The organism is Micromonospora sp. NPDC050276 (assembly GCF_044459545.1).
Lineage (GTDB): Bacteria > Actinomycetota > Actinomycetes > Mycobacteriales > Micromonosporaceae > Micromonospora.
This window is the reverse complement of sequence record NZ_JBITJA010000001.1, coordinates 307,843-422,594: the sequence shown is the minus strand read 5'-3', so window position 1 is coordinate 422,594 and position 114,752 is coordinate 307,843. Positions and strand designations below refer to the sequence as shown.

Annotated in this window: 105 protein-coding genes, 1 tRNA gene and 1 pseudogene (2 of these 107 only partly in view); 43 read left to right on the top strand and 64 right to left on the bottom strand. The window is 71.7% G+C overall.

Features of this window, described 5'->3' with window-relative positions; translation table 11 throughout:
• A protein-coding gene (locus ACIBF8_RS01980; protein WP_363610006.1) for a UDP-glucose/GDP-mannose dehydrogenase family protein crosses the window boundary here: on the top strand, positions 1–1,339 show its 3' portion. The gene continues 89 nt to the left of window position 1, outside the view; the window shows 1,339 of its 1,428 coding nt (coding positions 90–1,428); its start codon lies off the left edge, out of view; it ends in the stop codon at positions 1,337–1,339.
• 150 nt (positions 1,340–1,489) lie between these two features.
• Complete coding sequence (locus tag ACIBF8_RS01975) at positions 1,490–6,385, top strand: SCO7613 C-terminal domain-containing membrane protein (protein WP_396780445.1); 4,896 nt, start codon at positions 1,490–1,492, stop codon at positions 6,383–6,385.
• A gap of 205 nt (positions 6,386–6,590) precedes the next feature.
• On the opposite strand, the gene purE is transcribed toward ACIBF8_RS01975, so the two are convergent.
• The 6 genes from purE to mca all read right to left on the bottom strand — a co-directional run bounded on the left by purE (position 6,591) and on the right by mca (position 14,533).
• Positions 6,591–7,082 carry a 5-(carboxyamino)imidazole ribonucleotide mutase gene (purE, locus tag ACIBF8_RS01970; RefSeq protein ID WP_357270881.1) on the bottom strand — a complete coding sequence of 164 codons (492 nt, stop codon included), beginning with the start codon at positions 7,080–7,082 and terminating at the stop codon, positions 6,591–6,593.
• Positions 7,083–7,114: 32 nt separating this feature from the next.
• A complete protein-coding gene (locus tag ACIBF8_RS01965; RefSeq protein WP_396780444.1) occupies positions 7,115–8,290 on the bottom strand; it encodes a 5-(carboxyamino)imidazole ribonucleotide synthase in 1,176 nt (391 codons plus the stop codon).
• Between the two features lie 123 nt (positions 8,291–8,413).
• Positions 8,414–10,507 (bottom strand): thioredoxin domain-containing protein, encoded by a 2,094-nt coding sequence (locus tag ACIBF8_RS01960; protein WP_396780443.1) that lies wholly within the window; start codon positions 10,505–10,507, stop codon positions 8,414–8,416.
• Between the two features lie 91 nt (positions 10,508–10,598).
• Positions 10,599–13,130, bottom strand: coding sequence for a putative bifunctional diguanylate cyclase/phosphodiesterase (locus ACIBF8_RS01955; protein WP_396780442.1), 2,532 nt, complete (start codon positions 13,128–13,130; stop codon positions 10,599–10,601).
• Between the two features lie 179 nt (positions 13,131–13,309).
• Positions 13,310–13,603 carry a hypothetical protein gene (locus ACIBF8_RS01950; protein WP_396780441.1) on the bottom strand — a complete coding sequence of 98 codons (294 nt, stop codon included), beginning with the start codon at positions 13,601–13,603 and terminating at the stop codon, positions 13,310–13,312.
• Positions 13,604–13,651: 48 nt separating this feature from the next.
• On the bottom strand, positions 13,652–14,533 hold the full coding sequence (gene mca, locus ACIBF8_RS01945; protein ID WP_396780440.1) for a mycothiol conjugate amidase Mca: 882 nt from the start codon (positions 14,531–14,533) through the stop codon (positions 13,652–13,654).
• A 203-nt stretch (positions 14,534–14,736) separates the two neighbouring features.
• Here mca and ACIBF8_RS01940 point away from each other — a divergent pair, with 203 nt between their 5' ends.
• Positions 14,737–15,177, top strand: coding sequence for a DUF4307 domain-containing protein (locus ACIBF8_RS01940; RefSeq protein ID WP_396780439.1), 441 nt, complete (start codon positions 14,737–14,739; stop codon positions 15,175–15,177).
• 156 nt (positions 15,178–15,333) lie between these two features.
• Positions 15,334–15,831, top strand: coding sequence for a transcription elongation factor GreA (gene greA, locus ACIBF8_RS01935; protein WP_396780438.1), 498 nt, complete (start codon positions 15,334–15,336; stop codon positions 15,829–15,831).
• Between the two features lie 93 nt (positions 15,832–15,924).
• On the opposite strand, the gene ilvA is transcribed toward greA, so the two are convergent.
• The 3 genes from ilvA to ACIBF8_RS01920 form a co-directional block, all read right to left on the bottom strand.
• Positions 15,925–17,145: a threonine ammonia-lyase gene (gene ilvA, locus ACIBF8_RS01930; RefSeq protein WP_396780437.1), complete on the bottom strand. Its 1,221-nt coding sequence runs from the start codon at positions 17,143–17,145 to the stop codon at positions 15,925–15,927.
• A 77-nt stretch (positions 17,146–17,222) separates the two neighbouring features.
• Entirely contained in the window at positions 17,223–18,632 is a 1,410-nt protein-coding gene (locus ACIBF8_RS01925) for an amidase (protein WP_396780436.1), read from the bottom strand.
• A 12-nt stretch (positions 18,633–18,644) separates the two neighbouring features.
• A complete protein-coding gene (locus ACIBF8_RS01920) occupies positions 18,645–19,787 on the bottom strand; it encodes a cystathionine gamma-synthase (RefSeq protein ID WP_396780435.1) in 1,143 nt (380 codons plus the stop codon).
• Positions 19,788–19,885: 98 nt separating this feature from the next.
• Here ACIBF8_RS01920 and ACIBF8_RS01915 point away from each other — a divergent pair, with 98 nt between their 5' ends.
• From ACIBF8_RS01915 to ACIBF8_RS01900, 4 genes are all read left to right on the top strand, one after another.
• Positions 19,886–20,326: an HIT family protein gene (locus ACIBF8_RS01915; protein ID WP_396780434.1), complete on the top strand. Its 441-nt coding sequence runs from the start codon at positions 19,886–19,888 to the stop codon at positions 20,324–20,326.
• Between the two features lie 57 nt (positions 20,327–20,383).
• Positions 20,384–21,046, top strand: a complete 663-nt coding sequence (gene msrA / locus ACIBF8_RS01910) for a peptide-methionine (S)-S-oxide reductase MsrA (RefSeq protein WP_396780433.1) — start codon at positions 20,384–20,386, stop codon at positions 21,044–21,046.
• 366 nt (positions 21,047–21,412) lie between these two features.
• Positions 21,413–22,342 (top strand): ribonuclease Z, encoded by a 930-nt coding sequence (locus ACIBF8_RS01905; protein WP_396780432.1) that lies wholly within the window; start codon positions 21,413–21,415, stop codon positions 22,340–22,342.
• Positions 22,339–22,848, top strand: a complete 510-nt coding sequence (locus ACIBF8_RS01900) for a GNAT family N-acetyltransferase (RefSeq protein ID WP_396780431.1) — start codon at positions 22,339–22,341, stop codon at positions 22,846–22,848. Before ACIBF8_RS01905 ends, ACIBF8_RS01900 begins: the two co-directional genes overlap by 4 nt.
• A gap of 225 nt (positions 22,849–23,073) precedes the next feature.
• On the opposite strand, the gene ACIBF8_RS01895 is transcribed toward ACIBF8_RS01900, so the two are convergent.
• Positions 23,074–24,444 carry a cystathionine beta-synthase gene (locus tag ACIBF8_RS01895; RefSeq protein WP_396780430.1) on the bottom strand — a complete coding sequence of 457 codons (1,371 nt, stop codon included), beginning with the start codon at positions 24,442–24,444 and terminating at the stop codon, positions 23,074–23,076.
• Between the two features lie 72 nt (positions 24,445–24,516).
• Positions 24,517–24,873 (bottom strand): YkvA family protein, encoded by a 357-nt coding sequence (locus ACIBF8_RS01890; protein WP_396780429.1) that lies wholly within the window; start codon positions 24,871–24,873, stop codon positions 24,517–24,519.
• A 150-nt stretch (positions 24,874–25,023) separates the two neighbouring features.
• On the opposite strand from ACIBF8_RS01890, the pseudogene ACIBF8_RS01885 reads away from it, so the two are divergent.
• From ACIBF8_RS01885 to ACIBF8_RS01875, 3 genes and pseudogenes are all read left to right on the top strand, one after another.
• A pseudogene (locus tag ACIBF8_RS01885) lies at positions 25,024–26,087 on the top strand (SGNH/GDSL hydrolase family protein); the annotation flags it as partial.
• A complete protein-coding gene (locus ACIBF8_RS01880) occupies positions 26,073–26,885 on the top strand; it encodes an SGNH/GDSL hydrolase family protein (protein ID WP_396780702.1) in 813 nt (270 codons plus the stop codon). The pseudogene ACIBF8_RS01885 and the gene ACIBF8_RS01880, both read left to right, overlap by 15 nt.
• A gap of 79 nt (positions 26,886–26,964) precedes the next feature.
• Positions 26,965–28,227 (top strand): acetyl-CoA C-acetyltransferase, encoded by a 1,263-nt coding sequence (locus ACIBF8_RS01875; protein ID WP_396780428.1) that lies wholly within the window; start codon positions 26,965–26,967, stop codon positions 28,225–28,227.
• Between the two features lie 11 nt (positions 28,228–28,238).
• On the opposite strand, the gene ACIBF8_RS01870 is transcribed toward ACIBF8_RS01875, so the two are convergent.
• From ACIBF8_RS01870 to ACIBF8_RS01855, 4 genes are all read right to left on the bottom strand, one after another.
• On the bottom strand, positions 28,239–28,559 hold the full coding sequence (locus ACIBF8_RS01870; protein ID WP_396780427.1) for a hypothetical protein: 321 nt from the start codon (positions 28,557–28,559) through the stop codon (positions 28,239–28,241).
• 176 nt (positions 28,560–28,735) lie between these two features.
• Complete coding sequence (locus ACIBF8_RS01865; RefSeq protein ID WP_396780426.1) at positions 28,736–29,494, bottom strand: Bax inhibitor-1/YccA family protein; 759 nt, start codon at positions 29,492–29,494, stop codon at positions 28,736–28,738.
• A 136-nt stretch (positions 29,495–29,630) separates the two neighbouring features.
• A complete protein-coding gene (locus ACIBF8_RS01860) occupies positions 29,631–30,446 on the bottom strand; it encodes a Bax inhibitor-1/YccA family protein (RefSeq protein ID WP_091394231.1) in 816 nt (271 codons plus the stop codon).
• A gap of 106 nt (positions 30,447–30,552) precedes the next feature.
• Positions 30,553–30,633 (bottom strand) — tRNA-Leu (locus tag ACIBF8_RS01855).
• A 101-nt stretch (positions 30,634–30,734) separates the two neighbouring features.
• On the opposite strand from ACIBF8_RS01855, the gene ACIBF8_RS01850 reads away from it, so the two are divergent.
• A complete protein-coding gene (locus tag ACIBF8_RS01850) occupies positions 30,735–32,588 on the top strand; it encodes a hypothetical protein (protein WP_396780425.1) in 1,854 nt (617 codons plus the stop codon).
• 115 nt (positions 32,589–32,703) lie between these two features.
• Here the strand turns inward: ACIBF8_RS01850 and ACIBF8_RS01845 are convergent, their stop codons facing one another.
• From ACIBF8_RS01845 to ACIBF8_RS01785, 13 genes are all read right to left on the bottom strand, one after another.
• The gene (locus ACIBF8_RS01845; RefSeq protein ID WP_396780424.1) at positions 32,704–34,035 is read right to left on the bottom strand and encodes an NAD(P)/FAD-dependent oxidoreductase; all 1,332 of its coding nucleotides are present in this window, start codon (positions 34,033–34,035) and stop codon (positions 32,704–32,706) included.
• A gap of 102 nt (positions 34,036–34,137) precedes the next feature.
• Positions 34,138–34,698, bottom strand: coding sequence for a hypothetical protein (locus ACIBF8_RS01840; protein WP_396780422.1), 561 nt, complete (start codon positions 34,696–34,698; stop codon positions 34,138–34,140).
• 108 nt (positions 34,699–34,806) lie between these two features.
• Positions 34,807–36,246: a DUF58 domain-containing protein gene (locus tag ACIBF8_RS01835; RefSeq protein WP_396780421.1), complete on the bottom strand. Its 1,440-nt coding sequence runs from the start codon at positions 36,244–36,246 to the stop codon at positions 34,807–34,809.
• Positions 36,246–37,253: a MoxR family ATPase gene (locus tag ACIBF8_RS01830; protein ID WP_363609948.1), complete on the bottom strand. Its 1,008-nt coding sequence runs from the start codon at positions 37,251–37,253 to the stop codon at positions 36,246–36,248. Before ACIBF8_RS01830 ends, ACIBF8_RS01835 begins: the two co-directional genes overlap by 1 nt.
• Positions 37,253–37,837: a hypothetical protein gene (locus tag ACIBF8_RS01825; RefSeq protein ID WP_396780420.1), complete on the bottom strand. Its 585-nt coding sequence runs from the start codon at positions 37,835–37,837 to the stop codon at positions 37,253–37,255. Before ACIBF8_RS01825 ends, ACIBF8_RS01830 begins: the two co-directional genes overlap by 1 nt.
• A complete protein-coding gene (locus ACIBF8_RS01820) occupies positions 37,834–38,619 on the bottom strand; it encodes a DUF4129 domain-containing protein (protein WP_396780419.1) in 786 nt (261 codons plus the stop codon). Before ACIBF8_RS01820 ends, ACIBF8_RS01825 begins: the two co-directional genes overlap by 4 nt.
• Before the next feature lie 22 nt (positions 38,620–38,641).
• Positions 38,642–39,382 (bottom strand): uracil-DNA glycosylase, encoded by a 741-nt coding sequence (locus tag ACIBF8_RS01815; RefSeq protein WP_396780418.1) that lies wholly within the window; start codon positions 39,380–39,382, stop codon positions 38,642–38,644.
• Positions 39,375–40,061, bottom strand: coding sequence for a dienelactone hydrolase family protein (locus ACIBF8_RS01810; RefSeq protein WP_396780417.1), 687 nt, complete (start codon positions 40,059–40,061; stop codon positions 39,375–39,377). Before ACIBF8_RS01810 ends, ACIBF8_RS01815 begins: the two co-directional genes overlap by 8 nt.
• A 200-nt stretch (positions 40,062–40,261) precedes the next feature.
• Entirely contained in the window at positions 40,262–40,774 is a 513-nt protein-coding gene (locus ACIBF8_RS01805; protein WP_396780416.1) for a hypothetical protein, read from the bottom strand.
• A 130-nt stretch (positions 40,775–40,904) separates the two neighbouring features.
• The gene (locus tag ACIBF8_RS01800; RefSeq protein WP_396780415.1) at positions 40,905–41,900 is read right to left on the bottom strand and encodes an HAAS signaling domain-containing protein; all 996 of its coding nucleotides are present in this window, start codon (positions 41,898–41,900) and stop codon (positions 40,905–40,907) included.
• Positions 41,897–42,229: a PadR family transcriptional regulator gene (locus ACIBF8_RS01795; RefSeq protein WP_074316865.1), complete on the bottom strand. Its 333-nt coding sequence runs from the start codon at positions 42,227–42,229 to the stop codon at positions 41,897–41,899. Before ACIBF8_RS01795 ends, ACIBF8_RS01800 begins: the two co-directional genes overlap by 4 nt.
• A gap of 231 nt (positions 42,230–42,460) precedes the next feature.
• Positions 42,461–43,408: an exopolyphosphatase gene (locus tag ACIBF8_RS01790; RefSeq protein ID WP_396780701.1), complete on the bottom strand. Its 948-nt coding sequence runs from the start codon at positions 43,406–43,408 to the stop codon at positions 42,461–42,463.
• A gap of 22 nt (positions 43,409–43,430) precedes the next feature.
• A complete protein-coding gene (locus ACIBF8_RS01785; protein ID WP_396780414.1) occupies positions 43,431–44,471 on the bottom strand; it encodes an ArsR/SmtB family transcription factor in 1,041 nt (346 codons plus the stop codon).
• 148 nt (positions 44,472–44,619) lie between these two features.
• Here ACIBF8_RS01785 and ACIBF8_RS01780 point away from each other — a divergent pair, with 148 nt between their 5' ends.
• Positions 44,620–45,459 carry an alpha/beta hydrolase family esterase gene (locus tag ACIBF8_RS01780; protein WP_396780413.1) on the top strand — a complete coding sequence of 280 codons (840 nt, stop codon included), beginning with the start codon at positions 44,620–44,622 and terminating at the stop codon, positions 45,457–45,459.
• Here ACIBF8_RS01780 and ACIBF8_RS01775 read toward each other — a convergent pair whose 3' ends face one another.
• Genes ACIBF8_RS01775 through eno form a run of 4 tightly spaced genes read right to left on the bottom strand, consistent with a single transcriptional unit; the run spans position 45,460 to position 48,539 of the window.
• Positions 45,460–45,996, bottom strand: a complete 537-nt coding sequence (locus ACIBF8_RS01775; RefSeq protein WP_396780412.1) for an amino-acid N-acetyltransferase — start codon at positions 45,994–45,996, stop codon at positions 45,460–45,462.
• A complete protein-coding gene (locus ACIBF8_RS01770) occupies positions 45,993–46,550 on the bottom strand; it encodes a DUF501 domain-containing protein (protein WP_396780411.1) in 558 nt (185 codons plus the stop codon). The genes ACIBF8_RS01775 and ACIBF8_RS01770 overlap by 4 nt, the downstream gene beginning before the upstream one ends.
• Positions 46,551–46,584: 34 nt before the next feature.
• On the bottom strand, positions 46,585–47,223 hold the full coding sequence (locus tag ACIBF8_RS01765; RefSeq protein ID WP_396780410.1) for a septum formation initiator family protein: 639 nt from the start codon (positions 47,221–47,223) through the stop codon (positions 46,585–46,587).
• Between the two features lie 32 nt (positions 47,224–47,255).
• Complete coding sequence (eno, locus tag ACIBF8_RS01760) at positions 47,256–48,539, bottom strand: phosphopyruvate hydratase (protein WP_396780409.1); 1,284 nt, start codon at positions 48,537–48,539, stop codon at positions 47,256–47,258.
• A gap of 213 nt (positions 48,540–48,752) precedes the next feature.
• Here eno and ACIBF8_RS01755 point away from each other — a divergent pair, with 213 nt between their 5' ends.
• Entirely contained in the window at positions 48,753–49,445 is a 693-nt protein-coding gene (locus tag ACIBF8_RS01755) for a hypothetical protein (RefSeq protein WP_396780408.1), read from the top strand.
• On the top strand, positions 49,442–50,362 hold the full coding sequence (gene nudC, locus ACIBF8_RS01750; RefSeq protein WP_396780407.1) for an NAD(+) diphosphatase: 921 nt from the start codon (positions 49,442–49,444) through the stop codon (positions 50,360–50,362). Before ACIBF8_RS01755 ends, nudC begins: the two co-directional genes overlap by 4 nt.
• A 22-nt stretch (positions 50,363–50,384) precedes the next feature.
• Here nudC and ACIBF8_RS01745 read toward each other — a convergent pair whose 3' ends face one another.
• From ACIBF8_RS01745 to mfd, 4 genes are all read right to left on the bottom strand, one after another.
• A complete protein-coding gene (locus ACIBF8_RS01745; protein WP_396780406.1) occupies positions 50,385–52,004 on the bottom strand; it encodes a DUF885 domain-containing protein in 1,620 nt (539 codons plus the stop codon).
• A gap of 109 nt (positions 52,005–52,113) precedes the next feature.
• Positions 52,114–53,106, bottom strand: coding sequence for a nucleoside triphosphate pyrophosphohydrolase (locus ACIBF8_RS01740; RefSeq protein ID WP_396780405.1), 993 nt, complete (start codon positions 53,104–53,106; stop codon positions 52,114–52,116).
• A 2-nt stretch (positions 53,107–53,108) separates the two neighbouring features.
• The gene (locus ACIBF8_RS01735; protein WP_396780404.1) at positions 53,109–53,867 is read right to left on the bottom strand and encodes a hypothetical protein; all 759 of its coding nucleotides are present in this window, start codon (positions 53,865–53,867) and stop codon (positions 53,109–53,111) included.
• A gap of 116 nt (positions 53,868–53,983) precedes the next feature.
• Positions 53,984–57,676, bottom strand: a complete 3,693-nt coding sequence (gene mfd / locus ACIBF8_RS01730) for a transcription-repair coupling factor (protein ID WP_396780403.1) — start codon at positions 57,674–57,676, stop codon at positions 53,984–53,986.
• Between the two features lie 431 nt (positions 57,677–58,107).
• Between mfd and ACIBF8_RS01725 the strand changes: the two genes are divergently transcribed.
• The 3 genes from ACIBF8_RS01725 (at position 58,108) to ppc (ending at position 62,186) form a co-directional block, all read left to right on the top strand.
• Positions 58,108–59,022, top strand: coding sequence for a cyclase family protein (locus tag ACIBF8_RS01725; RefSeq protein WP_396780700.1), 915 nt, complete (start codon positions 58,108–58,110; stop codon positions 59,020–59,022).
• A gap of 27 nt (positions 59,023–59,049) precedes the next feature.
• The gene (locus ACIBF8_RS01720) at positions 59,050–59,271 is read left to right on the top strand and encodes a hypothetical protein (RefSeq protein ID WP_396780402.1); all 222 of its coding nucleotides are present in this window, start codon (positions 59,050–59,052) and stop codon (positions 59,269–59,271) included.
• 128 nt (positions 59,272–59,399) lie between these two features.
• Complete coding sequence (gene ppc / locus ACIBF8_RS01715; protein ID WP_396780401.1) at positions 59,400–62,186, top strand: phosphoenolpyruvate carboxylase; 2,787 nt, start codon at positions 59,400–59,402, stop codon at positions 62,184–62,186.
• 70 nt (positions 62,187–62,256) lie between these two features.
• Here ppc and ACIBF8_RS01710 read toward each other — a convergent pair whose 3' ends face one another.
• Positions 62,257–63,057: a hypothetical protein gene (locus ACIBF8_RS01710; protein ID WP_396780400.1), complete on the bottom strand. Its 801-nt coding sequence runs from the start codon at positions 63,055–63,057 to the stop codon at positions 62,257–62,259.
• 54 nt (positions 63,058–63,111) lie between these two features.
• Here ACIBF8_RS01710 and ACIBF8_RS01705 point away from each other — a divergent pair, with 54 nt between their 5' ends.
• Together ACIBF8_RS01705 and ACIBF8_RS01700 are read left to right on the top strand one after the other, a co-directional pair.
• Positions 63,112–64,275 (top strand): DNA recombination protein RmuC, encoded by a 1,164-nt coding sequence (locus ACIBF8_RS01705; RefSeq protein WP_396780399.1) that lies wholly within the window; start codon positions 63,112–63,114, stop codon positions 64,273–64,275.
• A gap of 148 nt (positions 64,276–64,423) precedes the next feature.
• Positions 64,424–67,720 (top strand): S8 family serine peptidase, encoded by a 3,297-nt coding sequence (locus ACIBF8_RS01700; protein WP_396780398.1) that lies wholly within the window; start codon positions 64,424–64,426, stop codon positions 67,718–67,720.
• Between the two features lie 72 nt (positions 67,721–67,792).
• On the opposite strand, the gene ACIBF8_RS01695 is transcribed toward ACIBF8_RS01700, so the two are convergent.
• Together ACIBF8_RS01695 and ACIBF8_RS01690 are read right to left on the bottom strand one after the other, a co-directional pair.
• Positions 67,793–68,227, bottom strand: coding sequence for a hypothetical protein (locus ACIBF8_RS01695; protein ID WP_396780397.1), 435 nt, complete (start codon positions 68,225–68,227; stop codon positions 67,793–67,795).
• A 40-nt stretch (positions 68,228–68,267) separates the two neighbouring features.
• Entirely contained in the window at positions 68,268–69,254 is a 987-nt protein-coding gene (locus tag ACIBF8_RS01690; protein ID WP_396780396.1) for a 4-hydroxy-3-methylbut-2-enyl diphosphate reductase, read from the bottom strand.
• 203 nt (positions 69,255–69,457) lie between these two features.
• Between ACIBF8_RS01690 and xseA the strand changes: the two genes are divergently transcribed.
• Both xseA and ACIBF8_RS01680 read left to right on the top strand, forming a co-directional pair.
• Complete coding sequence (xseA, locus tag ACIBF8_RS01685; RefSeq protein ID WP_396780699.1) at positions 69,458–70,672, top strand: exodeoxyribonuclease VII large subunit; 1,215 nt, start codon at positions 69,458–69,460, stop codon at positions 70,670–70,672.
• Positions 70,673–70,717: 45 nt separating this feature from the next.
• The gene (locus tag ACIBF8_RS01680) at positions 70,718–70,939 is read left to right on the top strand and encodes an exodeoxyribonuclease VII small subunit (protein ID WP_030328827.1); all 222 of its coding nucleotides are present in this window, start codon (positions 70,718–70,720) and stop codon (positions 70,937–70,939) included.
• Between the two features lie 60 nt (positions 70,940–70,999).
• Here the strand turns inward: ACIBF8_RS01680 and ACIBF8_RS01675 are convergent, their stop codons facing one another.
• Entirely contained in the window at positions 71,000–71,845 is an 846-nt protein-coding gene (locus tag ACIBF8_RS01675; protein WP_396780395.1) for a hypothetical protein, read from the bottom strand.
• Between the two features lie 208 nt (positions 71,846–72,053).
• Positions 72,054–72,701 carry a DUF4245 domain-containing protein gene (locus ACIBF8_RS01670; RefSeq protein WP_396780394.1) on the bottom strand — a complete coding sequence of 216 codons (648 nt, stop codon included), beginning with the start codon at positions 72,699–72,701 and terminating at the stop codon, positions 72,054–72,056.
• Positions 72,702–72,860: 159 nt separating this feature from the next.
• On the opposite strand from ACIBF8_RS01670, the gene glpX reads away from it, so the two are divergent.
• Positions 72,861–73,892: a class II fructose-bisphosphatase gene (glpX, locus tag ACIBF8_RS01665; RefSeq protein WP_396780393.1), complete on the top strand. Its 1,032-nt coding sequence runs from the start codon at positions 72,861–72,863 to the stop codon at positions 73,890–73,892.
• Positions 73,889–74,860 (top strand): DMT family transporter, encoded by a 972-nt coding sequence (locus ACIBF8_RS01660; RefSeq protein ID WP_396780392.1) that lies wholly within the window; start codon positions 73,889–73,891, stop codon positions 74,858–74,860. Before glpX ends, ACIBF8_RS01660 begins: the two co-directional genes overlap by 4 nt.
• A gap of 36 nt (positions 74,861–74,896) precedes the next feature.
• On the opposite strand, the gene ACIBF8_RS01655 is transcribed toward ACIBF8_RS01660, so the two are convergent.
• The 6 genes from ACIBF8_RS01655 to ACIBF8_RS01630 form a co-directional block, all read right to left on the bottom strand.
• Positions 74,897–75,865: an NAD(P)/FAD-dependent oxidoreductase gene (locus ACIBF8_RS01655; RefSeq protein ID WP_396780391.1), complete on the bottom strand. Its 969-nt coding sequence runs from the start codon at positions 75,863–75,865 to the stop codon at positions 74,897–74,899.
• A 106-nt stretch (positions 75,866–75,971) separates the two neighbouring features.
• Positions 75,972–76,625 (bottom strand): rhomboid family intramembrane serine protease, encoded by a 654-nt coding sequence (locus ACIBF8_RS01650; RefSeq protein WP_285793109.1) that lies wholly within the window; start codon positions 76,623–76,625, stop codon positions 75,972–75,974.
• Positions 76,626–76,739: 114 nt separating this feature from the next.
• Positions 76,740–77,417 (bottom strand): lytic transglycosylase domain-containing protein, encoded by a 678-nt coding sequence (locus ACIBF8_RS01645; RefSeq protein ID WP_396780390.1) that lies wholly within the window; start codon positions 77,415–77,417, stop codon positions 76,740–76,742.
• 277 nt (positions 77,418–77,694) lie between these two features.
• On the bottom strand, positions 77,695–79,110 hold the full coding sequence (locus ACIBF8_RS01640; protein WP_396780389.1) for a PhoH family protein: 1,416 nt from the start codon (positions 79,108–79,110) through the stop codon (positions 77,695–77,697).
• A gap of 413 nt (positions 79,111–79,523) precedes the next feature.
• Entirely contained in the window at positions 79,524–79,859 is a 336-nt protein-coding gene (locus tag ACIBF8_RS01635) for a hypothetical protein (protein WP_396780388.1), read from the bottom strand.
• Between the two features lie 31 nt (positions 79,860–79,890).
• Complete coding sequence (locus ACIBF8_RS01630; protein ID WP_030328857.1) at positions 79,891–80,235, bottom strand: hypothetical protein; 345 nt, start codon at positions 80,233–80,235, stop codon at positions 79,891–79,893.
• Positions 80,236–80,499: 264 nt separating this feature from the next.
• On the opposite strand from ACIBF8_RS01630, the gene ACIBF8_RS01625 reads away from it, so the two are divergent.
• From ACIBF8_RS01625 to otsB, 3 genes are all read left to right on the top strand, one after another.
• A complete protein-coding gene (locus tag ACIBF8_RS01625; RefSeq protein ID WP_396780387.1) occupies positions 80,500–80,943 on the top strand; it encodes an XRE family transcriptional regulator in 444 nt (147 codons plus the stop codon).
• Between the two features lie 162 nt (positions 80,944–81,105).
• Positions 81,106–81,459 (top strand): hypothetical protein, encoded by a 354-nt coding sequence (locus tag ACIBF8_RS01620; protein ID WP_396780386.1) that lies wholly within the window; start codon positions 81,106–81,108, stop codon positions 81,457–81,459.
• A 67-nt stretch (positions 81,460–81,526) separates the two neighbouring features.
• Entirely contained in the window at positions 81,527–82,351 is an 825-nt protein-coding gene (gene otsB, locus ACIBF8_RS01615; RefSeq protein ID WP_396780385.1) for a trehalose-phosphatase, read from the top strand.
• Between the two features lie 41 nt (positions 82,352–82,392).
• Here otsB and ACIBF8_RS01610 read toward each other — a convergent pair whose 3' ends face one another.
• The 4 genes from ACIBF8_RS01610 to ACIBF8_RS01595 form a co-directional block, all read right to left on the bottom strand.
• Positions 82,393–83,163: an isoprenyl transferase gene (locus ACIBF8_RS01610; RefSeq protein WP_363609882.1), complete on the bottom strand. Its 771-nt coding sequence runs from the start codon at positions 83,161–83,163 to the stop codon at positions 82,393–82,395.
• 31 nt (positions 83,164–83,194) lie between these two features.
• The gene (locus ACIBF8_RS01605; RefSeq protein WP_396780384.1) at positions 83,195–84,391 is read right to left on the bottom strand and encodes an NAD(P)/FAD-dependent oxidoreductase; all 1,197 of its coding nucleotides are present in this window, start codon (positions 84,389–84,391) and stop codon (positions 83,195–83,197) included.
• 383 nt (positions 84,392–84,774) lie between these two features.
• On the bottom strand, positions 84,775–85,632 hold the full coding sequence (locus ACIBF8_RS01600) for a hypothetical protein (RefSeq protein WP_396780383.1): 858 nt from the start codon (positions 85,630–85,632) through the stop codon (positions 84,775–84,777).
• A gap of 37 nt (positions 85,633–85,669) precedes the next feature.
• A complete protein-coding gene (locus ACIBF8_RS01595; RefSeq protein WP_396780382.1) occupies positions 85,670–87,514 on the bottom strand; it encodes a phosphoenolpyruvate carboxykinase (GTP) in 1,845 nt (614 codons plus the stop codon).
• A gap of 440 nt (positions 87,515–87,954) precedes the next feature.
• Between ACIBF8_RS01595 and ACIBF8_RS01590 the strand changes: the two genes are divergently transcribed.
• The 3 genes from ACIBF8_RS01590 (at position 87,955) to ACIBF8_RS01580 (ending at position 89,900) form a co-directional block, all read left to right on the top strand.
• Entirely contained in the window at positions 87,955–88,491 is a 537-nt protein-coding gene (locus tag ACIBF8_RS01590) for a GtrA family protein (RefSeq protein ID WP_396780698.1), read from the top strand.
• Positions 88,492–88,554: 63 nt separating this feature from the next.
• Positions 88,555–89,262 carry a GtrA family protein gene (locus ACIBF8_RS01585; RefSeq protein WP_396780381.1) on the top strand — a complete coding sequence of 236 codons (708 nt, stop codon included), beginning with the start codon at positions 88,555–88,557 and terminating at the stop codon, positions 89,260–89,262.
• Complete coding sequence (locus ACIBF8_RS01580) at positions 89,259–89,900, top strand: MaoC/PaaZ C-terminal domain-containing protein (protein WP_396780380.1); 642 nt, start codon at positions 89,259–89,261, stop codon at positions 89,898–89,900. The genes ACIBF8_RS01585 and ACIBF8_RS01580 overlap by 4 nt, the downstream gene beginning before the upstream one ends.
• Positions 89,901–89,945: 45 nt before the next feature.
• On the opposite strand, the gene ACIBF8_RS01575 is transcribed toward ACIBF8_RS01580, so the two are convergent.
• Together ACIBF8_RS01575 and ACIBF8_RS01570 are read right to left on the bottom strand one after the other, a co-directional pair.
• Positions 89,946–90,518 carry a PH domain-containing protein gene (locus ACIBF8_RS01575; protein ID WP_396780379.1) on the bottom strand — a complete coding sequence of 191 codons (573 nt, stop codon included), beginning with the start codon at positions 90,516–90,518 and terminating at the stop codon, positions 89,946–89,948.
• Between the two features lie 100 nt (positions 90,519–90,618).
• Positions 90,619–91,494 carry a biotin--[acetyl-CoA-carboxylase] ligase gene (locus tag ACIBF8_RS01570; RefSeq protein ID WP_396780378.1) on the bottom strand — a complete coding sequence of 292 codons (876 nt, stop codon included), beginning with the start codon at positions 91,492–91,494 and terminating at the stop codon, positions 90,619–90,621.
• A gap of 84 nt (positions 91,495–91,578) precedes the next feature.
• Between ACIBF8_RS01570 and ACIBF8_RS01565 the strand changes: the two genes are divergently transcribed.
• Positions 91,579–93,162 (top strand): acyl-CoA carboxylase subunit beta, encoded by a 1,584-nt coding sequence (locus tag ACIBF8_RS01565; RefSeq protein WP_396780377.1) that lies wholly within the window; start codon positions 91,579–91,581, stop codon positions 93,160–93,162.
• Positions 93,163–93,269: 107 nt separating this feature from the next.
• On the opposite strand, the gene ACIBF8_RS01560 is transcribed toward ACIBF8_RS01565, so the two are convergent.
• The 4 genes from ACIBF8_RS01560 to ACIBF8_RS01545 form a co-directional block, all read right to left on the bottom strand.
• A complete protein-coding gene (locus ACIBF8_RS01560) occupies positions 93,270–94,130 on the bottom strand; it encodes a hypothetical protein (protein WP_396780376.1) in 861 nt (286 codons plus the stop codon).
• The gene (locus ACIBF8_RS01555) at positions 94,123–94,623 is read right to left on the bottom strand and encodes a SigE family RNA polymerase sigma factor (RefSeq protein WP_396780375.1); all 501 of its coding nucleotides are present in this window, start codon (positions 94,621–94,623) and stop codon (positions 94,123–94,125) included. The genes ACIBF8_RS01560 and ACIBF8_RS01555 overlap by 8 nt, the downstream gene beginning before the upstream one ends.
• 62 nt (positions 94,624–94,685) lie before the next feature.
• Positions 94,686–95,669, bottom strand: coding sequence for a ketopantoate reductase family protein (locus ACIBF8_RS01550; RefSeq protein ID WP_396780374.1), 984 nt, complete (start codon positions 95,667–95,669; stop codon positions 94,686–94,688).
• Positions 95,670–95,785: 116 nt separating this feature from the next.
• On the bottom strand, positions 95,786–96,520 hold the full coding sequence (locus tag ACIBF8_RS01545) for a M50 family metallopeptidase (RefSeq protein WP_396780373.1): 735 nt from the start codon (positions 96,518–96,520) through the stop codon (positions 95,786–95,788).
• Positions 96,521–96,622: 102 nt separating this feature from the next.
• Here ACIBF8_RS01545 and ACIBF8_RS01540 point away from each other — a divergent pair, with 102 nt between their 5' ends.
• Positions 96,623–97,168, top strand: coding sequence for a Uma2 family endonuclease (locus ACIBF8_RS01540; protein ID WP_396780371.1), 546 nt, complete (start codon positions 96,623–96,625; stop codon positions 97,166–97,168).
• A 125-nt stretch (positions 97,169–97,293) separates the two neighbouring features.
• Complete coding sequence (locus ACIBF8_RS01535; RefSeq protein ID WP_396780697.1) at positions 97,294–98,046, top strand: GH25 family lysozyme; 753 nt, start codon at positions 97,294–97,296, stop codon at positions 98,044–98,046.
• Between the two features lie 83 nt (positions 98,047–98,129).
• On the opposite strand, the gene ACIBF8_RS01530 is transcribed toward ACIBF8_RS01535, so the two are convergent.
• Positions 98,130–98,357: a hypothetical protein gene (locus ACIBF8_RS01530; RefSeq protein WP_030328904.1), complete on the bottom strand. Its 228-nt coding sequence runs from the start codon at positions 98,355–98,357 to the stop codon at positions 98,130–98,132.
• A 65-nt stretch (positions 98,358–98,422) separates the two neighbouring features.
• Positions 98,423–100,507: a protein kinase gene (locus ACIBF8_RS01525; RefSeq protein WP_396780370.1), complete on the bottom strand. Its 2,085-nt coding sequence runs from the start codon at positions 100,505–100,507 to the stop codon at positions 98,423–98,425.
• 90 nt (positions 100,508–100,597) lie between these two features.
• Between ACIBF8_RS01525 and ACIBF8_RS01520 the strand changes: the two genes are divergently transcribed.
• The 5 genes from ACIBF8_RS01520 to ACIBF8_RS01500 all read left to right on the top strand — a co-directional run bounded on the left by ACIBF8_RS01520 (position 100,598) and on the right by ACIBF8_RS01500 (position 105,796).
• Positions 100,598–100,804, top strand: coding sequence for an acyl-CoA carboxylase subunit epsilon (locus ACIBF8_RS01520; RefSeq protein ID WP_396780368.1), 207 nt, complete (start codon positions 100,598–100,600; stop codon positions 100,802–100,804).
• Between the two features lie 88 nt (positions 100,805–100,892).
• Positions 100,893–101,351 carry a hypothetical protein gene (locus ACIBF8_RS01515; protein ID WP_396780367.1) on the top strand — a complete coding sequence of 153 codons (459 nt, stop codon included), beginning with the start codon at positions 100,893–100,895 and terminating at the stop codon, positions 101,349–101,351.
• 1,408 nt (positions 101,352–102,759) lie between these two features.
• On the top strand, positions 102,760–103,890 hold the full coding sequence (gene mycP / locus ACIBF8_RS01510) for a type VII secretion-associated serine protease mycosin (RefSeq protein WP_396780696.1): 1,131 nt from the start codon (positions 102,760–102,762) through the stop codon (positions 103,888–103,890).
• A 587-nt stretch (positions 103,891–104,477) separates the two neighbouring features.
• Positions 104,478–105,146, top strand: coding sequence for a Maf family protein (locus ACIBF8_RS01505; RefSeq protein WP_396780366.1), 669 nt, complete (start codon positions 104,478–104,480; stop codon positions 105,144–105,146).
• Complete coding sequence (locus ACIBF8_RS01500) at positions 105,143–105,796, top strand: O-methyltransferase (protein ID WP_396780365.1); 654 nt, start codon at positions 105,143–105,145, stop codon at positions 105,794–105,796. Before ACIBF8_RS01505 ends, ACIBF8_RS01500 begins: the two co-directional genes overlap by 4 nt.
• A 111-nt stretch (positions 105,797–105,907) precedes the next feature.
• Here the strand turns inward: ACIBF8_RS01500 and ACIBF8_RS01495 are convergent, their stop codons facing one another.
• From ACIBF8_RS01495 to ACIBF8_RS01485, 3 genes are all read right to left on the bottom strand, one after another.
• Positions 105,908–106,663, bottom strand: a complete 756-nt coding sequence (locus ACIBF8_RS01495) for an ABC transporter permease (RefSeq protein ID WP_363609840.1) — start codon at positions 106,661–106,663, stop codon at positions 105,908–105,910.
• An 18-nt stretch (positions 106,664–106,681) separates the two neighbouring features.
• Positions 106,682–107,641, bottom strand: coding sequence for an ATP-binding cassette domain-containing protein (locus tag ACIBF8_RS01490; protein ID WP_396780364.1), 960 nt, complete (start codon positions 107,639–107,641; stop codon positions 106,682–106,684).
• Between the two features lie 120 nt (positions 107,642–107,761).
• On the bottom strand, positions 107,762–108,373 hold the full coding sequence (locus tag ACIBF8_RS01485) for a PadR family transcriptional regulator (protein WP_396780695.1): 612 nt from the start codon (positions 108,371–108,373) through the stop codon (positions 107,762–107,764).
• A 150-nt stretch (positions 108,374–108,523) separates the two neighbouring features.
• Here ACIBF8_RS01485 and ACIBF8_RS01480 point away from each other — a divergent pair, with 150 nt between their 5' ends.
• Positions 108,524–110,275: an acetyl/propionyl/methylcrotonyl-CoA carboxylase subunit alpha gene (locus ACIBF8_RS01480; RefSeq protein ID WP_396780363.1), complete on the top strand. Its 1,752-nt coding sequence runs from the start codon at positions 108,524–108,526 to the stop codon at positions 110,273–110,275.
• 4 nt (positions 110,276–110,279) lie between these two features.
• On the opposite strand, the gene ACIBF8_RS01475 is transcribed toward ACIBF8_RS01480, so the two are convergent.
• Positions 110,280–111,173 (bottom strand): LysR family transcriptional regulator ArgP, encoded by an 894-nt coding sequence (locus ACIBF8_RS01475; RefSeq protein ID WP_396780362.1) that lies wholly within the window; start codon positions 111,171–111,173, stop codon positions 110,280–110,282.
• A 70-nt stretch (positions 111,174–111,243) separates the two neighbouring features.
• Between ACIBF8_RS01475 and ACIBF8_RS01470 the strand changes: the two genes are divergently transcribed.
• Both ACIBF8_RS01470 and ACIBF8_RS01465 read left to right on the top strand, forming a co-directional pair.
• Positions 111,244–111,840 (top strand): LysE/ArgO family amino acid transporter, encoded by a 597-nt coding sequence (locus tag ACIBF8_RS01470; protein ID WP_396780360.1) that lies wholly within the window; start codon positions 111,244–111,246, stop codon positions 111,838–111,840.
• 104 nt (positions 111,841–111,944) lie between these two features.
• A complete protein-coding gene (locus ACIBF8_RS01465; RefSeq protein ID WP_396780359.1) occupies positions 111,945–113,384 on the top strand; it encodes a GuaB1 family IMP dehydrogenase-related protein in 1,440 nt (479 codons plus the stop codon).
• Positions 113,385–113,562: 178 nt separating this feature from the next.
• Here the strand turns inward: ACIBF8_RS01465 and ACIBF8_RS01460 are convergent, their stop codons facing one another.
• Positions 113,563–114,123 carry a TetR/AcrR family transcriptional regulator gene (locus ACIBF8_RS01460; protein WP_396780358.1) on the bottom strand — a complete coding sequence of 187 codons (561 nt, stop codon included), beginning with the start codon at positions 114,121–114,123 and terminating at the stop codon, positions 113,563–113,565.
• Positions 114,124–114,207: 84 nt separating this feature from the next.
• Between ACIBF8_RS01460 and ACIBF8_RS01455 the strand changes: the two genes are divergently transcribed.
• Entirely contained in the window at positions 114,208–114,654 is a 447-nt protein-coding gene (locus ACIBF8_RS01455) for a DoxX family membrane protein (RefSeq protein ID WP_396780357.1), read from the top strand.
• A gap of 25 nt (positions 114,655–114,679) precedes the next feature.
• Positions 114,680–114,752, top strand: the 5' end (the start) of a protein-coding gene (locus ACIBF8_RS01450; protein WP_396780356.1) for a MarR family winged helix-turn-helix transcriptional regulator. It continues 410 nt past the right edge of the window; the window shows 73 of its 483 coding nt (coding positions 1–73); its start codon is at positions 114,680–114,682; its stop codon lies off the right edge, out of view.

The following is a 114,752-nucleotide window of genomic DNA, read 5'->3' as shown; positions in this document are numbered from 1 at the left end:
CCTGGGGACCGGTTACCTCGGTGCGACGTACGCCATCTGCTACGCGGAGCTGGGGTACGAGGTACTCGGGTTCGACGTCGACGCGGACAAGATCGCGATGCTGAACGCGGGTCAGGTGCCGATCCACGAGCCCGGCCTGGACGAGCTGCTCCGGCGCAACCTCGCCGCCGGCCGCCTCCGGTTCAGCACCGACATCGCCGAGACCGCCGACTTCGGTGACGTGCACTTCATCTGCGTCGGCACCCCCCAGCGGGCCGACGGCATGGGCGCCGACCTGTCGTACGTCGAGGCGTCGGTCACCAGCCTCGCGCAGCACCTGACCCGCAAGGCGTTGATCGTCGGCAAGTCCACCGTGCCGGTCGGCACCGCCGAGTGGGTCGAGCAGCTGGTCGGCAAGCACACCCCCGACGACCTGGACGTCGAGGTGGCGTGGAGCCCCGAGTTCCTCCAGGAGGGCTTCGCCGTCGACGACGTCCTGCGGCCCAACCGGATCGTGGTCGGTGTCAAGAGCGAGTGGGCCAACGGCATGCTCTACGCCGCGCACAAGGGCGTGTTCGACCTGGCCGCCACGGAGGACCGCGAGGTGCCCCTGGTGGTCACCGACTTCTCCACCGCCGAACTGGTCAAGGTCGCCGCGAACGCCTTCCTGGCCACCAAGATCTCCTTCATCAACGCGATGGCCGAGGTCTGCGAGGCGTCCGGTGGTGACGTGACCCAGCTGGCCCGCGCGATCGGTTACGACCCGCGGATCGGCAACCGCTTCCTCCAGGCCGGCCTCGGCTTCGGAGGCGCCTGCCTGCCCAAGGACATCCGCGCCTTCCAGGCCCGCGCCCAGGAGCTGGGCGCCGGCGAGGCGCTGCGCTTCCTGCACGAGGTCGACCTGATCAACCTGCGCCGCCGCACCCGGGTGCTCCAGCTCGCCGCGGACCTGCTCGGCCGCCGTTCCGGCCCCGCCGGCCCGGACTTCTCCGGCACCCGGATCGCCGTGCTCGGCGCCACCTTCAAGCCCAACACCGACGACGTCCGCGACGCCCCGGCGCTCGCCGTCGCCGCGCTGCTGCACAAGGCCGGCGCCGAGGTGCACGTGTACGACCCGCAGGGCACCGAGAACGCGCGCCGTGCGGTTCCCGAGCTGACCTACGAGAGCGGCATCAACGAGGCGGTCAGCGGCGCCGACCTGGTCTGCGTCCTCACCGAGTGGGCCGACTTCCGCAACGCCGACCCGGTCGCCCTCGGCGAGTTGGTCAGCGGCCGCAAGGTCGTCGACGGCCGCAACTGCCTCGACCCCGCACTGTGGACCCAGGCAGGTTGGGAGTACCGGGGCATGGGTCGCCCCTGACGAAACCGACGCCCACCGGCCGGTCATCGAGCATCTCGATGGCCGGCCGGTGTCGTTGTTTGCCCCGGACCCGCCGACAAGAGTCGAAATCCGCGCCAGCTTTGGGCATGCTGCGACAGTGGGAGTCCACAGTGCGGGTGGAGGGGTGTCGTGGCGACCTTTCAATGCTCCTCGTGCGGCCGGGAGATCAAGCCGGCCGTTCGATGCCCGCACTGTGGGGCAGATCAACCACAGTGGGTCGAGCACCTGGCGGACATTGAGCGTTCGATCGCGGAGATGAAGGCGCGCGACGCAGCCATCGCGCGCGAGCAGCGGCAGATCGCCGCCAAGATGCAGGCCGCGCTCTTCCAGCGGGACATCCTCGCCCACGCCGGCGAGGAGCGCATCAAGCAGGCCACCCGGCCACGTCGGGTGCTGCGCCGCCGGCCCGGCCGGCGGCCACCGACCGCCACCACCGGAGCGCCGCCCCGAGTGCCCCGCCAGGGCACCCCACCCGCCCCGGAGGACCCACCGCCGCCCCCGCCCCGGGCCAGCTGGCTGGACGCGGACGACCCGGAGCACCCGCCCGAGGCGTCCTCGCGCGAGGTACAGAACATCCCTCTCGGGCTCGGCGCGCTGCTGCTCGGGGTGGCCGCGGTGGTCTTCGCCGCGGTGGCCACCAGCTCGATGGACGCGCTGGCCCGGCTCGGCATCCTGCTCCTGGCCACCGTGCTGATGCTGCTCGCCCCACCGGCGCTGGCCCGGCGCGGGCTCACCTCGACCGCCGAGACCATCGCCGCGGTCGGCCTGCTGCTGGTGCCGCTCGCCGGCAACGCCCTCTGGGCGGTCGACCGGATCGGCGCCGGTGGCGCGTCCGCCACGGTCTTCGCCGGGGTGATCTTCGCGGTCACCGCCGCCGTCGCACTCGGGTACGCAAGGTGGACGGGTCTGCGCGCGCCCCGCTTCGCCACCGTGCTCGCCGCGCAGCCGGTGCTACCCCTGCTGGCGTACGACCAGATCAGCGGCCCCGACGGCTGGGCCCTGGTGCTGGCCCTGGTTGCCCTCGTCAATCTCGGCCTGGCCCGCTCCGGCGTGGCCGTCGAACGTCCCGTCCGGCAGGACCTGCCACCGCCGGGCCCGCCGTCGGCACCCCGGCAACGCGACGCCGAGAGCCGACCCGAGGGCGACCCGGAGGAGGCCGCCGAGCTGATCGACGTCAGCGGGGGCTCCACCGACCCGCTGCCGACCCGCCCGGTGCCCGGTCTGCGCGAGCTGACCTGGTTGCTGCACGCGGTGGCGGTCGCCGTCTCCCTGGCGTACGCGGTCACCGCCCTGCTGCGGGCGCAGACCGTGCCGACCGCGACCGGCGCCGGGGTGGTGCTGCTGCTGGCCGCCATGATCGGGCTGGCCGGTGCGCTGGTGCTGCGTCGCCCACCGCTGCCGGACGTCGCGGCCGGCATCGTCACCCTGGCGGTGATCGGTGCGCTCAGCCGGATCGCCTCGGTGGCGCTCCCCGGCCGGGCGCTGCTGCTGATCGCGGCGGTCATCACGGTGACGGGGCTGGCCGTACGCGCGGTGCCGGAGGCGGCCCGACGTGGCCCACAGATCGCTTCGGCGGTGGCGCTGACCGTCAGCGGTCTGGTGGTAGCCGGCGGCGCACTGCGCGCCGGGGTGGCCCCGGTCCGGGGAGCTCTGCCCGCCTGGGACGCCGACCTGAGCCGGTACCCGAGCGAGTTGGCCGCCGCGGTCGGGCCGACCACCTGGCAGCTCGCGGGCGCCGCATTCCTGCTCACCATCGCGGCGGTGCTGGCCCTGCCCAGCGAGATCCGCCGCGAGTTCGCGGTCGCCGGCGCGGCACTGACCGCGCTCGCCGTTCCGGCCTCGTTCGGTCTGGGCTGGGCGACCGCACCCTGGCCGATGGTGATCACCGCGGTCGGCATCGGGGTGATCGGGCTCTCCGCCCGTACCGACCGGGCCGCGGCGGCGCACGCCATCGGGGCGGCCGTGGTAGGCCTCTTCGGCGCAGGTGCCAGCCTGGCCAGTCCCACCCTCACCGCCGCGGTCCTGATCACCCTGTTCGTGGCCGGCACGCTGGTCGCGCTGGCGCCCCGGGTCCGGATCGCCTCGGCCGCCTCCGACACGGTCACCGCCTGGGCCGCCGGCGGGGCCGCGTTCGCGCTGCCCGGCGCGGTGGCCGCGTTCGTGGCCGCCACCATGCCGAGCGACCCGACCCCCACTCCGGCCAGCCTTCGGGAGGTGACCGTCCCGATCCTGGCGGCCAGCTTCCTGGCGGTCTGCGTGACCCTCGGCTACGCGGCCGTCGTGCAGGTCTCCCAGCGCCGCATCCCGGTGCCGCTGTCGGTCGGCACCGGCCTGGGGGCGCTGATGGTCACCGCCGCCGCGTTCGGGGCGCCCGGCGCGACCGTCGCCGATGCCTGGGTGGGCGCGCTCCTGCTGGTCGCGGCGGTGTTGCTCTTCCTGGCCCCGTCCATCGACGCCGGCCGTCGGGCCGACCTCACCCTCGACGGCTCGGACCTGGCCGCCGCGGCGGTCACCACCGCCCTGGTCGCCACGCTGGTACGGATCGGGGCCGTACTCGCCCCGGGCGGGCAGCTGGCGGTGGCCGCCGCCCTGCTCCTGGTGGTCGCGGTGGGCGCCCGCAGCATGCCCGAGGAGTGGCGACGCGGGCCGATCCTCGGCCTCGCCGTCGGCGGTGCCCTCATCGGCGTGCTCGCCGGCTGGTCGGCCATCCGCGGCGGGGTCGGTGTGCTGGCCACCCCCGGCCCGATCTGGAGGGGCGACCTGGCCGACTGGCCGGCCGCCCCCGTCGGCGGCGCCACCTGGCAGGCGCCGGTCGCTCTGGCGCTGCTGGCCCTCGCCGCCGGCATCCTGCTCCCACCGCCCTGGCGCTGGGACGTGTCCGGCGTGGCGGTGGTGCTCGCCACGATCGGCGCGCCGGCCGCATTCGACCTGGCCTGGTGGTCACCGGTCCTGGTGGGCGGCATGGTGGCCACCGTGTTCGGCATGGCCTCGGTGGCCACCGAGGAGGCCCGCGCCGGGCTGTCCCGGGCCACCGTGGCCGGCGTCGTCGCGCTGCACGCCGCCGGAGCCGGACTGGTCCGACCGTGGACCACGGCGCTGGCGTTGGGCAGCATCGCGCTGATCGGCGTGGTGGTGGCCACGCTGGCCCGCGTCCTCGCCAGCCCACAGGTTGGCGACATCGACACCGAGGGAATGCCGCCGCACCTGGTGCAGATCGGTGGTGCGGCGATCGGGGCCGCCCTGCTGGCCCTCCCCGGTGCGGTGGCGGCGCTGGCGGCCGAGTTCGAACACTCGGCGCAGGTGGTGCTGACCGCCGCGCTGGCCGCCACCAGCCTCGGCCTGGCCGCCGTGGCCGCGGTCCGCCGGCAAGTACCCCAATATCTGCCCTGGGTCAGCGTGGCGGTGGTCGGCGGGGCCACCATCAGCGCCCTCGCCGCCATCCCCACCGGCCTCGCCGCCGGCGTCTACGCGGCGGCCGCCGCCCTGCTCGGTGTGCTGGCCGAGCTGATCCGGGGGGCCACCGTGCCGCCCACCGGCTCCGCCCAGCCAGTTCGGCGCTGGGCGGTACGACTCGACGGCGCGCTCCGACGGCTGCCCGACGACCCGGAGCGACGGCGGTGGCGTGTCAACCCGGCCGCGGGTGCGTTGGCCGTGGCGGCCCTTCCGACCGCCCTGGCGCTCGCCTCGATCGCCCCGGCGCTGGTTGCCGCCCTGGTCGAGCCGCACCGCACGCTGACCCGGATCTGGCAGGGCCCACCGCCGGAACTGCTCACCCCACCCCCGGACGTGGTGGACCCCACCCACGTGCTCACCGCGCTGCTGCTCACCGCGACGGCGGCGCTCGCCGCCACCGGCTTCAGCGGCGGTCGACGCTCCCGTGCCGTGCCGGTGGTGCTGCCCGGGGCCGCCGTCACGCTGCTGATCGCACCCATCGCGCTGGGCAGCGGCTGGCCGGCCAGCACCCTCGCGGCGCTGTCCGTCTTCACCATCGCGATGCTCGGGCTCGCGCTGACCCCACCACCGCCGCTGGTCGAACCGGCCCGCTCGCTGCGGCTGGCCCGTGTCCTGGTGTTCGTCATCGGGTTGGCGGCGGGCGGCGCCGGGCTCGCCGGCAGTCTCGCGGCCCGCGAGCTGACCCTGTTCACCCTCGGCGGGGCGGTCGGGGTGGGCGCGGTGGCGGCCCTGTTCGGGACCACCCAGCGAGCCCGCATCCTCGGCTGGCTCTTCGCCTCGTTGATGGCACAGCTCTTCGTCCTCACCGCCGGCCTGGTCGCCGGGCTGGCTGCGGTCTGGTCGGCGTTCGGGGTGCTCGCGGTCGGAGCGGCCCTGCAGGTGTTCGCGGCGGTCCTGCCGCGGCTGCGCCAACCGGAGGCGCAGCGGGAGGCCGCCACGGTGCAGTGGAGCGGGTACGCGGCCGCTCTGATCGCCCTGGCGCTCGCCTTCGACTCGCCCCGACACATCGCCGCCCTGCTGGCCGCCTGGGGTGCTGTCCTCGGCGTGGCGGCGACCCGGCCCGGCCGCCGGCCGGTGGAACGCCGGATCCTGTTCTGGGCGGTGGTGGTCTGCGAGATCACCGCGTGGTGGATCCTGATGCGCGTCGCCGACGTGGCGCTGCCCGAGGCGTACACGCTGCCGTTCGCCGCGTTGGCGCTCCTGGTCGGAGTGCTGGAGCTGCGCCACCGACCCGACCTGAGCAGTTGGGTGGCGTACGGTCCGGCGCTGGTCGCCGCGTTCGTGCCGACGCTGGCCATCGTGCTGGCCACCGAGTCCAGCACGATGCGGCAGATGCTGCTGCTGCTCGGCGCGGTCGCGGTGCTGGTCTTCGGTTCGTCCAGTCGGCAGCAGGCGCCGGTGATCGTCGGCGCGTCGGTCACCGCGATCACCGCGATCCACGCCCTGTTCAGCCTCGGCCCGTGGCTGGCGCTGATCCCGGTCGGCATCCTGCTCCTGGTCCTCGGCGCGAGCAACGAGCGCCGCCGCCGAGCCCAAGAGCGCCTACAAACAGCCCTGCGCGGAATGAGATAAACCGGAGGGTCCCTGCGGCGTGGGCGAGCGGGCACGGCGAGTGGGCCGGGTTCGTGTGCCCGCCGCCGCCGCGTCCGCCGCCGCCGCGTCCGCGTCCGCGTCGATCATGGAGTTGTGGTGGGAGACAAAAAACCCGCAACGCCCTTTTTCGGGCACCACAACTCCATGATCGACCCCGTTGAGGATGGGGCTGCGCCCCCGGGGACTAGCGCAGGGTGGCTTGGAGGGCGGCTTCCTTGGTAGCCACCAGCTTCTCCAGGTCCTGCTGGTAGGTCGCCATCTTGGCGCGCAGGCCCTCGTCGGCCGCGCCGAGGATCCGGACGGCGAGCAGGCCCGCGTTGCGGGCGTTGCCGATCGACACCGTGGCGACCGGGATCCCGGCCGGCATCTGCACGATGGACAGCAGCGAATCCATGCCGTCGAGGTGCTTCAGCGGCACCGGCACTCCGATCACCGGCAGTGGCGTCACCGAGGCGACCATGCCCGGCAGCGCGGCGGCACCCCCGGCCCCCGCGATGATCACTTTGAGGCCCCGGTCGGCGGCGTCCCGGCCGTACTCGATCATCGCGACCGGCGTCCGGTGCGCCGAGATCACCCGTACCTCGTACGCCACACCGAAGTCGTCCAGCACCTCGGCGGCGGCCCGCATGGTCGGCCAGTCCGAGTCGCTGCCCATGATCAGCCCAACCGTGCTCACTGCGGCCCTCTCGTCGTTCCCGAAAGCGTGGCTCACTCGTGCCCCTCGCGCAGCCAGCGCGCGGCTCGTGCGGCCCGTGCCCGTAGATCGTCCAGGTCGTCGCCGAGCACCGTGACGTGCCCGATCTTGCGGCCGGGTCGCACCTGCTTGCCGTACAGGTGCACCTTGGCGCCCGGCTCGGCGGCGAAGAGATGGTGCAACCGCTCGTCGATCGAGATTCCACCCGGCTCACCGCCGAGCACGTTCGCCGACACCACCACCGGGGCGGCCAGCGCGGTGTCCCCCATGGGGTAGTCCAGCACGGCCCGCAGGTGCTGCTCGAACTGCGAGGTCCGCGCACCCTCGATGGTCCAGTGCCCCGAGTTGTGCGGGCGCATCGCCAGCTCGTTGACGATGATCGCGGGCCGGCCGGCGTCGTCGCGGATCTCGAACAGCTCCACGGCCAGCAGCCCGATCACACCGAGCGCGGTGGCCAAATCGATGGCGAGTTGCTGGGCCGCGACCGCCAGCTCCTCGTCCAGGCCGGGGGCCGGGGCCAGCACCTCGACGTTGATGCCGTCGCGCTGCACCGTCTCGACCACCGGGTACGCGGCGACCTGACCGAACGGCGAACGGGCCACCTGCACGGCCAACTCCCGCCGCAACGGCACCCGTTCCTCGACGATCAGCCGGGTGCCGCCGGCGAGCAGCGTGGTCGCCAACTCGCTGGCCTGCGCCGCGTCGTCGACCATCCAGACGCCCCGACCGTCGTAGCCTCCGCGGGCCGCCTTGAGCACCACCGGCCAGCCGACCTGCTCGCCGAAACCGACGAGGTCCGCGGGCTCGCCGATCGGCCGCCACACCGGGTTGGGCGCGCCCAACTCGGTCAGGCGTTCCCGCATGACCTGCTTGTCCTGGGCGAACAGCAGGGCGTCCGCGGGCGGGTACAGGGTCACCCCTTCCGCCGCCAACGTGCGGATGTGCTCGGACGGCACATGCTCGTGGTCGAAGGTGACGACGTCGCAGCCCTTGGCGAAGGTGCGCAGGGCGGCCAGGTCGGTGTGGTCGCCGTACTGGACGTCGGCGGCGACCAGCGCCGCGCCGTCGTCGGGGGCGGTTGCGAGCACACGCAGTGACTGGCCGAGGGCGATCGCGGCCTGGTGGGTCATCCGGGCCAACTGGCCGCCACCCACCATGCCGACAACTGGCAGACCGGTACGGGAATCCATAGCGCGGCCAGCCTATCCGGGCCGCCGACGTGCCCCACCCGGAGGGCCGGCGACCCGCCTCGGGGGGTGTTGGGGAGACCACCCGGTGTGTGGGTCGGGCGACTACTGGGCGTGGCGGTGCGCTCAGCGCAGCTCGGCGATCAGGTCCTCCACCGACGTGACCGGACGCTGGCAGACGAAACCCCGGCAGACGTACGCGGCGGAGCGCCCCTCAAGCAGCGGACGGTCGGCGAGCAGCGGCACACCCGGCTGGTCCGGGCGCCCGGCGACGACCACCGCCCCGGGCGGGGCGTGCCGGTGGGCGGCGGCCACCAGGGGGTCACCGGCCGGGTCGTCGGTGGCCACGGCGATCTCGTACGGCCCGGAGAGCAACGCCTCGCCGACCATGGCCGCGTACCCGGTGAACCGGGGGTGCCGCCCGACGATCGGCGCGACCGTGCCCAGCGCGGCTTCGGCGGCCTCCCGGTAGCGCGTCTCCCCGGTCAACGCCGAGTACGCCACCAGACCGGCGATCAACGCCGACCGGCCGGACGGGGTGGCGTTGTCGGTCGGGTCGGCCGGCCGGGCGACCAGCCGCTCCGCGTCGTCGGCGGTGTCGTAGAAGGCGCCACCGGGCGCGGCGAAGTGTGCCAGGGCGGTGTCCAACAGCTCGCCGGCCAGCGTGAGCCAGCGGCCTTCGCCGGTGAGCTGGTGCAGCGCGCAGAAGGCCTCGGCCACGCACCCGTAGTCCTCCAGGACGCCAGCCGGCTCGCCGACCCTGCCATCCCGGGAGACCCGGCGCAGCCGGCCGTCCACCAGGTGCACGCTGGCCAGGTGCTCCGCGGCCTGGCGCATCGCCCCGTCGGCGACGATGGTCACGCCGTCCATCAGGTTGGCATCCTCGTCCTGCGGGGACGCGTAGAGGGCGGCGACCTGCTGGAACTCGGCGATGGCGGTGATCGCCAGGCCGTTCCAGGCGGCCACCACCTTGTCGTCGAGGGCCGGCTGCGGGCGGGTGTCCCGGGCGGCGAGCAGTCGCCCGACCACCTGCTGCCAGCGGGCGCGCACCTCGGGCACGGCATCGTCCACGTCCCGGGCGAGCTTGAGCACGCTCATGCCGTGCTCAACGCCCTTCTTTCCGTCCGGAGTGCCGCCTTGCGGCGCGGAGGCGGAATGAGAGGCGAAGGTGCCCTCGTCGGTGACGGTGAACAGGTCGGCGGCGAACCGGCCGTCCTCCTCGCCCAACGCCTCGACGAGCTGGGCCGGCGTCCAGGCGTAGGTGAGCCCCTCGACGCCCTCGGTGTCGGCGTCCAGGGCGGACGCGAACCCCTGCCCCGGCCGGTGCAGCTCGTCGGCGAGGAACCGGGCGGTGTCCCGGGCGACCCGGCGGGCCAGCGGGTCACCGGTGAGTCGCCACAGCTGGGTGTAGACCCGCAGCAGCAGCGCGTTGTCGTAGAGCATCTTCTCGAAGTGCGGCACCGTCCAGTGCGCGTCCACCGAATACCGGGCGAAGCCGCCCGCGAGCTGGTCGTAGATGCCGCCCCGGGCCATCGCCTCGGCGGTGTGCCGGGTGATCTCCAGGCTGCCCGGGTCGCCGGTGCGCTGGTGGTGGCGCAGCAGGAAGAGCAGGTTCATGTGCGGCGGAAACTTCGGGGCGCCACCGAACCCGCCGTTCGTCCCGTCGTACTCACTGGCGAGCTTGGCGGCCGCGGCGTCGAGCAGCGGTGCGTCCAGCGGCGCGGTCGGGCCACCCACGGCCTGCGCGCCGCCGATCGCCTCGACCACGGCGGCGCCCTGGCCCAGCACCGCCTCGCGCTGCTCGCGCCAGGCGGTGGCGACCGACTGGAGCAACTGGACGAAGTTGGGTCGCGGGAAATAGGTGCCGCAGAAGAAGGGGGTGCCGTCCGGGGTGGCGAAGACGGTCATCGGCCAGCCGCCCTGGCCGGTCATCGCCTGGGTCGCGGTCATGTAGACCGCGTCCACGTCCGGGCGCTCCTCACGATCCACCTTGATCGACACGAAGTTGTCGTTCATCAGGGCGCCGACCTGCTCGTTCTCGAACGACTCGTGCGCCATGACGTGGCACCAGTGGCAGGCCGCGTAGCCCACCGAGATGAGCACCGGAACGTCCCGCCGCTTCGCCTCGGCGAACGCCTCGTCCGACCAGGGCCACCAGTCGACCGGGTTGTCGGCGTGCTGGAGCAGGTACGGACTGGTGGCGTCGGCGAGTCGGTTCACCTGACGACCATAGCCAGCCTCGGCCCGGACGGCGCGGGCTCCACCCGGACACCATGCCCGGAAACCGGTCGGCCGAGGTCGCGCCGGTCGCTCAGGACGCGCCGTCGGCGCGGAGCCGGAACACGTTCGACTCCGCCGAGTCGCGCAGCGACCCCAGCACCGCGCCGATTTTGTCCGCCGGCATCGGCTTGAAGAAGTGGTAGCCCTGCGCCGAGGTGCAACCCAGCTCGGCCAGGGCCATCCGCTGCTCGGCGGTCTCCACTCCTTCGGCGACCACCCGCAGCCCCAACTCGTGGGCGAGGCCCACCGTCGTCCGGACGATCGCCGCGGCCTCCGGCGAGTCGGCCATCCGGATCACGAACGAGCGGTCCACCTTCAACTCGTCGACCGCGATGCGGGTGAGGAAGGTCAGCGACGAGAAGCCGGTGCCGAAGTCGTCGACCGCGAGTTGCACGCCCATCGCCCGCAATGTCGCCAGCACCTCGTCGATGACCTCCAGCTCGCTCATCACCACAGTCTCGGTGATCTCCAGGACGAGCCGGTGCGGGGGCACCTGGTGGCGGCGCAGCGCCTCGGCGATCTCCGCCGGCAACCGGGGGTCGAGCAGGCTGCGCGCCGACAGGTTGACCGAGATCGGGACGTCCAGTCCCTCCCGGGCCCAGCTGGCGGCCACGCTCAGCGCCTTGTTCAGCACGTAGCGGGTGAAGGTGCCGAGCTGCTCGCTGTTTTCCACCGGCCGGATGAAGTCGGCCGGGTTCAGCCACCCCCGCCGGGGGTGCTGCCAACGGATCAGCGCCTCCACCCCGGTGGGCGCACCCGTCGCCAGGTCGACCGCGGGCTGCAACGCCAGCACCAGCTGATCGTCGACCTTCAACGCCTCCCGCAGCTCGGCCAGCAGGGCGAGCTGATCGGTGCTGGCCGCGTCGCGGGCGCCGTCGTACGCGGCGACGTTGCCTCCGCCCTCCTTGGCCTGGTACATCGCGATGTCGGCCCGGCGCAGCAGCTCGGTCAGGTCGGCGGTGCCCGCGGCGGCCACCACCACGCCGACCGAGACCTCGATGGACATCCGTACGCCGGCCACCTCAGTCGGCGCGGCCAGCCGCTCGGCGATCTCGCGGGCCTGGCGCAACGCGTGGGCCATCGGGGCGGCCCGGTCGCCGAGCACCGGCACCGCCGTGAGCAGCAGGGCGAACTCGTCGCCGCCGAGCCGGCCGAGCAGATCGCCGGAGCGGACCAGCGCGTTGAGACGGTTGGCGGTCAGCCGCAGCAGCTGGTCACCGGCGGCATGGCCGAGGGTGTCGTTGACTTCCTTGAACTGATTGATGTCCAGCAGCAGCAGCGCCACCGGGTGGTCGTGGGCGAGCTGCCGCAACGACTGGTCACCCTTGCTGAGCATCGCCGCCCGGTTGGCGAGCCCGGTGAGCGGGTCGTGCACCGCCTCGTACGACGAACGAGCGGTCACCAGCCGCAGCTCGTGGTGAGTCGCGGCGTCGTGCAACGCGGCGGCGAGCGCGTCGCCGAACGCGGCCACCGCGTCGCGTTCCCGGGCCGTGGGCGGGGCCGAGCGGGGGAACCGCACCCGCAGCCGACCGACCGGCGCGGCACCGACCGCCAGCGCCCGGCTCAGCTCGTGCTCGTCCGGCTCGGACTGGTCCGGTGGAGCCGCCTCCCGGTCGACAAACTGCCCGCTGGCGTCGCCTCGGTAGCGGTGCCACCGGCCATCGGCCCGCGCCACGTCGACGTCCACCAGTTCGGCGTTGAACAGTGTCAGCGCTCCGGTGACCGCCGCGCTGGCCACGCCCCGCTCGTCCAGCTGGTTGAGGGCCGCGGTGGCCTCGGCGAAGGCACGCCAGGTGCGGCGCTCCTGATCGGAGCGCAGCCGGTAACGGTAGGTCTGTTGCAGCAGCCACAGCAGCGGCGGCAGCAACAGCAACCAGCGCGGATCCAGCTCCAGCAGAGCGACCACGACGAGGCCGACCGCCACGTTGCCGACGAACATCAGCAGCTTGCCGCGCAGCGCGGCGAGCAGCGGCGGACCGATCGGCAACCCGTGTCGCAGGCCCAGCGTCACCCCGCCCAGCCAGGCGGTCACCAGGAGGTAGGTCACCGAACCGGCGATCACGGCCAGCGCCAGCATCGGGGTGGGCGGGGAGAGCAGTGGCCGCCCCAGTGCGGTGGTCACGGACACGGCCAGTGCCGATGCGGCGGCCAACGACGCGGCGATCCGGAGGATCTCCAGGGCCGGACGGCGGTCGTTGTGCAGGGACAGCATCGTCCAGGCCAGCCCGGTGCCGAGCAGCGTGGCGGACGGGAGCCAACCGGCGGGAGTCAGGTAGAGGCAGACGATCAGAGCGGCCTCGCCCCAGGTGATGCTGACCATGCCCGCGGCCGAACGAAACCGCAGTCGGGCGAGCTGGGCCAGGGCGAGGACGGCGACGGCGATGCCGAAGCGGGCCGGACCACCGAGGGGGTCGTCGGCCGGCAGCCGGACCGGGAGGGTCAAGCCGACCGCGGCGGCGGCCAAGGCGGTCAGCGTCACGGCGGCGGTGAGCACGAGCAGCCGACCCGGAGTGCCACGCACCCCGAGCCGATCGAACGGGTCGCCGGCCGGACCGGAGGTCATCGACCTCCCCCGTCAGCCGACCGACCGACGTCGCGGCGGGCGGCCGGTGCTGTGCTGGTCATCGGCGCCCCCTCCCGCACACGGCTCGGAGACTTTTGGTCCCCCCGGCGGAAGGCTAAGCCAAACCGGGTGGTCGCAACAGGGGGCGACCACCCGGTTCGGCGTGATTCATGCGCGGACTACCCGTTCAGGTGCTGCTGGTGCCCGTTGGGAGCGGGCGTGGATGAATCACGCCCGTCGGTCCCGTCTGTCGGATCGACGACTGCCGCATCGGCCCTGGTCGGATCGGCCGCCCCGGACTGCTGCGGGAAACGGTCCGGCAGGCGGCGCAGCCGAGCGTTCATGTTACGGATCAGCAGGATGGTCGCGGTGGCCAGCAGCAGGATGAGGAAGAGGCCCATCGGCCCGGCCAGACCACCCGTGCGGGTGTCCCCGAAGTTGTTCTCCGCGAGCACCTGTGCAGCGGTCAGCATGGCGTTCCTCCGATGTGCGGTTGGTAACCAGGGTAGCCCCGCCCGGAATCAACGTGCGTGCGCCGTCTCCCGCACTCCGGCGAAGAGATCCGACTCGGGCAGCGGGCTGTCGACCATTGAGCGGGCGAGTTGGTAATCCTCTGTCGGCCAGGCCCGCTGCTGCAGCTCCATCGGCACGTGGAACCAGAAGCCGTCCGGGTCGACCTGGGTGGCGTGGGCGCGCAGCGCGTCGTCGCGGACCGGGAAGTATTCGGCGCACTCCACCCGGGTGGTGATCCGGGGGCCCTTGTCGGGCCGATCCTCCCACCGCTTGAGCCACTCCTCGTAGGGCGACTCCAGACCGGCGGCCAGCATGCCCTCGTGCAAGGCCATGATCTTGGCCTTGGAGAAGCCGATGTCGTAGTAGAGCTTCAGCGGCTGCCAGGGGGCGCCCAGCTCCGGGTAGCGCTCCGGATCACCGGCGGCCTCGAAGGCCGCCACGCTCACCTTGTGGCACATGATGTGGTCCGGGTGCGGGTAGCCACCCTCCTCGTCGTACGTGGTCACGACGTGCGGACGGAACTCGCGCATCAGCCGCACCAGTGGGCCGGCGGCGACCTCGACGTCCTGCAGGGCGAAGCAGCCCTCGGGCAGCGGCGGCAGCGGGTCACCCTCGGGCAGGCCCGAGTCGACGAAGCCGAGCCAGGCCTGGTCGATGCCGAGGATGGCTCGCGCGGCGTCCATCTCGGCACGCCGGATCTCGCCGATGTTGGCCCACACGTCGGGCCGATCGAGCTTGGGGTTGAGCACGCTCCCGCGCTCGCCGCCCGTGCACGTCACGACCAGGACGTCCACCCCCTGAGCGACATACTTCGCCGTCGTCGCCGCGCCCTTGCTCGACTCGTCGTCCGGGTGCGCGTGCACGGCCATGAGACGCAGTTGCTCTGCCAACTTCGGCGCTCCTCGTCTGTGCCGGACGGTGGACCCGACCGGGCTCGACCGGCTGACCTGCCGGGATCTTTCCTCACCACACCCTGTCGCCGACCACCAGCGCCGGGCACGACCTGCCATTCCTGCCGCTGGATCGGGTGGGAGGATGGGGCTCTGTCATTCTTGCCGATGCCGCCGACAACAACGCCAGGAGATACCCGCCGGTGACCGAGACGCACGCCACAATTTCACCAGGCGCGCCGGTATTCCCGGCCGGACGCTACGGCCGCCGTCGCGCGCCGGGCGGAAAGCGCCGCCGTACGCTGCTGGCCGCGCTGGTCCTGCTGGCGCTGGTGGCGACGCTGACCGTGATCTCGGTCCGGCTCTACCGCCAGTACGGTGACCCGGTCTACGACGCCCAGGTGATCACGTACACCGACATCACGGACAACCAGGTACTTGTCGACTTTCGGGTGACCGTGCCGCCGGGCGGATCAGCGGTCTGCGTGCTGCGCGCCCGGGACCGCTCCGGCGCCGAGGTGGCCCGTGAACAGGTCACCGTGACCGCCGATCCCGGCGACCGGCACGTCACGACCCGGCACCGCCTGGCCACCACCGCGCGGCCGTTCATCGGCGAGGTTCTGCGCTGCCAACAGGCGTCCTGAGCTGCCCGAACAGCATCAGCGACCAGGTTGACCGAGCGCCTACCGCAAGTGTTGGATCCGGACACCGGCGGTGATGGCCGACACGCTGTGTCGTACCGCACTGGTAACTTGGTAGTTCACCTGTCAGCCAGCCACGCACAACTGAGGAGAACGCCTGTGTCCACTGGCAACGAGGCGCCCGCCACCTGGCTGTCGCAGGACGCGTACGACCGCCTCCAGGCCGAGCTCGACGAGCACATCGCCAACCGTCCGGCGATCGCAGCCGAGATCAACGCTCGGCGCGAGGAGGGCGACCTGCGGGAGAACGGCGGCTACCACGCCGCCCGCGAGGAGCAGGGCAAGGCCGAGGGTCGCATCCGCTACCTGCAAGAGCTGCTGCGCACCGCGAAGGTCGGCACGGCCCCCACCGCCGACGCGGTGTCGCCCGGCATGGTCGTGACGATCTACTTCGACGACGACACCGACGACACCGAGACCTTCCTGCTCGGTTCCCGGGAGATCGCCGCCACCACCGACCTGACCGTCTACAGCCCCGAGTCCGCGCTCGGCAAGGCGATCCTGGGCGGCCGACCCGGGCAGACCTGCACCTACACGGCGCCCAGCGGCGCCGACATCAAGGTGACCGTGGTCAGCTTCGAGCCGTTCGCCGGCTGACGGTCGTCAACCGCGCGATCCACCGTCGGCCGGGCTGACCGACGCCGGCACCCGCTCCCAACCAGCGCATCCGAGGCGTGGCACCCACCGGTGTCACGCCTCGGCCGCGAAGACCACCTGATAGCCGCTGGCCCGCAACGCGCTGATCAGCGTGTCCGAGTGCTCGACGCCCCGGGTCTCCACCGACAGCGCCACCTCCACCTCGCCGAGGCTGAGGTGCGGGTTGGCCCGTTGGTGCTCAACGTCCACCACGTTGGCCCGGTGCTCGGCGATCTGGCTGAGCAGCGACGCGAGTTGCCCCGGCCGATCCGAACAGCGGACGGTCACCCGCAGATAGCGACCCGCCGCGGCCAACCCGTGCTCGATCACCCGCAGCATCAGCAACGGGTCGATGTTGCCCCCGGAGAGCACCGCGACCACCGGCGTCTCCACCTCGACCACGCCGGCCAGCAGCGCGGCGACGCCGACCGCCCCGGCCGGCTCGACCACCTGCTTGCCGCGCTCCAACAGCATCAGCAGGGCCCGGGAGATGTCCTCCTCGGAGACCGTGACGATCTCGTCGACCAGCTTGCGTACGTGGTTGAAGGTGATCTCCCCCGGCCGGCCGACGGCGATGCCGTCGGCGATGGTGGCGAAGACGGGCAGCCGGACCGGTTCCCCGGCCACCAGTGAGGGCGGAAACGCCGCCGCACCGGCCGCCTGCACGCCGATGATCCGGACGTCCGGCCGCAACGCCTTCGCGGCCACCGCCATGCCCGAGATCAGACCCCCGCCACCCACGCCGGTGATGATCGTCTTCACGTCCGGGCACTGTTCGAGGATCTCCAGCGCCACCGTGCCCTGCCCGGCGATCACGTCGGGGTGGTCGAACGGGTGGATCAGCACCGCGCCAGTGCGTTCGGCGTACGTGTGCGCGGCGACCAGCGCCTCGTCGACGGTGTTCCCAGCCAACTCGACCTGCGCGCCGTACCCCTTGGTGGCGGCCACCTTCGGCAGCGGCGCGTTGACCGGCATGAAGACGGTGGCGTGCGTGCCGACCAGGCCGGCGGCGAGGGCCACGCCCTGCGCGTGGTTGCCCGCGCTCGCCGCCACCACGCCGCGCTCCCGCTCCGCGGCCGACAACCGGGAGATCCGCACATACGCGCCCCGCACCTTGTACGAGCCGGCGCGCTGCACGTTCTCGCACTTGAGCCAGGTCGGGCCGCCCAGGGCCGCGCTGAGCGGGCGGGAGGGCTCCAGCGGGGTGGTGCGGGTGACGCCAGCGAGCAACTCCCGTGCGGCCCGCACGTCGTCGAGACCGACCAGTTCCGTCATGCCCCGATCGTGCCACCCGCCGCCGGAACCCTTACCGGCGACACCGGCGTGCCCGACGCCGCGCACACCGTCGACGGTCAGGCGGTGGCCGGTGATCCCGTGCCGACCCGGGGATAGCCGGGAGCGTGGCGCGTCCACGGTGCGGTCATCTCGAACTGGCCGGCCACCCCGAGCAGCAGCAGCTCCGAGCCGGGCGGACCGACCAGTTGCACGGCGACCGGCAGGCCGTCCGGGCGGCGGCCGACCGGCACCACGACCGCCGGCAGGCCGGCGATGTTCCAGGGCGCGGCGTACGGGGCGTACCGGATGCTGGCTGTCATGTTCGCCCGCCAGGGCCGCTCCGACCAGCGGGCCGCCTCGGGTGGCGCGGTGGCCAACGCCGGGGTGAGCAACAGGTCGACCGAGTGGTCGGTGAAGAAGTCGACCGACCGTTGCCGCCAGGCAGCCCGGTCGGCCTCCCGCACGTAGCCGCGACGCTGCGCCCACTCGCCCAACGCGACGTGCCGCCGGGTACGCCGTTGCAGGCCACGCCGGTCCAGCCCGGAAGCCCGGACGTCGGTGGCGGCCGCGGCGAACCAGGTGGCGATGCCCTGGAGACCGAGCGCGGTGGGGTAGACCGGATCGGCCGGCACCGTGTCGTGCCCGGCGGCGGCGAGCAGTCGGCCGGCGGCGGCGACCGCGTCCCGGTTGGGCGCGTCCGGTGCGACGCCGCGAACCGGGGAGCGCAGCGAGACGCCCACCCGCAGGCGCTGCGGGGGAACCAGCTTCTCCGGACGCCGGCCGGCGAGCACCGAGAAGCCGACCGCCGCGTCGGCGACCGTGCTGGTCAGCATGCCGTGCTCGGTGAGGCCGAACCAGTCGTCCGCGCCCAGCTGGCAGGGGACCACACCCCGACCGGGCTTGAGCCCGACCAGGCCGCAACAGGCGGCGGGAATCCGGATCGAACCGAGACCGTCGTTGGCGTGCGCGATCGGCACCAGCCCGGCGGCGACGGCGGCGGCGGCCCCACCGGAGGACCCACCGGGGGTACGCGTGCTGTCCCACGGGTTGCGGGTGACCACGGTGTCGTCGTCGGTGACCGCCCACAGCCCCAGCTCCGGCATCCGGGTCACACCGAGGATCACCGCGCCGGCGCCGCGCAGCCGACGCACCACCTCGTGGTCGGCCTCCGCGACGTCGGTGCGGGCGGCCGCCGAACCGTTCCAGGTGGGCAGGCCAGCGACCGGGGTGTTCTCCTTGACCGCCACCGGAACCCCGGCCAGCGGCAGGTTGGCCAGGTCCTCCTGCTCGTCGACCTTCTCCGCCTCGGTGATCGCCTCACCGCCGCGAACGGCGCGGAACGCGCCCAGCTCACGGTCGGCTCGGGAGATGTACTCGAGGTGGTCGGCGACGACCTGGGTCGCCGAGACGTCACCTCGGCGTACGCCCCGGGCGATCTGCTTGGCGGTCGCCCCAACCCAGGTCGCCATGATGTCCTGCACGGCCATCCTCCCCAGCGGTCAGCCCAGCGCCTGCTCCAGATCGGCGAGTAGGTCGTCGACCGTCTCGATGCCGACAGACAGTCGCACGAGATCGCCGGGAACTTCAAGCGGCGAGCCGGCAGCACTTGCGTGTGTCATCCGACCCGGGTGCTCGATCAGGGATTCCACGCCGCCCAGCGACTCGGCGAGCACGAAGAGCTTGGTGCGGTTGCAGATTTCCACGGCGTGGTCCTCACCCCCGGCGGCGCGGAACGAGATCATGCCGCCGAACCGGCGCATCTGCTTCGCGGCCACCTCGTGACCAGGGTGCGACGGCAGGCCCGGATAGATCACCTGGGCCACCTTGGCGTGCCCGTCGAGGTACGCGGCGAGCCGCTCGGCGTTGTCGCAGTGCCGGTCCATGCGTACCCCGAGGGTCTTGATGCCCCGCAGGGTGAGCCAGGCGTCGAACGGGCCGTTGATCGCGCCCATCGCGTTCTGGTGGTAGCGCAGTTCCTCGCCGAGCCCGGCGTCGGCGACGACGAGCGCGCCGCCGACCACGTCGGAGTGCCCACCGATGTACTTGGTGGTGGAGTGCACCACCACGTCCGCGCCGTACGCGATCGGCTGCTGGAGGTACGGCGAGGCGAAGGTGTTGTCGACCACCAGCAGCGCACCCGCGTCGTGTGCCACGGCGGCCAGGGCGGCGATGTCGGCGATGCCGAGCAGCGGGTTGGTCGGCGTCTCGATCCAGACGATCTTCGTGCGACCGGGCTGCACGGCCGCCCGGATCGCAGCCGGGTCGGAGACCTTGGCCGGGCTGAACTCCAGGCCCCAGCGCTGGGCGACCCGGGCGAAGAGCCGGTACGTGCCGCCGTACGCGTCGTCCGGGATCACCACGTGGTCGCCGGGCTGGCACACGGCCCGCAGCAGGGTGTCCTCCGCCGCCAGGCCACTGGCGAAGGCGAGCCCCACCGGCCCACCCTCGAGCGCCGCCAGGCATTCCTGGAGCGCGTCACGAGTCGGGTTGCCCGAGCGGCTGTACTCGTAGCCGAGGCGAGGCGCGCCGACGGCGTCCTGCGCGTACGTGCTGGTCTGGTAGATCGGTGGGATCACCGCGCCGGTGCGGGCCTCAGGGTCCTGACCGGCGTGGATGGCGAGCGTCTCGAAGCCGTGACTCATTCTGGTGAGGCTAGTGCCCCGTCGGCGAGGGCTGGAACGGAACCCGTGCTCCCGGGCAGGGGCCGGACCGCCCGGGGTCGCCGGCATAGCCTGGCCCGGTGAGCGGTTGCGTGTTCTGCGGGATCGTGGCGGGCGAGGTGCCGGCGTTCCGGGTGGCGGACACCCCGGACGGGGTGGCGTTCCTGGACACCCGGCCGGTGTTCAAGGGGCACGTGCTGGTGGTGCCCCGGGTGCACCTGGTGACCCTGGTCGAGCTGCCGGCCGACCTGCTGCCCGGCTACTTCGCCATGGTCCAGCGGCTGGCGGTGGCGGTGGAGACCGCTCTCGGTGCTGGTGGGACGTTCGTGGCCATGAACAACAAGGTGTCCCAATCGGTGCCCCACCTGCACACCCATGTGGTCCCGCGCACCAAGGGCGATGGGTTGCGCGGTTTTTTCTGGCCGCGCACCCGGTACGACGACGACACCGAGGCCCAGACGTACGCAGACCGGGTCGCCGCAGCACTCCCCCGTGGGCCTGAGTCACGGCGGCGCGGGTAAGGAAGCAGGACCCTCCGGTGTTACACGCTGCGAGCGGTACGAGAGGAGATCCCCACCGTGTTTTTGCGCCGTATGAACGCCGAGATGGTCACGCCCGACCAGGCCCTGCCGGGCCGCCCGATCGCCATGCCGGTCGCCGACCGCCACGAGGTGCTGGGCACCCCGTTGAAGGGCCCGTTCCCCGAGGGCCTTCAGGTCGCGGTCTTCGGCATGGGCTGTTTCTGGGGTGCCGAGCGACTGTTCTGGACGCTGCCCGGCGTCTACACCACCTCCGCCGGCTACGCGGGTGGCATCACCAAGAACCCGACGTACGAGGAGACGTGCTCCGGCCGGACCGGGCACGCCGAGGTCGTTCAGGTGGTGTACGACCCCAGCAAGATCAACTATGAGGACCTGCTGAAGGTCTTCTGGGAGAATCACGACCCGACCCAGGGCATGCGCCAGGGCAACGACGTGGGCACCCAGTACCGCTCGGCGATCTACACCACCACCGACGAGCAGCGGACCATCGCGGAGTCGTCCCGGGACGCGTTCCAGCCGATCGTGACGCGGGCCGGCAAGGGTCAGATCACCACCGAGATCGCACCGCTCGGCAGCTACTACTTCGCCGAGGACTACCACCAGCAGTACCTGGCCCCGACCAAGAACCCGAACGGGTACTGCAACCACGGCCCGAACGGGCTGAGCTGCCCGGTCGGCGTGGCCCGCGTCGGCGGCTGACCACCGGCCGCCTGAACCCACGTGATGCCCGGCCGCCGAGAAGGTGGCCGGGCATTCCCGTTTGGCCTGTGATCGAAATCCGTTGCCGAGCCCGACGAGAACTCGATAGCGTGGCCGTACACGTGAAAGGAGGTGGTCCAGACTTGTATAGCAATCGGACTCGTGAGGTGGCTGTCAGCTAGCCGCTGTCCTCGACAGTGATCGGCTCGCCGCGAGGCGGGCAAAAGCACCATCGTCGAGACCGTGTGGCAGCGGTGCGGCGAATCCACGACAGCCACCCGACCCCCGGGGTGCCGGCCAAGTCCAGCCGGCCCGCGCACATGCGCGGAGTGCCCCGGGGGTCGCTCCATATCCGCGGGAGTGGCGATGTCCATGCGCGAGCTGGTGGTGCTGGGAACGGCCAGCCAGGCGCCGACCCGCCAGCGCAACCACAACGGGTACGTGTTGCGCTGGGACGACGAGGTGATCCTCTTCGACCCGGGTGAGGGCAGCCAGCGTCAGCTCCTGCACACCACGGTCACGGCCACCGATCTGACCCGGATCTGCGTCACCCACTTCCACGGCGACCACTGCCTCGGCCTGCCCGGCACCATCCAACGGCTCTCCCTGGACCGGGTGGCGCACCCGGTCGCCGTGCACTTCCCCGCCGGCGGCGCCGAGTACTTCACCCGACTGCGCCACGCCACCTCCTTCTACGAGACCGCCGAACTGCGGGTCGAGCCCATCGAGGCCGACGGGCAGCGGATCGCCCTGCGCTGCGGCACGCTGGAAGCACGACGGCTCCGGCACCCCATCGAGACGTACGGCTACCGGCTGGTCGAGCCGGACGGCCACCGGATGCTGCCGGAGAAGCTGGCCGCGTACGGCATCGCCGGGCCGGCCGTCGGCGAGCTGATCCGCGGCGGGCACCTGGACCTCGACGGACGCCGCGTCACCCGGGCCGAGGTGAGCGTGCCCCGGCCCGGGCAGCGGTTCGCGTTCGTGATGGACACCGGTCTCTGCGACGGGGTGTACGCCCTCGCGGAGCACGCCGACCTGCTGGTCATCGAGTCGACGTTCCTGGAGTCGGAGGCCGCGCTCGCCGCCGAGGTCGGCCACCTGACCGCGGCGCAGGCCGCCCGGGTGGCGACCGAGTCCGGGGTACGCCGACTCGTGCTCACCCACTTCTCCCAGCGCTACCCCGACCCGCGCGGGTTCCACGACGAGGCGCGAGCCCATTTCGACGGTGAACTGATCATCGCCGAGGATCTGACCACGGTGCAGCTCCCACCGCGCCGGGTAACCTCGGCCGGGTGACCATCACGCTCCGCCCCGCGACTGACGGCGACCTGATGGCGGTGGGCGCCCTGCACCAGCGCTCCCGGGTCGCCGCCTACTCCGCCTTCCTGCCGGCCGAGGCGCTGGCCGACCCGACACCGGAGGCGATGGGGCGCTACTGGGTCGAGCGGTGGCAGTGGGAGCGGGACACCCACCGGATGACCGTGGCCGAACGGGCCGGGGCGGTGGTCGGGTTCAGCCACCTCGGCCCGGACGACGAGGCCGACCCCGCCACCGGGCTGCTCAACGCGATCCACCTCGACCCGGCCGAGCAGGGCCGCGGCGTCGGCCGCGCCCTGATGGTGGACGCGTTGGACGCCATGCGGGCGCAGGGCTGGAACCGTGCCGTGCTCTGGGTGCTGCGGGACAACACCCACGCCCGCTCCTTCTACGAGCGCGGCGGATGGACCCCGACCGGAGCGGAACGCGAGGAACACATCGGTACGGCCCGCACGCCCCAGCTCCGCTACACCCGCCCGCTCTGAGCACTCCACGCCCGCGCGCGCCCTTTGCTCTGCATACCAATAGGCACCAGCGGTGGTGATGGCGGCGGGTGGTTCGCGGCGGCGTGGTGGCCGGGAGGTGGGTGGTGGTGCGTATGGGTAAGCAGAGCAAAGGACGCGACAGAGTGGCACGGGTCCCCCCGGCCGGCGGGGACCCGGGCGACACGGCACGGTGCCCCGCCCGCAGGCGGGGCACCGGGACCGGACTCAGTGGGCGCCGAGGTGGGACAGGAGGTCCTGGCGGGTGAGGACGCCCTTGGGCTTGCCGTCGACCAGGACCAGTGCGGCGTCGGACTTCTCCAGCATGCCCACCGCCTCGCTCACCGGCTGGCCGCCACCGATCATCGGCAGCGGGTCGCCCATGTGCCGCTCGATCGTGTCGTGCAGGTGGGCCTGACCCGTGAACAGCGCGTCGAGCAGGTCCCGCTCGGCGATCGAACCGGCGACCTCACCGGTCACCACCGGCGGCTCGGCCTTGAGCACCGGTAGCTGCGAGACGCCGTACTCGCGCATGTAGTCGATCGCGTCGCGGACGGTCTCGGTCGGGTGCACGTGCACCAGCTCGGGCAGCCCGCCCGGCTTGCTGGCCAGCGCGTCGGCCACCGTCGGCTCGGCACCCGAGTTGTCGAGGAAGCCGTACCGGGCCATCCACGAGTCGTTGAAAATCTTCGAGAGGTAGCCCCGGCCGCCGTCGGGCAGCAGCACCACCACCACGTCGTCCGGGTTGGCCCGGCGGGCCACCTCCAAGGCGGCGACGACGGCCATCCCGCAGGAGCCGCCGACCAGCAGCCCCTCCTCGCGGGCCAGCCGCCGGGTCATCTCGAACGACGCCTTGTCGGAGACCTCGACGATCTCGTCGGCGACACCCCGGTCGTACGTCTCCGGCCAGAAGTCCTCGCCGACGCCCTCCACCAGGTACGGGCGGCCGGTGCCGCCGGAGTAGACCGAGCCCTCCGGGTCGGCCCCGACGATCCGAACCCGCCCGTCGGAGGCCTCCTTGAGGTAGCGGCCGATGCCGGAGATGGTGCCGCCGGTGCCGACGCCGGCCACGAAGTGGGTGAGCCCGCCCTCGGTCTGCTTCCACAGCTCCGGGCCGGTGGTCTCGTAGTGCGAGCGCGGGTTGGCCGGGTTGCTGTACTGGTTGGGCTTCCAGGCGCCGGGGATCTCCCGGGTCAGCCGGTCCGAGACGTTGTAGTACGAGCGCGGATCCTCCGGCGCGACGGCGGTCGGGCAGACCACCACCTCGGCGCCGTACGCCCGGAGCACGTCCTGCTTGTCCTGGCTGACCTTGTCGGGGCAGACGAAGACACACCGGTAGCCCTTGAGCTGGGCCACCAGGGCCAGCCCGACGCCGGTGTTGCCGCTGGTCGGCTCGACGATGGTGCCGCCGGGCTTGAGCAGGCCGGCGGCCTCGGCGTCCTCCACCATCCGCAGCGCGATCCGGTCCTTCACCGAGCCGCCCGGGTTGACGTACTCCACCTTGGCGAGCACGGTGGCCTGGATGCCCTTGGTGACGTTACGCAGACGCACCAGCGGGGTGTTTCCGATCATGTCGACGACGTTGTCGTAGTACTGCACGGTGTGCCCTTCGTTGCGGCGCCGGCGCTGGCGACCGGGAAGACGATTCCTCGCCGCCCAGCGTACGTGCCGTCAGGGCACCAGCCCCCCGGGGATGACCGAGCTACGGCGGGCCTCCCACTCCAGGAAGCGATCGGTCTCGGCGAGCACGCTGCCGGCCAACCACGTGATCATGACCGCATCGTCGGCCAGCCCGAAGATCGCCAGCGGGATCTCCGGGAGCAGGTCGATCGGCGAGACGATGTACGCCGTCGCCGCGGTCATCAGGGCCAGCCGCAGGCCGCCGTCGTACTCCCCCTTGACGGTTGCCCGGATCATCCGGGGCAACGCCGCCAACCGCGTGCCCATCGACGGCCCGGTGCGTGCCCCGGCCGCCAGGGCCCGCGCCAGGGCCGTGAACGCCGCGCTGCGCTTCAGTGTCTTACCCATCGTCGCGCTCCTCTCCGCCGGATCAGCGTGGCGGGTCGGCGCAAGTCGGCCGGCCGCACCCGCACAGGTACCCCGTCGCGTCGGTTTCCAGGCACCTGGCTGCCGTCACGACGACAGCGGTGTGTCGGGGCAGCGCGATAATGTCGCGGTATGGGGGTGGCTAATTCCGTCGTACCCGGTGGTGAGCGCTGGCGACAGGCCCGGCGCTTCGCCCGGCTGGCAGCCATCGGCACCGGCGCCACCGCGGCGGCCGCGGTGGCGACCGGCGGGGTGCTGCTCGGCCAGGCCCGTCAGGCGCGACGCACCATCCCGATGGCCGAGGCGCCGCCGCCGCGCTGTGACGGGATGTACGGCGCGAAGTTCCCCGGTCCCGCGCTCACCATGGTCGTGCTCGGTGACTCGTCGGCGGCCGGCTACGGGGTGCACCGCCGCCGGGAGACGCCCGGGGCGCTGCTCGCCACCGGCCTGTCCCGCCGACTACACCGACCCGTGCAACTGCACCGCTTCGCGGTGGTCGGAGCCATCTCGGCGGCGCTGCGCCACCAGGTGGAGGCGGCGCTGGAGTCCCGGCCCGACATCGCGGTGATCCTCATCGGCGGCAACGACATCACCAACCGCACGCCGCGTGGGTTGGCGGTGCGCTACCTGGTCGAGGCGGTGCACACACTGCGCGACGCGGGCTGTGAGGTGGTCGTCGGCACCTGCCCCGACCTGGGCGCGATTCGCCCGATCCAGCCACCGCTGCGCTGGCTGGCGCACCGCTGGAGCCGCCAACTCGCCGCAGCCCAGACGGTGGCGGTGGTCGAGGCGGGCGGCTGGACGGTCTCCCTCGGTGATCTGCTCGGCCCCCGGTTCGCGGCCGAGCCGACCCGGATGTTCGCCTGGGACCGGTTCCACCCCTCCGCCGAGGGGTACGCGATGGCCGCCGCCGCGCTCCTGCCGACGATGCTCTCCGCCCTCGGCGCGGCCCCCGAACGACGGGCCACACCGACGCGCCGCGACGGCGTACGGTCGCTGCCGGAGGCCGCGCAGGAGGCGGCTCGACACGCCGGCACGGAGGTCAGCGGCGTCCAGGTCCGGGGCCGCGACCGAGGGCCGGCCGGCCGGTGGGCGCAGCTGCGCCGCCGGGCGTTCTTCGGTGTCGGGGCGGTGCCGCAGCACGGCTCCGCCTCGGACACCTCGACAGTGGAGGGACTGGCATGAACGAGCGCAGCGCGCGGGGCGTGACCCCCGGCCTCGCTGGCCGACTGGGCCGGGCGGCGGCGTTCTCGCTGCTCGCCGGCACCGTCGGCGGCGCCGCAGTCCTCGCCGGTGAGGCGTTCGTCGCCCGGCACCGCCGCTACGCCCAACCGGAGCTGGGCCTGGCCCTGCGCGCCACGATCGGCCGGGCGGGCGCCCCTCCGCTGCGACTGGTGTTGCTGGGCGACTCGTCGGCGCTGGGCGTCGGTGTCGACCGGCTGGAGGACACCATCGGCGGGCAGTTGGCCAACCTCCTGGCCGAGGGCCCGACCGGCCGCCGCGTGCACCTGTCCAGCGTCGGCGTCTCCGGGTCCCGTTCGACGGACCTCGCCACCCAGGTCGCCCGCGCCCTGCTCGGTGAACGACCCGACGTGGCGCTGATCCTGATCGGCGCGAACGACGCCACCGGGCTGCGTCGGCCCTCCGACGCGGCGGCCTATCTCGGCGCGGCGGTGCACCGGCTGCGCGAGGCGCGCGTCGAGGTGGTGGTGGGCACCTGCCCCGATCTCGGCGCGATGCGTGCCATCGCGCCTCCGCTGCGCCAGGTGGTCGGCTGGTCCGGGCGCCGGATGGCCCGCGCGCAGACCACGGCCGTGCTGGAGGCGGGTGGCTCGGTGGTCGACCTGGCCACCGAGACCGGGCCGGTGTTCCGGGCCGACGCGGGGACGCTCTGCCCGGACGGCTTCCACCCCTCCGCCGACGGCTACCGGGTCTGGGCGCACGCGCTGCTGCCGGCCATCGTCGCGGCGGCGGCGGCCACCACCCGGCGCTAGATCGTTCCCGGTGCGGGGTGACATTTCCCGCCGGGCCGGCTTCTTCCGCGCCATGTTACTGGCGGGTTAACGTTGGTCCATGCCGATTGAGTCGTCCCGCGACGCTGTCATCGTCGCTACCGCCCGCTCCCCCATCGGCCGGGCGCACAAGGGGTCCCTGCGCGATGTCCGCTCCGACGATCTCGCCGCGACCATCGTCCAGGCCGCGCTGGACAAGATCCCCGCACTCGATCCGACCACGATCGACGACCTCTACCTCGGGTGCGGCCTGCCCGGCGGCGAGCAGGGCTTCAACATGGCCCGGGTGGTGTCCACGCTCCTCGGTCTGGACACGGTGCCCGGCGCCACGCTGACCCGCTACTGCGCCTCGTCGTTGCAGACCACCCGGATGGCGATGCACGCGATCCGGGCCGGTGAGGGCGACGTGTTCGTCTCCGCCGGTGTGGAGATGGTGTCCCGCTACGCCCGGGGCAGCTCCGACGGGCTGCCTCCCGAGGCGCAGGCCCTGGTCGGCGGCGGCTGGGAGAACCCGCGCTTCGGGTCGGCCGGCGAGCGCTCGAAGCGCCGCGCGCAGGGCGGGGCCGAGGTGTGGACCGACCCGCGCGAGGCCGGTGAACTGCCCGACATCTACCTGACCATGGGGCAGACCGCGGAAAACCTGGCCCAGGTGTACGACGTCACCCGTGCCGACATGGACGAGTTCGGCGTACGCAGCCAGAACCTCGCCGAGAAGGCCATCGCCGACGGCTTCTGGGCCCGGGAGATCACGCCGGTCACCACGCCGGACGGCACCGTGGTGAGCACCGACGACGGGCCCCGGGCCGGCGTCACCCTCGACGCGGTCGCCGGCCTGAAGCCGGTCTTCCGCCCGGACGGTCGGATCACCGCGGGCAACTGCTGCCCCCTCAACGACGGCGCGGCCGCCGTGGTCGTGATGAGCGCCCAGCGGGCCGAGGAGCTCGGGCTCACCCCGCTGGCCCGGATCGTCTCGACCGGGGTGACCGCCCTGTCGCCGGAGATCATGGGTCTCGGGCCGGTCGAGGCGTCCCGGCAGGCGCTGCGCCGCGCCGGCATGACCATCGACGACGTCGACCTCGTCGAAATCAACGAGGCGTTCGCCGCGCAGGTCATCCCCTCCTACCGCCAGTTGGGCATCCCGGAGGAGAGGCTGAACGTGATGGGTGGCGCCATCGCGGTCGGCCACCCGTTCGGTATGACCGGCGCGCGGATCACCGGCACCCTGCTCAACGCGCTGGAGTGGCACGACAAGACCATCGGTCTGGAGACCATGTGCGTGGGCGGTGGCCAGGGCATGGCCATGGTGCTCGAACGGCTGAGCTGACCCGACCTGCCTCAGAGCGCGCTGCGGGTCGCCGTCACCTCGGCGGCGACCCGGGCCAGCGCCTCGGGCCCCGGGTCGGCGGCCAACAGGTCCGCCGTCACCACCCGCAGCTGGTCGGGCAGGGCCAGGTCGTTGTCGAGCCGGGGCACCACCCGCCGCGGCTCCCCCTCGGCGTCGGCCGCCAGGTTGGCGATCTCCTGCACCAGGCGGTGCACCAGGTCGGCGCGGGACACGTTGCCGGTGGTCGCGACGGCCGCCCAGCGCGGCTGCTGCCAGTGCACGATCTGACGGACCAGCAACTGCACGGTCTTGTCCAACTCCGCTGCGCTCATCGCCGCCGAGTCTACGGCCGACACCGACCACAGCCGACCGGCACCACAGCCGAGATCGACTCGTCCTCCTGAAAATCGGGGCGTCACCGCGCCCCGGACACCCCGACTTTCACGAAATCGAGTCGATCACGCGGGTCAGCGGCCGACCACCGGCCGGCAGGCGCCGCACGGGCGGGTCAGCGGCGTAGGTAACTGAGCAGCCGCAACAGCTGCCAGTAGAGGAAGACCAACCCGGTGAGCAGGCCGAACGCGCTCAGCCACGCGTACCGACGGGGGCGACCGTCGCGCACCGAACGCTCGACGAGGTCGAAGTCGAGAATGAAGCTGAACGCCCCGGCGATGATGGCCACCACCGAGAAGGCGTACGGCAACCAGCCAACCTCCCCGCTGACGCTGTAGACCTCCAGGCCCGGCCGCCCGGAGATCAGGTACGACACCAGGTTGACCACGCTGAGTACGGCGATGCCGAGCAGGGTGCCGATCACCAGGCGAGCCAGCCGGGGCGTCGCCCGGATCACCCGGGCCCGGTAGAGGGCGGCCATGCCGAGGAAGACGCCGAAGGTGCCGGCCACCGCCTGCACCACGATGCCCGGATACACCTGCTCGAAGGTACGGCTCGCCACCCCCAGCAGCAGGCCCTGGAGGACGGCGTACCCGACGATCGGCACCGGGTTGGTGATCCCCCGCAACGAGATGACCAGGACCAGCGCGATCGAGGCGAGCGCGCTGCCGGCCAGCGCGGCACCCAGCCACACGGCGTCGGGGATCACCGTCCAGGACACCGCCGCGGTCGCGCCGGTCACGAGCAGCAGCCCGACGGTGCGGACCACCACGTCGTCGACGGTCATCGGCTCGACGTCACGGGCGCCGAGCACCCGGGCCTCCACCCGGCCGGTCTCGTCCAGCCGGTTGAGCACCGGGTTGTTGCTGCGCACCGCCGCCTCCTTCGCCCGCGTACCCCCCGAAGTCACTCTGCCCCGGGCGGACCGGCGGCGGCGGGTAAACGGCGCGGACGACGGCGCCCGCCCCCACCAGAGTGGGGACGGGCGCCGGTCGGCAGTGCGGACGAGGTCAGTCGTCGCCCTGGAAGTAGCTCAGCAGGCGCAGGATCTCGATGTAGAGCCAGACCAGGCTGACCAGGATGCCGAACGCGGCCACCCAGGAGTAGCGCTGCGGCAGGCCCATCCGGACGCCGTCCTCGATCTCCTTGAAGCTGAGCACGAAGCTCAGCGAGGCGACCACGATGCAGACCAGGCTGAAGCCGATGGCCAGCGGGCTGCCGTCACGCAGACCGGTGTTGACGCCGAACAGCGCCAACACCAGGTTGATCATCATGACGGCGAAGAGGCCGACCATCACCGCGATCATGCCCTTGACGAAGGCCGGGGTGGCCCGGATGACCTTCGCCTTGTAGAGCATCGCCATCAGGAAGAAGATGCCGAAGCTGGCAACCGCGGCCTGAAGCACGATGCCGTCGTAGCGCGTCTCGAACGCCTTGCTGACCATGCCGACGAAGACACCCTCGACGACCGCGTACGCGATCACGAGCGCCGGGTTGGCCATCCGGGAGAACGAAATGATCAAGCCCAGGACCAGGCCGACCACCGCCGCGCCGATCCAGGCCGTCCCGACCAGCGCGTCGGGCACGAGCACCCAGGCGGCCGCGGCGGTGATGCCGAGGATGCCGAGCAGGGCGACCGTCTTGACGACGACGTCGTCAACCGTCATCGGTGCCACGGTCGGCGGCGCGGCCGGGTAGCCGGCCTGGGACGGGTACTGCTGGGGAATGCCGGGCTGTCCGTACGGCCCGGCCGGGGCGTACCCGGCGGAGCGCTCCCGCTCGGCCGCTTGGCCGAGCCGGGCGAGCACCGGGTTCGAGGTCTTCACTGTCTGGCCTCCCTCAGGGGGTCGTGTGCACGTGAACGTGCCCTCCAAGAGTAAACGGCGCAGCCAAGTCCTGGTGATCACGAATGAGAATGTGTCAACCGACCGGTGCCCGGGGCGGGGGTCGAACCCGCACGCCTTTCGGCAGCCGCTTTTAAGGCGGCCGTGTCTGCCTTTCCACCACCCGGGCGGGTGGCACCGGCGCGCCGACACGCCTGGTGCAGTGTCACCGTAGCCGGTTCGCGGCGACCCGGCGTACCCCGTCGGCCTGGCCACATTAGGGTCGATGCCGTGAGCAGCGCAGCCCCCACGGCCCCCGACGCCGCCCCTGAGCAGGCAGTCCGCCTCGCCGATCAGGTCGACCGCCGACCCCGGGCCACCCGGTTGCTGGCCGCCGTCCACCGACGCCGGGTCGACCTGCTGAGCGCTCTGATCTTCGTGGTGCTGGCCGGCTGGCTCACCCACGGGCTGTGGCCCGACCCGGGCGGCCGGACCCTGGCGCTCAACCCGGAGGACCAGACCCTCTACGAATGGTTCCTGGCCGTGGACGCCCGCGCGCTGCTCGGCGACTTCGACCTGCTCACCGACCGGCTCAACGCCCCCGACGGGGTCAACCTCATGGCCAACACCACGGTGATCGCGCTCGGCGTCGTCTTCGCGCCGGTCACCCTGCTGCTGGGTGCACCGGTCACCTTCGCGCTGTTGGCTGCCGCCAACCTGGCCGGCACCGCCCTCGCCTGGTACCTGCTGTTCCACCGGACGCTGCGCGCCCGCTGGGTGGCCGCGGCACTCGGCGGCGGACTGTGCGGATTCGGCCCCGGCATGGTCTCGCAGACCAACAGCCACCTGCACATGACCGCCCAGTGGCTGGTGCCAGTGATCGTCTGGCTGGTGGTCCGGCTGCTGCGGGCGGCCGACCCGGGGCCCGGGACGCCGGACGAGACCGGCCGACCCACCGGGCCGGACCGCCGGCGGCTGTTCACCTCCGCGGCGGGGCTGGCCGCCGCGGTCACCGCGCAGGTCTTCATCGGCGAGGAGGTGCTCTTCCTCGCCGCGATCACGCTGCTGGTGATGGCGATCAGCTACGCCGTGTCGGACCGGGACCTGGCCCGCAGAGCGCTCCCCGGCTTCGCCGGCGGGGTGGCGATCGCCGCCGGACTCGCGCTGCTGGTGCTCGGCTATCCGCTGTGGTTCCAGTTCGCCGGGCCGCAGGGAGTCGCCGACGGGATGTTCGCCCCGGCCTACTTCTCCGCCGACCTGAGTAGTTGGTGGACGGTTTCCCCGCTGTCGGTGGCCGGCAGCGACCAGTCCGCCCGGCTGACCACCGGCCCGGCCGAGTACAACACCTTCCTCGGCTGGCCGCTGTTGCTGGTCGCCGTGGCCAGCGCGATCTGGGTCGGGCGGCGCCGGCTGGTCTTCGCCTGCGTCGTGGCGGGCCTGGTGATGGGTGCGCTCTCACTCGGCCCGGAGGTGGTGCTCGGCGGCACCCGCACCGCGCTTCCCGGCCCGTACGCCCTGATCGGCGGCCTACCGGTGGTGGACGGGGCGCTGCCGATGCGGTTCGCGCTGGCGTTGCTGCCGATCGTCGCGACGCTGCTGGTACTCGCGGTCGACCGGGCACTGGGTAGCTCCGGTCGAGCGCGGCGGCTGGTGCCACTGGCCGTCGGCGTGGCGCTGCTGCCGATCTTCCCGACCCCCCTGCCGACCACCGGACGACCCGCCGTGCCGGAGTTCATCACCGGCGGCCACTGGCGACAGTGCGTACGCCCCGGCGGGGTGCTGGTCCCGGTGCCGCTACCCACCCCGAAGGAGCCCTGGCCGATGCGCTGGGCGACCGCAGCCGACGCCGGTTTCGGGCTGCCGGAGGGGTTCTTCATCGGCCCGTACGGCCGGGGCGGCACCGCGGCGATGGGCACCTTCAAGCAGCCGACCTCCGCGCTGCTGGCGGACGTTGCCCGGCGCGGCGACCAACCGGCCATCGGCGACGAGCAGCGCCGCCAGGCCGCCCGGGACGCCGACTTCTGGGGCGCGTCCTGCGTGGCGCTCACCGACGACGCCCCCCACGCGCAGAGCCTCCGAGCCACCCTGGACCAGCTCTACGGCCCCGCCACCCGGATCGCCGACGCCTGGACCTGGCGCGTCTAAGCCCGCGTCGGAGCACCCAAAACCCCGTCGATCTTGCACTTTCTGCGGGGACAAAGCGTGGCAAAAGCCGCGTTACGGCGTCCGAAAGTGCAAGATCGGCGGGGCTGGTGAGGGCTCAGACGCGGGGGGCGCCGACGGGCTGGGATGCCTCGACGAACTCCTCGCGCGGGTCGTGCAGCTGACCCAGGGCGACCACCTCACGCTTGAGGAAGAACGCCAACGACCAGTCCACCACCACCCGAACCTTGCGGTTGAACGACGGGATCCGGCTCATGTGGTACGTCCGGTGCATCACCCAGGCCGGCCAACCGGTCATCTTGATCCCGTAGACCTGGGCCACGCCCTTGTGCAGGCCGAGGCTCGCGACGCTGCCCACGTGCTTGTGCTTGTAGTTCACCGGCTCGCGACCCCGGATCACGGCCGCGATGTTGTCGGCCATCCGGGCGGCCTGGCGCACCGCGTGCTGCGCGCTCGGCGAGCAGAAGTTGCCCGGCTCCTTGGTCAGGTCCGGCACGGCGGCGCAGTCGCCGGCGCTCCAGGCACCCTCGACCACCTGGTCGCCGTCGACCACCTGAAGAGTGGGCAGGCAGGTGATCCGTCGGCGGTCGTCACGCGGGAAGTCGGTCGCGTCCAGCATCGGCGACGGCTTCACACCGGCCGTCCAAACGATCGTGTCGGACCGGAAGCTGTCCCCGTCGGAGAGCTTGACCACGCCGTCGACGCAGGACTCGAGCCGGGTGTCCAGCCGGATGTCCATGTTCCGCTTCAGCAACTGCTGCACGGTGTAGGCACCCATGTCCCGGTCGACCTCGGGCAGCACCCGCTGAGTGGCCTCGACCAGCACCCAGCGAACCTCGTCCTGCTTGAGCTCCGGGTAGTAGCGCAGCGCGTCGCGAGCCATGTCCTCCATCTCGGCGAGCGCCTCGATGCCGGCGTACCCACCGCCGACGAAGGTGAAGGTCAGCGCCGAACGGCGGACGTCCGGATCCGGCGTGGCGGCCGCCACGTCGAGCCGATCCAGCACGTGGTTGCGCAGGTAGATCGCCTCACCGATGGTCTTGAACCCGATGCCCTGCTCGTGCAGGCCGGGAATCGGCAGGGTGCGGGACACCGAACCCGGGGCCACGATCACGTGGTCGTAGGTGATCTCCCGGGCCGGGCCGCTGATCGGCTGCACGGTGGCCACCTTGCGGTCGTGCTCGATCCGCGTGACCGTACCGGCCACCATCTTGCACCGGCGCAACTCCCGTCGCAGCGGCACCACGGAGTGCCGCGGGGAGATGTTGCCCGCTGCCGCCTCAGGCAGGAACGGCTGATAGGTCATGTGGGGTTGGGGGTCCACCACCATGACCTCAGCCTCACGGGAGCTGAGCTTCTTCGACAGGCGCAGCGCGGCATACAGACCGACGTGCCCGGCACCAACCACAAGGATCCGCTTCGGATTCACGTCGTCTATCTTTCCCCGGCCGGCTCAGGTAATCCCGCTCGCGCCCCCCATCTGTGACGGAGCACAACCCATGTGACCTGCGTAACCCTCGTGTCGCAGTGGTCACCGGCGGCGCAGCAGCCAGCCCAGCAACGCCGCCGTGGCCACGGCCACCAGGAGCCCGAGCACGGTGACCCACTGGTGCCCGACTTCCCCACCCGTCCCCGCCGCTTGCAACAACAGCACGCCCAGTACGGCCGCCCCCAGCAGCACCGCGGCCGACCGCACCAACCAACGGGTGATCAACTCGGGGTCCACCACCGCGTCATAGGGCAGCAGCGCGGCCAGCGCGCAGAGGGTGTGGCCCAGATAGAGCAGGGCCGCGATGGCGAGCAGCCGCCAAAGGGCGACCGGGCGACCGTACCCGTCGGTGGCGAGCAACCAGCCGCCGACCGTGACCAACGCCGTGAAGGTCGCCCAGATCCGACGCGGCCCGAACGCGGGCAACAGGGCGGCCACCGCCAGGAAGAGGATCGTCCGGCCGGAGAGCACCTCGGCGGGGAACGCCAGGACGAACCCGGCAAACACGATGACGAAGACCGCGGCCCGAACCAGCAGCGGGGCCACGCTGACCCGAGCGACGGCGTACTGCACCGCCCGAACCCGCTCCACGACGGCGTTCACCGCGCCCGCCCTTCGTTCGCGACTGCGGGGCTCGCAAGCTCACTCCTCGCGCTCACCGCGCCCGCCCTTCGTTCGCGACTGCGGGGCTCGCAAGCTCACTCCTCGCGCTCACCGGCCACCCACCCTTGGCGCCGTCGCCAACCGGGCCACGTCCCGCAGCACCTGGTCCAGACTGCCGGCGCCGGCCCAACGCACCACGGGCACGCCGTGCTCCCGGAGCTGCCCGATCATGATGTCGCGATCCAACCGCCACAGCCGGTACGCCACCTCGGCCCACCCCCGGTCCTTCGGCGACGCGAGATCGGTCGGCAACGTGTCGACAGCCACCACGAACCGCCCGCCGCGGGCCAGCCGGGCGAGCATCTGCGCCGACCGTTCGTCCAGCAACGGGGTGAGCACCACCACCAAGGCGTCCGAGGAGAGCAACTGCGGGCCGAAGACCTGGTCGTACGGCTCGTGCGCGGACGCGTGCACCCGGACGTCGAGCAGCCACTCCAGGACGGTCAGGTACTGCCGCCGCCCGGCGGCCGGCCGGAGCCGGCGGGCTGCCGGCCCGTACTCCAGCAGGGAGACCCGGTCGCCACGGTGCAGGTAGTGCTCGGCGATCGCCGCGGTGGCCCGGACGGTGGTGTCCAGCACCGAGGCGGCACCGCCCACCCCACCGGAGCGGCCCGCCTCGGCGAGCACGTCGAGCAGCACCACCACCTCGGCGTCCCGGTCGGAGAGGGTGGCGGCCACGTGCAGCTGCCGGGCCCGCAACGAGACCCGCCAGTCGATCCGGCGCAGCCGGTCCCCGGGGGCGAAGACGCGTACGCCGGCCAACTCGCCGCCCTCCCCGGGCCGCCGGCTGTGGTGCGCCCCGACCAGACCAGCCGCGCGCGGCATCGCCTCCACCGCCTCGAACGGCTCGGTACGCGGGTACACCCGCACCAGGACCGGCTCGGTGATCACCGCCCGGGAAACCAGCAGGCCACCCGCCGTGGCGACCCGGGCACCGGCCGGGCCGACCGGATGCCGACCCCAGCGCAGGGCGTTGCCCGCCATCTCCAGGTCCACGGCGGCACCGATCGGCACCGAGGTCACGAACGGCCGGTCCGCGACGGAACGCCGCCCACCGTTGGCCGGAGCCGTCGCACCGGTCTCCACAGTGGTGCCCGGCGGCACGTCGACGGCCTCGTCACGGGTGAAACCGGCCCGTTCGATCCGCAGCCACGGCGACACCCGGGAACGCATCACCACCAGGTCGTAGTCGACGGTGTCCGGGTTGCCGACGCTCACCGCCGCCGTGACGTCACCGCCCTCGACCAGCGGCCCGCCGTCACCCTGGCTGATCCACACCTGGGGCAGCGCCGTGGGCCGTTTACGCAGCGCGTACGCGGTGCCCAACGCGAACGGGGCGGCGAGCACGATCAGGTCGACCCGACCCAGCAGCACACCTGCCACCAGCAGCAGGCCGGCGAGCAGCACCGCGCGGCCGAGCGCCGGGGTGGGCGCCCAGCCGGCAGCCGGTTCCGCTTCGGTGACCGTCGGCACTGTCGGTCCGGTCATCAGTGCCGGGGCCCGCCGGCGGCGTAGCTGGGCAGCGCGCCACTGGCCGGGGCGGGAGTCGCCTCCAGCACCTCGCCCACCACGAACGCCGGATCGACCCGACGCAGCCACATCTCCGGGCGCAGCGTGATCCGGTGGGCCAGGGCGGGCGCCGCCACCGCCTTCACGTCCTCCGGCACCACGTAGTCGCGTCCACCGAACACCGCGCGAACCCGGGCCAGCAGCAGCAGCGCCAGCGAACCGCGAGGTGAGGCACCAACCAGCACCGACGGGTGCTCCCGGGTGGCCGCGGTGAGCGACACGATGTAGCGGCCGATGGAGTCCTCCACCACCACGTCCTCCAGGGCGGCCTGCATGGCCCGCAGCGTCGCCGCGTCGACCACCGCCTTGATGTCCGCCTCCTCCCGGCGACGGCTCATCCGACGGCGCAGCACCTCCCACTCCTCTTCGTGCTGCGGGTAACCGAAGGAGACCCGTAGCAGGAAACGGTCCAGCTGTGCCTCGGGCAGCGGGTAGGTGCCCTCGTACTCGATGGGGTTGGCGGTGGCCAGCACGTGGAACGGCTCGTCCAGCTTGTAGGTCACCCCCTCAACCGACACCTGCTTCTCCTGCATCGCCTCCAGCAGCGCGGACTGGGTCTTCGGTGGCGTCCGGTTGATCTCGTCGGCGAGGAGCAGGTTGGTGAAGACCGGGCCGGCCCGGAAGGTGAAGTCGCCGTTGCGCTGGTCGTACAGGAACGAGCCGGTGACGTCGGCGGGCAGCAGGTCCGGGGTGAACTGCAACCGCCGGAAGTCCAACCCGAGGGCCTGGGCGAACGAGCGGGCGGTGAGCGTCTTGCCGAGCCCGGGCAGGTCCTCCAGGAGCACGTGCCCGCCCGCGAGGATGCCGGCGAGGACCAGCTCCAACGCGTCCCGTTTGCCGACCACGACGGTGCCGACCGCGTCCAGGACCGCCCGAGCCAGGTGCCCGACCTCGGCGGGGGCAATGCTCCGGTCCACGTCGTTCATCAAATCTGCTCCAGTTCGGCGACGATCACCGCGAGGTCGCGCGGCGACGGGGTGCGGCGAGGCGGGGTCTCCAGGAAGGTCCACAGGCGTTCACCCAGCAGCGCGCGAGCGCGGGCCGGATCCGATTCACGGGTGACGCCGTGTTTCAGGCGCATCCGCTCGTCGGCCAGCTCACCGATTCGGGGCAGGACCGTCCCGGTGAACCGTTCGGGGCTGGTCGAGGACCAGTCCAGGGGCCACTCCCACCGGTTGATCGCGCTGCGTAGCGCGTCCCGGGCGGCCCAGTTGTAGCTGCCGTCCTCTTCGCCCGTGCCGACCCGGGCACCGCCGGGCGGTGGGGGTGGCGGCGCGAGCAGGGCGGTGACCCGGCGCACCGCCAGCACGGCGAGCACCCCAGCGATCAGCACGGGCAGCGATACCTTCAGACCCACCGCCCGGAGGCCGACGAGCAGGACCGCGACCAGCGCGGCGGCCCAGGCGAGCGAGCGCAGCACCGGACCCGACCGGGAGGGGCGCGCCTGCGGACCAGCCGGCGCCGGCTCCTCCTCGAACGCGAGCAGATCGTCAATGCTGGTGCTGCTCATGACGTCACCACCGCCGTCAGCTCTCCGCGCAGTCGGCTGAGCGCGGCGCGGGCCTGGTCCCGGGTGCGCTCGCCAACCGGGTGGGTGGCGTACCGGGCCTCCCGGTAGACGTGCGCGAACTCGGCCAGCACGTCGGTGCTGACGATGGCGGGCACGCCCGCCGCTGGGTCGCCCTGGAGCAGCCGGCTGACCAGGTCGGTGGGGGTGTCCCCGGCGAGCCTCGGCACACCGGCCGCGGCAGCCGTCTCCTCCAGGCGGACCCAGCAGGCGATCACCGCCACCCGGGGGTCGGTGTCCCGGTCGTCGAGCTCCACCAGGCCGGCGTCGAGGGCCGCGACCACCTCACGGGCGGTGCCCTCGGCGGTACGACGGGTCCGCTGGGCCGGTAGTGCCCGGGTGGTCCGGCGCAGCGCGCCCCGGATCAACACCCAGCAGAGGTATCCGAGCGCGGCGAGAATCGCCAGCCCGAGCAGGACCATCGCCACCGTGGCGATCCACTGCGGGATGTGCGCCTGGGTGGCCTCAGCGGCGTCGCGTGGCTCGATCGGGATGGACGGCGACGGCTCGGCCGTCGGGTACTCGGGAACCCAGGGCACGTTGTCGGCGGCCGGCGGGATCCGACTGGCCCCGATCGACGAGTGGGCGGACGCCAGCGCGGCACCGGCGAGCAGGGCGGCGACCGCGCCGACCGGCCACCAGCGGCGGAGCAGGCCGAGCACCGGGCGCAGCACACCCGGCTCGGCGGACGGTAACGGCATGGGCGGGCGTGTGCCGTTTGTCATCGCCACCACCCCACGCGTCGCCTCAGTCCACTCCGGCCAGCTGTTTGGCCTGGCCGAAGACGTCGTCCAACATCCCTGGTGTCAACCGCCCGGTGAAGGTGTTCTGCTGACTGACGTGGTAGCAGCCCAGCAAGTCCGGAGCGTCCGTGCCGGACCAGTGTGCCCCATGACCGAACGCCGGTCGCGGGCTGGGCGGGCGCTGCCCGTACACCGCGCGGAGCACCGGCCACCACGCGGCCCAGGCGAACGCGCCCAGCGCGACCACGACACGCAGGGTGGGCCGGATCAGCGTGACCTCGCGGTGCAGCCAGGGTGCGCAGGTGTCCCGTTCCGCCGGGGTCGGCTTGTTGTCCGGGGGCGCACACCGGACGGCCGCGAAGATCCGCAGGTCCCGCAGGGTGAGCCCGTCGTCGGCGGCGACACTGGTCGGCTGGTTGGCCAGCCCGGCCCGGTGCAGCGCAGCGAACAGCACGTCACCCGACCGGTCACCGGTGAAGATCCGGCCGGTGCGGTTGCCACCGTGCGCGGCCGGAGCCAATCCGAGGATGGCGATTCGTGCGTCGCCGGTGCCGAAGCCGGGCACCGGCCGACCCCAGTACTCCTGGTCGCGGAAGGCGGCCCGGCGGGTGCGGGCGACCTCCTCCCGCCACTCGACCAGCCGGGGGCAGGCGAAACAGTCGCTGACACCGGCGTCGAGGTCGGCCAGGTCGGTCGCCCGCGCTGCGCGGGCGACCACCTGTTCGGGGGTACGCGTCTCAGCCAAGCTTGGCCCGGAAGAGTTCCAGGGTGCGGGCCCAGGCGCTGGCGGCGGCGCGCTGGTCGAACGCCTCCGGCCGGTCGTCGTTGAAGAAGGCGTGCGCGGTGCCCGGGTAGTCGTAGAGGTGGCAGTCGCCGCCGGCCTCCTCGATGGCTCGACGTGCGGTCTGTACGCCCTCGTTGGCCGAGGTGCCGTCCTCTTCGGAGGAGTGGATGATTGCTGTCTTGCCGGCGTAGTCGGCCCAGTCGGGGCGCATCGACTCCCAGGGCAGCACGGGATAGAAGCCGGCGGTGGCGACGATCCGCTCGGAGATGGTGGCCGACCAGAGGGCCAGGCTGCCGCCGGCGCAGAAGCCCACCGCGCCGACCTTGCCGGTGACCTCGGAACGACTGGCGAGATAGTCGGCGGCCCCGGCGATGTCCTTGGCCGCTTCGTCCATCCGCATCGCCAGCAGCAGCCGCTGCGCCTCGTCCGGCTCACTGGTCGTCTCGCCGTGGTAGAAGTCCGGGGCGAGGGCGACGAAACCGGCCTCGGCGAACCGGTCCGCCACCGACCGGATGTGTGGGACCAGGCCCCACCATTCCTGGATGACGATGACGGCGGGGCTGGCCGTGCCGCTGGCGGGTATCGCGAGATACCCCTCGCTCGTGCCCCCGTTGCTGCGGTAGCTCACCATTTCGCCCATGCGGCCGTCCTCCTAGCGGTCAGTCATCGTTGGCTGGTCGCCCAGTGGTCCTACGTGCCGGTAGCCTGCCACGCCGCGCGGCCGTCGGGAAGACGCCGGAACAGTGGCATTCACCTCCTGTTCGCCCCGTGGTGACTCCGGGTACGCCAACGGCGGCGGGGTTCGCCCCCGCCGCCGTCGATGCCGATCTGCCGCTCCGGTCAGACCTTCTTGGTCAGGCAGAGCACATAGCCCGTCTTGCCCGGCTCGATGCTGGAGAAGATGTACCCCTCCTCGCCTTCCTTGAAGTACTGGGTGCAGGTGGTGTCGGCCTTGGCCTGGGCCTCGCTCTGGCCGTCCACCCGACCGACCACGTTGTACGCGGCGTCCGTGGAGGTGCACTCGACGACCTTGGCGCCGTCGACCTCCTCCTGCTCGGTGCCGGTGATCTCAGGCAGCTCGGCGATGCAGTCGCCGGTCTTGGCGGACGCGGTCTCGTCCTTGTTGAAGTAGTTGCCGATCGCCGAGGCGACGCCGAACTTCAGGCCGGCGATGACAACGACGGCGAGGATCGCACCGACGATGCCGAGGGCCTTCTTTGCACCGGACTTCTCCGCCTTCGGCTCGGCCGCCGGCGGCTCGGCCTGCTGCGGCGCCGCCGCTTGCGGCGTCTCGACGGCCGGCTGGGCTGGCGCGGCGTCGGGCGCGGGGGGCGGTGCGACCTGCTCTGACACGGGGGTTCCTTCCGAGGGGTTGATGAGCAGACGACACCGTAACGATCATTGATTTACGGTGTCGTCCCGCTCACCTCGTCCGTTCAGCTATTTCCCAGCTTCACCTGCATGATCCAGTTCACATCGTGGCTCAGCGCGTCGGAGTGGGGGTTGGCGTGTCACTCGGCGTCGCCGTCGGAGCTACCGAGGGCTCGCCGGTCGACGTCGGCGTGCCGGTCGGTTCCGGCGTCGGCGTGCTGGTCGCGGTCGGTTCCGACGGTGCGGACGCACCCGGGCCCCGGGGGCCGAAGGGTGCCCGGCCCACGCAGTACGGGTACGGCCGCAGCAGCGGGTTGCCGTACTCGTCGACGCGACCTTCGCAGTCCGGGTAGCCGAGCCGGATCGGGTTGCCGTTCTGGTCGAAGAGCCGGGCGTTCTCCACCAGTCGACCCTCGCTGTCGTACACGAAGACATCCTGGACGTGGTCGTACGGGCCGTTGATCGACGTCGGATCGATGCCGTAGTCGCCGTAACGCATCCGGTCCTCCGCCTGGATCAGAGCGGCGAACGCGAAGACCACCAGCACCACGCTGCCGACCTGCACCGCCGAACGCGGCCAGCGGGTCAACCGCCCGGAGCTGCGGCCGATCCAGATGGAGGCGAGCACGAAGCCGACCAACATGATCATGCCGGCGAGCAACTCACCGCCGAACCTGGGCAGCAGCCCGAAGCTGCCACCGGTGGTGATCACCGTGACCAGCATCGCCGCCAGATAGCCCCGCAGCACCCACCAGCCGGGGCGCAGCAGTTGGAGGAAGTCGCTGGCCGTCGGGTACCCCAGGGGTGGGCCGAGACGGGTGTCCCACGCCCGCAGCCGGCCGCGGACCCGAGCCAGCGCGCTCGCGACCCGCTGGTCGAGATTGCGCCCGCCACCCGGCGCGGCACCGGCCGCGGCACGCAACTCGGCGGCGTACGTCTCGGGCTCGCCCAGCCGCTCGACGAGGGTGCCCTCGGACTCGGCGGCGACCTCGGCGAGGTGGTCGGCAAGGTCCTCGGTCAGCTCATCGCGGTCGGTGGGCGGCAGGTCGGCCAGAGCGGCCCGGACCCGCGCCACGTAGTCGGTGATCTCCTGCTCCGTGACGGTCATGCCGCCATCCCCCGATCGTCGAGCAGACTGTCCATGGTGGTGGCGAACGAGCGCCAGAGCTTGCCGGAACGGGTCAGCTGGTCACGCCCCGCGGCATTGAGTGAGTAGTACTTGCGGTGCGGCCCGGATTCGCTCGGCACGACGTAGGTGGTGAGCAGGCCGGCGGCGAAGAGGCGGCGTAGCGTCCCGTAGACCGAGGCGTCGCCAACCTCCTCCAGGCCAGCCTCGCGAAGCCGGCGCAGGATGTCGTAACCGTAGCCGTCCTCCTCTCGGAGCACGGCCAGGACGGCCAGATCGAGCACGCCCTTCAGCAACTGTGTGGTGTCCACGCATTGCACACTAGTGCGTAATGCGAAGTAGCGTCAACGAAACCACTCCGACACGCCAGGCCAGGCCGGGCGGGCCGGGCCAGGCCGGGCGGGCCGGGCCAGGCCGGGCGGGCCGGGCCAGGCCGGCACGCAGGGCGCTGGGCGCGCGATGGGCGTTGATCGACTCGGTTTTCAGGAAGTCGGGGCATCCCGGCCGCCCGGACACCCCAACTTCAAGGAAGCCGAGTTGATCTAGCGCGTCAGCGTGGTCGGCTGGACGCTCCAGGCGATGCCGTCGAGGATGTCGTGCTCCGAGGCGACCACCGACGGCATCCCGGCCCGTTCCATGATCACGCGGAGCACCAGCGCACCCGCGCCGATCACGTCGGCCCGACCGGGGTGCATCACCGGGTTCGCCAACCGCTGCTCACGGGTCTGGCCCAGCAGGTCCGCGGTCACCTGGGCGACCTGCTCGTACGACACCCGGGCGTGGTGGATGCGCTCCGGGTCGTACTCCCGCAGGCCCTGAGCGAGGGCGACCACGGTGGTGACCGACCCGGCGAGACCGACCAGGGTGGCCGCCTCGCGGCCGGGCACCACGGCGAGCGCCCGGTCCACCACGGCCGCGATGTCGGCCTGCGCCGCCGCGACCTGCTCGGGCGTCGGCGGATCGCCGGGTAGGTGCCGTTCGGTCATCCGGACACAGCCGATGTCCACCGAGATCGCCGCCCGCACCCCGGCGGCTCGGTCACCGACCACGAACTCGGTGGACCCGCCGCCGATGTCGACGACCAGAAACGGCTCCTTCGCGTCGGCCGGCAGCCCGCGCACCGCGCCGGTGAACGACAGCCGGGCCTCCTCGTCGCCACTGACCACCTCGGGTGCAACCCCCAGCGTGGCCTGCACCATCTCGGTGAAGTCGGCGGCGTTGGCGGCATCGCGGGAGGCCGAGGTGGCGCACATCCGCACCCGCTGCGCACCCAGCTTCTCGATGTCGGCGGCGTACGACGCCAACGCCACCCGGGTCCGCTCGATGGCCTCCGGCGCGAGTCGGCCGGTGCGGTCCACGCCCTGCCCGAGCCGGACGATCTCCATCCGCCGGATCAGGTCGGTCAACGGCGCCTGCGGCCCGGCCGACGCCTCGGGCAGGTCGGCGACCAGCAGTCGGATCGAGTTGGTCCCGCAGTCGATGGCCGCCACACGCGTCGTCACGGCAGCAACCTTACGGCAGGACGGGCGGCCGACCGCCGGCTTGGCCCGGGGTGGGCCACGACTCGCACGGGCCGCCCGGCGCGCCCCGCAACAACGCCGCCCCGAGCGCGGTCAGGTGGTGGCGGACGGCCCCGCCCTCCCGCTCACTGGCCACCAGGCCGGCGGTCCGCAAGGCGCGGGCGTGCTCAGAGGCCGAGGAGAGACTGATCCCGACGGCCCGGGACAGCACGGTGGTGGTCAAGCCGCCGTCGGCCGCCAGTCGGCGCAGCACCAGCGCCCGGGTGGCGCCGAGCAGCCGGCCGAGGGAATCGTCGTCAGCCCAGGCCCCGGGCTCGGGCATGAGCACCGGATAGACGAGCAGGATCGGCTGCCCCTCCTCGACCAGCACGCGGGGGCGCGGCCCGGCCAACGGCGAGGGCAGCAGGATGATCCCGTGGCCGGTGCCGGGGAGATCCCCGTCCCACCACGTCCGTATCTCCAGCACCGGCTCCCGCCACCGGATCGCCGGGTGCAGACCCGCGAGGAGGCCGTCCAGGCCATCCTGCGCCAGCCGCTGGCTGGCGCACGTCACCTGCTGGCGGTGCCCGGACGTCAGCTCGGCCCAGTGCGGTTCGAGCACCACGTCGAACCAGGTCCGCACGGCCCCGCCGAACAGGTCCAGCACCTCCGGGTCGGCAGCCGCGAACCGCCGCCGAAGCGGGGTGGCGGTCGTGTCCGCGTACGCCGCGGTGACCTCGGCGCGGACCCGCCGAGCCGAGGTGGCCCGGATCGCCTCCAGACCGGCCTGCACCGACTCCAGCCCGTCGAAGGGTGTGACGAAATCCGGCAGACGCCCCCGGTCGGGCAGCAGGTGCCGCAGGATCGCGGTGGCGGCCTGGGCGGCAGCCGCGCCCTCGGCGGCAGCCGCCCGCCCGGCCAGCGTCGGCGCCATCGCCGCGACGGTGGGATCACGCAGCCACTGACCGGCCAGCAGCGCCATCCCGACCGGGTGCAGCCGGTCGGCGAACCGCACCCGGCACAGGTCGGCCGACCCGAGCTGGAGGCGAAGCATGGCAACAGCCTGCCCGCCTTCGGCCAGGACCGAAAGGGTTGATCGGCGGCCGGTCGATCTCCAAAGTGGACGACGGGGTCGACGGGGGGTGGCCGACGTGCGGCGAACGGTGGCAGTGTTGACGGGGCTCTGCCTCATGGTCGTGGCCGTGGCTTGTGGTGAGCGGGGGCAGCCCTCGTCGGCCCCGCCAGCCGCGCCGTCCGCGTCGAGCGAACGCCCGGCGGCCGGCGACCACCGGCTCACCCTGAAGCACAACGGCCTGGACCGCGGCTACCTGCTGCACGCGCCGCCGGGGTACGACCCGAACCGGCCGTCCGCCCTGGTCATCGCGCTGCACTTCTACCCCGGCGCCGGGGCCTCGATGCAGGAGCTGGCGGGCCTGGACGCCAAGGCCGACGAGGACAACGTGCTGGTCGCGTACCCCGACGGGCAGGGCGGTGGCTTCAACGCGCTGATCTGCTGTGGCAGCCAGGACGACGTGGGCTTCCTCAACACCCTCACCGATCACCTGGTGCAGACCTGGCACGCGGACCCGAACCGGGTGTTCCTCACCGGCATCTCGAACGGCGGCGACATGAGCTTCCGGTTGGCGGTGGAGGGCGCGGGTCGGTACGCCGCGATCGGGGTGGTCAGCGGCGGCTACAGCGGTTCCCGGACCACGGCCGACAACTACGTGCCGAAGAGCCCGGTCTCCGTGATCACCTTCATCGGCGGTCAGGACCGGTACGCCTCGATCTTCCAGACCGGCATGCGGACCTGGCAGCAGCGGCTCAACTGCCGGCCCAGCCCGAAGACGTCCGGGGTGGCCGGGGTGACCCGGACGCTGGCGACCTGCGCGGACGGCAGCGACGTCAGCGTCTACACCATCACCGACATGGGCCACAGCTGGCCCGGGGCGAAGTCCGGTCAACTCGCCGCGCCCGCCGCGGGGCTGTCCGCCACCGACCTGATGTGGGAGTTCTTCGCCGCCCACCCCCGCCGGGCCTGATCAGAGGCGCAGCAGCATCCGGGTGTTGCCCAACGTGTTCGGCTTGACCCGCTCCAGGTCCAGGAACTCCGCGACACCCTCGTCGTACGAGCGCAGCAGCTGCTCGTACACCGGCTGGGGCACTGGGGCGCCGTCGATCTCCCGGAAGCCGAACGAGCCGAAGAACCGGGTCTCGAAGGTGAGCACGAAGATCCGCGCCACGCCCAGCTCCCGGGCCGCGTCGATCAGCTCGCCGACCAACCGGTGGCCGATCCGGCGGCCCCGACAGGACGGGTCCACGGCCACCGTGCGGATCTCGGCCAGGTCCTCCCACATGACGTGCAGCGCGCCGCAACCCACCACGGCGTCATCCTCGGCCCGGACCGCGACCCGGAACTCCTGCACGTCCTCGAAGAGGGTGACGGTGGCCTTGCTCAACAGCCGCCGGTCGTCGGTGTACGTGTCGACCAGCCGCCGGATGCCCCGCACGTCCCCGGTGCGGGCCCGGCGTACCAGAATCTTGCCCTCGGGTGTCGAGGACCCGGTCTGCGCGTTCATTCGGCCGTCGGCACGTCCACGCACGGCCCGGCCGACCACCAGGGCTCGACCAGCTCCAACGTCTCGTCGCCGAACGGGTTGACCCCGGGGCCGGCGCCCAGCGCATGCCCCAGGTGCACATGTAGGCACTTGACCCGGCCCGGCATCCCGCCGGCCGAGATGCCGGCGATCTCCGGCACCTCGCCGATGGCCTCCCGGCGGGCGAGGTAGTCCTCGTGCGCCGCACGGTAGTGGGCCGCCAACTCGGGATCGGTCGTCAACCGATCCGCCATCTCCTTCATCAGCCCCGCCGACTCCAGCCGGCTGCACGCCGCGGTGGCCCGGGGGCAGGTCAGGTAGTACAGCGTCGGAAATGGTGTGCCGTCGGCGAGGCGCGGGGTCGTCTCCACCACGTCCGGAAGGCCACACGGGCAACGGTGGGCGACCGCCCGGGTGCCGCGGGGCGTCCGGCCCAGCTGCGCGGCCACCGCCGCCAGGTCGGCCTCGGTGGCCGGCTCCCGCTGCGGCAGGGGAACGGAATCCGCCGCCGGCTCCGACGGTGGTACGACAGTCACGGTGCCCATCTCTCCTGGTGCGCTGGTGGGTGGCTCACTGGCCCGGTTGCTGGCTGTCCGCCGCCTGCACGCTCGACCAGAGCGTGTCGTACCAGGTCGTCGGCCCGGCCGGGGCGGCCGAGCCGGCCGGCTTCCCGGCGTCGCGGGCGGCGCCCTCCGGGTCGTGCAGCACCACCATCATCTTCTCGCCCGGCCGGCCCATGAAGAACCGTTCCCGAGCCTGCGTCTTGATGTACTCGTCGTCTTTCCAGTTGGCGGCCTCGGCGGTGAGTTTGGCGATCTCCGCCTCCTGCGCCGCCTGGGCGGCCTCCATCCGCTCGATGTCGGCCTGCTGGTCCAGGTAGACCCGGACCGGGTAGGTGTAGGCCAGCGCGAGCGCGATCAGGACCGCGAACAGCACGGTGGCCCGACCGGTGAAGCGACGGGGGTGGGGTGCGGCGAGCCGCTTCACGGCACCACCGGCGGCGGTACGCCGAGCGGCGGCCGGACGATTCGCGGAGCGCACGCCCTCGGCGCCCCGGGCAGCACCCGGTGCCCGAGCGGCGGCGCGCGGCTCGGCGCGTACGCCGGCCTCCCGGACCGATCCCCGCGTGGCGCGACCGCCGCCCGGCCGACCGGACTGACCCGGCCGGCGGGCGGGACGCTGACCACCCGGTGTGCGGCGCTGCTGCATCGTCCCACCCCTCCCCCGAGGCTTCGCGCGTCTCAGGCCGAACGGTAGCGCGGGAACGCGCCGGCGCCGGCGTAGCGCGCCGCGTCGCCCAGCTCCTCCTCGATCCGGAGCAGCTGGTTGTACTTGGCGACGCGGTCCGAGCGGGCCGGCGCACCGGTCTTGATCTGGCCACAACCGGTGGCGACCGCCAGGTCGGCGATGGTGGTGTCCTCGGTCTCGCCGGACCGGTGGCTCATCATGCACTTGAAGCCGGCCCGGTGGGCCAGGTCCACCGCGTCCAGGGTCTCGGTCAGCGAGCCGATCTGGTTGACCTTGACGAGGACGGCGTTCGCCGCCTTCTCCGCGATGCCCCGGGCGATGCGCTGCGGGTTGGTCACGAACAGGTCGTCACCGACGATCTGCACCCGGTCGCCGATCGAGGCGGTCAGCGTCTGCCAGCCGCTCCAGTCGTCCTCGGCCAGCGGGTCCTCGATCGACACGATCGGGTACTCGTCGGCGAGCTTGGTGTAGTAGGTGCTCATCTCCTCGGCGGACTTCGCGGCGCCCTCGAAGGTGTAGGTGCCGTTGTCGAAGAACTCCGTGGCCGCCACGTCGAGCGCGAACACGATGTCGGTGCCGAGCCGGTAACCGGCCTTCTCGACCGCTTCGGCGATCAGGTCCAGGGCCGCCGCGTTCGTCGGCAGGTTCGGCGCGAAGCCGCCCTCGTCGCCGAGCCCGGTGGACAGGCCCTTCTTCTTCAGCACCGACTTGAGCGCGTGGTAGACCTCCGCGCCCGAGCGCAGCGCCTCGCGGAACGTGGGCGCACCGATCGGCGCGATCATGAACTCTTGGATGTCGACATTCGAGTCGGCGTGCGCGCCACCGTTGAGAATGTTCATCATCGGCACCGGCAGGAGGTGCGCGTTCGGGCCGCCCAGGTAGCGGAACAGGCTCAGCTCGGCGCTGCTGGCGGCGGCCTTCGCCACCGCCAGGGAGACCCCGAGGATGGCGTTCGCGCCCAGCTCCGACTTGCTGTCGGTGCCGTCGATGTCGAGCATCTTCTGGTCGATCAGCCGCTGCTCGCTGGCCTCGTACCCGATGATCTGGTCAACGATCTTGTCTTCGACGTTGGAGACCGCCTTCTCCACGCCCTTGCCCTGGTAGCGGTCGGCGTCACCGTCGCGCAGCTCGATCGCCTCGAAGGCGCCGGTGGAGGCGCCGGTGGGCACGGCGGCGCGGGCTACCGTGCCGTCGTCCAAGCCGACCTCGACCTCGACCGTCGGGTTGCCCCGCGAGTCGAGAATCTCCCGGGCGACGATTCCCTCGATGGTTGCCACTAAGTCGCTCCTCGTTGTTGTGATCCGGTCCGTGGGTGGGCCGCGACGGTGCGGCTGAGGCAGGTGTTGAACGCAGCGTATCGGGCGGCGCGAACGGACACGGCGTCGCCCGCGCACCCGAGTCGCCCCGCGTTGACGGACATTCCCGGATTTCCGGGCGTCAACCGGCAACGGGTTTGCGCTGCGCGGACCGGATCCACCAGGCTGGTCGCCATGCCCGCCGCCTCGACCACCCTCCGCATGCTCGCCGTGTCGGTCATCGCGTCGCTCACGGTCACCGGCTGTCAGACATTCGAGGACGCCGGAGTCGCCATGGGCCGCTCGGAACTCGTCAATAACCTCGCCGCCCGGCTCGATCGCGCACTGGAGTTGACCTACTCGGCCGACTACCAGCTGCCCGGCGGGCAGAGCGCCGCGATCGTGCAGGCACAGGACCCGGCCCGCTCCGCGTACACCTACCCGGGCGGGCGACTCACCGTCACCCCGGAGGCCATCACCCGGTGCACGACCACCGGCGCCCGCCCGCAGTGCACGCTGGTCGCCCCGCCCACCCCGGGCAGCAAGCCCACCGTGACGCTGTTCGGCGAGGCCAACCAGCAGGGCCTGGTCACCCCGCCGGTGGTGGTCGGGCTGCTCACCGCCGCCGCGCTCGACCCGCAGGCGGTCATCAAGCAGAGTGACACCACCGTCGCCGGGCACCACGCCGCCTGCGTCGAGGTGGAGAGCTCGTCCGGCGACTTCACCGCCTGCGTGACCACTGAGGGCGTGCTCGGCAGCTTCACCGGTCCGGTCGACGGCAAGCCGGTGGAGCTGGCGCTGAGCAACTACTCCGCAACGGTCGACGAGGCCGCCTTCGACCCGCCCCCCGGCGCTGGGGTCGTCGACCGCCGCCCCGGCGGCTCGTGACCGGCCCGCCGACCGAGCCCACGCCCACCGCACCGCCCGGCGGGTTCGGGTCCGCCGCACCGCTCGGCGGGTTCGGGTCCGCCGCACCGCCCGGCGGGTTCCTGCCCGGGGCCGATTGGAGTCGGCCTCCCGCCCCCACCGACCTGGCCCTGCCGGTGACCGGTGCGAAGCTGCTGACCGGCGACGACGGCCGACCGCTGCGCGTCGCCGACCTGCCCGCCGACACCGACTGGGTGCCGCTGGGCACGCTCGACGGCGTGCCCGCCTGGGCCGCCGACCTGGCCACCGTCGACAGCCTCCCCGGCCGGGCACGCGGCTGGGCGTCCCTCGCCGCCGAGGTGCCCGAGCCGCACGCCACGCTCGCCGGCCGCGCGCTGGCGGTGCTGACGTGGCGTCGTACCCACCGGTGGTGCGGCGCCTGCCGGGCCAAACTCGTCGATCGGCCCGGCGAGACCGCCCGGCGATGCCCCGACTGCGGCCTGTACGTGCCGATGCAGCTCTCGGCCGCCGTGCTGGTGGCGATCACCCGGCCCGGCCCGCCCGGCCACGCCGACGAGCTGCTGCTGGTTCGGCACGCCACCGGGCCGACCGGGCTGTGGGCGCTGGTGGCCGGTTTCGTCGAGGCCGGCGAGACACTGGAGTCGGCGGTGCGGCGGGAGGTCGGCGAGGAGGTCGGGCTCTCCGTCGACCGGCTGGCCTACTTCGGCAGTCAACCGTGGGCGATCTCCGGCCCGGGCGTGCTGCTCGCCGGGTTCACCGCCCGTGCCGCAGACCCGTACGCCGAGCCGGTGGTCGATGGCCGGGAACTCACCCAGGCCCGGTGGTTCGGCCTGGATGCGCTGCCGGCGGAACTGCCGCCCGCGTACTCCATCTCGCGCTGGCTGATCGACGCGACGGTGACCGCCGCGCGACGCTGAACCGCGCGGCCCGGCGTTGTTCTCAGAGGCCGAGCAGGGTGCGCAGGTGGCGCGGGGGCGGGCAGTCGTGGGCGAGCATCGCGTCGTGCCAGTCGCGCACCGACACCCCGTCCGGACGGGCGGCGGCGATCTCGGACACCTCGCTGTACCCGACGAAGTAGGTGGAGAGCTGGGTGGAGGTGAGCTGCGCGCGGCGCCACTTGCCGGCCGCCTCGCCCTCCTCCTGGAAACCACGCCCGGTCATCAACGCCATCGCCTCGGCCTCGGACAGGTCCTCGGCGTGCACCAACTGGTCGAGCAGGGCGTTGATGGTCATCCGTAGTTGCATCTTGAGCTGCTGCAACCGCACCGGCAGACCACCGAAGCCGAGCCCGGTCATCAGCTCCTCGGCATACACCGCCCAGCCCTCGATGAACGGGCCGGACTCGGCCAGCGCGCGGACCCGGGTGCCACCGACGTAGCGCCGGGCGTGGGCGAGCTGGAGGAAGTGCCCCGGCATCGCCTCGTGCACCGTCAGGTTGCGGATCATGTGGTCGTTGTACTCGCGGTAGAACGACTCGACCCGCTGCGCCGGCCAGTCCGACGGGGTGGGCGCGATGCAGTAGAACGTCGGCACGACGGCGGTCTCCAGCGGGCCGGGCGCGTCGCAGTACGCCACCGCGACGCCGCGGGCGAACTCCGGCATCTCCTGGATCACGCACCGGTCGTCGACCAGGGTGACCAGGTCGTGCGCGCGGACGAAGTCGGTCGCCTCGTCCAGGGTCACCCCGGCCAGCTCGACGATCGTCGCGTCGTTCGGGTGCTCGGCGGCGAGCAGGTCAAGCGCCCGGCGGACGGCGGCGTCGTCGGCCGGACCGCCGACCAGCTCGACGGCCGTCTCGCGGATCTCCGCGGTGACCCGGTCCAGGTTGGCCCAGGCGCGACGCTGGATCTCGGCGGCGCCCAGCTCGGTGTCGAGGGTGTGCCAGAGCCGGGCCTCCCAGCGGCGCCGACCCAGTCGCGGGTCCCGTCCGGGGCCGGCGTCGGCGGCGAGGCCGACCCGCAGCCAGGCGACGAACTCCTCCAGCGCGGCGATCGCGGCGGTGGCCGCCGGCTCGACCCGGTCGAGCTGGCTCGGCGCCTGGGCGAGCAGCGCCGGCAGCTCGTCGCGGATCAACGCGGCCGTGCCGGTGAACTGCCCGACCGCCGTCTCCGCGTGGATCCGCGGCATGTCCCGCAGCGTCGCGCGGGCGGTGGCGAGGGCATCGGGTACGGCGGCGAGCCGGCCGGCCAATTGGGTCAGCCGCACCTCCGCGGGGGCGTACGGGCGGGCCAGCAGCGGGTGCAGCAACGGGCCCGGGTTGTGCCGCAGCGGATCCCACTCGTGCGACCGGATCTCGGTCAGCTCGAACAGCTCCCGATCCACGAATGAGGTGAGCAGCGCGTGGTCGACCTGCTCGTCCAGGTCGAGGGAGTCCGGGTCCAGTTCGGACAGTGCGTTGGCCGCGTCGGAGAGCATCGCCCGGTCGGCGGCCAACCCGTCGGCGGACAGGTCCGGCAGCCGGTCGTCGAACCGGTGATCCCCGGCCGCGGTGGCAACCCCCGGCCGCGACTCCAACAGCGCCTCGACGACCCGCTCAGCCAGCACCCCAAACGCTTCCACCCGGCCCACCCTACCGACCGCCGCGCCCCGCCCGACCGGTTCCGCCCGTTCCGTCGATCATGAAGTTGTTGCCGTCCGCCTCGGCGTGTCGGGGGCAATAACTTCATGATCACCGCGGGCTGGAGGGTGGGGGTTCGGGTTCGGCTTGGCGGATGGCTTCGGCGTAGGCGAGGGTGGTGCGACGGAGGGCCGCCTCGGGGTCGATGCCGGCCTCGCGGGCCGCGGCGACGGTTGCCAGCAGGCTGGCGCCCAGTCTCGCCTCGGCGTCCACCTGGGTGTCGGCCAGCGGAGGTGGGACCTCGACGCCTCGGCGGGCGGCGCGACCCAGGATCTGCGCGGCCAGGGCCAACGCCGGCTGGCTCAGGGCCACGCCGTCCAGCACCGAGTGCCGTGCCTTCTCCGCGCGCTTGATCCGCTCCCAGTTCTCGGTGATCTCCTCAAGCGTGCCCACCTCCGCACCAGCGAAGACATGCGGATTACGCCGGATCATCTTGTCGACCAGGCCACCGGCCACGTCGTCGATGCTCCACCGCTCGTCCTCGGGCAACTCCTCGGCGAGCCGCGCATGCAGCACCACCTGCAACAGCACGTCGCCCAGTTCCTCGCGCAGCGCGTCGGTGTCGTCGGCGCTGATCGCGTCGTACGCCTCGTAGCTCTCCTCCAGCAGGTAACCGGCGAGGCTGCGGTGCGTCTGCGCCCGCTTCCACGGGTCGCCCCCCGGAGAGGCAAGCCGATCCAGCACGGCCACCGCGTCGAGCAGCCGGGCACCCGGCGGATCCCACGAGCCGTACATCAGCTCCATCTCGGCCAGCCCCGGCTGCCGGGCCAGCCGCAGACCCAACTCCCGGGCCAGCGCCTCGTCACCCGCTGGGCCCGCCAACCACACCACGGTCCCGTGCGCCGCCACCGCGTCCAGCAACGGCTGCGTCGCCGGGCCGTCCACGACCGTGACCTCAGCGCCCGCCTGACGCATGGCCGTGACCAACTCACTGTCCGCGCCGGTCAGCACCGGGTGCTGGCGTACGACGTCCCAGGCCGCCGAGGTCAACAGGCCAGCGGGCAACCGGGGCGAGGTGACCAGCAGGACGATCCGTGCGGTCATGCTCAGCTGGCCGTGCCCTCAGCCTCCGGCGTCGCGGTCGACCCCTCCGGGGTGGAGATGTCGGTGACCGCGTCGGAGGCCGGCTCTCCCAGCGGCACGCTCACCGCAGGGGCGTCGTCAGCGAAGCTGAGCAGCGGGAACTCCAGCGGGCGGTACCGAGGGCTGACGGTGACGTCGTAACGATCGACCGCATCACCCAGGAGCCTCTTGGTCGCCAGCGCACCCTGCAACTGCTCGCCGTTGAGCCGACCGGCGGCCTCCTCATCGGTCACCTGGGGCTGGATCTTGCCGGCCGCACGCCCGGCGGCGATCACGTCGGCCATCTCCTGCTTGGTCGGTTCGACCGGCTCGGTCGGCAACCCGGACAGGCAGGTGAAGAACGTCGCCACCTCGCGCACGTACCCGGTCTCCGGGCTGAGGCCGAGCTGCTGGGCGGCCTGGTCGACCGTCACCTGGCCGCGCGGCTGATAGTTCTTCTCGGCGGAGAGCTGCTCGCACACCTTGGTCAGCACCATCGCCCGGACCACGTCGGCCGCCTCGGGCAGGGTCGGTTGCTGCGCCGCCGGCTGGCCACTGGCGGAGGGCTCCCCGCTCGGCGTCGGGTTCTTGGTCCGCAGGTCCTTCATCGCGGCGGCGACCTGAAGGTCGGTGATGCGCTGGTCACCGACGTAAGCGGCGATACCAGGCTCAGCACGGCAACCGGTGAGGGCGACGAGGCCGAGCGCCACAGTGGCGACGGCGGCAAGACGGCGAGCACGCATAGCCGTCACTCTCTCACGCCGCCACCCGAGGTTGTGACACCCCCCACCTTCGCTCATCCGGCGACCAGGGACGGCGCCGGAGCGGCACCGTCCCTGGTCGAGGGGACACCACCGGCTCAGGCGGACGCACCCGCGACGGCGAGCGGGGCGGGGGCACCCAGCACATCGGAGAGCAACTGCGCGCACCACTGGAGCAGCGCCTGGTCGCGCAGCGGCTCGCCACCGATCCGACGGGTGGTCGGCCGGGGCACGCTGACCTGGTCGGTGGCCTGCTTGTAGACGGCATCCGGGTGGTAGCGCTTGAGCCGCAACTGCTTCGAATCCGGCAGCGGCAGCGGCCCGAACCGGACGTGCTTGCCCTGCATGGACACGTCGGTCAGGCCGTAGCGGCGGGCCAGCAGGCGGAACCGGGCCACCTCCACCAGGTTCTGCACCGGGGCCGGCGGCTCGCCGTACCGGTCGGTCATCTCGGCGATCACCTCGCCCAGCCGCTCCTCGTCGCGCGCCTCGGCGAGCTTGCGGTACATCTCCAGGCGCAGCCGCTCCACGCTCACGTAGTCGTGCGGCAGGTGCGCGTCGACCGGCAGGTCGATCTTGACGTCGGTCTCCTCCTCCGGCCGCTCACCCTTGAACGCGGAGACCGCCTCGCCGACCATCCGCACGTACAGGTCGAAGCCGACGCCCTCGATGTGCCCGGACTGCTCGCCGCCGAGCAGGTTGCCGGCGCCCCGGATCTCCAGGTCCTTCATCGCCACGTACATGCCGGCGCCCAACTCGGTGTGCTGGGCGATGGTCGCCAACCGCTCGTGGGCGTGCTCGGTGAGCGGCTTCTCCGGCGGGTACAGGAAGTAGGCGTACGCCCGCTCCCGGCCCCGGCCGACCCGGCCCCGGATCTGGTGCAGCTGGGCCAGGCCGAGCAGATCGGCCCGCTCCACGATCAGCGTGTTGGCGTTCGGGATGTCGATGCCCGACTCGACGATCGTGGTGCAGACCAGGACGTCGAACTCCTTCTCCCAGAAGCCGACCATGACCTTCTCCAGGGCGTCCTCGCCCATCTGGCCGTGCGCCACCGCGACCCGCGCCTCGGGCACCAGCTCCCGCAGCCGCCGTGCCGCCCGGTCGATCGACTCGACCCGGTTGTGCAGGTAGAAGACCTGCCCGTCGCGGAGCAGCTCACGGTGGATGGACGCGGCCACCTGCCGGTCGTCCTGCGCGCCGACGAAGGTGAGCACCGGGTGCCGCTCCTCCGGCGGGGTGGCGATGGTGGACATCTCCCGGATGCCGGTGATGGCCATCTCCAGGGTCCGCGGGATCGGGGTGGCCGACATGCTGAGCACGTCGACCGACGCGCGCAACGTCTTCAGGTGCTCCTTGTGCTCGACCCCGAAGCGCTGCTCCTCGTCGACGATCACCAGACCCAACTGCTTGAAACGGGTCGCCGTCTGCAACAGACGGTGGGTGCCGATGACGATGTCGACGGTGCCGTCGGCGACCATCTCCAGCGTCCGCTCGGTCTCCTTCGCGGTCTGGAACCGGGACAGCTGCCGGATCTGGACCGGGAACTGGCTCATCCGCTCGGCGAACGTGTTGTAGTGCTGCTGCACCAACAGGGTGGTCGGCACCAGCACCGCCACCTGCTTACCGTCCTGGACCGCCTTGAACGCCGCCCGGACCGCGATCTCGGTCTTGCCGTAGCCGACGTCACCACAGATCAACCGGTCCATCGGGACGGTCTGCTCCATGTCCCGCTTGACCTCGTCGATCGCGGCCAGCTGGTCCGGCGTCTCCTGCCAGGGGAAGGCGTCCTCCAGCTCCCGCTGCCACGGGGTGTCCGGGCCGAACGAGTGACCCTTGGACGCCTTGCGGGCCGCGTAGAGCTGGATGAGCTGCGCGGCGATCTCCCGGACCGCCTTGCGGGCCCGGGCCTTGGACTTCTGCCAGTCCGAGCCGCCCATCTTGTGCAGGGTCGGCTGCTCGCCGCCCACGTAACGGGAGAGCTGGTCGAGCTGGTCGGTCGGCACGAACAGCCGGTCGCCGGGCTGGCCCCGCTTGCTGGCCGCGTACTCGATGACCAGGTACTCCCGGCTGGCACCGTTGACGGTGCGCTGCACCAGCTCGACGTAGCGGCCGATGCCGTGCTGCTCGTGCACCACGTGGTCGCCGGCCTTCAGCTCCAGCGGATCGATGGTGTTGCGTCGGCGACTCGGCATCTTGCGCATGTCCCGCGTCGAGGTGCCCCGACCGCCGGTCACATCATTGCCGGTGAGCAGCACGAAGCGGGACGCCTCGTCGACGAACCCGCTGCTCAGCGCACCGCAGGTGACCACCAGCTCGCCGGGGACCGGCGCGGTCGGCACCTCCTCGGTCAACCGGGCACCCAGCCCGGCGTCGCGCAGCACCTCCACCGCCCGCTGGGCGGGGCCGTGCCCCTCGAAGACCAGCGCGATCGACCAGCCCTCACCGGCCCAGCGCTTGAGGTCCTCGACCACCCGTGCGGTCTCACCGTGATAGAGCGGTGCCGGCTGGGCGGACAGCGTCACCGCGATGGCGTCGTCCGGGGTGACGGCGGTCTCCTCCGGCGCGTCCTCCCAGGGCTGCCGAGTCTCGGCGGTCTCCCCTTCGACCATAATTCGGCCTCCGCGCCGGGAGCCGGCACTCCGGACCGAATGAGGGTCGTCCACGAGACCGAACGGGGACAGCGTCCACCACGGCTGACCGAGCCTGCCCGCGGCGGCGCGTACCTCACTCAGGGTGCGGAAGGCGGCGGCGCCGACGTCCACCGGGGCCTGGCCGCCGACCGCGGCGGCGGCCCAGCTGGCCTGCAAGAACTCCTCCGAGGTACGCACCAGGTCGTGGGCCCGGGTGCGGATCCGCTCCGGGTCGCAGAGCAGCACGTGGGTGCCGGCCGGCATGGCGTCCAGCAGCAACTCCAGCGAGTCGGGGCCGACCAGCACCGGGGCCAGCGACTCCATCCCCTCGACCGGGATGCCCTCGGCCAGCTTGTCCAGGATCTCGGCCAGCTCGGGGTGCTGCTCGGCGAGCGCGGCGGCCCGGTCGCGCACCGACGGGGTGAGCAGCAGCTCCCGACAGGGCGGTGCCCAGAGCAGCGGGACCTGCTCGATGGTCCGCTGGTCGGCGACGGCGAAGGTGCGGATCTCCTCCACCTCGTCGCCCCAGAACTCGACCCGGGACGGGTGCTCGTCGGTGGGCGGGAAGACATCCAGGATGCCGCCGCGCACCGCGAACTCGCCGCGCTTGGTGACCAGGTCGACCCGGGCGTACGCCATGTCGATCAGACGGCGGGCGACCTCCTCCAGGTCGGCCTCCTCGCCCGCGGCGAGCTGCACCGGCTCCAGATCACCCAGACCCTTCAGCTGTGGCTGAAGCAGCGAACGGACCGGGGCCACCACCACTCGCAACGGCCCGGTGCGGCCGTGCGCGTCGGAGGCCTCCGGGTGCGCGAGCCGGCGCAGCACGGCCAGCCGCCGGCCGACCGTGTCGGAGCGTGGGGACAACCGCTCGTGCGGCAGCGTCTCCCAGGAGGGGAAGACCACCACCTGGTCAGCCGGCAGCAACCCGCCGAGCGCGGCGGCCAGATCATCGGCCTCGCGGGTCGTGGCGGTCACCGCCAGCACCGGGCGCCCGGCCCCGTCACGGTCTGCGGCCACCGCCGCCACGGCGAACGGGCGCAGCGCCGCCGGAGCGGTGATGTCGAGGCCGTCGACCTGGGCGGCACCGGAGCGCGCCAGGTCACGCGCCCGGGCCAGCCCGGGGTCGGCCAGGGCGGCGGTGAACAGACCGGTGAGCATGTGATCACTTCCAGGGGAGTCGACGCACACGACGGCGGCCCCTCGTCCAGCCGGACGGGGGGTGCACAGCAGCCAGCCTATCTCTGTCGACCCGCCAGCTCCGGCTTCCGGCAGCGGAGACGCCAACGGACGCCGACACCCATCCGGCCTCCGGACCGGCAGGGCGCGTCCCGGTCGACCGGACCACGGTGACTGTCGCGCTCGATCAGCTGAACACGCCGAGGCTCCACCGCAGAATAGGTCGGGTCATACCGCCTGCATGCGTTTGGCTCGAAACCATTGATCCACTCGACTTCAAGGAAATCGGGGCATCGTCGGCACGCCGACACCGCGCTTTCCCTGAACCCGAGTGGATCTTCGGCAGCGCGACCGGTGTCGCGCCATCCTGGCGGATCTTGACCCACCGACGGCTGGCGTGGTCGGGTTTCGGGATGGGTGAGCAGTGGCGGGCACAGTTCGACGCGGAGGTGAGCTTCGCCAACGGTGGCGGGCTGCGTACCGAGGGGTTCCGGCTGGACATACCTGGTCAGGACATCAGCGACGAGGACCTGGCGGCGTTGTTCGTCCGGCACCTCGGGTTGCTCATGGTCGCCGAGGTTCGGATCAGCGCCAAGACGATCATCGAGGAACCGCACAAGGGCGGCCGGGGTGTCGCCGTCGAAGAATCCGGCGCCGGCCGGCGACTGGTCGAGCTGAGCCACGTGATCAGCGACGGCATGACCACCCTGCCGGGCTGGCCGGGTCCCCGGATCACCGACTGGCTGACCTTCACGGCGTCCCGGGAGCGGTACGCGCCAGGCACGGAGTTCCACGTGGCCCGGATCGACCTGATCGCCAACACCGGCACGTACCTGGACACTCCCGCCCACCGCTGGGCCGGCGGCGACGACCTGACCGGGATGCCGCTGGACCGCCTCGCCGACCTACCCGGGGTGGTGGTCCGGGTGCCGGCCGGCAGCCGAGCGGTGGACCGGCTCATGCTGGCCCCGTACGAGGTGGCCGGTCGGGCGGTGCTGCTGCACACCGGGTGGGATGCGCACTTCGGCACCGAGCGGTACGGCGCGCCGGAAGCGCCGTACCTGACCGGGGACGCCGCCCAAGCGCTTGTCGACGCGGGGGCGGCCCTGGTCGGCATCGACTCGATCAACATCGACGACATGAGCCCGGCGGCCGGAGGCGTACGCCCCGCGCACAGCACGCTGCTCGCCGCCGGCATCCCGATCGTGGAGCACCTGACCGGTCTGGACGCGCTGCCGCCGAGCGGGTTCCGGTTCACGGCGGCCCCGCCGATGGTTGCCGGCATGGGCACCTTCCCGGTCCGCGCCTTCGCCGTCATCAACCCCTGACCGCCACCGCGAGCCAAACTGCGCGGAATGCACCGGTGGAACATCCCCGGGCTGGCCAACGACCTGACCAAGGCCGCGGTGTACTTCGACTGGCGGTCGGCCGGCTGGCCGGCTTCCGCCCTCGCGATCTGGGCGGCGCTCGGCGGCCTCGGGCTGGTCAGCGCGAGCCTCGTCCGCGGTCGCCGGGCCGCCGGCTCCGGCCCGGCGACGGCACACTCCGGCCCCACGCCGGGCCGGCACGGTGGTTGAGATCACGCCCGAAAACACCCTCCCGGCGGCAGTGGATCGCCCGGGGCCCTCCAGACATCCGGTGCGCGCAGATACCATCCAGTAAGTCGGACAGCGCTGTCCTTCGTACCCACGTAAGGGAGCGCATCGTGACCGACCAGCACGACCACGACGGCCCGGACGCCGCACTGCGCGCCGACATCCGGCGACTCGGCACCCTGCTCGGCCAGACCCTGGCCCGTCAGGAGGGTCGCCCGCTGCTCGACCTCGTCGAGGAGATCCGCGCCCAGGTCCGCACCGACGCCCCGGCGGCCGCCCAGCGTCTCGGCGGGCTCGACGTGACCACCGGCACCAAGCTGGCCCGCGCCTTCTCCACCTACTTCCACCTGGCCAACATCACCGAGCAGGTGCACCGTGCGCGGGATCTGCGCCGCCGCCGCGCGGTGCAGGGCGGCTGGTTGGACCAGGCCGCCAAGATGATCGCCGAGCGCGGGGTGCCGGCCGAGGAGATCGCCAACGCGGCACGTCGGCTGGCGGTACGACCGGTCTTCACCGCGCACCCGACCGAGGCGGCCCGCCGCTCGATCCTGTCCAAGCTGCGGGCGATCGCCGACGAGTTGGACACCGAGACCGCCAACGCGATCCTCTACGGCGCCAGTGACGAGTGCCCGGCCAACCGCCGGCTGGCCGAGTTGCTGGACCTGATGTGGCAGACCGACGAGCTGCGGCTCGACCGGCCGGACCCGACCGACGAGGCCCGCAACGCGATCTACTACCTCCGCGACCTGTACGCCGAGGCCGCGCCGCAGGTGCTCGACGACCTGGCCGACACGTTGCGCACGCTCGGCGTGGAGACCTCACCGACGGCCCGCCCGTTGAGCTTCGGCACCTGGATCGGCGGCGACCGCGACGGCAACCCGTTCGTCACCCCGGCGGTCACCCGCGAGGTGCTGACCATTCAGCACGAGCACGGCATCGCGGCCACCGAGAAGGCGATGGACCACCTGATCGACGAGGTCTCGGTCTCCCGCCGGCTGCGCGGAGTGTCCCTGGACCTCTCCGCCAGCCTCGCCGCCGACCTGGACGCGCTGCCCGAGGTGGCGCCCCGCTTCCGCCGGGTCAACGCGGAGGAGCCGTACCGGCTCAAGGCACGCTGCGTGAAGGCGAAGCTCGCCAACACCCGGCTGAGGTTGCGGCAGGGCACCGCGCACGTGCCCGGCCGGGACTACCGGGGCTCCGCCGAGCTGATCGCCGACCTGGACCTGCTGCGCGCCTCGCTGGCCCGCAACTCCGGGCAGCTCACCGCCGTCGGTCGGTTGGCCTCCACCATCCGTACCGTCTCCGCGTTCGGCCTGCACCTGGCCACCATGGATGTCCGGGAGCACGCCGAGGCGCACCACGCGGTGCTCGCTCAGCTCTACGAGGCGGTCGGCGAGGTCTCCGACTACCCGGCGCTGACCCGGTTGGAGCGCACCAAGCTGCTCGCCGACGAGCTGACCGGCCGCCGACCTCTGTCGACCCTGGACACCTCGCTGTCCGAGCCGGCCCGCAAGACGTTCGACGTGTTCGGGACCATCCGGGAGGCACAGGACCGGTTCGGCGCCGAGGTGATCGAGTCGTACATCATCTCGATGACCCTGGGTGTCGACGACGTGCTGGCCGCCGTGGTGCTGGCCCGCGAGGCCGGTCTGGTGGACGTGCACAGCGGCCGGGCCCGGATCGGGTTCGTGCCGCTGCTGGAGACGCCGGCCGAGCTGAACGCCGGCGGCGAACTCCTCGACGAGCTGCTGTCGCTGCCCGCGTACCGCGCCCTGGTGACCGCCCGAGGCGACGTGCAGGAGGTCATGCTCGGCTACTCCGACTCGAACAAGGAGGCCGGGATCACCACCAGCCAGTGGTCGATCCACCGGGCGCAGCGCGCGCTGCGTGACGTGGCCGCCCGGCACGGGGTTCATCTGCGGCTGTTCCACGGTCGGGGCGGGACGGTCGGGCGCGGCGGCGGGCCGACGCACGAGGCGATCCTGGCGCAGCCGTACGGCACGCTGGACGGCGCGATCAAGGTGACCGAGCAGGGCGAGGTGATCTCCGACAAGTACACCCTGCCCTCGCTGGCCCGGGAGAACCTGGAGCTCACCCTCGCCGCCGTGCTCCAGGCGACCCTGCTGCACACCGCGCCCCGGCAGCCGGCCGAGATGCTGGAGCGCTGGGACGCGACGATGGACAAGGTCTCCGAGTCGGCGTTCCGGTCCTACCGGTCACTCGTCGAGGACCCGGACCTGCCGGCGTACTTCTGGGCGTCCACCCCCACCGAGCTGCTCGGCGCGCTGAACATCGGCTCCCGGCCGGCGAAGCGCCCGAACACCGGCGCGGGCCTGTCCGGGCTGCGGGCCATCCCGTGGGTGTTCGGCTGGACGCAGACCCGGCAGATCGTGCCGGGCTGGTTCGGCGTGGGCTCCGGGCTGGCCGCCGCCCGTGAGGCCGGTCTGGCGGACGTGCTGGCCGAGATGCACCGCAACTGGCACTTCTTCCGCACGTTCCTGTCGAACGTCGAGATGATGCTGACCAAGACCGACCTGAGCATCGCCCGTCGGTACGTCGAGACGCTGGTGCCGAAGAAGCTGCACCCGATCTTCGAGCAGATCGAGCAGGAGTACGAGCTGACCAAGCGGGAGGTGCTGGCGGTGACCGCCGCACCAGCCCTGCTGGAAAACTCGCCGGTGCTCCAGCGCACCCTGGCCGTCCGGGACACCTACCTGGAGCCGCTGCACCATCTCCAGGTGGCGCTGCTGCGGCAGTACCGGGAGTCGGGTGCCGCCGGACGGGCGATCGCCACCGCCCCGGGCGGCCGACGCGCACCGAGCGACGGCACCGCCCTGGAACGCGCGCTGCTGACCACGGTGAACGGCATCGCCGCCGGAATGCGCAACACCGGCTGATCAAGCGGTACCGAGAACGGGCCCCGGTCGCAGCGACCGGGGCCCGTTCTCGTATCTCAACCGACGACGGTCAGAAGTCGCCGCCGCCGAAGTCCCCACCGCCGAAGCCGCCGCCGAAGTCCCCACCGGCGTAGTCGCCACCGCCGAAGTCGCCGCCCTGGTCGCCGCCGCCGAAGTCGCCGCCCTGGTCTCCGCCGTCACCGCCCTGGTCGACACCGTCACCGAAGCCCTCCTGGTAACCGGCGTCGTAGCCGTACCCGGGGTCGGCGAAGGCGGGCGAGAACAGCGCGTCGGCGATCAGGATGCCGCCGAGCACACCGGCGCCAGCGCCGAGTGCCGTCTTCCACCAGGGCGTCGAATACCAGCCGGCGGGCACCGGTCGACCCTGATAACGCCCACCCGGGTAGTAATAAGGCGTGTCGCGGCCGGGTTGCGGCCCGGCCCGGAAGGTCTGCCCCTGCACGTCGACCTCACGCTCCTTGGTGAGCTGCCCGACGCCGCGGGCGGCGGCCAGAGTCGGCACCTCGGGGCCCGGGTCGATGCCCAGCGCCGTACGCGCTGCCCGGATGTACGCCAGCCCCTCCAGCGCGGTCTCCCGGGCCAGCGCGAACTGGTGCGGGGTGGACGCCTGCTCCAGCTGGGAGCCCGCCGCGTTGTACCGCTCACCGGCGTCGGCCAGCGCCTGGCGTACCGCTGGTTCGTCGCCGTGCAGGTTCATCAACTGGCCGCCGAGGCGCTCGTACCACCGTTGCGCCTCCGCGCGGGCGTCGCCGAGCTCGGTACGCCGACGGGCACCGGCCTGGGCGCGAACGAGCGCGGCGGCACCCAGCGCGCCGACCAGCACAACGGCGAGGCAGAGCACAAGTTCCATGTCGTCGAACGTACCCCCGGGTGTCACGTCGTATCCGTCTGGCAAGCTCCGGTGATGGACGTCTCGACGCTGCTCCTGGTGATCGTGTGCCTTGGTGCCGGCGGGGCGGTGGGCTGGCTCGCGGCCCGGTCCCGGTCGGCGGCCGACATCGCCCGGCTGGATGCCACCCTGGCCGCCACCCGGGAGGGCGAGGGCCGGCTGGAGCAGTCCATGCGGGCGTTGAGCTACGAGGCCACCGCGCAGTCCCAGGAGGCGGTGGCTCGGGCGGTCGCGCCGCTGCACGACACCCTGCGCCGCTACGAGCAGCGGGTGGCCGAGCTGGAGCACGACCGCGTCGACGCGTACGCCGAGCTGCGGGAGCAGGTCCGCTCGATGACCGCGGTCTCCGGTGAGCTGCGCACCGAGACCAAGCAGTTGGTGGCGGCGCTGCGCGCACCGCAGGTGCGGGGCCGCTGGGGCGAGCACCAACTGCGCCGGATCGTCGAGGCGGCCGGGATGCTGGAGCACTGCGACTTCTCCGAGCAGGTCACGGCCGCCACCGACCAGCAGGTCGTCCGACCGGATCTGGTGGTCCGACTGCACGGCGGCCGATCGGTGGTGGTGGACGCCAAGGCGCCGTTCGACGCGTACCTGACGGCCATGGAGGCCCGCGACGAACGCGGCCGGGACACCCACCTCGACGCGCACGCGCGGCACCTGCGCGGGCACGTCGACGCGCTGGCCGCCAAGTCGTACTGGTCGGCGTTCGACAGCTCGCCCGAGTTCGTGGTGCTGTTCGTCCCCGCCGACCCGTTCCTCGACGTCGCGCTCCAGCGGGACCCGACGCTGCTGGAGCACGCCTTCACCCGCAACGTGGTGCTGGCCACGCCGGCCACGTTGGTCGCCCTGCTGCGCACGGTCGCCTACTCGTGGCGGCAGGAGGCGCTGGCCCGCAACGCGCTCGCGGTGCACACCCTCGCCCGGGAGCTGTACGGCCGGCTCTCCACGCTCGGCGACCACGTGGGCAAGCTCGGCTCCTCGTTGGCCGGCGCGGTGACCGCGTACAACCGGGCGGTCGGGTCGTTGGAGGCTCGGGTGCTGGTCAGCGCCCGCAAGCTCGCCGAGCTGGGCGTCTCGGATGAGGAGTTGGCCACGCCGGCCCAGGTCGAGTTGACCCCCCGGCAGCCGCAGGCGCCCGAGCTGGCCGACCCGGCCGACGACGAGGTCTCGGCCCACTAGCCAAACATGTGACAGTGCGTATAGCCGCATATCACGAACTGGTCACAAGGGACTGGCCAGTAGTGACAGTGCTCATCGATACCACGAAAGATTCTGCTCACCCGAGCGCCCTTCTCTGAGGGGCCCTGTTCTCTGGAGGAAAGAGAACGTGAGCAAACTCCGAAACCTGAGCCGGCGTACCTCTGCCGGGCTCTTCGCGTCGGTCCTGGCCGCGAGCGCCGTGACCGCCGTGGGTGGTGCCGCCACCGCGGCCGCCGCTCCCGCCACCACACCGGACGCTTCCCCGGCCACCGCCGCTGAGACGCTGGGCGCCCACGACGCCAAACTACTCGGCGAAGCCCGGGCCAAGAAGGCCCCGACCGTCACCCTGATCGTCGCCACCGAGCAGGGTGAGGCCGGGGACGTCGCCGACAGCCTCACCAAGCTCGGCGGCACGGTCAGCCAGCGACAGGACAAGGTCGGCTTCGTGCTGGCCAAGGTCCCGACCGACCGGGTCCTCAAGGCAGCGCGGCTGCCCGGGATCTCGGCCGTCGACCTGGACGAGGTCATCCACCTGCCGGACCCGGCACCGGAACGCACCCCCACCGGCACCGCTGGCGCGCGGCAGGCCACCGTCGCGGCGCCGGATGCGGCCACCCAGGCCGACAACCCCTACATGCCGACCAACGAGACCGGCGCGGTGGCGTTCACCGCGGCCCACCCGGAGTGGGACGGCCGGGGCGTCACGATCGGCATCATGGACTCCGGTGTGGACCTGGCCCACCCGGCCCTGCAGCAGACCACCACCGGCGAACGCAAGATCGTCGACTGGGTCACCGCGACCGATCCCCTGGAGGACGGTACGTGGCGGCGGATGCAGGCCGAGGTCGCCGGCCCGTCGTTCACCATCGCGGGCGGCACCTGGACGGCACCGGCCGGCACGTACCGGTTCAACCTGTTCAGCGAGTCCGTCACCGCCGCCAGCGACGCCCGGGGTGACGTCAACCGCGACGGCGACACGACCGACACCTGGGGTGTGCTCTACGACCCGGCCACCAACAACATCCGGGTGGACGCCAACCAGAACCTCAACTTCACCGACGACCCGATCATGCGGCCGTACAAGGAGAAGTACGACATCGGCTACTTCGGCACCGACAACCCGGCCACGCCGGTCGCCGAGCGGCAGCCCTTCGTCGTCGAGTTCCGGAAGAACGTGAACACCACGCCGATCGGGCTGCCTGGCACCTACGACTACGTCAACATCGGCATCGTCGAGAGCACCCACGGCACCCACGTCGCCGGTATCACCGCCGCCAACGACATGCTCGGCAACGGGGCGTTCGACGGTGCCGCTCCCGGTGCCAAGCTGGTCTCCGCCCGCGCCTGCTCCTGGGGCGGCGGCTGCACCGCGGCGGCCCTCACCACCGGCATGGTCGACCTGGTGGCCAACCGTGGCGTCGACATCGTCAACATGTCGATCGGCGGCCTGCCGGGCCTGAACGACGGCAACAACGCGCGGGCGAACCTCTACAACGAACTGATCGAGACGTACGGCGTGCAGTTGGTCATCTCGGCTGGCAACTCCGGCCCGGGTCTCAACACCGTCGGCGATCCGTCCGTCGCCAGCAACGTGATCAGCGTCGCCGCCAGCATCAGCAAGGACACCTGGCTGGCCAACTACGGCTCGGTCGTGCGGACGAAGAACGCCCTGTTCAACTTCTCCTCCCGCGGCCCGCGCGAGGACGGCGGCTTCAAGCCGAACATCGCCGCCCCCGGTTCGGCCATCTCCACCGCCCCGACCTGGCAGCTCGGCGCCCCGGTCCCCGAGGCCGGCTACGCGCTGCCCCCGGGCTACGCGATGCTCAACGGCACCTCGATGGCGTCGCCGCAGACCGCCGGCGCCGGCGCGCTGCTGCTGTCGGCCGCCAAGGCCACCGACCGGGGAGTCAGCCCGGCGGCCCTGCGGCGGGCGCTGTTCAGCTCGGCCAAGCCGATCGCGGACGTGCCGACGTACGCGCAGGGCTACGGCATGGTCAACGTGCCGGGAGCGTGGCAGCTGCTGCGCCAGGGCGTCGAAACCCGGTCGTACGTCTCCGACGCGCCGGTCTGCAGCCCGCTGGCGGACCAGCTGACCATCTGGAACGGCGTGAAGTTCGTGCCGAACCCGGGTCGGGGCACCGGGGTCTACAACCGCTGCGCCGCATCCGCGGGCGGCCACAAGGTCGGCCAGAGCAAGACCTACCCGGTCAAGCTGACCCGCACCAGCGGCCCGGCCGGCACCATCAAGCACGACGTCACGCTCCAGGGCAACGACGGCACCTTCAAGGCGCCGAAGACCGTCGCGCTGCCGCTCAACAAGGCCGTCACCATCAACGTCACCGCCAAGCCGGCCACCGAGGGCGCGCACGGGGCGATCGTGCGGATCGACGACCCGGCCACCAACGTGGTCGACTTCGAGGTGTCCACGGTGGTGGTGGCCTCGAACGACGTGAAGAAGCCCACCTTCTCGTACGCCAACGAGGGCTCCGTCGACCGGAACGGCTTCACGTCGTACTTCGTCACGGTGCCGGAGGGTGCCAAGGCCCTCCAGGTGAACCTCTCCGGGATCGCCACCGGCTCGCAGACCCGATTCATCGCGATCAACCCGCTGGGTGTGCCGGTGGAGGCCACCACGAGCACCGTCTGCTACACGAACTTCTCCGACGTCAACGTCTGCAAGCCGCAGGAGCGTGACTACCAGAACCCCCTTCCCGGGGTCTGGGAGATCGAGGTGGAGTCGCGGCGGACCTCCCCGGCGCTGAACAATCCGTTCAAGCTCCAGGCGCGGGTGCAGGGGTTGACGGTCGAGCCGGCGCTGGTCGAGCTGCCCAGCGTCGAGGCCGGCGAGCCGACCAACGTGAGCTGGGACGTCACCAACGCCTTCGGCCCGGTGTCGGTCAGCGGCCGGAGCAGTGCGCTGACCGGTGTGCGTACCGAGCGTCCGACCATCACCGAGGGCGGCCCCAACCAGGAGTGGACCGTCGAGATCCCGGCGGGGACGTCGACGTTCACCGCCCGGATCGGCAACCCCGCCAACGCGGGCGCCGATCTGGACCTGTTCGTGTTCCGGGGGACCACCCAGGTCGGCGTGTCCAACGATGGCGACTCGGAGGAGGCGGTGACGCTGACGAACCCCGCACCCGGCACCTACCGCGTCGTGGTGGAGCCGTACGGGGTCGACGGGCCGGGGACCAGCACCGCCTACGACTACTACGACGCGTTCGCGTCCACGTCGCTGGGCACGATCACCGCGCCGGCCGTCGCGGTGCCGCTGATGCACGGCGAGTCGACCACCATCACCGGCACGGTGACCGCGGTGGCGGTTCCGGCCGACGGGCGTCAGCTCTCCGGTGAACTGGCGATCGTCACCACCGAGGGTGCGATCGTGGGTCGCGGCAGCGTGTCCATCGGGGCCGTGAACTGATCCGCTCGTGACACCGGCGGGAGCCCGTCCCCACGTTCTGGGGGCGGGCTCCCGCGCGTCAGGGGCGAGTGGTCAGGACCGGTGGGCGGCCGTCACGACGAACGGGGTGCCCTGCTGGCAGGTGGTCATCATGCCGGGCTCCACCCGGCCGGTGACCTCGACCCGCGCGCCCGGCGTCAGCACGTCGCGCGGGCCGCCGATGAGCAGGTAACCATCGAGCAGTACGCAGTTGGGCTCCACGCCGCCCTGCACGGTGCCGCTCAGGGTGGTGGCCCCGACGCCCGGGGGCGTGCTCGGGCCGCCGGGCTTCGGGGTCTTTGGGCGGGCTGGCACGGTGGGGGCGATGGTCGACGGCGTGGGGGTCGGGTCGGGCGTGGGCTGACTGGTCACCGACTGCGCTCCCGTGGGTGTCGGGGTGGGTGTGCCGCCCCCGCCACCCTGGCCGCCGCAGGCGGTCAGCGCCACGCAGACGACCAGCGCGGGGACGACGAGCCGAAGAGTCCTCATGCCGAATCTGACGTACGCCGGCCCGGGTTCGTTCCCGTGCTCAGCCGCGTGCCGCGGCGGCCTTCATGTCCCGCTTCAGCTCCTGCGGGAGCGAGAACGTGAGCCGCTCGTTGGCGGTGGTGATCTCCTCGACGTCGGCGAAGCCCCGCGCGGCGAGGTGGACCAGCACCTCCTGGACCAGATCGTCCGGGACGCTCGCGCCGGAGGTCAGGCCGACCGTGGTGGCCCCCTCCAACCAGGCGTCGTCGATCTCGTGCGCGAAGTCGACCAGGTGACCGGCGCGGGCACCCGCGTCCAGGGCGACCTCGACCAGGCGGACCGAGTTGGAGGAGTTCGTCGAGCCCACCACGATCACCACGTCACAATCGGCGGCGATCTCCTTGACCACGTGCTGCCGGTTGGAGGTGGCATAGCAGATGTCGTCACTCGGCGGGGACTGCAACAGCGGCAGCCGCTGCTTGAGCCGGGCCACCGTCTCCAGCGTCTCGTCGACCGAGAGCGTGGTCTGGGAGAGCCACACCACCTTCTCCGGATCGCGGACGGTGATCTTGTCGGCGTCGTCCGGGCCGTCCACCAGCTGGATGTGCGCGGGGGCCTCACCGGCGGTGCCGATGACCTCTTCGTGGCCCTCATGGCCGATCAGCAGGATGTCGTAGTCCTCGGCGGCGAAGCGCCGCGCCTCGTGGTGCACCTTGGTGACCAGCGGGCAGGTCGCGTCGATCGCCTTCAGCGAGCGCGCCTTGGCCTGCTCGTAGACCTCGGGGGCCACGCCGTGCGCGGAGAAGATGACGGTGGCGCCCTCCGGCACCTCCTCGTTCTCCTCCACGAAGATCGCACCCTGGGCCTCCAGGGTCCGCACCACGTGCTTGTTGTGCACGATCTGCTTACGCACATAGATCGGGGCGCCGTAGAGCTTCAGCGCCTCCTCCACGGTCTGCACCGCGCGGTCGACGCCCGCGCAGTAGCCGCGGGGCTTGGCCAGGAGCACGCGCTTGCCGGTCCGGTGAGTCGCCTGAGCCTCAGTCACCACCCCATCGTACGTGCCACCGGCGAAACCCACCCGAGCCCGCAACCCCGCCCCCGGCACGCGTTGATCATGAAGTTATTGCCCCGACACGCCGACACGGAGGGCAATAACTTCATGATCAACGGGCCAGGTGGGGTGGGTCGTAGGGTGGGCGGGTGACCGAGGGTGGGCAGGTGGGTCGAGACGGGCGGGTGGACGGGCGGGTGGGGAGCGGCGGGGCCAGCAGCGCCGAGGAGCCTTGGCCGGTACGGGTGGTCAGCCAGAAGGTGGGGGCCTGGATCGCCAAGCTGGGCTGGGTGTGGGTGGACGGGCAGGTGGCGCAGATCAGCCGCCGTCCCGGGGCCAGCACGGTCTTTCTCACCCTGCGTGACCCGTCGGCCGACCTGAGCCTGACCGTCACCACCAACCGGGACGTCCTGGACGCCGGCGCACCGGAGCTGCGTGAGGGCGCCCGCGTGGTGCTGCACGCCAAGCCGGAGTTCTACGCCGCCCGGGGCACGCTGAGTCTGCGGGCCGACGAGATTCGCCAGGTGGGGCTCGGGGAACTGCTGGCCCGGCTGGAGAAGCTCAAGAAACTGCTCGCCGCCGAAGGCCTCTTCGACCGCGCCCGCAAGCGTCGACTGCCGTTCCTGCCCGGCAAGATCGGGCTGATCACCGGTCGCGCGTCGGCGGCGGAGCGGGACGTGCTGACCAATGCCCGACGGCGCTGGCCGGCGGTGGAGTTCCGCACGGTCAACGTTGCCGTGCAGGGCCCGTCCGCGGTGCCGCAGATCGTCGACGCGCTCAAGGTGCTGGACGCCGACCCGAGCATCGACGTGATCATCATCGCCCGGGGTGGTGGCGGTATCGAGGACCTGCTGCCCTTCTCCGACGAGGCGCTCTGCCGGGCGGTGTTCGGCTGTCGTACGCCGGTGGTCAGCGCGATCGGCCACGAGACGGACGCACCACTGATCGACTACGTCGCCGACGTCCGCGCCTCCACGCCGACCGACGCGGCCAAGCGGGTCGTCCCCGACCTCACCGAGGAGGTACGCCTCATCGGCCAGGCCCGGCACCGCCTCGAACGGGCGGTGCGCAACCTGGTCGACCGGGAGACGCACCGGCTCGACGGGCTGCGCTCCCGGCCGGTGCTGGCCCGGCCCCAGGTGATGGTGGAGCATCGGGCGACCGAGCTGACCGCGCTGCGGCAACGGGCCGGCCGCTGCCTGGAGCATCGGCTCACCGCCGCCGAGAATGACCTGCGGCACACCCTGGCGCGGCTGCGCGCGCTCTCCCCCGCCGCCACCCTCGACCGGGGGTACGCGATCGTGCAGCGCGCGGACGGCCACGTCGTCCGCGCGGCGGCGGAGGTCGGCAAGGGCGACCCGCTGCGGGTACGACTGGCCGACGGCGAGCTGGCCGCCACGGTCGACGGCTGAGTGGCGACGCGGCGCGGCGGGGGACGGTGTGCTGAGATGAACGCGATGACTGACGACACGAAGGCCGGGCCGGACGAGCGGCTCAGTTACGAGCAGGCCCGCGCCGAGCTGGCCTCGGTGGTGGAGCGGTTGGAGGCCGGCGGCACCTCCCTGGAGGAGTCGCTGGCGCTCTGGGAACGCGGCGAGGCGTTGGCGGTGATCTGTCAACGCTGGCTGGATGGCGCGCGGGCGCGGATCGACGCCGCCCGCCAGGAGCCGGCGTCCTGACCGGAGGCGGGGCGACCCGATCCGCCGGTGGGGCGGCCGGAGCCGCCCCACCCGGGTACGTCAGTTGAACAGGCCGTACAGCTCGGCCGGCGCCTCGACGACCTGGTCCGCCGGCGGCTTCTGCGCGGCGGTGGCGGCACCGTAGTCGGAGTACGTCATCCGGATCTCCTGGGCGGCGGTCTGCCCGGCGGCCGGCAGCTGCAGCACCAGCTCGCTGAGCCGGCCCTGCGGATCCACCTTCGCGGTGAACGGGACGGTCTTCGCCTGGGTGCCCAGCGCGGCGATCGTGGCGGCGTTCAGCGAGCCCGCCTCGGCGGCCTTGGTGACGTCGATGGTGCCGGCGTACGCGCCGGTGCCGGTGCTGCGGACCTCGGTGATGCCCTGGGTGAGCACCGCGCTGCCGGCCGGGTCGACCTTCTCGAAGTCGAAGCCGAGGTTGCGGTTGCCCTTGATCCGGGTCTGGTCGAGGTGCTGGTACTTGCCGAGGTTGAGCTGCTTGATGGCGGGCAGGCTGTTGGCGGTGGGACCGCTCAGCTCCAGCTTTACCCAGCTGTCCGGCTTGTAGTGGATCACGTCGAGCTTCATCGCCAGGTCGGACGAGGGACCACCAATCGCGATCTTCATGGCCGCGCTCTGGCTCGGCTGGTGCACCAGCCCTTCCGCCGTCGAGCCGGCACCGGCCAGCGTGAACCGGAAGTTTCCGTTGCTGATCTCCTTGGTGGAGTCGAGCAGGGCCTGCTTGGCGTCGCCCGCCACCGGGGCGCCGGACGGGCTCGCCGTACCGGACGCGGTCACCGTCGGGGACGGCGTCGATCCGGCGGTGCCGGTTCCGCTGGCGCAGGCGGCCAGTGCGGGCGTGATCAGAGCGGCGGCTACCAGGCCGGCGCCGAGTCGTCGAACAGTCATATGTGTCTCCCAAGGGGGTCACCCGACGACCTGGGCGGCGCCGGAAACCGGGCGACGCAGCAGCACCGTCGGCTGCGTCGCGCGATCCGGACCGAGCAGCGCGCCCGGATCACTCCCTCCTTGTTCCCTGTCGACGCGTCGGACAATCACCCTTCGAGCTAGTTGCCCAGATTCGACGCCAGCGGAGCCACCGATCGGCGGGGCCCACTCAGCGTAGCGAGCCGGCCAGTTCGCGGAGTTCGTTGTCCCGGGCGTCACCGACGATGATCACCGTGCGGGTCGGCTCCAGCAGGACCAACGCCTGCTGGTTGCCCCGGGCCGTGTAGAGCTGCCAGGTGCGCCCGGCCAGCTCGGTGGGGCCCTGCGGCTGGCCCTGGCTGGTCAGCTCGACGGGGAGCAGACGATCCGCCGGGACGCTGCTCTGCAGCAGTTGGACGCCCCGCCCCTCCGGGGTGAGGTAACCGAGACGGAGGTTCGCACCGCCCTCGACGGTCTGGTAGCGGGCGCTGACCGTCGACCAGCCGGAGCCGAGCCCCTGCGGCTGGCTCACCGGAAACGCGTTCGCGGAGCGGGCCTGCTCGATCGCGGGAGCCGGATCGACGGTGGTGGGCGAGTCGCCGCCGAGGAACCCCCGGTAGAACGCGAGCAGAAGCGCGATCGGGACAAGCAGCACGAGCAGCGAGATCGCCATGTCCTTCGGCGACCGCTCGGACTTGCCGGACACCGCCGGCGGCGGTGGCGTCGGATCGGTCGCGGCGGACTCACCACCGGGGCCGGCGGGGACGCCGGCCGGCGGCTGACCGTCGGGCGGCGTGCGGTCGGCGGGTACGCGATCGGCTGGCTGCGCGGGTTCCACCCCGCTATCTTCGCAGCCGCCCGACCGGCGGTATCCGGGCCATCACCGCCCCGCGCCGACGCCCGGTCGGCGATCGTGTGAGGATCAGCGACAAAGCCGGCAGTGGGGACCTTCCCTGGGCCGGTCGTCCCCGCACCGTCGCGAGGAGGAGTAGCCGTCATGACGAACACCAGGACGCGGATCCCGCAGGATCTCGACCGAAACCTTGCCCTCGACCTGGTCCGGGTCACCGAGGCCGCGGCGATGGCCGCCGGCCGGTGGGTCGGTCGGGGCGACAAGGAGGGCGGCGACGGAGCCGCGGTCGACGCGATGCGCAAGCTGATCAACTCGATCCAGATGCGCGGTGTGGTGGTGATCGGCGAGGGCGAGAAGGACAACGCCCCGATGCTCTTCAACGGCGAGCACGTCGGCGACGGCACGGGCCCGGAGGTGGACGTCGCCGTCGACCCGGTCGACGGCACCACCCTGATGAGCAAGGGCATGCCGAACGCCGTGGCGGTACTCGCCGTCTCCGAGCGGGGTGCGATGTTCGACCCCAGCGCCGTCTTCTACATGGAGAAGCTCGCCGTCGGCCCGGCGTACGCCGACGTGGTGGACATCAACGCCGGTGTGGCCGAAAACCTGCGCCGGATCGCCAAGGTCAAAGGCACCGACGTCGCCGAGGTGACGGTCTGCGTGCTGGACCGGAGCCGCCACGACGACCTGGTGGCCCAGATTCGCCGGACCGGGGCGGGCATCCGGTTCATCTCCGACGGCGACATCGCGGGCTCCATCGCGGCAGCCCGGGGCGAGTCGGACGTCGACGTGCTGATGGGCATCGGCGGCACCCCGGAGGGCATCATCTCCGCCTGCGCGCTGAAGTGCATGGGCGGTGCGATGCAGGCCAAGCTCTGGCCGCGCGACGAGCAGGAGCGGGAGAAGGCGATCGCCGCGGGGCACGACCTGGACCGGGTGCTGGGCACCGACGATCTGGTCACCGGGGACAACTGCTTCTTCGTGGCGACCGGGGTGACCTCCGGCGATCTGCTGCGCGGAGTGCGCTACCGGGCGGGTGGCGCGTACACCCAGTCGATCGTGATGCGCTCGAAGAGCGGCACCATCCGGGTGATCGACTCGTACCACCGGCTGGAGAAGCTGGCGCTCTACTCCGCCGTCGACTTCGATGGTCGTCCGCTGGCCGAGCAGGAGTGACCGGCACCGACACGGCGACCCCACAGACCCTGTCGGCCGCCCGCCGGATCACCGGCGTCGCGCTGGCGTCGCTCTCCGGGGTCGCGGTGGCGGTGCAGTCGCGCATCAACGGCGAGCTGGGGGTACGCCTCGCCGACGGTTTCGCCGCGGCCGTGATCTCGTTCGGCATTGGTCTGCTGGTGCTGGTGGTGCTGGTGCCGGCGACCCCCGGCGGACGGCGGGGCATGGCCGCGACGTGGCGCGCGCTGCGGACGGGCACGCTGCGGCCGTGGCAGTGCCTCGGCGGAATGTGCGGGGCGTTCCTCGTGGCCACCCAGGGTCTGACCATCGGCACGTTGGGCGTGGCGGTTTTCACGGTGGCGGTGGTCGCCGGCCAGACCGGCAGCAGCCTCGCCGTGGACCGGGCCGGGATCGGGCCGACCGGTCGACAGCCGATCACCGGTCAGCGGCTGGCCGGCGCGGTGCTCACCGTGCTCGCGGTCGGCCTGGCGGTCGGGGACCGCTTGGGAGACCCGGGCGCGCTGGCGCTGGCCCTGCTGCCGCTGCTCGCCGGGGTGGGCATCGCCTGGCAGCAGGCCGTCAACGGCCGGGTCCGGGCGGCCGCCGACAGCGCGTTGACCGCCACGTTGGTGAACTTCGCCGTCGGCACGGTCACCCTGCTGGTCGCGTTCGCGATCGACATCGCCGTACGCGGCTGGCCCGCCGGTCACCTGCCGACCGAGCCGGGGCTCTACCTGGGTGGCCCGATCGGCATCGTCTTCATCGCGATCGCCGCCGCGATCGTGCGCTTCACCGGCGTGCTGCTGCTCGGCCTGGCCACCATCGCCGGCCAGATCGTGGGCGCCGTCCTGCTGGACCTGATCCTTCCCACGGCGGCCTCACACCCCGGGGTGAACACCCTGCTCGGGGCGGCGCTGACCATGGTGGCCGTGCTGATCGCCGCACTGGCGCCACCCGCGCGCCGCTGACTCCAGGTCAGGTCGGCCCGGGTCGGATACCGGTCGTCAGCCAGCGTCGGAGGAGTGCCCCGGGAAGAGGTGGGCGCTCGGGTCGATGGCCACCGCCGCGTTGTTGACCGCCGTCGCCGCCTCACCGAAGCCGGTGGCGATGAGCCGGACCTTGCCCGGGTACTCGGTGATGTCACCCGCCGCGAAGACCCTCGGCAGGTTCGTCGCCATCGCGCTGTCCACCAGGATGTGCCGACGGTCCAGCCGTAGCCCCCACTCGGCGAGCGGGCCCAGGTCGGCGGTGAAGCCCAGGGCGGCCACCACGATGTCCACCGGCAACGTCTCGGTTGCGCCGCCGCGCACGGTCACCTCGGCGCCGGTCACCCTGCCGTCCCCGAGCAGCCTGGTGACCTCGGCGTTGACCACGACCCGCACCGGCAGGGAGAGCACCCGGGCGACCGTCGACGCGTGCGCCCGGAACTTCTCCCGCCGGTGCACCAGGGTCACCGACCGGGCCAGCGGTTGCAGCGCCAGCGCCCAGTCGAAGGCGGAGTCGCCGCCCCCGACGATCAGCACGTCACGACCGGTCAGCTCGGTCGGCTCGGTGACGAAGTAGACGATCCCCGAGCCGGGGGCACCGTCGGCGCAGGGCAGCGGCCGAGGGCTGAAGCTGCCGAGCCCACCGGTGACCACGATCGCGCCGCATCCGAGCTGCTCGCCGCCGGCCAGCCCGAGCACCGGGCGACCGTCGGCGTACGAGAGCTTCTCGGCACGGGTGCCGAGCAGGTACTGCGGATTGAACGGGGCTGCCTGGGCCACCAGGTTGGCCACCAGGTCGCGGCCCTTGACCGCGGGAAAGCCGGCGACGTCGAGGATCAGCTTCTCCGGGTACATGGCGGTGACCTGGCCGCCCGGCTCCGGCAGCGCGTCGATCACCGCCACCGACAGCCCCCGGAAACCGGCGTAGTACGCGGCGAAGAGACCGGCCGGACCGGCCCCGATCACGGCGACATCGACCTCACGCATGGCGTACCGTCGCTTTCCGCTTACGGATCAACGCTTGCTGATCTCGACCGTAGGCGGGCGGTGACGGTCGGGCAAGCACGTCCCAGAGGCGCGCCGGAGAATCGCCTCAGGGCAGGCTGAGCGTGGATCCGGAGTAGTCCGGGCCGTCCACTGCCGGTCGCCGACGGCGGAACAGAATCGCCGCCACCACCCCGCCGAGCAGGCCGAACAGGTGGCCCTGCCAGGAGATCCGCTCGTCGGTGGGGAGGATGCCGACCAGTTGCCAGCCGTAGAGCAGACCGACCAGCAGGAAGACGGCGAAGTTCCACCAACTGCGCTCGACGATGCCCCGGGTGAGCAGGATGCCCAGGTAGCCGAAGATGACGCCGCTGGCGCCGACCACCACCGAGTTGGGTGAGCCGGTGAACCACACGCCGAGCCCGCTGACCAGGATGATGATCAGGGTCGACCAGAGGAACCGTCGGGCGCCGGCGGCGAGGACGAAGGTGCCCAGCAGGATCAGCGGGATGCTGTTGCTGTAGAGGTGGTCGAAGCCGTGGTGCAGGAACGGGGAGAAGAAGACACCGTCCAGCCCGTCGATGCGTTGCGGGATGATGCCGGCGGTGGCGTCCAGGCCGAACGCGAGCCCCTGGTCGACGGCCTCGATGAGAAAGAGGAACGGGACCACCGCGCACATGGCGACGAACGCCCGGCCGAGCGCGGCGTAGAACGCCTCGGTGCCGAACCGGAACGGGTCGCCGCTTGACGGGTGCAGGGTCACTCCACAACTGCTATCAGCAAAAGCGGCCGACCGCCACTCGCGTCCCGTCGGGACCGACCGGGGTACGCACGACGGCGGGGCGGGTGGTTGCCCACCCGCCCCGCGTCGACAGCGTCAGTAGTGCCCGTTGTTCTGGAAGTAGGTCCAGGCACCGCAGGGCGTCTTGTACCTGCCCTTGATGTAGCTCAGCCCCCACTTGATCTGGGTGGCCGGGCTGGTCTGCCAGTCGGCGCCGAAGGCGCTCATCTTGTTGCCCGGGTACGCCTGCGGGATGCCGTACGCGCCGGAGGAGGAGTTGCGGGCCTTGTGGTTCCAGCCGCTCTCCTTGGTCCAGAGCTTCTCCAGGCAGGGGAACTCGGCGATGCCGAAGCCGCCGTCGATCATCAGCGCGCAGCCGATCTTCCGGTTGCCGCTGTATTCCTCGCAGGACGCGGGGATGGGCCCGTCGAACGGCTTCGCGGGTGCGTTGGCCGCGTCGCGCTCGCGCTTGCGGGACGCCGCGGCGGCTTCTGCCCTGCGGGCCCGCTCGGCGGCCTCCTTGGCGGCCTGTGCCGCCCGCAGCTTGGCCTGGTACTCGGCAGCCCGCTGCTTGGAGAACTGCACCCGGTGGGCGGCCTGCCGCTCACGCTGGTACGCGAGGTCGGCCCGGTCGACCTCGAGGCTGACCTGATCGGTCAGGCCCTGTTGCTGGGTTTCCCGGTCTTCGCCCAGGTAGAAGCCACCGGCAACGCCCACGGAGAGCAGTGCTACAGCAGCCGTACGGGCGCCCAACCGGCTCCACAGCCGACTCACGAAGTGGTCCCTTCGTCGGGAGCAAGGACGTGGCGCGACGCGGGCCACGGATCGGCCGCCAGTCGTGCCACGAGCGCCCCGACCGGTTGTCGGTCGCACCGACGCACCGACGGCCGCCGATGTTGTTCGTCTCGGGACGAACCATCACCAACGATCCTCATGGTGCGTGGACGCTCGTGGGACACGATTGCGCACAGTGAGGCTGATGGGAAACCAACCAGACCCTTTGTGATTTGCGCCACACTTAAAATGCGGACAAAGGCCCGCATAGCGACCGTCAGATCGGGATGTCCTCCAAGAGGTCCGTGACCATCGCGGCGATTGGCGACCGCTCCGAACGGCTGAGGGTGACGTGCGCGAAGAGCGGATGGCCCTTGAGCGCTTCGATGACGGCGGTCACCCCGTCGTGCCGACCGACCCGCAGATTGTCCCGCTGGGCCACGTCGTGGGTGAGCACCACCCGGGAGCCCTGCCCGATCCGGGACAGCACGGTCAACAGCACGCCGCGCTCCAGGGACTGGGCCTCGTCCACGATCACGTAGGCGTCGTGCAGACTGCGCCCCCGGATGTGGGTCAGCGGCAGCACCTCCAGGATGCCCCGCGAGGTGACCTCCTCCAGCACGTTCTCGTGCACCACCGCGCCGAGCGTGTCGAAGACCGCTTGAGCCCACGGCGACATCTTCTCCGACTCCGACCCCGGCAGGTAGCCCAGCTCCTGGCCACCGACGGCGTACAGCGGGCGGAAGACGATCACCTTCTTGTGCCGGCGGCGCTCCATCACCGCCTCCAGCCCGGCGCAGAGCGCCAGCGCCGACTTGCCGGTGCCGGCCCGGCCGCCCAGCGAGACGATCCCGATCGACTCGTCCAGCAGCAGGTCGAGAGCGATCCGCTGCTCGGCCGAACGGCCGTGCAGGCCAAACGCCTCCCGGTCGCCCCGGACCAGCCGCACCGACTTGTCCGGCAGCACCCGACCGAGCGCGGAGCCGCGCGCCGAGTGCAGCACCAGACCGGTGTGGCAGGGCAGCCCGGCCGCCTCGTCGAGGTCGAGCGTCTCGCCGGCGTACAGCTGGCCGATCTGCTCCTCGCTCAACTCCATCTCCGACATGCCGGTCCAGGTCGGGTCGCTGGCCTGGCCGTGGCGGTACTCGTCGGCGCGCAGGCCCACCGAGGCCGCCTTGACCCGCAGCGGCATGTCCTTGCTGACCAGGGTCACCTCCCGCCCCTCGGCGGCGAGGTTGAGCGCGACGGAGAGGATCCGGGCGTCGTTGCTCTCGGTGCGGAACCCGGGCGGCAGGACGCCGTCGTCGGTGTGGTTGAGCTCCACCCGCAGGGTGCCACCGACGTCGTTGGCGGGCACCGGGCGGTCAAGTCGGCCATGCCGGACGCGCAGGTCGTCGAGCATCCGCAGCGACTGCCGGGCGAACCAGCCCAGCTCCGGATGGTGCCGCTTGCCTTCCAACTCGGTGATGACCACCAGAGGCAGCACCACCTCGTGCTCCGCGAACCGGTGGAACGCCGCCGGATCGGAGAGAAGTACCGAGGTGTCCAGGACGAAGGCCTGGCCGGCTGGTCGTGGCTCCTTGGGGTCGGCCGGCGCGGTGGCCGCCGAACGGCGGCTCCTGGTGGCGCGGCGGGTCGTGGCAGTCGCGGCCGGGGTCTGGTCGGCACCGGCGGTGGTACGGCGAGTCGTCACAGGCCTGCTCCGACGGATGGGCACCCGCCACCCGTGTTCCGCCTCCTCCGGTGCCCGGGGACACGGGGTCGGATGCGGAACCCCATGCGCGAGGTCGCAGATCCGGGCGGACCGGCTGGCTCGGGAGAACCCCGTGCCATGCCTAGACGCTAGCCCCGCCGGACCTTCCCGGCTAGAGGCCGAACGTGGATCTCCCAAGACGCGCCCGTGAACACCGCTTCGGCGGAGCCCGCACCAGCCAGAAGGCAATGCGGCGGGCACAGCGGAACCGGCCGGGATGCATGCCCCCTGCGCGCATCCCGGCCGGTGGGGCCACCGTCACCGGTCTGACGTGACCCCGACGGTGCGTGTCCGCCGCGGACGACGCACCGTGATCGTGGCGCCGATCGGCGGGCGCAGCCCGCCGACCGACCTCAACCGGTACGTCGGACGAGCGTGCCGGTCGGGTGCCGCCCGGTGATCGGGGCGGCCGGAGCGCTGAACGACGAGCCGGTGTACGTGGTGCCGGGGCGGGCGACGGTGTCGGCGGAGCGGACCACGCCCGCCGACGAGACCGACAGGGCCGAGGCGATCGCCGCCTGTGCGTCGCGGCGACGGCGGTTCCAGGCGCCTCGGTCACCGTCGAAGTAGCCCTGCCGGTAGCCGAAGCGGTAGCCGATGCGGTAGCTGAGCTGCCCGTGCAATCGGCCGGCCGCGTAGCTGGTGGCCCCGAGCACCAGCACCAGGAAGACCGCGAGGAACGGGCTCATCGGGCAGCTCCGGCCCAGCCGGGACGCCAGGTCATCGCTCCTCCGGCTCGATCGTGGTGGGGTCGGCGACGAGCAGCCGGTCCAGGTCGTCGGTGCTGACCTCCTCGACCAGCTCGACGCTGATCCGGCAACCGTCGAGCACGACCTCGGCCACCGAGGAACGGCGGATCTCGCCGCCGGCGTCGTAGACCCGGACGCTCAGCTCCGGGCAGCCGAGATGGGTACGCCAGGCGTTCCACTCGGCGCGATCGCCGACGCTCAGCGACAGGTAGCGGCAGCCTCGGGCGAGATAGAGGCGCCAGGGGGCGGTCAGCCCGGCGGCGACCCCCTCGGCGATCAGCCCGAAGGCCTGGGCGCGGGTGGCGAGCTCGGTCACCACGACCCCCCGGCACCGGGGGCGTGACGCATGTGAGCACCAATCGTCTCATGCACGTGACACACCGTAGATTGTCCCATGGGCGTGACAGTATCAGCTTTTCAGCCGCTTACGTTCGCCCCAACGTTCATCTATTCTGCCCGCGTGACACCCCTCAACAGTGGCACTGATTCGTTTACCGGAAATCCGAAGCCCCCGTCACGTCTGCGTGACAGTGGCGAGCCGGGGCACGCACCCAGCTCCGGCTGGCCGTACGGTCACGGGGTGACCGAGACGGCCAATGCGCGGAAGATCGCCTTCGCCACCTTCGTCCGACGGGCGCTGGACGAGGCGCGGGCGACCCGAGCCTGGAGCGGCACCGAGGTCTCTCGGCGCACCGGCGTCTCCCGGCAGACCATCAACCGTTGGGTCCGGGGCGACTGGGCCAGCGACCCGGAGGCCGAGCGGGTGGTCGCCTTCTGCGAGGGCCTGGGCTTGAACCCGGCCGCCGCCTTCGCCGCGCTCGGCTGGGACCGGACCGCGGCCGGCCCACGCACCGGCCAGGCCACCCCTCCGATGGACCCCGACGTGGAGGCGCTGCTGCGCCGCCTGGTCGATCCGCAGGTGTCGGACGCGGAGAAGTTCCACATCCGCGAAACCATCAGATACCTCGCATACCGCCCAACGTTGCCGGTCGATGTCCGAAAAAGGGGCAATCAGGCAGGCTAGTTCCTCAGATAGCGAAAGAACGCCTGGTCAGGTTCATTCGTTTGCCTCCGGGGCTGGAACGGGCACGCTAGCGTCCCTATTCGTACTGCTTGGGCTCGTCATCGGCGGGGGGACGGGACAAGGCCGAACCCAGCCCTGCGGGACAGAAGGAGGGGTCTGTCCATGACCCTGAAGTGGTTGGCAGTCGTGGTCGCAACGGTGTCGGTGACGCTGTGGGCGACCGGAAACACAGTGACCCTCGTGGTCAACGGCGGGCAGCTTCCGCTGCTCGTCAACCTCTTTGCGCTCATCACCGCCGGCACCGCGGTCGTCCTGGCCGTCGTCGCCGAGCTGCACGAGCGTCTGAACAACCGGATCAGCGCGCTCACCGAGTTCCTGGTCGCACGGCTCAACGAGATCGAGAACCACACCGGCGATCGCAACACCGGGTTCGTGGAGGGCTACCTGTTGAGCCACGGCCAGGAGGCCGCGGTGGTGCCGTTCGGCCGGCGCGGACGAGGAGCCGCCGAACGCTGATCGCCTACCGCACAACCGGGTCGCTCGGCCAGGAATGAGCCTGGATCGCCGGGGTACGCTGACGCGCGTGCCGCCGTTGAATCTGGGCAATCAGCAGCCGAGAACCCCGTTGAACGCCGACCAGGCCTGGCGGATAACCGCCAGCCGGGCGGCCGGGACCGTGCTCTTCTTCGACTTCGACGGCACGCTCGCGCCCGTCGACGACGATCCGACCGCGGTACGCCCGGCACCCACGGCGTTGGCCGCGATCGAGGCGCTCGCCCCGATCGTGCAGCGGGTCGCGATCGTCTCCGCCCGACCCGTCGAGTTCCTCCGGGACCAGCTCGGCGGGCTCGCTGGCGTGGACCTCTACGGCCTCTACGGGCTGGAGCACAGCCACTCCGGCGGGGAGACCGTCACCGAACCGGCCGCGCTGCCCTGGGTGCCGACCATGGCGGAGCTGGCCGACCTGGCTCGGGCGGAGCTACCGCCCGGCACGCTGGTGGAGTACAAGCGGCTCTCCGTCGCGCTGCACTGGCGTACCGCGCCGCAGCTCGGCTCGACCGTGCAGCAGTGGGGGCAGGCGCAGGCCGACCGGCTGGGGTTGCGTTCGCAGGCGGGGCGGATGGTGCTGGAGCTCAAGCCGCCGGTCGACCGGGACAAGGGCATGGTGATCGGCGAGGCGATCAAGGGCGCCACCGGCGCCTGGTACTTCGGCGACGATGTCTCCGACATCAAGGCCTTCGCCGCGCTGCGCGCTCGTGCCGCCGCCGACCCGGACTTCCTGGGCGTCTGCGTGGCGGTGGCCAACCCGGAGACCGGCCACGAGGTGGCCAACGCCGCCGATCTGACCATCGAGTCACCGGCAGCCCTGGGCGATTTCCTCACCCGGGCGCTGACCCACCTGCCCTAATTCAACCTGCCCGAGCGGCGACCGAGGGCGTCGCCGCCGGGTCAGGCGCCGTAGCGGCGTTGCCGGGTGGCGTACGAGCGCAGCGCCCGCAGGAAGTCGATGTGCCGGAAATCCGGCCAGTTGAGTTCGCAGAAGTAGAACTCCGAGTGCGCGGACTGCCAGAGCATGAAGCCAGACAGCCGCTGCTCGCCACTGGTGCGGATGACCAGGTCGGGGTCGGGCTGGCCCCGGGTGTAGAGGTGCTCGGCGATGTGCTCGACGTCCAGCACCTCGGCCAACTCCTCGAGCGTGCCGCCGGAGGCGGCGTGCTCCAGCAGCAGCGACCGGACCGCGTCGGTGATCTCCCGGCGACCGCCGTAGCCCACCGCGATGTTCACCTCCGCGCCGCCGGTGCGCTCCCGGGTGCGCTCCTCGGCACCCTTGAGCGCCGCCGCGGTCTGCGCCGGCAGCAGGTCGAGCGCCCCGACGATGCGCAGCCGCCAGGGGTTGCCCTCCTCGGCCAGCTCCACCGCCAAGTCCTCAATGATCTTGAGGAGCGGGTCCAGCTCACTGGCCGGCCGGCGCAGGTTGTCGGTGGCCAGCAGGTAGAGGGTCACGTGCCCGACACCGGCCTGGTCACACCAGCCGAGGACATGCTTGATCTTCGCGGCGCCGACCCGGTGCCCGTCGTTGGGGTCGACGAAGCCCATCTCCCTGGCCCATCGGCGGTTACCGTCGCACATCACCCCGACGTGCCGGGGCACCGGCTTACCCGCGAGCTTCGCCGTGAGCCGGCGCTCGTACACGGAGTAGATAAGGTTCCGCAGCGTCATCACCTAGCAGCGTAGCGACCCTTCCGCCAGTTCACTGCCTCGGAGCCCCATCCCCGCCGCGCAGACCGATGCCGATCATTGCCAGCGTACGGGCGGTGAGGCGTCCGTCACCCAATCCCAGCTCGACCACGTCGTAGAACACCCGGTCGTCCCGACGGGCGGCCCGGACCGCCGCGTCCACCACCCGACGCCGCCGCGCCAACCAGGCCGCGACCGAGCTGTGCCGCAGGTGGGTGCCGAGGCGGCGGCGCAACCCGTGGGCGTAGCGGACGGCCGCGCCGTCGGGCGTCCGAGCCGCCGCCGAGCCAGCCAACGCACCGGAGAGCAGCGCGTAGAAGATCCCCTCCCCGGTGAACGGATTGATCAGTGACAGCGCGTCCCCGGCCAACAGCGTGCGCCCGAGCCCCGGCGTCGGCCGGTGGGTGGAGAGCGGCAGGTGATGGGCGCGCAGCCCGGTCACGGTCGCCAGGTCGGTGCCGGGCAGCAGCGCGGCCAGCCGATCCAGCAGGTACGCGCGGCTCAGCGGCTCACCACGCAGCACCTCCCCGTACCCGACGTTCGCCCGCCCGTCCCCGATCGGAAACGACCAGGCGTACGCCGGCCAGCGCGCCTTCGAGGTGACGATGAGCTGCTCGGACGGGCCGGGCAGAGCCGGGGCGTACCCGCGGATGGCCAGCGCGAGGTGCCGGTCGGGGTTCTGCGGGTGGCCGAGTGCCCGACGGACCACGGAGCCGGCACCGTCCGCACCGATCACCACCCGCCCGGACAACTGCCCGTCGAGCACCACCCGGTCGGCGCGCGGCTCGACCCGGCGCACGGTGTGTCGGCGCAGCTGCGCGCCGGCGGCCACGGCGGCCGCCACCAGCCGCGCGTCGAAGACCTCCCGGGGCACGGTGTACGCGGGCCGGGGCAGCGCCCGAGCCACCGCACCCCCACCCGGCGCGATCATGCGCAACGCCGGCAGCGGCGCGTAACCCGCCACTGCCTCGGTCACCCCCAGCTCGGCGAGCACGTCCACCGAGTGCGCGGCGATCCCGTCCCCGCACGCCTTGTCCCGGGGAAAGTCGGCCCGATCCAGCAGCAACACGCTCGCACCCGCCCGGCGCGCCGTCAGCGCGGCGGCCGCCCCGGCCGGCCCCGCTCCCACCACCACCACGTCGAACTCGTCGCCCACCGCGCGCCTCCCTCCGCCCGACGCGGCCGCTCGTGCGCCGCCCCGACGATCCACCTGCGCCGCCCCCGCCGACCGTTGTGACCGACGCCACCCGCCATCCTGCCCCCTGAGCGCCCGCGCAGACCGCACCCGCACGGCGCGAGATCCCCGATCGTCGTCGAAGCGCGCCGCCCTCGATGGGCCGACACATCTCTCCGGCACCTGTAGACCTGCCCCATATCCGGGGCATGGCGCCCAGGCGAGGGCGCAGGGCACGGGCACGGGCAAGAGCGCGGATACCGGACACGGACACGGCCACCGGGCGCAGACCCGGGCGCAGACCCGGGCGCAGACCCGGGCGCGGTCCATATCTGGGGCAGCTCTACAGGGTCCGACCACGTGATGCTGGATCCGAGCCGCGCGGCAGCCGTCGCGTCGGGCGCGGGAGCGAGTCGCTGTCAGGCCGGGACGGGGTCCTCGGCGCGGCCCGCGCGGCGTAGGCCGTAGAGGGCCAGCCCGGCGGCGGCGAGCAGCGGAGCGCCGTCGCGGACCAGGCCGTCCACGCCCAGCAGCCACCAGCACAGCGGCAGATCCACCACGAGTACGGCGACCGTGACGACGGCCAGCAGCCCGCGCGCCCAGTCCTTGCCGCGCATCAGGAACGCGGTGCAGAACAGCACCCCGTAGCTGGCCGTGATGCCCGCGCCGAACCAGAACAGCACGGCCGGCACCGCGGTCAGCCGACCGTCCAGAATCGAACCCCCGGCCACCAGGGCCGGCACCAGCATCAGCGGGCTGTAGGTGAAGGCCGCCACCCGGCTGGTCAACAACCAGGCGCTAGCCTGTGGTCGGCGGGGAGGGGTCTCCCGCCAGGAGATGCCGTCCCGGTCGATGACGAGGCGTGGACGGTGCCGGACCAGGTGCCCGGCTAACGCCGACGAACGGTAGAGCAGCCAGACCACCGCGGCACAGAGCGCCGTGAGGATCGCGAAACCGAGCAGGCCGGGCAGTGGCGGCACCCCCTGCCGGGGCACGATGAGCCGGCCGACCGCGAAGATCGTGGTGACCGCGAGGATCAGCCCGAACGGGCGAGCCACCGTCCGACCCCGCCGCACGTGCCCGATCAGCAGCAGGAAGCCGAACGAGCGCAGCATGGCCCAGCCGGTCCGTACGGCCAGCCCGAAGCCCTGCTCCGGGGCGTACCACCAATTGAGCAGCTCGACCACGACGGTGGCCGCCGCCGTCGTGGCCAGCAGGATGGTGAGCACCCGGACGGCGGACGGCCGCCGGACCTGGGTCTCGGCGGCCGTCCTCATGGGATCCGACAATGCCCGCAGGGGGCGGTCTTCACACCTAGCGCTGTGGCTGTGCGGCGTCGAGGCGGGCGCGCAGGGCGTCCAACTCGGCCCACAGCACGCCGGGCAGCTTGTCACCGAACTTCTCGAACCACTCGGTGATCATCGGCAGCTCGTTGCGCCACTCGTCCGGGTCGACCTTCAGTGCGATCCGGACGTCCTCCGGGGTCATGTCCAGGCCCTCGACGTCCAGGGCGTCCGACGCGGGAACCATGCCGACCGGCGTCTCCACCGCGTCGGCCGTGCCCTCGATCCGCTCGACGACCCACTTGAGCACCCGGGAGTTCTCCCCGAAGCCCGGCCAGAGGAACGAGCCGTCCGGGTCCTTCCGGAACCAGTTGACGTAGTAGATCTTCGGCAGCTTCGCCTCGTCGCCGTCGGCGCCCTTGCCCATCTCGATCCAGTGCCGGAAGTAGTCCCCGGCGTGGTAGCCGATGAACGGCAGCATCGCCATCGGGTCCCGTCGGACCACGCCGACAGCGCCGGACGCGGCCGCGGTGGTCTCCGAGGAGAGCGTGGCGCCCATGTAGACGCCGTGCACCCAGTCGCGGGCCTCGGTCACCAGCGGCACGGTATCCCTACGGCGACCGCCGAAGAGGATCGCGTCGATCGGTACGCCGTTGGGGTCGAAGTACTCGTCGGCGAGGATCGGGCACTGGGTGATCGGGGTGCAGAACCGGCTGTTCGCGTGGGAGGAGAGGCTGTCGCTCTCCGGCGTCCAGTCATTGCCCTTCCAGTCGATCAGGTGCGCCGGCGGCTCACCCATGCCCTCCCACCAGATGTCGCCATCGTCGGTGAGGCCGACGTTGGTGAAGATGGAGTTGCCCCGGTCCAGGGTGCGCATGGCGTTGGCGTTGGTCTTCCAGTCGGTGCCGGGCGCGACGCCGAACAGGCCGTACTCGGGGTTGACCGCGTAGAGGCGGCCGTCCGGGCCGAACCGCATCCAGGCGATGTCGTCGCCGATGGTCTCGACCTTCCAGCCGGGAATCGTCGGCTCCACCATGGCGAGGTTGGTCTTGCCGCAGGCCGACGGGAACGCGCCAGCGATGTGGTAGACCCGACCCTCCGGCGAGGTGATCTTGAGGATCAGCATGTGCTCGGCGAGCCAACCCTCGTCCCGGCCCATCACGCTGGCGATCCGCAGCGAGTAGCACTTCTTGCCGAGCAGCGAGTTGCCGCCGTAACCCGAGCCGTACGACCAGATCTCCCGGGTCTCCGGGAAGTGCGAGATGTACTTGGTGTCGTTGCAGGGCCAGGCGACATCCTGCTGGCCGGGGGCGAGCGGGGCGCCGATGGAGTGCAGCGCGTGCACGAAGTCCGCGTCGTCACCCATCGCCTCGAGGACGCGGGTGCCCATCCGCGTCATGATCCGCATCGAGGCGACCACGTACGGGCTGTCGGTGATCTCGACACCGAACATCGGGGACTCGGCCTCGACCGGACCCATGACGAACGGAATGACGTACATGGTGCGACCGCGCATCGAGCCCCGGTACAAATCCGTCATCGTCCGCTTCATCTCGGCCGGCGCCATCCAGTTGTTGGTGGGGCCGGCGTCCGCCTCGTCGACGGAACAGATGTAGGTGCGCTCCTCGACCCGGGCGACGTCCGTCGGGTCGGTCCGCGCGTAGAACGAGTTGGGCTTCTTCTCCGGGTTGAGCCGGACCAGCGTGCCGGCCTCAACCAGCTCATCGGTGAGGCGACGCCACTCCTCGTCGGATCCGTCCACCCAGACGACCCGATCGGGGGTGGTCAGTTCCGCGACCTCACGGACCCAGGCGAGCAGTTTCGGATGGGACGTCGGGGCCTGATCGATACCCCGCACAACAGCCGGAGCAACCATGACACATCTCCTTGTGGTCGACGCTGACCGATCTATGGGATGCACGAGTCTCAGCGGCGCGATGCGTCGCCTTCGTGGAAACCTGGGATTGGCCTCAGCGTAAACCGGGCAGCCTTCCGAGTCAGTGGGACAGGTTGTGAAGAACTGCACAAGCTACGGCTTCGCTGCGGCATCACGAGCTGATACCCGCTTTCCCGCGCAGTTTCACGCAAATTCTGTTGTGCGCTCCGGCGGACGCCTGTTGCGGTCGAGCCGTGGACCTGCCCCGCCGACCGGTGCGGGGATTCCCGTTCCGGAGCGCCTCAGTCCTCCCAATTGGCTACGCTCGGTGCAGCGGCCACGCACACGGCGCTGGGCTCTCTCGGGGAGAGCGCGCCCGCTTGCCGTTGCTACCCCGCTGACTGGGCGGCAGCCGGTAGGCTCCCCCCGTGGCCGCCACGATGACCGGGGAACAACCGGGTCCCCGGCAGACTCGACAGGGTCTCGTCGGCAGACTGCTTGACCGCTTCGGTCACCTCCTCCGCGAGATGAGCAAGTTCGCCACCGTCGGTGGTTTCGCCTTCCTCATCGACTTCGCGCTCTTCAACTATTTGACGAGTAAGCACGGCGTCGAGGAGCTGACGGCGAAGACGATCTCCACGGTGATCGCCGCGTCCGTCGCCTTCGTGGGCAACCGGTTCTGGACCTGGCGGCACCGTCAGCGCAACAACGCGGCCCGCGAATACGCGCTCTTCTTCTTCTTCAACGCGGTCGGCCTCGGCATCACGGTCGCCTGCCTCGCCCTCAGCCGCTACGGGCTCGGAGCCATCTGGCCGGCTGTGTTCCAGACGCGCCTGGCGGACAACCTCGCCAGCTACATCGTCGGCACCGGACTCGCCACGCTGTTCCGATTCTGGTCGTACCGGCGGTTCGTCTTCGTCGAAGCGGGAACCCCAACCCTTCCGCAGGTGAATCCCGACCGTGACCACCGGGCGTGACCTGCCGCCCACCTCGTTCGGCCGGTGATCGCCGGCCACACCGACTGTCTTAAGGTGTTTCGCATGCGTCTTGTCCGCCTGCTGCCTGAGCGCTGGCAGAAGTTCATCCACGAGGCGCTCAAGTTCGGCATCGTCGGCGGCATCAACACCGTCATCAATTACGCGGTGTTCAATGCCCTTGCACTGACCGTTTTCGTCAATGGTCAGTTGAAGGCAACCGTGATCGCGACCATCGTCGCCACGATCACGTCGTACCTCATGAATCGGCACTGGACGTACAGTGATCGCCCGAAATCGGCGCTTCGCCGGGAATACCTGCTGTTTTTCCTTTTCAACGGCGCCGGCTTGCTCATTGAGTTGGGTGCCGTGGCGGCGGCCAAATACGGCCTCGGCGTGCACGGCCTGCTGGCGCTGAATCTGGCCAAGACCGTCGGTGTCCTGCTGGCCACGCTGTTCCGGTTCTGGTCCTACCGGACATTCGTCTTCCAACCCGTCGCACCGGCCGAGGACGAGGCCGCGCAGCCCGAACCCACCTGGCACAGCATTCCCCGCGACGAGTGGGACACCATGGCGGAGATGGACCCGGTCGCCGAGTTGGCGGAATCCGTGTCCGAGCTGGAGGAGTCGGAGTCCACCCAACGTCCCGACTCGCCACCCGGCGCACCCATCCAGGGCCGACCCACGCGACTGAGCGTCAGCCCCGCCGCCGACCTGGACGCGGAACTCGCCGCGGAGTTGCACGTCAGTACCCGCCGCGCGCCCCGCCGGTGACGGCCCCCGACACCCGGTCCGGCACGGGGCGACCGGCCGAGCTGTTCTTCGAGGATCTTGTCCCGGGGCTCACCGTCGACCTCGGCGTGGTCACCGTGGACGGCGACGAGATGGTCGCCTTCGCCCGCCGCTTCGACCCGCAGTGGTACCACGTCGACCCCGACCTGGCCGCAGCAAGCCGGCACGGCGGAGTGATCGCCAGCGGCTTCTACACGGTCAGCCTGTTCATGCGCGCGTACGTCGACCATCTGCTGTCCCGCGCGGCCGCGGACGCGTCCCCCGGCCTGGAGGAGCTGCGTTGGCTCGCCCCCGTGCGGGCCGGCGACCGACTCGCGGTCCGGGTCGACGTGATGGGCGCCCGACCGTCGACCGCCCGCCCCGGGCTCGGCACCGTGAGCCTCACCGGCACCATGCTCCGCCTCGGCCCGGACGACCGGCCCGAGCAGGAGGTGCTGCGCACCCGTTTCCGCGGCTGGTTCGCCGTACGCCCGACCGAAGCCGACGCCACCGACGCCGACCCCACCGACGCCGACGCCGACGCCGACGCCGACGCCACCAAAGCTGGTCCGGCCGAAGGTGACCAGCCCGAGGCTGAGCGGCCCGCAAGCGCCCCGCCCAGCGCTCAACCACACGACTGACCCGCCCCCGCAGGTGCGGCAGGGGCGGGTCCGCAGCGGCCTGGATCAGGCCGTGGTGTCGCGCAGCGGCTTGCCGTCCTGCATGTCGGCGAGCATGTCGCGCATTTCCCCATCGCCCAGCGAGTGCTTGTCGTGCTGTGCCTCGACCAGCTCGTACAGGGTGGTCTGCACCTTGCCGACGTTCGGCACGTCGGCGAGCACCGACTGACCGCGCTCACCGGCCGACTCGATGGTGAGCGTCCCGCAGCCGAGCAGGCGCTCGAGGAACCGCTGGTTCATCGAGTGGTCGTTGACCCGGGTGAGCGGAAGGTCCCGCCGGTCCCGGGAGAAGACACCCTGCTGGAGCAGCACTCGCTCGTTGGTGAACAGGTAGTGCGTGGTACGCCAGACCAGGAACGGCCACAGGCCCAGCCAGAGCACCGCGATCAGGGCGATCGCCCCGATCACGGCCAACGCGATCGAACCACCACCGCTCTCGGGCAACAGCAGCACACCGACCACCACCGCGGCGATGGCCAGCACTAGCACCACGATCGGCCGGATCAGTGCCTTCCAGTGTGGGTGCAGGTGCAGCACGACGTGCTCGTCCTCGGTGAGCACGTCTTCAGGAAACGCCACGGGAACCTCCAACGCCATTTTCTCGACGCGCAGACGGTAAACCCCCCAAGCCCCACCACAACATCCGCCACGCGGCCCGACCCGCTCTTGTGATCTTGGGTCAGCGAAGGTGGAGGACGTCCCCGGCGGCCAGGGTCCGGTCCCCCGTCGCGGTGGCGAGCAGCAGCTGGCCGTCCGGGTCGACGCCGGTGGCGGTGCCGGTCAGCGACTCGCCGTTGGGGAGCAGGACGCGCACCTCGCGGCCGATCGTCGCGCAGGCCGCCAGGTAGGCCTCCCGCAGGCCGCTGGCCACCGCGTCGCCGCCCGCCGAGCGCCAGCGGTCGTACCAGTCGGCGACCGCCCGCAGCAGCGCCCGCAGCAGCGGGTCCCGATCGGTGGCCACCGCGCCGGACAGCTGGAGCGAGGTGGCCGGCAGCCCGGTCGGATTCACCGGCAGCTCGTCGGCGCGCAGCGTCACGTTGAGCCCGATGCCCAGCACGATGGCCGGCGGTTGGTCCGGCGAGCGTCCCGGCACCGCCTCGGCCAGCACGCCCGCGCATTTCGCGTCGCCGATCAGCAGGTCGTTCGGCCATTTGAGGGTGGCGTCCAACTCGGCCAGCCGGGCCACCGCCTCGACCAGCGCCACGCCGGCGAGCAACGGCAGCCAGCCGTACCCCGGGGGTGTCGCCGGCAGCCAGCCGCGGTCCGGCACGGCCTCGCCGGGCCGCAGCAGCACGCTGGTCGCGATGCCGGCCCGCGCCGGCGACTGCCAGACCCGACCGCGCCGGCCACGCCCCGCGGTCTGCCGCTCGGCGACCACGACCAGGCCCTCCGGCTCGTCGACCCGGGCCGCCTCGGCCACGTCGGCGTTGGTGGAGCCGGTCTCGGCCAGCAACTCCAACCGGGCCCACGGCCCGTTCGGCGCGACCAACGCGCGGCGCAGCCGGGCCGCCGACAGCGGCGGCCGGTCCAGATCGGTGTACGGGGAGCCCGACATTCCGCCAGCCTACGGCGGTGCTCCGGTCGACACTGAGGCGTACTGCACAGCGGCACCCACCTGAACCATCGTTATATTCCCTGGGTGACTACCGAGACCGGGACCAACATCCACAGCACCGCGGGCAAGCTGGCGGACCTGGAGCGCCGGGTCGACGAGGCGGTGCACGCCGGGTCGGCCCGCGCCGTCGAAAAGCAGCACGCGCGCGGCAAGAAGACCGCCCGCGAGCGGATCGAGATGCTGCTCGACGAGGGCTCCTTCGTCGAACTCGACGAGCTGGCCCGGCACCGGTCCACGGCCTTCGGGCTGGAGCGCAACCGCCCGTACGGCGACGGTGTGGTCACCGGCTACGGCACGGTGGACGGCCGGCAGGTGTGCGTCTTCGCGCAGGACTTCACGGTCTTCGGTGGCTCGTTGGGTGAGGTCTTCGGCGAGAAGATCGTCAAGGTGATGGACCTGGCCATGAAGATCGGCTGCCCGGTGGTCGGCATCAACGACTCCGGCGGCGCGCGCATCCAGGAGGGTGTCGTCTCGCTCGGCCTGTACGGCGAGATCTTCTTCCGCAACGTGCGGGCCTCCGGCGTCATCCCGCAGATCTCGCTGGTGATGGGGCCCTGTGCCGGCGGCGCGGTCTACTCCCCGGCCGTCACCGACTTCACCGTGATGGTCGACCAGACCTCGCACATGTTCATCACCGGCCCGGACGTGATCAAGACGGTGACCGGCGAGGACGTCGGCATGGAGGAGCTGGGCGGCGCGCGTACGCACAACTCCCGCAGCGGCAACGCGCACTACCTCGCCACCGACGAGGAGGACGCGGTCGACTACGTCAAGGCGCTGCTGTCGTACCTGCCGTCGAACAACCTCGACGAGCCGGTCGTCGTCGAGGCCCCCGCCGAGCTGGCGATCAGCGACGAGGACCGGGAGTTGGACACCCTCATCCCGGACTCGGCCAACCAGCCGTACGACATGCACACGGTCATCGAGCACGTCCTCGACGACGGGGAGTTCCTGGAGGTCCAGCCGCTCTACGCGCAGAACATCGTGGTCGGCTACGGCCGGGTCGAGGGGCGGCCGGTCGGCGTGGTCGCCAACCAGCCGATGCACTTCGCCGGCACCCTGGACATCGCCGCCTCGGAGAAGGCCGCCCGGTTCGTGCGCACCTGCGATGCGTTCAACATCCCGGTGCTGACCTTTGTGGACGTGCCCGGCTTCCTGCCCGGCACCGGCCAGGAGTGGGACGGCATCATCCGCCGGGGCGCCAAGCTCATCTACGCGTACGCCGAGGCGACCGTCCCCAAGGTCACTGTGATCACCCGCAAGGCGTACGGCGGGGCGTACGACGTGATGGGCTCCAAGCACCTCGGCGCGGACCTGAACTTCGCCTGGCCGACCGCGCAGATCGCGGTGATGGGCGCGCAGGGCGCGGTGAACATCCTCTACCGCTCGGAGCTGGCCGGTGCCGAGGACCCGGCCGCGGTCCGGGCCGAGAAGATCGCCGAGTACGAGGACACCCTGGCCAACCCGTACGTGGCGGCCGAGCGCGGGTACATCGACTCGGTGATCCCCCCGCATGAGACGCGCACCCAGATCGTCCGGGCGCTGCGCATCCTGCGTACCAAGCGGGAGACCCTGCCGCCGAAGAAGCACGGCAACATCCCGCTGTGAGCGCGCTCGGGGTCTCTTGATCCGCGCAACATCAGGGATAGCGCTGCCTGCGGAGGCGTGGAGGCAGCAACAACCCTGATGCTGCGCGGATCTTCGCCGCGGACGCGTCAGCAGGCCGGGTTGGCGGCGGCGCACATCCGCCTCGCGGCGACAGCCGCCAGGCGGGGCAGTTCCTGTTCGGTGCCGCCCTGTCCCAGACTGAGCACGGTGACCAGGTCGCCCACCCGGACCACGGCCGTACTGGTCGGGCGGGGTGCGTTGCCGATGGGCTTGCCGGTCTTCTGGTCAACGGGCTGCGAACTAGTGTGTCGCAGCAGGGCGGCCCCGTCGCCGGCGAAGCCCCGCTGGACCACCGCCCAGCGGTGCGTCGCCGCCCCGGTGCCCGTTGCGCCCCCCAGCGCGTAGCCGCCGACGCTGGTCCACTCGGCGCACGGGGCGACCAGGTCGTCCAGCGTCGCGAGAAGCTGGACGGCCGCGTCCGGAGTCAGCCGGAAGAGATCCTGCGTGACCAGACCATCCGACTCGCTGAGGATCGCCGGAGCGCGCTTCGGCACCAGGGTCTGCGAACGGGAAAGGATCGACATCTGCCAGCCATCCGAGCGCCCCTGACTCGTCCGGCAGACGCCGAGCATGTGATCCAGCAGGACCGGCTCGCCCAGCCCGGATTGGCTGAGCTGCACATCGACCTGCTGCGGCAGGTCGGCCGGCTGCAACAGGGCGTCAAGGGTGATCTCGTGCCGGGCCGGCGAGGCCGAGGGCGCGGCGGCCGGCCGGGCCGGCGACGGGGACTCCCCCGGGTCGGCGACCGCCACGGCGGAAACTCCGGCGAGGGCCAGCACGACGGTGGCCACCACAATCCTGCGCTGGCTGCGGCGACGAGCCCGGGAGCGAATCTCCTCCGGGCCGAGCCAGCGCACGTCCCGCAGGTCGCGCTGGATCTGGTCGACGAACGTCGGGTCATCACGCATCGGTAGCCTCCTCCAGGTCAGAGACGGCGAGCAGGCCGGCGAGCGCGGCGCGCCCCCGGGAGAGGCGGGCCTTGACCGTGCCCACCGGGGCCGCGGTCTCCCGCGCGACCTCGGCGACCGGCATGCCCATCAGGTAGTAGAGGGCGATGGCGACGCGTTGCTCCTCGGGCAGTCGGCGCAGAGCGGCGACCACCGCGACGGTGTCGGTGCCCGGCCCGGGAACGGTCTCGGTGGCCCCGTGTCGCAGGTAGGCGCGGGCCCGGCTACGCAGGCTGCGCCACCGGCTGACCGCGATCCGGCTGGCCACCACCCGTACCCACGCCTCCGGGTCGTCGTAGGCGCTGACCGTCGACCAGCGCTGCCACGCCCGGATGTACGCCTCCTGCACGGCGTCCTGCGCCTCGCCCCGATCGCCGGTGAGGGCGTAGACGAACCCGAGCAGCCGTTGCCGGCTGCCCCGGTAGAACTCGTCGAACCCGTCGACGTCCGGCACCCGCTACCTCCCCGTGTCGGTCGCTGGGAACACGCGCCGGGCGGGGTCGTCGGTTGCCCCGGTCAGACGATCATCTTCTCCAACTCGGTGAGCGGGAACGCGCCCGCCGCGATCCGCTCCCGGACCGCCCGGCGTACGGCCCGCTGCACCGCGACGTTGGCCGGCGTCGGTACGCCGTGCAGCCGACCGAGCAGCGCGATCTCCCCGTTCAGGTGGTCGACCTCGGTCGAGCCGGTGCCTCGGGCAAGGCTCTGCCAGGTGGAGCCGCCGGAGCGGGCCTCCCCGCCGACCGGGCGCTGCCCGACCAGGTCGCCGCGTTCGGCCTTCTCCTCCTCCGGCGAGGTGTGTGCGATGCCGGCGGCGGCGAGCGCGGCGACGCCCTCGGCGCGTACCCGCTCGACCAACCCGTCCGGGATGTCCTGACCGAGCAACGCCTGGAGGCCGTTACCGAGGTTGCTGAGCAGCTTGCCGTACTTCCAGCGCAGCACGTCGGTGCGGACCGGGGCGACGAAGCCGGCGGCGCTCAGATCGGCGGCGATCGCCCGGTCGGTGTCGTCGGCTCCGCCGGGATACCGACCGATGTGGAGCATCCCCGGATGCGGGTACCCGTTGGCGACCACCACCCCCGGGTCCAGGTGGGTGGCCGGCAGCCAGACACAGACCGGGTGCACATCGGCGAAGAGCCGCAGCGCGGCCCGTTCGTTGGCCACCCCGTTCTGCGCGGTCACCAGCGGCAGACGTTCGCCCGCCGTGCCGCCGCCGACCACCGGCGCGTCCACCCAGGCGGCCAATGCGGCGGCGGTGTCCTGCGACTTCACGGTGAGGATCAGCACGGTGTCGGCGGGCAGCGGCTGGTCAGCGGGCCGGTCCACCGCCGCGAGCCGGGCGGTGACCTCGCCGTCGGGCTGCCGCAGGGTCAGACCCCGCGCGCGGATCGCGTCCAGGTGGGCGCCGCGGGCCACCAGGGTCACGTCCCGGTCGGCCTGGGCCAGCCGTACGCCGATGGTCCCGCCAACCGCACCCGCTCCGATGATCACGTATCGCATGGCCCCATTCTGCCCGCCCCTCCCGCCGTCGATCATGGAGTTGTGGTGCCTGGTTACGGCGGCACTGTGGCTTTTGTGGCCCACCACTACTCCATGATCGACCGAGAGAGACAGGGTTAGGACGGCGCGGGGAGGAACGGGCCGGCGAGCAGGAGCGCGCCGGCGATCAGCGCCGCCAGGTTGACCAGGGCGAATATCGTCACCCAGAAGAGCGCCGGGAACGGGGTGAGCCCGGCGAGTTGATCGGCGTCGGACGCGGGCATCCGACGCCGCGAGCGCAGCCGTTGCAGCTCCACCACCGGCCGCACCCCGCCGAGCAGCAGGAACCACACGCCGACGTACGCGAACGCGGCCTGCACCTGCGGTGTCGCGTACCACGAGACGGCGAACACCAGCGCACCGGTGACGAGCAGCGACACCATGCCGAAGGCGTTGCGGATCATGACGAGCATGGCCAGCAGCAGCGCCACCGCCACCCAGAGCAGCAGGGTGATCCGGTTGCCGCCGAGCAGCCAGGCGCCGGCCAGCCCGACCAGCGGCGGGGCGATGTAGCCGGCGAACAGGGTGAGGATCATGCCCGGCCCGGTGGGACGTCCGGCGGAGAGCGTCAGCCCGGAGGTGTCCGAGTGCAACCGGATGCCGCGCAGCTTGCGGCCGGTGAGCAGGGCGACGAGAGCGTGCCCGCCTTCGTGCGCGATGGTGATGGCGTTACGGGCGATCCGCCACGGCAGCCGGGTGGAGACCACCACCAGCGCGACGGCCCCGGTGATCAGCACCAGCAGCGCTGGCGGGTCCGGCTGCGCGCCGAACAGTGTGTCCCACTTCTCGGTCAGCCCGTCGATCGACATCATGGGGCGCGAGCCTACCGGCGGCATTCCGCGTCGCTCCCGACGCACCGGCTCGTGGTTCCCCGAGACGGATCGGGTGGGCCATGAAGGCAGAGGTGATTACAGATGACGTCGTTGCCGTTGGAACACCACGTCGGGCTCTGGACCGAGGCCGACTACTTCGCTCTGGGTGAGACCCCGGACCGGATCGAGCTGCTCGACGGGAGCCTGCTTCTGAGCCCCGTCCCGAGCAAGCGCCACCAATTGGTGTCGCGCCGGCTTGCCGACCATGTCGAGCGCGCGGCAGACGGCCTCACCGTCTTCGGAGCGGTCAACGTACGGCTCGGAGTGGACCGGATCGTCATCCCCGATGTGGTTGTCGCGGACACCGACGACGAGGGCACGGCGGTGGAGGCCGCCGAGGTGGTGCTCGTCTGCGAGATCGTCTCGCCCGGCAACGCCGCCGCCGACCGGCTGCTCAAGATGCAGCTCTACGCCATCGCGCGCATCCCCTGGTATCTGCTGGTCGAGCAGGACGGCGACGGGCACTCGCTGCGGCTGTACCGGTTGGACGGTGAGCACTACGTCGAGGACCAGGTCGCCAAGCCCGGCGAGACGCTGACCGTCGTCGAGCCGTTTCGCTGGCAGCTCGACCCGGCCACTCTGCGCTGATCCGTCCCGCCCCGGCCACCGGGCCTTCATGACCCGTCAATGAAGCTTTTTTCAGTCACTCTTGTGATCTAGGGCACTAACCTCCAAAGATGGATGTCGATAGAACGACGTCCTTGGAGGCATTCATGGCCCGTACCCGATCATCGCTGCGCCGCACGCTCGCGGCCGGCCTCACCGTCCTCGCCACCGCGGCGGCGGCCCTGGTCGCGACCGCCGGACCGGCGGCCGCGGCCACCACACCCGGCATCGACGTGTCCCGCTACCAGGGCACCATCAACTGGACCAGCGTCCGCAACGCGGGCATCGAGTTCGCCTTCATCAAGGCGACCGAGGGCACCAGCTACAAGGACCCGAACTTCAACGCCAACTACGTCAACGCCTACAACGCCGGCGTGATCCGCGGGGCGTACCACTTCGCCCGACCGAACATCTCCGCCGGCTCGACTCAGGCCGCCTACCTGGCCTCCAACGGCGGCGCCTGGTCCGCGGACAGCCGCACCCTGCCCGCCGCGCTGGACATCGAGGCCAACCCGTACAGCGGCGGCTACTGCTACGGGCTCAGCACGACCGGCATGCGCAACTGGGTGCAGGACTTCCTGAACACCTACCGCTCCCGCACCGGCCGGTACGCGGTCATCTACACCACCACGAGCTGGTGGAACCAGTGCACCGGCAGCTGGACCGGCCCGTGGGCGAACCACCCGCTCTGGCTGGCCCGTTGGTCGAGCACGCCGGGCGCCCTGCCGGCCGGCGCGTCGGTGTGGAGCTTCTGGCAGTACACCAGCACCGGTGCGGTCTCCGGGATCAGCGGCAACGTGGACCGCAACTACTGGAACGGCGACCGTAGCCGCCTGATCGCGTTGGCCAACAACACCTGACCGGGCCGTTGGCGGCAGCGGGATCGACGGTCACCAGCACGGTCGACAATCGGTCCGGCTGCCGCCACACCACCGGGTACGGGTCAGGCCCGCCGCCGACTCAAGGCCGGCACCACAGCGTCCTCACGAGCCAGCGCGCCCCGGCGGGTCATCCGCCAGGCAGCCACGCCAAGGCCGGCAACGATCACGACGCCGAGCAGTGCGACGAGCACCGAAACCCCCGCGCTGACCAGCAGCAGAATCGCGTCGCCGAGCGCCACGAGCATCCACAGTGCCAGCCGGGGCCGAGTGTCCCTCCGTCGGTAACCCATGTCGTGCCTCCTTCCGTCGTCGAAGGTCAAATACCCAGGACGACGGAAGGTCATGCGAATGAGTTTCAGTCCTGGCGGTCGGGCACGAAACCCGTGGCGATCCGGTCGAAGTTCGGCAGGTTGGCCTGCCAGTCCTTCTCCGCGATCTCCCACCGCAGCGCGTAGCCCCGGTTACTGGCCGTCACGAACCCACGGTTACGGACGTGGATCCGCTGCCCGTCGCGGGTCTCCAGCCACTCCCAGTCGGCACAGGTCTTCCAGAAGTCGCAGCGCTTGATGCCGAGGTTCTGGTAGTTGTTGACGAACTTCTTGCGGTCCGGTTCGATGCTCTGCCAGTCCTTGTAGGCGTCGTCCTTCGGGGTCGGCGTCCACTGCACGAGCAGCTCACCCGGCCCGTTGGACTCGTCGAAGACGACAGTGGTGCTGTCGACCTGCCGACGCACCCACCCGTCCGGTATCGGCAGGGCGAAGCCGGCCGGGTCCCGGTGCAGCTTCCAACCCGCCGGCAGCGCGTTCGGGTCCACCGAGGGGGTGGCCGAGGCCGACGGGCTCGGCGCACCGGTGGTGGGTGGCGGAGGCGCGGCAGCGGAGGTCGGCGCAGCCCCCGAGGTCGCGGCAGCACCGGTCGGGTTCGCCTGCGGGGTCTTGTCGTCGCCCTTGGTCAGCAGCGGCACGACCGCCACGAGGCCGATCAGCAGCAGGGCGACCACGGCCCCGATCAGCAGGTTGCGTCGGGTGTTGTTCGGCTTCGTGCCATCCGACGGGGGCACCGGCGCACGGCCGGCCGGACCCACCGGCGGCATGAGCGACGTCGGGGTGGTCGGCTTGCGCTGCTCCGGTGCCACCGACGGCCCGTCGACAACCGTCGGTTCATCGTCGCCCGTCGTACCGTCGCCGCTCAGGTCAGGCGCGGCCGTGACCGTCGCGGTCGGCTCGGCATCGCTCCGGTCGGCATCGGACGGCGTGGCATTGGACGGCTCGACATCGGACGGCGTGGCATTGGACGGCTCGGCAGCGGACGGCGTGGCATCGGACGCTGCCGGGCGGTCGATCGCGGCAGTCGGCTCGGCCGGCGCCGCTGTGGTCCGCTCGGCTGGCACCACCGCGGTCGGGTCGGCGTCCGCACCGGAGGAAACGACGGCCGTCGGGGTGGCATCGGCGGCAGGGGTCGGGACGGCGGGAGTCGCGGCAGCGACGGCCGGCGGCGGTGACACCGGCCGGTCCGCGCTCTCCGCCGGTCGTGGCGCCGGCACGTGCGGCGGGCGCGGCTCGCGCGGGCCGTTCGGCCCAGGCCGGCGTACGCCATCGAGCAGCGAAATCCCGCGCGACCGCCGGCCCCCGGCGCGACGCAGCAACCGCTCCGCCACCTCGGCGGTGATCCGCTCGTTCGGGTCCTTGCGCAGCAGGCCGTTCAGCACGGCCTTGAGCGGGCCGGCGTTCCTCGGCGGTGGAATCGGCTCGGTGGCCAACGCGGCCAGGGTGCCGATCGCCGACGGCCGGGCGTACGGCGACTTGCCCTCAACCGCCGCGTAGAGCGTCGCGCCCAGCGACCACAGGTCGGCCTCCGGCCCGGCGGTGCCGTCCCGGGCCCGCTCCGGCGAGATGTAGGCGGGTGAACCGAGAACCATGCCGGTGCGGGTCACGTTGGGATCGCCGGGGATCGTGGCGAGACCGAAATCGGTCAGCACCACCCGGCCGTCCTCGCCGAGCAACACGTTGCCGGGCTTGACGTCGCGGTGCATGACGCCCGCCTTGTGCGCGGCGCTGAGCGCGCCCAGCACGCCCAAGCCGATCTCCACCGCGCGAGCCACCGACACCGGGCCCTCCTCGGCGAGAGTGTCCTGCAACGACTTCGACGCCACGTACTCCATGACGATCCACGGATCACCGTCGGTGCGCAGCACGTCGAAGATGCGGACGACGTTGGCGTGGTTGAGCCGGGCGATCGCCCGCGCCTCCCGCAACGAACGCTCGCGCATCTCGCGGCGCTCCTCGTCGGTGAGACCGGGCGGCGGCACCAACTCCTTGATGGCGACGTCCCGGTGCAGCACCTCGTCGCGCGCCTTCCACACCCGGCCCATGCCGCCCTGGCCGAGCGGCGACAGAAGCCGGTATCGGTCAGCGACGAGTTGGGGAAGCGCGTTCGACATCGCTGAGACGGTACCCGGAGCCGCCGACGCTCACACCGCCGGCACGCCACTGTGCGCTTCGCGCAACTTCGTGCCGCGTACCCTGGCGTCATGTCTGCCGAAGAGCCGCTGTTCCGGGTCGTCCGCGGCGTGCCCACCGCCGAGGAGTTGGCCGCACTGGTGGGGGCGATCATCGTCCGGTCCCGCCCAGCCACCGCCCCCGCGCCGGCGACCACGTCCGCCTGGGCGCGCAGCGGTCGACCGGCCGGCCGCAACGTGGGCCCCGGCGCCTGGCGCGCCGCCGGCCTACCCCGCTGACCCGACCCGCCGGGTGGGGGCTGCCAGGGGCGCGTTGAGCCGTTAACCTCACTCAGGGAAGCGGTGCCGTTACGGGTAGGGAGGGTCCATGATCCCCGAAGAGGACCGGCCAGCACCCTGGCTACGCGGTTACGGCGGCATCGAGGCCGACATCAGCCAGCTCCGCGAGTTCGCCGACCGGCTCGCCGCCGAGGTGGAGAGCAACTACGCGCCGCACCTGTCGTACATCGCCGAAGACATGTCCGCCAAGCTGCCCAACCCGTGCGACGCCTTCATCGAGTTGGTCACGTTCCTGCACGCACATCACGAGACGCAGCAAGCCACCGCCGACATGGTGTACGCCGTCCGAGGCGCCACCGGCCACCTCGCCGCCGCCGCCGATCAGGTCGCCACCCACTACGCCGACAGCGACGCCTTCACCGCCGCCCGGGTCGTGGACGTGCAACGCGCCCTCGCCAACCCGGCGTCCGTCCTCCCGGGCGGCCCGACGCCGACACTGACCGACCCGACCAGCCCCGACGCCGAAGGGCCGGTGGCGCTGCCGTGATCGAACGAGGCACCGGCCGCACCTCCGGCCTCACCGACTGGCAGCTCATGGACGTCAACAGCATGTGGGCCTGCCTGCAGGACCACGACACCACCAACCACTGGAAGCAGGTAGCCGGCTGGCGCAAGGTCTGCGACCTGGCGCAAACCCACCTCGGCCGCCTCCAGCAATACCGGCGCGGACTGGCCGAGGCATGGCCCCCCGAGACCAGCGCCGCCTCCAGCACGTACCTCGCCGAACTCGACGAACTCATCGACAAGGTGCAGCGCACCCACGACGCCGCCGCCGCGAACTACACCGCACTCTCCGCCGCAACCCAGGCCATCAGCACCACCCGCGCCGCGCTCCGCAAGATCCATGAGGAGTACGCGACCAAGTTCCAGCAGAAGCAGGCGTACGAGGCGATGGCCGCCGACCCGAAAGCGGTGATGGGCAACCGGGTCACCGAATCGCCTGTTGCTGACGGGGATCTGGAGCGGCTGAACGTGCAGGCTCGTTCGATGATGTTCAGCCTGAGTGGCGAACTCCAACAAGCCCAAGCCACCCTCCAAAAACCACCTGCGGCACCTAGGACGAACCCCGGGATCGATCAGAGCGAGGCAAATGCTTACGGGGGAAATTCCGCTGCCCCTGTAATTCCTCCAGTAATAGCGGCACCCCTCCCAGAATCCCCTACAATCGGCCCGAGGGCTTCCGCAACTCAAGGCTGGCCAACAACAAACCCTGGCATCGGACCAGTTCTTGGCGGAACAGGAAACGTAATCACTCCTGGCTCCACAGCCCCTGTCCCGCCAATTGGAGCTACGCCGCCAGCGATCTCCGGTTCAACACCTGGATTCGGGGTGCCACCCCCACCGCCTGCCATCTCCGCACGTGGTGATGCTTCTGGGGCACCACGTTTGCTGCCCCACCCAGCGACCCCCCCAGCCAGCGCCCCAGGCTCCGCGAGTAAACCCGCGGCGCAACCACGTCCAATGCCTCCTGGCGGCCTAATCGGCGGAGTGCCCGCAATGGGATTCGGCTCACCCGCAGCTGGCGCGAGCGTACCCCGCCGCATTAATCCGGTGGGTGGTGTAATAGGTGGCGGCGGCGCCGGAACAGGGCCCACCGGCGGGGCGGGATCTCGCCCTGGAGGCGGCCGGGGCTTGAGCCCGCTTCAGGGAACTCCGCCCTTCGGCTTCGGCTCCAGCATCGGTCACGGCGCCGGCCAAAACCCAGGTGGCGCAGCATCCCCGCAGCCTGGCTTTCGGACAGGTCCAGACGCGGAAAGGCGCCGCTGGGACCCTGACAACCCCTGGACGACAGACGAAGGCGTCGCCCCAATCGTTCGACCACCGAATGATGAAGGCCCCATTGATCCCGGCCCAGCCATTGGCATAGACCGTTGACCCTGCGAGTCTCCGGAGTGCTGTTAGCCGGCCTCAGCCTCACATTCACATTACTTCCACCCCCGACGTCAGCACAGAATAATCCTGGGCCAAAAGATGTCGAGCGGATACGCAAGGATCAGTGGCACCTGGACTATCTAAAGGCCAACGAAGCTCGAAGGTTAAGCAAAGGCAAGGGCGTGATTGTGGCCGTCCCGGACACCGGCGTCACGCCGCACCCTGACCTTCGCGATAATCTCCTAACCGGCACCGACATCGTCCCTCCCGATGGCGGCGACGGTTGGCAGGACGAAGACAGCCATGGCACCGGAATGGCCGGGCTAATCGCTGCCCACGGACAGTCCGGAAATCTTGGCGCTCTCGGCATCGCTCCAGAAGCCAAGATCCTACCAATCCGAACTAGCCGAACAGATCAAGATGGCGACAGCGACAATCTTGCGACCGGGATCGAGCTTGCTGTCGCTAAAGGCGCTTCGGTTATCAGCATCTCTTCCATCGCAGGGCCAAATAGTCGACTCAAGCGAGCCGTTGAGATGGCAATGCAGGCGAATGTCGTCGTGATTGCAGGGGCAGGCAATGAACCTCGGGACAAATATGTTAGCTTCCCGGCAGCCTATCCGGGGGTGATCTCCGTAGGCGGCGTAGATCAGAACGGAAACCATGCCAGCTTTTCGGTATCTGGGCCGGAGATTGACGTGGTTGCGCCGGCGGTCGACATCTACAGCACGAGCATCGACGGCAAGTACCGCAAAGGCACTGGAACCTCCGACGCGACGGCGATCGTGGCGGGGGCGGCTGCGTTGATCAGGTCGAAGTACCCATACCTGCCAGCGCGAGAAGTGGCGCACCGGCTTACGGCGACCGCTGTCGACAAAGGCCCTCCTGGGCGCGACGACGAGTACGGCTATGGGGTGATCGATCTTGTGGCGGCGCTGACGGCAGACGTACCGCCGCTGGGGTTTGAATCGGTGAGCGCGCCGGCCAATGCCGGCTCGACCACGGCTGGCGCCCAGCCGGGCGACGACGGCGATGGCGCGACCGCCCGTGGGCTGGCCACTCTTGGGGTGATCGTGGCCGCAGGGGTCGGGTGGGCGGTTATTGCGCGGCGCCGTCGGCGCGGCGATGATCCGCCGCCCAGAATCAGTCGCTAATCGATCGACGAAGCGTGATCCACTCGGGTTTCCTGATGTCGGGGTGTCCGGGGCCGGCGGATACGCCGACATTCCTGATACCGAGTTGATCACTGGAGGCGGCACTGCCCGGCACACGGTGATCGACTCGCGTTTCTTGTTGTCGGGGTGTCCGGGGCGGCGGGATACCCCGAGTTCCGTGATACCGAGTTGATCACCGTGCGAGGCAACAGCGACCACCGCGCGAGGCACCGGCGACCACCGCGGGGCAAGCGAGGCAACAACGACCACCGCGAGGACACGCGAGGCAACAGCGACCACGCCGCGAGGCACCACCTAACACCGCGAGGACACGCGAGGCAACAGCGACCACGCCGCGAGGCAACAACGACCACCGCGAGGACACGCGAGGCAACAGCGACCACGCCGCGAGGCACCACCGAACACCGCGAGGGCACGCGAGGCAACAGCGACCACCGAGGCAAGCGCGACCAGGCGCGGCCGGTGCGACCACCGTGCGTAAGGCGCGACGCGAGGACCGGACCGACCATCACGCGAGGCTGGGCGGGTCTCGGAACCGTTTCCGGATAGCCGGTAACGTCGGGCTCGTGTCTGAGACTTTGCCGCTCCGCCTCGTGCTCGCCTCGGCTAGCCCTGCCCGTCGTAAGTTGCTCCAGGCTGCGGGTGTCGAGCCGGAGGTGCTGGTCAGTGGGGTGGACGAGTCCCTGGTGGTGACCGAACGGGCCGAGGAGTTGTGCCTGGAGTTGGCTCGGCTGAAGGCGCAGGCGGTTCTGACCCGGTTGAGCCCGGCTGCCGATCAGCGGACGTTGGTGATCGGATGCGACTCGGTGCTCGCCTTCGACGGGGAGATTCTTGGCAAGCCGGCGGACGCGGCGGACGCGACCCGGCGGTGGCAGCGGATGCGGGGGCGCAGCGGCGTGCTGCACAGCGGGCACTGCCTGGTCGAGGTTGCCGCTGGGCGGCGCGCGGAGGCGGTCGCGTCGACCACGGTCCACTTCGCTGACATCAGTGACGACGAGATCGCCGCGTACGTGGCGACTGGTGAGCCGTTGGCGGTGGCCGGCGCGTTCACGATCGACGGGCTGGGTGGGCCGTTCGTGGAGCGGATCGAGGGTGACCCGGGGACGGTGGTCGGGTTGTCGATGCCGCTGCTGCGCCGGCTCCTCGCCGAACTGGACCTGCGGATCACCGACCTGTGGACAAAGGTCGCGCCGGGCGGCCAATCCGTCGAGCCGCTCGGTAACGTCCGGTCATGACCACCAAGTCGATCCCGCTCACCAACGAACTGCACTCCTACCTGGTCGCACACGGCTCCCCGCCGGACGAGATCATCCGGGACCTGGCGGACGAGACCCGGTCGGTGTTGCCGGAGCACGCCTCCATGCAGGTGGCCCCGGAGCAGGCCGCGTTCCTGACGTTCCTCACCCGGTTGCTCGACGTGCGGCAGGCCGTCGAGGTCGGCACGTTCACCGGGCTCTCGTCGCTGGCGATCGCCCGTGGTCTGCCCGAGGGTGGGCGGCTGACCTGCTTCGACATCTCCGAGGAGTTCACCGGCATCGCGCGGCGCTACTGGGCTCGGGCCGGGGTGCAGGATCTGATCGACCTGCGCATCGGCCCGGCCGCGGACGGGCTGCGGGCGCTGCCGCACGAGCGCCATCTGGACTTCGCGTTCATCGACGCGGACAAGACCGGTTACCCGATCTACTGGGCGGAGCTGGTGCCCCGGATGCGTCCGGGTGGGGTGATCGCCGTCGACAACGTGCTGCGCGGCGGCCGGGTGATCGCCCCGCAGAACGAGGGTGACCGGGCCATCGCCGCGTTCAACGACGAGGTTCTTGCCGACGTACGGGTGGACCCGGTGATGCTGCCGATCGCGGACGGCCTGACCCTCGCCCGGGTCCGCTAGAGGCCAAGCAGGCGCGAAAGGTCAGGCGCGGACAATCAGCCACCGGACACGGAAATCGGGGTGCCCCCAGCGAGGGACACCCCGATTTTCAGCAACTCGTGCGCAGGATATTCAGCGGACGCTGCGGGCGAACTGGCGGGCCGCCCAGTAGACGCCCAGCGCGGCGAGGACCGCGGTGATGCTCAGACCCTGCCAGACCTTGTCGCTGCCCAGGTCACCGGCGAACAGGGCCCGGGTGCCGTCGACCGCCCAGGAGAACGGGTTCCAGTTGGCGATGCCCTGCAACCAGCCGGGCGCGAAGGTCAGCGGTAGCAGGATGCCGGAGAGCAGCAGCACCGGCTGCGCCACGGTGTTCATCAGCGGAGCCAGCGCGTCCTCGCTCTTGACCTTGAGCGCGACGCCGTAGGAGACGGCCGAGGTCATGAGGGCGATCAGGGCGAGCATCAGGTACGCCAGCAGCAGGTCACCGAGGAACACCCGCAGGTCGAACAGGAGCGCCAGCAGGGTGATGATGACCGCCTGCGCGAGGAGGGAGACCACGTCGCGCAGCGAGCGGCCGAGCAGCAGGGCGAGCCGGCTGATCGGCGTGACCCGGGAGCGTTCGATGACGCCGGCCCGCAGTTCCGCGATCAGGCCGAAGCCCTGGAACAGGCCGCCGAAGATGGCCAGCAGCACCAGCAGACCCGGTACGAAGATCTTGTAGGCGGCGGCCTGGGTGGGCGCGTTCAGTGCGGGCTTGAGCAGCGGGGCGAAGAGCAGCAGGTACATGACCGGCTGGAACACGCCGACGAAGACCCAGACCGGGTTGCGCAGCAGGAGTTGGGTTTGGCGCTGGAAGATCAGCCACGTGTCACGGGCGAATTTCATGAGAGTCGTCTCCGGGGGTCAGGACTCGCGCAGCGAGCGGCCGGTCTTGGTGAGGAAGACGTCGTCCAGGCTGGGTCGGTGCAGCTCGATCGAGCGCAGCTCCAACCCGGCGTGGTCGAGCCGGCGCAGCACCTGGGGGATGGCGGTGGCGCCCTCGTCGACGTAGAGGCGCAGGCCGCCCTCGTCGGCGGTCTCCAGCTTGTTGACGTACGGCTCGCCGTCGAGCGCTTGGGCGGCCTGCGGGGTGGCGGCCAGGTCGAGGCCGACCAGCACCACGTCGCCGGAGATCTGCCGCTTGAGCTCGGCCGGCGTGCCCTCGGCCACCACCTCGCCGTTGTCCATGATCGCAATCCGGTCGCAGAGCGCGTCGGCCTCGTCCAGGTAGTGCGTGGTGATGAAGACGGTCATCCCGTCGCCGCGTAGCCGCCGGATCTCGTCCCACATGTGGGCGCGACTCTGCGGGTCGAGGCCGGTGGTCGGCTCGTCCAGGAAGACGATCTTCGGCTCGTGAATGATGCCGAGGGCGATCTCCACCCGTCGGCGCTGGCCGCCGGAGTAGGTCTTGCACTTGCGGTCGGCGTACTCGGTCAACTGGAAGGCGTCCAGGGCGCGGGCGGCACGGCGCTGCGCGTCGGCCTTGCCGATGCCGTACATCCGGGCGTGCAGCACCAACTCCTCGCGGGCGGTGGACTCATCCCAGGTGCTGCCGCCCTGCGGGACGTACCCGATGCGACGGCGCACCTCGGCCGGGTCCTTGCGTAGGTCGGCGCCCGCGATGGTGGCCTCGCCACCGTCCGGCTCGATCAACGTGGCGAGCATCCGCAGCGTGGTGGTCTTGCCAGCGCCGTTCGGGCCGAGAAAGCCGAAGATCTCGCCCTCGGCGACCTCTAGGTTGACGCCCCGCACGGCGTCCACCGTCTTCGTCTCTCGACCCGCGCGGGAGCGGAACGACTTCCGCAGCCCCCTGGTCTCGATCATTTCTGCTCCTGGTCGTTCGGGCCGGCAAGCCGGCCGTCGAGTGGGACGACGCCGGACGGCGCACTCCCCCGCTGTGCCGCCAGCAGGCTAACGCGATATAGCTTTTTTAGTCAACGTTGATTATTCCGCGTCGGCGCCGGGCGCCTCCACGCCGTCCCGCCACCCTGACCAACCCTGCGCTTCATCCAGCTCAGCAGGCAGGTACGACACTCCGGAATCGATCCGCTCCGCGATCCGCTCGCACCAACTCATCTCCGCCTCGGCCCGCGCCGACCACAGCTCGAACATCCAGCCCACGTGCGCCGGCTTGCGGTTGCGCACCCAGTCGGACTCGAGCGAGGCGCGCATCGACTCGACGCCGGCGCGCAACAGGCTGGCCCGGTTACGCAGGGCGGCGGCCGCCTCGGCGCGCGGCATGGCCGGCAGGAACGAGAAGGCCGCCACGAACGGGTCGGCGGGCTCGCTGATGTTCCACCAGAGGTTGCGGAGCAGCGTCTCGAACTCGTCGTTTCCCTTGGGGGTCACCTCATAGGTGGTCCGTGCCGGACGGGCGCCGACCTGCTCGGTCGCGACGGCGCGGAGCAGCCCTTCCTCGGTGAGCTTGCGCAGGGCGTGATAGATCGATCCGGGCTGCACGTTCGCCCACTTGTCGGCACTCCAGCTCAGCAGCTCGCGGCGCACGTCATAGCCGTGCACGGGCTGCATCCACCGCACCAGACCGAGAATCATCATGCGAGTCGAAGACACCCGACAAGCGTAATAGCCAAGTTTGACTAAACCGTGGTGGGTGCAGTGCGGCATCCCACACTGAGCGATCGTTAGGGCCACCGTGGGCGGCCGATACACTCCCCGTCAGTAACCTGCCCGGGAGGAGCCACGAAGGTGCGCAAGGTACTCATCGCCAACCGCGGCGAGATCGCCGTCCGGGTGATCCGCGCGTGCCGCGACGCCGGCCTGGGCAGCGTCGCCGTGTACGCGGACTCCGACCGCGACGCCCTGCACGCCACCCTCGCGGACGAGGCGTACGCGCTCGGCGGGGACACGGCCACCGAGACCTACCTGCGCATCGACAAGCTGCTCGACGTCGCCGCCCGGGCCGGCGCCGACGCCGTACACCCGGGTTATGGCTTCCTCAGCGAGAACGCCGACTTCGCCGCGGCCGTCATCGACGCCGGGCTGACCTGGATCGGCCCCACCCCGCAGGCGATCCGCGACCTGGGCGACAAGGTCACCGCCCGGCACATCGCCCAGCGTGCCGGCGCACCGCTGGTCCCCGGCACCCCGGACCCGGTGGCCAGCCCGGACGAGGTGATGGCGTTCGCCGTCGATCACGGCTTGCCGGTCGCCATCAAGGCCGCGTTCGGTGGCGGCGGGCGCGGGCTCAAGGTCGCCCGGACCATGGAGGAGATCCCTCAACTGTTCGAGTCGGCGACCCGCGAGGCGGTCGCGGCGTTCGGCCGGGGCGAGTGCTTCGTCGAGCGGTACCTGGACCAGCCCCGGCACGTCGAGGCGCAGGTCCTCGCCGACCAGCACGGCAACGTGATCGTGGTGGGCACCCGGGACTGCTCGTTGCAGCGACGCCACCAGAAGCTCGTCGAGGAGGCGCCCGCGCCGTTCCTCACCGACGCCCAGCGGGCGCAGATCCACGAGAGCGCCAAGGCGATCTGCCGGGAAGCCGGCTACCACGGCGCCGGCACGGTGGAATACCTGGTCGGCGCGGACGGCACCATCTCCTTCCTGGAGGTCAACACCCGACTCCAGGTCGAGCACCCGGTCACCGAGGAAACCGCCGGCATCGACCTGGTCCGCGAGCAGTTCCGGATCGCCGACGGTGAGAAGCTGCGGATCACCGAGGACCCGACACCGCGCGGGCACGCGATCGAGTTCCGGATCAACGGCGAGGACCCGGGCCGCAACTTCCTACCCGCCCCGGGCACGGTCACCGCACTGCGTCTGCCCACCGGCCCGGGTGTGCGGGTCGACACCGGCATCTCGGCCGGCGACGTGATCGGCGGCAACTTCGACTCGCTTCTCGCCAAGGTCATCATCGTCGGTGAGACGCGGACCGAGGCGCTGGAACGCGCCCGCCGCGCCCTGGACGAGATGGTCCTCGACGGGATGGCCACCGCGCTGCCGTTCCACCGCCTGGTCGTTCGGGACGAGGCGTTCACCGCCGAGCCGTTCACCGTGCACACCCGGTGGATCGAGACCGAGTTCCACAACACCGTGCCGCCGTTCACCGCCGCCGCCGGCGCCGCCGAGGCGCCGGCCGAACGCGACACCGTCGTGGTCGAGGTGGGCGGCAAGCGCCTTGAGGTCAGCCTCCCCGCCGGCTTCGGCGGGAGTACGACCGCCGCGGCACCCGCCACCCGTAAGCCGACCCGCCGCGGCGGCGGAGCCAAGGCCGGCGCCTCGGTCGGCGGCGACGCGCTCACCTCGCCGATGCAGGGCACCATCGTCAAGATCGCGGTGGCGGACGGCGACACCGTGGCCGAGGGTGACCTGGTCGTGGTGCTGGAGGCGATGAAGATGGAGCAGCCGTTGCACGCCCACAAGGCGGGCACGATCAGCGGTCTCAGCGCCGAGGTCGGTGCTGTGATCACCGCTGGCGCCCCGATCTGCACCATCGCCTGAGCGATCAGCGCAGGTTCTCGGCGGCGACCGCGCGGACGGCGGCGGTCAGGGCGTTCAGTACGTCCGACTCCAGCCGCCAGTGCTGCCAGTACAGCGGGACGTCCAGGTGCCGGCCCGGCGCGAGGTCGACACAGCGACCGGAGGCCAGGTCGGCCTGGGCGATCTGTTCCGGCACCAGGCTCCAGCCCAGGCCGAGCCGGATCGCCTCGCTGAAGGCCGGCACCGACGGCAGGTAGTGCACCGGCGGATCGAGCGACCGACCCACCACCGCGGCGATGAAGCGGTGTTGCACCCGGTCCCTCCGGTCGAAGACGACCAGCGGCGCGCCCGCCACCGCGGTTGCGGTCAACCCTTCGGCGAAGTGGGACGCCGCGAATTCCGGCGTGGCCAGCGCGCGGTACCGCATGGCCCCGAGCCGCAACACCCGGCAGCCCTGCACCGCCTCCCGCTGGGCGGTGACCGCCGCCGTCACCGAACCGTCGCGGAGCAGTTCGGCGGTGTGGTCCTGATCGTCCTGCCGTAGATCGAACGAGAGCCCGGCCCGCTGCGGCAACCGCGCCAGCGCGGCGGGAAACCAGGTGGCCAGTGAGTCCGCGTTGACCACCACCGCGACCCGGACCCGCCCGCCGCCGGCCAGCGGGCCGCGGGCATCGGCCAGGGCCTCCCGTTCGAGCAGCGTGAGCTGGCCGGCCAGGCGCAGCAGCGGGCGGCCGGCGTCGGTTGCCACGCACGGTCGGGCGCGGCGGACCAACACCTGGCCGACGGCCTCCTCCAACGCCTTGATCCGTTGGCTCACCGCCGACGGCGTGACGTGCAGCAGGTGGGCCGCCGCGTCGAAGCTGCCCTCCGCCACCACCGCCGCGAGCGTCCGTAGCTGCGCCGAGTCGAGACCGTCCATTAGCTGAGCTTAAGTTGCGTCAGAATCCTTAGTTGGACTGGTGGCCGTCGGCCGCCATAGCGTCGAGTCCGTGCTCACCTCCGCCGTCACCGGCTTCTCGATCTCCATCGCGCTCATCGTCGCCATCGGCGCCCAGAACGCCTTCGTCCTGCGCCAGGGCCTGCGACGGGAGCACGTCGTACCCGTGGTGCTGACCTGCGCCGCCTCGGACGCCCTGCTGATCATGGCGGGCGTGGCCGGGGTCGGCACGCTGGTGACCGGCCGACCGGGCCTGCTGACGGCGATCCGCTGGGGCGGTGCGGCGTTCCTGCTCTGCTACGCGACGCTCGCCGCCCGCCGCGCGCTGCGTCCCGGCGCACTACTGCCCACCGAGCGGCCACCGGCCACGTTGAGAGCGACCCTGCTCGCCTGCGCCGCCTTCACCTACCTGAACCCCCACGTCTACCTGGACACCGTGCTGCTCCTCGGCGGCGTGGCCCAACAACACCCGCACCGGTGGGTCTTCGGCGCCGGGGCCGTCCTGGCCAGCGTGTTCTGGTTCACCGCACTCGGGGTGGGCGCGCAGCGCCTCGCGCCGCTGCTCGCCCGTGCCGTCGCCTGGCGGGTGCTGGACGCGATCATCGCCGTGGTGATGGCCGGGCTCGCCGTGGCGCTCCTGCTGGGGTGACGGGTTCCGGGACGGGCGACCGTGGCGGGCACGACCAACGGCGGTGCGAGTGTTTTCCGCGACCACCGGCGGCGGAACCGACCGCGAGCGGGAATGATTGCCGGGTGCGGTTCCTTCACGGCGCGGTCCCCGCGCACGACCTGACCTATACCGACGTCTTCATGGCGCCGGGCCGATCCGACCTGGGTTCCCGGCTCGACGTCGACCTGTCCACCGGCGACGGCACCGGCACCACCATTCCGCTGGTGGTGTCGAACATGACTGCGGTCGCCGGACGGCGGATGGCGGAGACGGTCGCCCGGCGTGGTGCGATCGCGGTGATCCCGCAGGACATCCCGATCGAGGTGGTGGCGAACGTCGTCGCCTGGGTCAAGCAGCGCCACCTGGTCTACGACACGCCGATCACACTCGGTCCGACCGAGACCGTGGGCGACGCCATCCACCTGCTGCCCAAGCGCTCGCACGGTGCGGTGATCGTGGTCGACGACGCCGGCCGGCCGATGGGTGTGGTCACCGAGGCGGACACCACGGGCGTGGACCGGTTCGCTCAACTGCGGCACGTGATGTCCACCGAGTTGCACACCGTCCCGGCGGACGCGGATCCGCGCAGCGGTTTCGAGCTGCTCTCGGCGGGCCGTCGCCGACTCGCCCCGGTGGTGGACGCCGAGGGTCGGCTGGTCGGGGTGCTGACCCGGCAGGGCGCGCTGCGGGCCACCCTCTACACGCCGGCGGTGGACGACCGGGGCCGGCTGCGGATCGCGGCGGCCGTCGGCATCAACGGTGACGTGACCGGTAAGGCCAAGGCGCTGCTGGAGGCGGGGGTGGACACGCTCGTCGTGGACACCGCACACGGCCACCAGGCGCGGATGATCTCGGCACTCCAGGCGGTGCGCAAGCTGGACCCGGGGGTGCCGGTGGCGGCCGGCAACGTGGTGACCGCCGAGGGGGTACGCGACCTGGTGGAGGCGGGGGCGGACATCATCAAGGTCGGTGTCGGCCCGGGCGCGATGTGCACCACCCGAATGATGACGGGTGTGGGTCGACCGCAGTTCTCCGCCGTGCTCGACTGCGCGGCCGCCGCCCGCCAACTGGGCCGGCACGTGTGGGCCGATGGCGGGGTGCGCCATCCCCGGGACGTGGCGCTCGCGCTCGCCGCCGGCGCGTCGAACGTGATGATCGGCTCCTGGTTCGCCGGCACCTACGAGTCCCCCGGTGATCTGTACACCGACGCGGACGGCCGGCGGTACAAGGAGAGCTTCGGGATGGCCTCGGCTCGGGCGGTCAGCGCCCGAACCGCCGACGACAGCCCGTACGACCGGGCCCGCAAGGCCGTGTTCGAGGAGGGCATCTCCTCGGCCCGGATGCACCTGGACCCGGCCCGACCCGGCGTCGAGGACCTGATCGACGAGATCATCGCGGGGGTGCGCAGCGCCTTCACCTACGCCGGAGCACGGGACCTGACCCAGTTCCACGAGCGTGCGATCGTCGGCGTGCAGAGCGCCGCCGGCTTCACCGAGGGAATGCCCCTCCCCACCAGCTGGTGACCCCACCCGCCCACTCCGGTTGATCATGAAGTTATTGCCTCCCGCACCGGCGTGTCATGGCAGTAACTTCATGATCAACGGAGGGGGTCGGGGCCGGCGAGGGGAGGCTCGGGGTTAGTCCCTGTCGCTCCGCTGCGCGAAGCGGCCCTAATCGGGAGGAAGTAGGTCTACTTCCGAGTTAGGTCGACAGTCGGCTCAGCACGGCGCGGGCTGCCTCGCGGGGGTTGTCGCCCACGCGGTCGGGCAGTGCGCCGGCCAGCCAGAGGGTGGCGAAGCCGTGGGCGATCGACCAGGCCGCGAGCGCGTCGCGGCCGGCGTCGGCGGGCACGCCGCCGGCGGGTAGCGCCGCCACCGCGGAGCGGAGTGCGGCACCGGCGCGTTCCCGGGCGGCGATCAGCTCGGCGTCGTCGGCCCGGTGCAGCTCCGGCCGGAACATCACCTCGAAGTGCGCGCGGTGCCGGACGGCGAAGTCGACATACGCGACCCCGGCGGCCAGCAGGTCGCTCCCCGCCGCCGCCAACTCCTGGGCCAGCAGGTCGAAGCCCTGGGTGGCGAGCGCGGTGAGCAGGCCCGCCTTGTCCCCGAAGTGGTGCGCGGGTGCGGCGTGCGAGACGCCGGCCCGGCGGGCCAGGTCACGCAGGCTCAGCGCCGCCTGCCCGTCCTCCTCGATCGCGTCGAGCGCGGCCGCGAGCAGCGCGCGACGGAGGTCGCCGTGGTGGTAGCCGCGCGTCTCAGCCATGCCGGAATCCTATCTTGTCGTTGACAAGATTCCGCCTCGACGGGCAATCTTGCCATTGACAAGATTCCCCTGAGGAGGATTTCGATGGCACCCCTGATCGCCCTGATCGTCGGCACCACGCTGGCTCGACTCACCGGCCTGGCCGGCGTCTCCGCACTGGACGGATGGATTCCCTCGCTCCGCGTCGGGTTGGCCGTGATGTTCACGCTGACCGCCGTCGCGCACTTCGCCGGCCAGCGCCGCGCCGACCTGATCGCGATGGTCCCGCCCCGACTGCCCCGGCCGGACCTGCTGGTCACCCTCACCGGCGTGCTGGAACTGATCGGCGCGATCGGTCTCCTGGTGCCGGCGACCGCGCGGGTCGCCGCGGCCGGGCTCGGCCTGCTCATGCTCGCGATGTTCCCGGCCAACGTCTCGGCTGCCCGCCGGAAGCTGACCCTCGCCGGCCGCCCGGTCACCCCACTCGGGCAGCGCACCCTCCTCCAGGTCGTGTTCGTGGCCGCCGCCACGGCAATTTCGTTTGGTGCCTGACTATCAGGGGGCTAACCTATCCGGCGTGGAACTCGTGACCCTCCAAGACGTGCCGCTCGGACGGCTGCTGGTGGTGGCCGGGCACCTGGTCGGGCAGC

Excerpts from the sequence above, each read along its gene's own strand:
- ACIBF8_RS01545 (WP_396780373.1), bottom strand. The coding sequence starts at position 96,520 with ATGATGTCGATCGACGGGCTGACCGAGAAGTGGGACACACTGTTCGGC.
- ACIBF8_RS01530 (WP_030328904.1), bottom strand. The coding sequence starts at position 98,357 with ATGGGTTACCGACGGAGGGACACTCGGCCCCGGCTGGCACTGTGGATG.
- ACIBF8_RS01710 (WP_396780400.1), bottom strand. The coding sequence starts at position 63,057 with ATGGAACTTGTGCTCTGCCTCGCCGTTGTGCTGGTCGGCGCGCTGGGT.
- ACIBF8_RS01820 (WP_396780419.1), bottom strand. The coding sequence starts at position 38,619 with ATGACAAACGGCACACGCCCGCCCATGCCGTTACCGTCCGCCGAGCCG.
- ACIBF8_RS01810 (WP_396780417.1), bottom strand. The coding sequence starts at position 40,061 with ATGGGCGAAATGGTGAGCTACCGCAGCAACGGGGGCACGAGCGAGGGG.
- ACIBF8_RS01495 (WP_363609840.1), bottom strand. The coding sequence starts at position 106,663 with ATGAAATTCGCCCGTGACACGTGGCTGATCTTCCAGCGCCAAACCCAA.
- ACIBF8_RS01550 (WP_396780374.1), bottom strand. The coding sequence starts at position 95,669 with ATGCGATACGTGATCATCGGAGCGGGTGCGGTTGGCGGGACCATCGGC.
- ACIBF8_RS01570 (WP_396780378.1), bottom strand. The coding sequence starts at position 91,494 with ATGTCGGGCTCCCCGTACACCGATCTGGACCGGCCGCCGCTGTCGGCG.
- ACIBF8_RS01950 (WP_396780441.1), bottom strand. The coding sequence starts at position 13,603 with ATGCTGACCGCTGCACAGGTGCTCGCGGAGAACAACTTCGGGGACACC.
- ACIBF8_RS01835 (WP_396780421.1), bottom strand. The coding sequence starts at position 36,246 with ATGACCGGACCGACAGTGCCGACGGTCACCGAAGCGGAACCGGCTGCC.
- ACIBF8_RS01800 (WP_396780415.1), bottom strand. The coding sequence starts at position 41,900 with ATGACCGTCACGGAGCAGGAGATCACCGACTACGTGGCGCGGGTCCGG.
- ACIBF8_RS01890 (WP_396780429.1), bottom strand. The coding sequence starts at position 24,873 with ATGGGTAAGACACTGAAGCGCAGCGCGGCGTTCACGGCCCTGGCGCGG.
- ilvA (WP_396780437.1), bottom strand. The coding sequence starts at position 17,145 with ATGACGGAACTGGTCGGTCTCGACGACGTGCGGGCCGCACGGGAGTTG.
- ACIBF8_RS01825 (WP_396780420.1), bottom strand. The coding sequence starts at position 37,837 with ATGAGCAGCACCAGCATTGACGATCTGCTCGCGTTCGAGGAGGAGCCG.
- ACIBF8_RS01675 (WP_396780395.1), bottom strand. The coding sequence starts at position 71,845 with ATGACTGTTCGACGACTCGGCGCCGGCCTGGTAGCCGCCGCTCTGATC.
- ACIBF8_RS01725 (WP_396780700.1), top strand. The coding sequence starts at position 58,108 with ATGGGTGAGCAGTGGCGGGCACAGTTCGACGCGGAGGTGAGCTTCGCC.
- ACIBF8_RS01680 (WP_030328827.1), top strand. The coding sequence starts at position 70,718 with ATGACTGACGACACGAAGGCCGGGCCGGACGAGCGGCTCAGTTACGAG.
- glpX (WP_396780393.1), top strand. The coding sequence starts at position 72,861 with ATGACGAACACCAGGACGCGGATCCCGCAGGATCTCGACCGAAACCTT.
- ACIBF8_RS01620 (WP_396780386.1), top strand. The coding sequence starts at position 81,106 with ATGACCCTGAAGTGGTTGGCAGTCGTGGTCGCAACGGTGTCGGTGACG.
- ACIBF8_RS01560 (WP_396780376.1), bottom strand. The coding sequence starts at position 94,130 with ATGCGTGATGACCCGACGTTCGTCGACCAGATCCAGCGCGACCTGCGG.
- ACIBF8_RS01455 (WP_396780357.1), top strand. The coding sequence starts at position 114,208 with ATGGCACCCCTGATCGCCCTGATCGTCGGCACCACGCTGGCTCGACTC.
- ACIBF8_RS01490 (WP_396780364.1), bottom strand. The coding sequence starts at position 107,641 with ATGATCGAGACCAGGGGGCTGCGGAAGTCGTTCCGCTCCCGCGCGGGT.
- ACIBF8_RS01460 (WP_396780358.1), bottom strand. The coding sequence starts at position 114,123 with ATGGCTGAGACGCGCGGCTACCACCACGGCGACCTCCGTCGCGCGCTG.
- ACIBF8_RS01500 (WP_396780365.1), top strand. The coding sequence starts at position 105,143 with ATGACCACCAAGTCGATCCCGCTCACCAACGAACTGCACTCCTACCTG.
- ACIBF8_RS01520 (WP_396780368.1), top strand. The coding sequence starts at position 100,598 with ATGTCTGCCGAAGAGCCGCTGTTCCGGGTCGTCCGCGGCGTGCCCACC.
- ACIBF8_RS01475 (WP_396780362.1), bottom strand. The coding sequence starts at position 111,173 with ATGGACGGTCTCGACTCGGCGCAGCTACGGACGCTCGCGGCGGTGGTG.
- ACIBF8_RS01870 (WP_396780427.1), bottom strand. The coding sequence starts at position 28,559 with ATGAGCGCAGCGGAGTTGGACAAGACCGTGCAGTTGCTGGTCCGTCAG.
- ACIBF8_RS01585 (WP_396780381.1), top strand. The coding sequence starts at position 88,555 with ATGCGTCTTGTCCGCCTGCTGCCTGAGCGCTGGCAGAAGTTCATCCAC.
- ACIBF8_RS01600 (WP_396780383.1), bottom strand. The coding sequence starts at position 85,632 with ATGAGGACGGCCGCCGAGACCCAGGTCCGGCGGCCGTCCGCCGTCCGG.
- ACIBF8_RS01785 (WP_396780414.1), bottom strand. The coding sequence starts at position 44,471 with ATGCTTCGCCTCCAGCTCGGGTCGGCCGACCTGTGCCGGGTGCGGTTC.
- ACIBF8_RS01610 (WP_363609882.1), bottom strand. The coding sequence starts at position 83,163 with ATGACGCTGCGGAACCTTATCTACTCCGTGTACGAGCGCCGGCTCACG.
- ACIBF8_RS01925 (WP_396780436.1), bottom strand. The coding sequence starts at position 18,632 with ATGGCCGTGCAGGACATCATGGCGACCTGGGTTGGGGCGACCGCCAAG.
- ACIBF8_RS01695 (WP_396780397.1), bottom strand. The coding sequence starts at position 68,227 with ATGAGGACTCTTCGGCTCGTCGTCCCCGCGCTGGTCGTCTGCGTGGCG.
- ACIBF8_RS01875 (WP_396780428.1), top strand. The coding sequence starts at position 26,965 with ATGCCGATTGAGTCGTCCCGCGACGCTGTCATCGTCGCTACCGCCCGC.
- ACIBF8_RS01765 (WP_396780410.1), bottom strand. The coding sequence starts at position 47,223 with ATGCAGCAGCGCCGCACACCGGGTGGTCAGCGTCCCGCCCGCCGGCCG.
- ACIBF8_RS01535 (WP_396780697.1), top strand. The coding sequence starts at position 97,294 with ATGGCCCGTACCCGATCATCGCTGCGCCGCACGCTCGCGGCCGGCCTC.
- ACIBF8_RS01830 (WP_363609948.1), bottom strand. The coding sequence starts at position 37,253 with ATGAACGACGTGGACCGGAGCATTGCCCCCGCCGAGGTCGGGCACCTG.
- ACIBF8_RS01595 (WP_396780382.1), bottom strand. The coding sequence starts at position 87,514 with ATGGTTGCTCCGGCTGTTGTGCGGGGTATCGATCAGGCCCCGACGTCC.
- ACIBF8_RS01965 (WP_396780444.1), bottom strand. The coding sequence starts at position 8,290 with ATGGATTCCCGTACCGGTCTGCCAGTTGTCGGCATGGTGGGTGGCGGC.
- ACIBF8_RS01590 (WP_396780698.1), top strand. The coding sequence starts at position 87,955 with ATGACCGGGGAACAACCGGGTCCCCGGCAGACTCGACAGGGTCTCGTC.
- ACIBF8_RS01485 (WP_396780695.1), bottom strand. The coding sequence starts at position 108,373 with ATGATGATTCTCGGTCTGGTGCGGTGGATGCAGCCCGTGCACGGCTAT.
- ACIBF8_RS01740 (WP_396780405.1), bottom strand. The coding sequence starts at position 53,106 with ATGACCGCACGGATCGTCCTGCTGGTCACCTCGCCCCGGTTGCCCGCT.
- ACIBF8_RS01920 (WP_396780435.1), bottom strand. The coding sequence starts at position 19,787 with ATGAGTCACGGCTTCGAGACGCTCGCCATCCACGCCGGTCAGGACCCT.
- mfd (WP_396780403.1), bottom strand. The coding sequence starts at position 57,676 with ATGCTCACCGGTCTGTTCACCGCCGCCCTGGCCGACCCCGGGCTGGCC.
- ACIBF8_RS01525 (WP_396780370.1), bottom strand. The coding sequence starts at position 100,507 with ATGTCGAACGCGCTTCCCCAACTCGTCGCTGACCGATACCGGCTTCTG.
- ACIBF8_RS01735 (WP_396780404.1), bottom strand. The coding sequence starts at position 53,867 with ATGCGTGCTCGCCGTCTTGCCGCCGTCGCCACTGTGGCGCTCGGCCTC.
- ACIBF8_RS01775 (WP_396780412.1), bottom strand. The coding sequence starts at position 45,996 with ATGAACGCGCAGACCGGGTCCTCGACACCCGAGGGCAAGATTCTGGTA.
- ACIBF8_RS01720 (WP_396780402.1), top strand. The coding sequence starts at position 59,050 with ATGCACCGGTGGAACATCCCCGGGCTGGCCAACGACCTGACCAAGGCC.
- ACIBF8_RS01705 (WP_396780399.1), top strand. The coding sequence starts at position 63,112 with ATGGACGTCTCGACGCTGCTCCTGGTGATCGTGTGCCTTGGTGCCGGC.
- ACIBF8_RS01905 (WP_396780432.1), top strand. The coding sequence starts at position 21,413 with ATGTCCATGCGCGAGCTGGTGGTGCTGGGAACGGCCAGCCAGGCGCCG.
- ACIBF8_RS01880 (WP_396780702.1), top strand. The coding sequence starts at position 26,073 with ATGAACGAGCGCAGCGCGCGGGGCGTGACCCCCGGCCTCGCTGGCCGA.
- ACIBF8_RS01955 (WP_396780442.1), bottom strand. The coding sequence starts at position 13,130 with ATGACCTCCGGTCCGGCCGGCGACCCGTTCGATCGGCTCGGGGTGCGT.
- ACIBF8_RS01755 (WP_396780408.1), top strand. The coding sequence starts at position 48,753 with ATGCCCGCCGCCTCGACCACCCTCCGCATGCTCGCCGTGTCGGTCATC.
- ACIBF8_RS01515 (WP_396780367.1), top strand. The coding sequence starts at position 100,893 with ATGATCCCCGAAGAGGACCGGCCAGCACCCTGGCTACGCGGTTACGGC.
- ACIBF8_RS01655 (WP_396780391.1), bottom strand. The coding sequence starts at position 75,865 with ATGCGTGAGGTCGATGTCGCCGTGATCGGGGCCGGTCCGGCCGGTCTC.
- ACIBF8_RS01540 (WP_396780371.1), top strand. The coding sequence starts at position 96,623 with ATGACGTCGTTGCCGTTGGAACACCACGTCGGGCTCTGGACCGAGGCC.
- ACIBF8_RS01635 (WP_396780388.1), bottom strand. The coding sequence starts at position 79,859 with ATGAGCCCGTTCCTCGCGGTCTTCCTGGTGCTGGTGCTCGGGGCCACC.